We start from the raw sequence: 115343 nt of genomic DNA, 5'->3' as shown, positions 1-115343 counted from the left end.
TGCGCGCGCTTCGTCGGCGTCCGCAAAATGTCCGATCAGCTTCAGGTTCATCGAGTGCTCGGTCCCGTACCCGTGCCAAACCTTCATGCCGCCTCCATCCGGACGAGCTGCTTGAGCGCGGCCATCACTCCATCATCTCCAATACAAACGCCGCTGGAGGCGTAGGACGAGGTCCGAGCCGTTCCGCTTGCGTCAATGTGCGCGTACGACCGGAGGCCGACTTCGCCGGGTAGAGCGTCCGCGATCGGCACGCCGAGCGCAGCATCGGCCGATGTGGCGAGCGGCACGGGGCCAGTGTACGAAAGGACCCAGTTCTCCAGTGTGTGCAGAGTCTTTTGCTCCACCCCGGGCGTTCCGGCGGTTGGCTGTTCTGGCAGCAGCAGAAGCTCGGAGGCCCCATGTGCCTCGGCGAGCGCAGCGATGGCATCCAGGTCCGCGACTGTATCTTGGTTGATCACGCTGTTCATCCCCCACTGGAAGTCGGCCGCAATCGCATCTAAGGATACCCGCAGGTCCGCAAAACTGCGGCCACGGAGTCGCTCGTAGGTGTTTCCGACCCCGTCGACGCTGACACGAACAAAGTTCACGGTACCGCGAAGGCGCGAGATCAGGTCAGCGTTAAAGCGATGGCCGTGGGTTGTCATCGTCACCGCGAGGTCGGTGTTCTCTGCCGCGTGCGCACAGACTTCAGGAAGGTGCCGGTACAGGGTCGGCTCGCCGCCTCCGAAGCCTATGCCGAGGGCCCCTGCTTGGTCTAGTTCGTCCATCCAGCTGAGCAGGTAATTCATATCGAGGACCGCGTGGTGCTTCGGAGCGTAACAGTAGGAGCACGCCAGGTCGCAGGCGTTCGTCACCGCGATTGAGACCTGGCGCGGCGCAGACGACCAGGCATGCTCAGATGGCGCGACCTCGTCGAGAAGAACGTTCAGTCCGGACTGCCGGTCAAAAAGGTGCATGCCGTCGGGTCCAAGGCGGATCCGCATACTAATCTCCCATCGTCTTGCCCCGGTACAGGGCAATGCGGCTGCGGCCGACCTTCACCGAGATTCGACCGCACGACGCCTATGGGTGCGGTGCAGCCTGTCGCGTTACCACCGTGAGGCTGAACTCGCGATCGTGCAGCAGATTCGATCTCCAGCAGGCAGTTCACTTGAGACACCGGCTGACCAATAGCGTCATTCATCCCCGGCACATAAGTGAGCCGGGGAGTGTGGTCGACCGTTCGACCGCACGTACGAATACTATGCGACTCGACCACCAGCCGCGAACAACTTATAACACGACACGTTCATCGATCGAGCCGTTCAACAAACTTCATGCGGATTCTGTGTGGTCTACGAACCGGTATATCCAACCTGGCCTGCACGATCCTGGGGAAACATCTAATCCAAATTCCACCGCTTTCCGTGACAAAGAAAGGTCTCGGAGTCACCTAATGGAGGTCCTGGTCGTCCGTCACGCCGGCGAATCGTCCATCCGGCCTAGTCCCCAAACCTGGGCCCGGGCTCGTCGTGCTTCAACTGGGCGATCGCGCGGGCCTCAGTGGTGGCTGCGATGATCTTGTCCCGGACGGCTTCGAGTGTGCGCTGCATGCTGGTCATGTGGCAATCCTAGGGCGACGCGTCCCCATTCGGCGTGGGTGAGGAGCCTCCACCAAGCGCTCATCGTGGGACCGTGAATCCGGCTTAATGAAGTTCAGGCACCTACTCACCATGGTCGTGAGTAGGTGCCCTATTGTTGCGGGGACAGGATTTGAACCTGTGACCTCTGGGTTATGAGCCCAGCGAGCTACCGAACTGCTCCACCCCGCGGCGCATGGTCGACCTTACGCACTACACGATGAAGACACCAAATCAAGGTCACGCCAGGACCGGGGCGGTTGAGCTGTTTCCCGCGGAGCCGGTTACGCTCAGGGACGGCGAAAGTGTCCGGCGCCCCGAGGTCATTCAAGACACAGCCGCTGCACGCGCGGCATCCTTATGTTTCACAGGGGCGGCATTTCTATCGATTCAGACGGGGGTCTTATACATTGAATCTAACGCCACGACGTTCGAGAGCTGAATGACCTTTGCCTTCACCTCGCCATAGATGGTGATCTATGGCAGCAAGCCCATCGGGGCACCACTGGGGCATGCAGCAGCGGGAAGCCCTTCCGGGACCAAGTTATCCCCCCAATCCTCATTCTTACCGCCCCTAACCCAACGCTCGTCGCGAAGCAAGCATCATGTCGCGCCACGCCCGCCGCTTCATCGCATCATGCAAATGTTGTACGAATTTTCGTGAAGAAGTCCTTGACTCATCCGAAGTCATCTGGCCTAGCGCGGCTACCCCTGCGGCGCTTCTATTCCGGCACCGTGGGCGCTTTTGATCGACGGCGAGGTGACCTACGTGGTGGCACGCTCAAACCGCGCGCTGAAGTCGACCCAGCCGGGGTTGAACACGGCCGCGGTCTCAGTGTCGTCGAGCTTGAGCCTGCAGACGGGGCACCTAAAATACGTGGTCAAGACAACGTTCTGGGAGTATTCGCCGGGACCCTCGTACTCGTACTCGACGTCATCGATGACGCCCCACATACGACCCGTCCGCGCGCATGAAGGGCACGTCTCCTCGTAGTCCACGTCGGGGCCGATCTCATGGCCCACGGACTCCGCGAGTGCATGTTCGAGCTGCTCCGCCCACTGCTCGAAGTCCTTGCTGCCCTTCTGCCGGGAATCCCGCCGTCTCTCGAAGACGATCTTCGCGCTGAGTAGCTTCTCGTGTAGCGCGAGTGCAAATGCGTTAAAGCGGCGCTCCTGCGTGCGCGCGGCATACTCGGACAGCCAGCTCGTTGCGAGGAGACCGGACGCACCTTGGACGAAGTGAATCCAAAGCCCGAGGCGGTCCACGACTTCAGTCAACCCCTGAGTGGCGAGTCCCGCGTGGGCGGCGTAGTTCCGGTTGCTGAGAATCTGGGCGCCGAGGTCCTCGACCTTCTTATCGAGATTGAGGTGACTACAAAGAAGCCGTTGCAAGGGGCTTGCGTCAGCAGTCTTGCCGAGCTCCAAAGGGTGATTCTTGGGCGGCACAGCATCGGAAGGCTTCTCCATGATTAACGCCAAATGCTCTTTCGCGAGCAGGGACTTGCTCAGAAGTTCAACGGCCGCGCCAGCGTGGATGCTAGCACGCACCGCGGCGAAGGAGGCCGCCCTCGGCTCATCCTCATCCAGAATCTCATAGGCGGCGGAAGCATGCTGCCCAGCGCAGATTAGAAGAGTTTCATGGAGCGGGAGCAATTCCCACCAGGTCTGAGACGTCATGAACTGGCCTTCTCTATCCTCGGACGGCACGCTCGCTGGCGGCATCGGCTCGGCAACTGCCATCACATCAGCTAAATCTTGGTTCCGCAGTACTGAACGGCGGAATTCGTCATTGTGGTTTCAACACATCAGCAGTCCCCATCGTACCGGCCGCAACATACTGCTCCGTACAGTTAGCGGAACCCGCAAAGCCATGAAAGTCTGGCCGCCGACAGGTGCATTCGATGAGCGACGCACTCGCTCTTGGTCGCCTGACAGGCGAACCGGGACCATCGGCTCTCCCGAGGTTCAACAGCTAATCGGCACACAGGGCGTGGGTGAATTGGCACTCTTCGTTACATTGGGCTCCTACAGCCGCGAGGCATTGGCAGTGGAACGCCCGCCCCGGTGTTCGACTCCTCACCGATGAAGACGTGGTCTCTCTGGTGCTAGAGCGCTATTCGCAACTCCCGGAGCGCTGGCGCCTCGTCATCCGGTTGGCTATGTTGCTGGTCGTTGCTGACGGCACCACCTGAAATCGTCGGCGTCCATAGTCAGACCAGTTGCCCTCGTTGTTGGCTGGAACGAGCAGGCGCAGGTTTGGTGCATCGCTCATTTGCGGATTTTCGCTTTCAGTCACACCCAGATTGAAAAAGCTCTCAACTCGAAGTATTGCTTGAACGTCTGGCGACGTTTCTTGATCGAGGCGTGCCGCAAGGGCCCCTCTTGCGGGTATTCTTTTCTACAAGATTTCAATTGGAGGCGGCGTGGGATTTTTCGACAAGGCGATTATCGGTGGCTTCGCTGCTCTCATTGGCAACGGCATCGTGCAGACCTATCGATCAAATCAGGTAACCAACCGCCGCAAGAGCACTCCGATTCAGTTTGACGATACAGTAACGCAGCGTGATTTCAACGACGCCGCAGATCGAATCGGGAGGAAGACCCCGCGGGTCGCCCGGGTACTAGCCTCTGGAATGACTGTCCATCTCACCATGCGCTCTAATAGTGGCCTAACCACGTGGAAGGCCGAGATCGATTTCAACGATTATGGGCGACTCACGGGAAACTACTGGATTTCTTCTGAGAACACCCAATCGCCGATCCCCGAGTTCTTCGCGCAGGGGCTGCAGGAAGAAATCCGAAAAGCAGGCAGCTAGAGTCGTACCCCAAGGCCAGGCCCCAAATGCCTAATTGAGGCGGAACTTCATCGCGTTCAGTGGTCTGATACCCATCGTGCAACAACACGACGCGAACATTGGGTCGCAGGCGTGCGCCCGATGGTCCGCCTCTCGGAATGTCCAGGCTGGACGGACTTCACTAATACTCCAAACTCAAAGTGACGGAATTTTGGTCGTCAAGATTTCCATTGGAACATTCGTAGACGACCACCTGTGTCGCTTCCAGCGGCACCCGAGTCCCCCACCCTTGCCGACGATCACCCGGATCCTGAATTTCAACCGGGGAATGCCAGCCCGCGTCGTCGCAGTACGCGGCGCATAATTGGGAACTCGGTATAACCGCAAAGCCCTTAATTTCGAACTGACTGCCTATCCTCTGCACTCCGACGACTTCAATATGTGGTCGTCCGTCATAACTTATACTCGCTGAATGGTGCTGAACCCATGGGGTCAAGTGGTGATAAAACTCCATGACAGACGCCACAAATTCGGGATTGGAGTTGTGTTTCTCTATACGAGCCCTGAGCAGGGCATCGCGCACGTAACCTGCCGAATTTCGGACAGGATAATATCCAGCATGCTGGTCACAGAGAGCTTGCACGGATTGGGCATCACTTAACGGTTTGGACGCGGTCATCTGCGCAACTCCATAGCTGCCCTCCGGAATGACACGTCCTTTGGCTCGCTCCAAGCGCCGCATCCACCGCGGGCGTTGCAACGCTTCGGCGGCCACGATGGCACGCATCAGTACCGGCTCGCAGTTGGCGTTAGAGGCCGCCTCCTCCACATATGCCCAAGTGCCTTCACCCATGTCCTTTCGAGCGGCTGCCAACTTTTGTTCGACACTTAGGTTTGGGGTTCGCAAGAGCTGCTGAAAAGCTGTGGCAAGCACGGCGGCGAAGACGGCGGTCCACAGGGCGAAAATAAGCTCATCGGGCTCCGGAACGAATTCCATGTAAACGCGGTAGGTAGTCAAGGACAGCGCCACAAGCCCCGTGATCAGGACCAGGTTGAAGACGTAGTAGAACCACAGCACAGGGCCGCGACCTGATCCTCGGCGCCGCAAACGCCACATGGCGCGCCCGTCGTTCAGCAGGGCATACGGCACACCCATACAGATCAAGGCGACCAGGACGTTACCATCCAATCGTTCCACTGTGATGGCCAGCAAGATTCCCACCGCATAGGTAGGTATGCAACGGAAAAGGAGGTACCTCGACGCACTTGATCGCGGAGCCTTGTCCAGCGCAGTGCGGACTGACATATACGACTCAGGCCATTCAGAGCGCATAGTCAAATACAGCACATTCAAGAAGCCTGCCCCGAGCAAGCCAAGTATTACTGACGTCATTGGATTACCTTTACTGGTGAACACCATCAGAACCAAATTAGCGAGAGCTAAGCCGCTAAGGCTTGAGCTTATTCAAAGCGTAAAAGTGCCCATTTCACCTGGGAAGACTGCACATGGCTCCACCCACCCAACTGGTGTTCCCGGTCGCAAAGGGTGGGAGCTACCGCGGGTTTGAAGCTCTTCGAGCGAACTCCGCTGGGGTCTATCACGCCAGTCAATAGGTGTCTCGCGCTGGGCGAAGGGTTCAGAGCGAAGCGCTCGTCCTTGACACTGCGTTGCGGACACTTATGGCCCTATTAGGTCCGACCTGGAAATTCATCACTTCGGATGTCACCGAGGGTTCGGCGGGGAACAGAACGCCTGACGTTCCTTTACGACACTGACCGGGTGCAGGCTTCAGGCCTTGTCGGCGAGATTGTTCTACCGCCGGCCGCTGAGGGACCGGCCGACCAGTTTGCACGCACCCCATATGCCGCAGAATTCGCGCGGGGTGGGGTCGACTTCCTTTTGACCACTGTTCACGTCCTCTGGGGAGATAACCCCGCGCGGAGGCTTCCAGAGATCACCGCTTTTGCACAGTGGATGCGAGCCTGGGCGGACCGGCCCAAGGACTGGAACCAGAACCTTCTCGTGCTGGGTAACTTCAACCTCGACCGGATCGACGATCCGCTCTTCGAAGCATTCATCTCCACCGGGCTGTGGCCACCCACGGAACTGAACACAGTGCCAAGAACCATCTTCGGCGCCGACGGCTCGAACCACTTCTACGACCAGATCGCCTGGTTTTCAGAACCCGATGGAACCTCACTGCTGGAATCAATGACCTACACCGGCCGGGCCGGACACTTCGACTTTATCCCCCACCTCTACACCGATCTCACTCGCAACGAAGTGTCCTGGCGGATCTCCGACCACTATCCATTGTGGGCTGAGTTCTCAATGTGACTGCCCAGAAAGAATCATAGGATGGTGCGCAGGTGTTGCAGGCATGACCTCACGCGCTACGCCCTTATTTCAGGGAAGAGTGAAACGAGCGCGATGCCAAGGAGGAAGCTGATGGCTGGACACCGGGAATATGATGCAGTCGACACGAATGAGCTGCTGAGGATGCTGCGCAGCGAGATCTTCGCTGCGCAGTTGAAAGTAGTTCTCGACCAGAAGCTAGGTCGCGAGACGTCTCCCACCGTCAAAAAACTGGCCGCGATGACGATGCCGTCGATCTGATATCGGTTCACCCGTGCCGGTGGCGGCCAGACTGATGCGGGCGGGTCAGATACTCTGGCTCGATGACTGACTCTCATGCCTCTGATTTGTACGATGTGGTCAACACCTGGGGCGTTGACGACGAGTTCTTCCTAAATTCGCCACATCGGTCGCTGCTGCCCGGGTGCTCGACCTTGGCTGCGGCACCGGACGCGTGACTCTGGCGGTCGCGCTGGCAGGATGCAAAGTCACAGGTGTGGACCCAAATGGGTCAAGACTGGAAGCGGCGCAGGCAAAGCCGAACGCCGGTCAGATGGAATGGATCGAGGGTGATTCGACAGCTATTCCACCGGGCTACGAGTTCGACACGGCAATCATGAGCGCGAACGTTATTCAGGAAATTCTCGACGACGCAGAGTTAGCCCGGTCATTCGCCGATATCGCTCACCACCTTGTCGCGGGCGGCCGACTGGCCTTCGACAGCCGTGACCCAATGGGACGAGGGTTGGAAGCCTGGACGAAAGAACGCAGCCACAAAGCTGTCCAACTCCCTGAAGGGGAAAGCCAGCAATGGTACCAGACCACCCAGGTTGATGAGGCGAACGGCTTGGTTGAATTCTTCGCTAATGAAGTCGGCGCTGATGGCACGGAGAATATTGGATGTGGCACCCTGCGCTTCCGTTCAGAAGAGCATCTGCGCTCCATGCTCAGCCAGGCAGGACTGGTCGTCAACGAGGTCTCCGGCGGATTCGAGGGCGAGCCAGCCGGGCAGGGCATCGGCAGTCTGGTCGTTACGGCCCACAAACCGTGACACTGCCCTGGTTGACAACCAACTAGACCTCCGTGCAACTTGTCGGACGGGGTCACAAACGGCACCCGCTAGGACCCAGTCCCGCATCCCCCGACATCTTTCAGTAAGGATCCTCGTGAAGGTCAGCCTACGACCCGAGGGTAATGATCTCTGTCTCATCGGTTCGGTGTCCTGGTTTGGTGAGCTCCAAACTGGCCAGATGTTTTTGTAGTCGTTTGGACATGGGAAGAAACGTTCCCAAGGTGAGTCCCCCAGACAGCACTGCACCAACGACGGGGATGAATTTAGCAACTCCGCTAGCGAAGATCTTCTTGGTCATGTTCGCGCCAATATAGCCAGCAACTCTTTTCACAACTGGGTAAACGACTCCCTTGGTCAAGGCTTGCTGGGGTAGTTTCTTGGCTACGTTGCCGGCGATCATTCCAGCGACTCTGGCGACACCACCCTGGGCAATTTGCACTCCGAACATCACACCCACGAACAAAGTCAGCATGCTCTCGGTTGCTTCATCGATATCTTCGCCATCATCGGCGAACAGATCAGGCCAACTGTAGATGTAGGCAAGCTTCTGGGAGATTCGAAGCATGTGCCCCATGTACTGCGCTATGTCGGCTGGCACGGTGCCGACCATCGCCAGGCCGCCGGGAATGCCGGCAATGGTCGACAAGCCCGTGACCTTACTCGTCTCATACACGATGGAGGTGTTTGCTATCTCATTGATGACCTTGAGAGGAATACCCGCTGCCGCTGGACTTTCGGCGATTGCCCTGGCGATCTGCTCCTCGGTGCAATGGCGCTTGAGCGCTGTTCGCAGGTAGGCGGCCCTGCTGATCCTCGCACCTGGTAGCCTCGCCGCAGCGTCCAGCACCTGGGTGAAATTCGATCCGGAGTTTTGGATTTGTTGGCGTTCGGTCATGGCTAGATCGTACCGGTGAGTTATACCCGGATACCCGTCTGCGAGAATGATCCACCTCGATTCCCTTCAAAACGAACGCCTTCACCACGGTGTAGGCAATGATTGAAACCATGACGAGTATCAAAGGATTCGCTTTTCGCGGCTACAGGAGTTTTCCTTCGGATCAGCTGGCGCTGATGTTTCCCCTCCGTGGAATCAATCTCATCGTCGGTCAGAACAACACGGGAAAATCGAATATCTTGCGTGTCATCGCCGATACATATGGGAGTGATGCCGCACCACCATCCTCTTGGGATCGCCCGCTCGGAGACGCGGAGCGTTCGTTCATGCGATGGGAGTTGTACGATCTTGCGGACGTACTCGAGTGGGAAACCGTTAGATCTCAGTCGCCGCAGACACTAAGCAAATTGACCGCTTTTCTGAAACTTCGGGGAATTACCTTTCCAAATCTGGAATCTGATGTTGTGGGCTTTCCCACCAACGGTGTTGGTACCGATCAAGAGGCCTTGAAACAGATGGCTCGAGAATCGGCGGGCAGCCCGGTGGCTCGTGACCTATCCATGCTTTTGACCCATTCCGGCGGAGGCGGAGCGGGCGAGGACGAATACAGAGTCCTCCGGTGGATATGCTCCTCAAGGCCGGCTGCCCCTTCCGCCTTCACCGTGAGTGGTGTGAGAACAATTTCAGCCGGCAATAACGAAGCGCCCGACCTGAACGGGCTGAGCATCAAGCGCCGTCTACTTGAGTTACAGAATCCGTCAACGGATCGACTGGCAGATAAGGAGCTTTTCGGGAAGGTACAGGATTTCGTCCGTGCTGTGCTCGACGATCCAAGTATTACTATCGACGTCCCGCATGACCTATCAACAATCCATGTTACCCAAGGTGGTCAAACCTTACCGATTGAGAATGTCGGGACCGGGGTCCACGAAGTGGTCATTATCGCGGCCGCAGCGACAGTTACGCAGAACTCGATTATCTGCATGGAAGAACCTGAGGTACATCTTCACCCGGTACTTCAGCGCAAACTTCTCCGTTACCTTTCATCGAGCACAACAAATCAGTACTTTATCGCGACACATTCCGCTCATATGCTGGATTCTGAGATCGGAAGCATCTTTCACGTTGCCCGCAACAGTGGTGCATCAAGCGTGCGATTCGCAGGGTCCGCGAGGGCTCGTGCTGTGGTGTGCGCAGATCTCGGGTACCGCCCGTCGGACCTAGTCCAAACGAACGCGGTCTTATGGGTCGAAGGACCTTCCGATCGCATCTACCTCAAATACTGGATTGAGAAGCTTGCACCAGGAAGGTTTATCGAGGGCACACACTATTCGTTGATGTTTTACGGAGGAGCCTTACTTAGCGCGCTCTCACCTCTTGATGCGGAGGAGGTGGACGAATTCATCTCGCTTCGAAATCTTAACCGCTACATGATGGTTCTCATTGACTCAGATAGGAAGAGCAAACACGCCCGGCTCAACACTAGTAAGCAGCGAGTTATCGCTGGTCTCCAGGAGGACCCAACAACGAGCCTAGCTTGGGTGACCGCGGGCTACACTATAGAAAACTACGTCCCCGAACACGTCCTCACTCGTGCGGTACGTGCCGCCCATCCATCTATTGGGGGTCGCATGCTACCCACTCAGGATCAATGGTCGAATCCCCTCGCTTCAGCGCGGCTAGGTATACAGCAACCGAGCAAGGTCGCCGTTTCGAAAGCTGCAACCATATTGTGGGCGGATGACTGGCCGCTTGACTTGAAGAGGCAAGTAAGGAAAGTCATTGCCCTAATCGAGGCCGCCAACCGTCATTCTTAGTCCGAACCTTCGAAAGGCACAACATAATGTCAGTTATGTTGTGGGCAGGTATCACCGGAAGTGCTGTTTTTAATCGGTGGCATTGGATGTCGGCGTAGGACAGTCCGGATTCCGAGGATAGGAACGGACAGCTAACAGCATGGCCGACCTCATCAGGTACCAGGAACGCATCGAGTGGATGGGCGCAGAGGTACTCACCTTGCCCGAAGTCTGGCCCGCTCGACCGCGGGTGGTGATAGTCGGAATCAATCTCTCGCTGGATAGTGTTGCGGCCGGACACTATTTTCAAGGGAAGGGCGCGCGCGGTCGGATCACGATGCTGGTGAAAGCAGGGCTCATTGAGCTCAACGAAGGTGAGCGTCAGTCCGAACGGGCGGCGCTTCAGGCTGGCGTCGGTTTCGCTGACCTCGTTCGCAGGCCGACACGAAGCTCAGCTGACCTACCCAACAGTGAGATTGAGTATGGCAAAGCGTTGTTTGAAAGCAATGTGGCTGCGCATGAGGTTCCCACCGTCATCGCGATCTATGCCCCACCGGTCGAAGCACTATTGGGCACGAAGGCGAAACCTGGTTACCAAAGCCTGCTGAACTCGTGGGGTGCACGTGTATTCAATCTGCCACGCCCTTACTTGAAGGCTGAGTTGGCGGCAGAGGTCATGGCGACACTGAACTTAGAGTAAGCGGACGACCTGAGACTCCAAGCTGCGCAATCCTGCTCCGCGAGCCATTGCCCTCCCGTGCCCGGCCAAGCTTCCCCAGGACCGGCTGCAGCCGGTGTTTATAGCTGGTTGGCTGCCCCAGGCCATCCGTTGGACTCGCTCCTGAAGTACCCCTTAACGAGTGGATTTCCTTTAGGGCGCTTCCACTCAGGCACCAACTCCATCAAGGGTTCTGGCGCGTCCATCAAGTTATCAGGACGGCGTTTAAGGTGGATCCATTCGCCTGTTGCAGTCGCGGCTTTCGCCAGGCGTTTTGCAAATATCAGGTCGTCAAGCACCTCCAATTCCAGGCCCGCAGCAGCTTGAGTGCGCAGCCAGTGCAGGGAAAGCTCGTAGAGGAAGCGGAGGTACGAAGTCCCAGCAAGGCTCCTCGCGTGTGTCAGCCAGAAGAGCATGATGTGCTGGTCAATGCCGCTCATATCGGCAATAGGATGAGATGTCGTGGCTGCAGCCGGCGGGCGCTTGAGTGCCTCAAGAATGGGCCTAAACTCCTCAAAGCGTGTGTCGAAGCTGTCGAGTGAGGCATGGAGCCGTGCGACTTCTCCGGCTGATACCAGTCGCCCCCTGCTCGGCGCCCCGGACTCCCTGTCCTGGTCAGTCTCGATCAAGGGGCCAAACTCGATAGCGGGGAGATCGCGGTAACAGCGGTAGCGGAACAAGTTGATAGGCAAACCCCACTGATGTAACGCCCGGATGCTGAGCTCAGTTTCGAGTCGACAGTCGCCGCGACGATGATGACCTCATGGGATAGGTGTAGGACTGGCGCTAAAGGGTGGCCGAAGCGTTCGAGAAAGGCTTCGGCTAAGTCCATACCTGGCCGATTACGTTCGAACGCGGCTAGTATCTGGTCTGTGTCCAGCGTCGTGGCCCAGGCCTAATACTCGATAACCTGGCTCATGGTGTCTCGGATGGCCCCACCCAGCTAGAACTCGACTAACACAGTGGTCGCATTCGCATCGAGCGCGAGCATATCGACACCGCCGTTTTCAGTAATAGAACGCCGTCGCTGCCGCCCAATGATGAGCAGCGGTTTGCCCAGACACGATGGGTCTGAGACCACGAGGTCTTCCACTTCGTCTTCACGTCTCATAGTGGAGGATTGCTCTTTGACCAGTTTCTTCCCGTCGACAATGCGCCACATCGGAGGCTCGCCGTTCACCAGGTGAGACCCGATTTGATGATCTTTCCTCCCTCGTCAACCTCGCCCCCCACCGCGGAGGAACAAGTCGGATGTCCTGTGCCCTTCCACTACAGTGTCTTCCTGCGGTGCAACCGCGGGTGCAGGTGCGCCCTGCGACGTACAGTTCTGGCTGTACTCCACAGTTAGTCCATCACCGGAACCCTGCCTAGTCGCGAAAATTATCTGGGTGAGTGAATGGATGATCCAATGCTTGTCTCGTTTGAGCGCAGCGATGGCCGCGGCAGGTTGGTTGGATGGTCTCGCCTTGAGCCTTCCATTTGAACGGTCCTTAGGACAGTGGCTCCGGCCTGGTGCTGGGGTAGAAGGCTTCATGGGTAGCAACGATCGGGGTGATTGTCGCGCTCTGGATGCAGCCGAAAACGGCCGATCACAATTGGCTCTTGAAGCTCCGCACACGGACGGCGTCGATTCGAAGCCGCGACGAAACCTCGATTCCACTCGGCGCCAGCTGGTCCTGAGAGCCGTCACTGCTTTTGGCTAACCGGTCAGTGGCATCGGTCTCGATGAATTCCCCGATGGCACGACAGGGTTTACTTCTTACCCTGTGCGGCAGAGGTTATTCCGCGACGGAACTACACGTTAAACCTAAACTCCACGACGTCGCCGTCGCCCATCACGTACTCTTTGCCTTCGATGCGCACCTTGCCGCGGGACTTGGCTTCGGCCATAGACCCGGCGTCGACGAGGTCCGAAAAGGACACCACCTCTGCCTTGATGAAGCCGCGCTGGAAGTCGGTGTGGATGACCCCTGCCGCTTCGGGCGCCGTCGCACCCTTGTTGATGGTCCAGGCCCGGGTTTCCTTAGGGCCCGCCGTCAGATAGGTCTGCAGCCCGAGGGTGTGGAAACCGACGTGTGCCAGCTGGTCAAGGCCCGATTCGCTCTGGCCATTCATCTCGAGCATCTCGCGGGCTTCCTCTTCATCCAGTTCCACCAGATCGGATTCGAGTTTGGCGTCGAGGAAGATGCAGTCGGCGGGGGCGACGAGTTCGCGCAGTTCCGCTTCCTTCTCCTCATTGCCCAGCACAGAGTCGTCGGCGTTGAACACGTAGATGAAGGGCTTGGCGGTGAGCAGGCTCAGCTCGCGCAGGTGCTCCATCTCCAGCTTGTCCTTCGCCACCGACGCGAAGATGGTGTCGCCGCGTTCCAGCACCGACTGGGCCGCGATCATCGCAGCCAGCTGGGCAGGTTCCCGCTTCTTGATCTTGACTTCCTTTTCCACCCGCGGAATGGCCTTCTCAAGGGTCTGGAGGTCGGCGAGGATCAACTCGGTGTTGATGGTCTCCATGTCGGAGCGCGCGTCGACTTTGCCGTCGACATGAATCACGTCAGGATCGTCGAACACGCGGATGACCTGGGCGATGGCCTCGGCTTCCCGGATGTTGGCCAGGAACTGGTTACCCAGCCCCTCCCCCTCGGATGCACCCTTGACGATTCCCGCAATGTCCACGAAGGAGACGGTGGCGGGCAGGATGCGCTGCGACCCGAAGATCTCAGCCAGCTGGCCAAGACGCGCGTCCGGCAGGCTGACCACCCCCACGTTCGGCTCGATCGTTGCGAACGGATAGTTCGCTGCGAGCACGTTGTTGCGGGTTAGCGCGTTGAAAAGGGTTGATTTGCCGACGTTGGGCAGTCCGACGATGCCAATAGTAAGAGCCACGGGAATAGAGTCTACCGTTTGCCCCGGCTTCCACCGCGCCGCCGCCGGATCCACAAAATGTCGGTGGCGACTGTCACTGTAGTGCCATGGATGGATTCATTGTGGTTCTGATCGTGTTGGCGCTCCTTGTTGGGGCAATAGTCGGCGCCGCTGGCATGGGCTGGGCGGCTCGCCCCCGGATACAGCGACTGACGGAGGAACTGGACGACGTCGGCGGCCGTCTGGGCGGCACCACCGCAGCCCTGGCGACGGCGACTGCTGAGAACCGGATGCTGGTGGCCCAGAACCGGGACCTCACCAATCGATCGGTCGGCGACCAGTCGGTGTTGCGTGCGTTGGCGCCGGTCGCGGACAAGCTGAACCACCTGCAGTCCCAGGTGGGTGTTCTTGAACGCGACCGGGTGGAACAGTTCGGCCAGCTCGCAGAGCAGCTCCGCGAGGCAAGGCACTCGGATGCACAGCTTCTGTCCACGACTCATTCCCTGACTGCTGCGCTCCGCAGCAACAGCGCGCGCGGGCAGTGGGGTGAGGTGCAGTTGCGCCGGGTGGTGGAGGCCTCCGGGATGTTGGCCCGCGTCGATTTCCTGGAGCAGGCCACTATCACCCTCAACGCCGGCGCGAAGGATTCTGCTGCCAGGCCGGACATGATTGTGCAGCTGCCCGGCGGCAAACAGCTGGTGGTGGATGCGAAAGTACCGCTGGCCGCCTTCCTTGACGCCCATGAGCTACCGGAAGGATCCGAGACCGGCGAGGGAAACGCACCGGGCCAGCGGGACCTCCTCCTGCGACAGCACGCGAAGGCTCTCCGCGCTCACATTGATGCCCTGGCCCGGAAAAGGTACTGGCTCGGAGTAGAGAACACCCCCGAGCTGGTGGTGTGTTTCATCCCGGTGGAGTCGGTGCTCTCCACCGCACTCCGGGCTGATCCGGGCCTCCTCGACTACGCGTTTACCCGCAATGTCGCACTGGCATCGCCGGTGTCGCTCCTGACCATCCTCAAGGGTGCGGCGTACAGCTGGCGGCAGGATGTGCTGACCGAGCACGCCAAGGAGCTTTTCGATCTGTCCCGGCAGCTGTACGACCGGCTGGGCACCATGGGCGAGCACGTCACGAAGCTCGGCAACTCGCTGAAATCCTCGGTGGAGAAATACAACTCGTTTGTGGGGACCCTAGAGACACGGGTGCTGCCGACAGCCCGACGGATCAACGACTTCGACTCGGCATCACTGGGCAACTCGGCATCACTGGGCAACTCGACACAGCCGGCAGAGAAGTCCGGACCGCTGCGGGTGTCGCCGGTGGAATCGACGCCACGGCTCCTGAGCGCTGCCGAACTGCTGAACGAGAGCAACTCCAACAGCGACGACGACCGCCGCAGCGCTTAGGGACGGCTGCGGAAATGCCGATGATCGCAGATCAGCGCTTCGGCCGGGGTCCTCTGCCACCGACACCGCTGGTGGAGTCCCCCATTGCCTTCAGGGTGGCGCGGATCTCCTTGGGCAGCGAGAAGATGATGTCCTCCTCAGCCGTCACCACTTCCTCGACGTCGCCGTACCCGTACTCGGCCAGCAGACGCAGCACGTCCTGAACCAGGTTGTCGGGCACTGACGCTCCCGAGGTCACGCCGATCGTCGAGACACCCTCGAACCAGGTTTCGTCAACCTCGTTGGCGAAGTCGACCCGGTAGGATGCCTTGGCGCCGTACTCAAGTGCCACTTCCACCAGCCGCACGGAGTTCGACGAGTTGGCCGACCCCACGACAATCACCAGGTCTGAACTGGGCGATATCTTCTTGATCGCGGCCTGACGGTTCGAAGTGGCGTAACAGATGTCGTCGCTGGGGGGATCCTGCAGGGTGGGGAACCGCTCCTTCAGGAGGTTGACGGTCAGCATGGTCTCGTCGACGCTCAGCGTGGTCTGGGACAACCAGATCACCCGCTCAGGATCGCGCACCGTTACCTTGTCCACGTCTTCGGGCCCATTGACGATCTGGATGTGGTCGGGCGCCTCCCCCGCGGTTCCCTCGACTTCTTCATGTCCCTCATGGCCGATCAGCAGGATATCGAAATCGTCGCGCGCGAAACGGACAGCTTCCTTATGGACCTTGGTGACCAGCGGGCAGGTCGCATCAATGGTTCGCAGCCCCCGGTCTTCGGCCGACTGGATCACTGCAGGTGACACTCCGTGAGCGGAAAAGACCACCAGTGCCCCCTCGGGCACTTCCTCGTTCTCTTCAACGAAGATGGCACCCTTGGCCTCCAGGGTGCTGACCACGTGCAGATTGTGAACAATCTGCTTGCGGACGTACACCGGGGCACCGTAGTGTTCCAGCGCCTTTTCGACGGCGATCACGGCCCGGTCCACTCCGGCACAGTAACCGCGCGGAGCGGCAAGCAGGACTTTGCGTCCCCCCTCGACGGGCTGCGCGGCGTCGATCTCGGCAGGCGAACGCCGCCTCCGAGGTACCGAAGGCATGGGCACTGAGACGGCTGTGCTGGTCATCCTTCAATGCTAACGGCTCGAAGCCGCACTACCCGAAGCCGCCAGCTGTGATCCGCTCAGAGCTAACCCTGCGTGGGCTAATCCGGGTGGGTCAATCAGGGTCAGCCCGGCTGCGCTGATCCGCTCGGTCGGTCCCTCGCAGCTAGGCCGGCTGGGCCCGACGCCGTCCGCCGCCAAGGAGTCTCGCCGCCACACCCACCACACAGCACACCACTCCCACTCCGACGACTGCCAATGCCAGCGGCTGGGCATCTTCTACAGCCCTCGCTACCAGGCCCTCCCTGAACAGTGCAGCAATGGGACTTTCAATGGCGGCATTCTGCACACGCAACTGTTCGACGGCTCCCGGCGCCGCGCCGGAGGCCAGCCAGTAGAGCCCACCGACGACAGCGATCCCGACGCCGAGCAGTGCCAGCGTCGTGCCGCGCCGCCGGGCAACGACCATGGCAAGCAGTGCGCTAATCCCGGCTGCGATCAGCAGGACGGGCCACAGACCAGAGACGGCTGCCAACTGCCCCAGAGACGCCTGTTGCTCTGCCGGACCGATCTCGATCAAGGTCTCAGCGGGTTCCGGAACCTCAATACCGATTCCCGAGCCGACCTCCTGGAGCGCAAGTGACAGCACGGGGGTCAGATCGAGCCTGAGGGGTTGGGGCGACTCCACCCCGGTGCCCAGATTCACCTCGGTCGGAAAGCTCAGCTCATGGGAGCGGCGCAGCGTATCGTCCCAGGCCGCGGGGTACCCCGGCAGGGCAGCGACGGTGGCTGCCGCATCAGCGATCAAGGGCTCGATGATGTCCGCGAGCGCTGGCGGAAGCTCGGCGGCCGTGGTCGCCTCAGTGGCGAGAGCGTCCGTCAGCTGGGCCTGGAACTCGGGATCAGCGCCGAGCGGCCCGGCGAGTTCAACAAAACCGTCAGCCTGCACGAGGTTCCGTTCGATCCAGGCACCCGGCAGGGCGACGCCCGCAAGTACCACCGCGATCAGCACCAAGAGTGCTGCACCGACTGTCCGCATGTGTCGTCCCTGGCTTGTAGTGGCAGAAGTATCGATTATGCACTTCCTACACCACTATTCCTCCACACCTACCCGGCGTGGACACCCAGAGGGGGTGCAAGCTGATAGACATTAGGGGAACAGGTGTGCGTGTGGAAGGTCTACCGCCTGTTCCCGCCACGAGCGTTGGGAGTGTCAACTAATGAAGAACGAAGGAGCGGCGCAGCCGCCAAACTTCGCTGCGGGTGCGCCAACCGGGACGCCTCCGCTGGTTGACGCCAGGCAAGGCGGGCCGACGACGCCGCCCGCCACGGCCGCCGAGACCACCGCCGATCGCCCGTGGCCCCTCCATCTTCTGTCCGAGAAACTCAAGGCCCACCTTGAGCGGGCCCCCGCTGCGTGGGTGGAGGGACAGGTGATCGAGGTCAACCGCCGGTCAAACATGTGTTTCGTGACGCTGCGGGATGTCGACGCAGAGGTGTCGCTGCCCCTGACCATCCGGGGCAATGTGCTGTCCCGGCTGGAGCTTCCCCTCGAGCACGGTTCGCGCGTGGTGGCGCAACTCAAGCCCGATTTCTGGTTGAAGACCGGACGGTTGTCCATGCAGACCTGGCAGATCCGGCAGGTGGGACTGGGCGACCTGCTGGCCAGAATTGAACGCCTTCGCCAGTTGCTGGCAGCGGAGGGCCTGTTCGCCGCGCGGCTGCGCAAGCCCCTGCCGCTGCTGCCCCACCGGATTGGCCTGATCACCGGTCGCGGATCGGATGCCATGAAGGACGTCCTGCGCAATGCCAGTCTTCGCTGGCCCGCCGTGGAGTTCGAAATCCGCGAAGTCGCCGTCCAGGGGGTGGGGTGTGTGGGCCAGGTGACCGCTGCTCTGGCAGAGCTCGATGCCCACCCCAGCGTCGACGTCATCATCATCACCCGCGGCGGCGGGTCATTGGAAGACCTCCTGCCGTTCAGCAGCGAGGAGATGGTCAGGGCCGTCGCTGCCACCCGTACCCCGGTTGTCAGCGCGATCGGTCATGAGGCCGACCGTCCACTGATCGATGAAGTCGCTGATCTGCGGGCTTCCACCCCCACCGATGCCGCGAAGCGTGTGGTTCCCGACGTCGCCGAGGAGTTTCAGCGGATCCGCCAGTCGCGCGCACAGTTGTCACGCGCCATCGACACACTGGTGTCCAGGGAAACGGAGCGTCTCACCCATCTGCGATCCCGCCCGGTCCTGGCCCAGCCCGAGGGCATGGTGTCAGTGCGGGTGGAGGACGTCGAACGGTGGCGTGGACGGGCACGCCAGGCTGTCACCTCGGCAGTGGCCCGCGACATCGACCGGGTGCACCACCTACGGTCACAGGTGAGGGCACTGTCGCCGCAGAACACCCTTGACCGCGGGTATGCGGTGGTCCAACTGGCTGACGGGTCCGTCGCCCGTGATGCTGCAACCGTCACCGCTGGGACTCTGCTTAAAATCCGGTTGGCGCGCGGCGACCTGGCCGCGTCAGCGCTCGCCCCCAGCCACGTATCTCCCTCCACCGAACCGAAGGACATCCCATGAGCCAACCCACAGCGCCATCGACCGGTGAGACCGGACCGGATGCAGATGTCAGTTCCCTGTCCTACGAGCAGGCCCGGGAGCAACTCGTCGCCGTCGTCAGCCAGCTCGAGGCCGGCGGGGTGACGCTGGAGCGCTCGCTCGCCCTGTGGGAGCGCGGTGAGGCCCTGGCTGATCACTGCGAATCCTGGCTCGAAGGCGCCAAGAAGCGTCTCGCCGCGGCGCGGGACAAGGCCGAACAGTCGGGCTAAACCGGCATATCACCGGGCAACGCTGAACCACGACGTGGCGCTGCCTAGCTGACCGCCGGGCGGAACCGGGTCAGGAATTCGCCAGCCGTGCCTTCTCTGCCGCGACGTCGAAATCGGCGCGCGGCCAGCTCAGCTGCATGTCCTGCAGCGCATCGATGATCAACTGCTGCACCGCAATACGGGCATACCACTTGCGGTCCGCCGGAACCACGTACCACGGGGCGTCGGGGGTAGCCGTCCGCTCGATGGCTATCTGGTAGGCCACCTGGTACTCATCCCACAGCTGACGCTCGTCAAGGTCACCGGTGTTGTACTTCCAGTGCTTGTCCTTGCGTTTCAGCCGCTCCGTCAGGCGTTCCTTCTGTTCCTCCGGGCTGATATGAAGCATCACCTTGATAATGCGGGTGCCGCTCTCCGTCAGCCCGGCCTCGAAGTCGCGGATGATGCCGTACCGCTCCTCAATCGTTGCGGGCTCCGCCATCCCGCGGACCCGCTGGATCAGCACGTCCTCATAGTGAGACCGGTCGAAAACGCCGATGATCCCCGGCCCGGGAAGCTGTTTCCTGACACGCCACAGGAAGTCATGGCGCTTCTCGGCGCGGGTGGGAGCCTTGAAGGCATAGTGCTTCACGCCCTGCGGATCTACGGCCCCCACCACATGGCGGACGATCCCGCCTTTGCCCGCCGTGTCCATCGCCTGCAGAACCACCAGCAGGGAGATCTCGCTGCCGAACCTGCTCTCGGCGAACAGTTTTTCCTGCAGGTCCGAAAGCTGGGCGTTCCCCTCAGCGAGTTTGGCTTTGCCCTTCTTCTTGCCACCTGAAAACCCCGGGGTGGAGCGCGGCCGGATCGAAGCCAGGTCCACATCCGGCCCCGCCAGAAGGCCTTGGGTGGGGCTTGTCTTGAACGCGGGCGCTGACGGCATCGTGGTCCTTTCGAAGACGGACTAGGGCTTGTAGGTACTCAGGAACTCGGCCAGCCGGCCAATGGCGTCCTCAAGATCGTCAACATTGGGCAGAGTCACCATGCGGAAGTGGTCAGGGTTGATCCAGTTGAAGGCCCGGCCATGGGAAATCAGGATCTTCTGCTGTTTGAGCAGGTCGAGGGCAAACTGCTCGTCGTCCTTGATCGGGTACACCTCTGGGTCCAGCCTCGGGAACAGGTAGAGGGCTCCCTGGGCGAGTTCACAGCTGACCCCGGGTATCTCGTTCAACAGCTGGTAGGCCTTGTCCCGCTGCTGCCTCAGCCGGCCCCCGGGCAGGATGAGGTCATTGATGCTCTGGTGGCCACCGAGTGCCGTCTGGATCGCATGCTGGGCCGGCACGTTGGCACACAGCCTCATATTCGCGAGGAGGTTGATGCCCTCGATGTAATCGGCAGCCTGGTGCTTGGGCCCGGTGATCGCCATCCACCCACTCCGGAATCCGGCAATCCGGTAGGCCTTCGACAGGCCACTGAAGGTCAGGCACAGGACGTCGTCGCCGGTGACGGTGGCCGCGTTGATGTGGACGGCGTCGTCGTACAGGATCTTCTCGTAGATCTCGTCGGCGAAGATGATAAGACCGTGCTCACGCGCCAGCTTCACCATGCCCTCGATGATCGACCGGGGGTAAACGGCACCGGTTGGGTTGTTGGGATTGATCAACACAATCCCCTTGGTGCGGCTGGTGATCTTGGAGGCCAGGTCTTCCAGATCGGGCCACCAGTGATTCTCCTCGTCACAGAGGTAGTGCACCGCGGTCCCCCCGGCCAAACTCACTGAGGCAGTCCAGAGGGGATAGTCGGGGGTGGGCACCAGGATCTCGTCGCCGTTATTGAGCAGCGCCTGCAGCGAGAGGGTGATCAGTTCGCTGACCCCGTTCCCCAGGTAGACGTCGTCGACGTCCATGTGGGTGAGGCCGTGGCTTTGGTAGTACTGCACCACAGCGGTCCGGGCGGAGAAGATGCCCCGGGAATCGCTGTAGCCCTGCGCTTTCGGGAGGTGGCGGATCATATCGACCAGGATCGCTTCCGGGGCCTCGAACCCGAATGGCGCCGGATTCCCGATGTTGAGCTTCAGGATCCGGTGTCCCTCCGCCTCCATGAACTTGGCATGATCGAGCAGCGGCCCCCTAATGTCGTAGAGAACGTTGTGGAGCTTAGTCGACTGCTTGAATTCTGCCATTTACACAGGATGCCACAGAGGCACCGTAGGACACGTGATTGGCTGCCCTGCCACCTGCGAGGTTACGTTTTACGGAACCGGTTGCGGTGGTCCTTCGCCATCGCGGACTCTCTGGCCTGATGGTGAGATCCGCGATCCCGGATCCGGCTGACGTCGGTTTGGCGCCGGTGAAGATGTTCCAGCTCCTCCGCCATTTTCTGGTAGCTCAGCCAGCGCCGCTCCTCGAGCGCCCCACTGGCGAGGGCCGCCTGGACAGCACACCCGGGTTCCGGTCCATGGCGGCAGTCGGTGAATCGGCAGTGGGCGAAGAGTTCCTCAATGTCACCGAACACTTCATCCAGGCCGCCCGCGGCGTCCCACAGGGCAAACCCACGCACCCCTGGCGTGTCCATTAGCACCGCGCCTCCCGGCAGGGGAATCAGTTCCCTCGACGTCGTGGTGTGTTTCCCTCTCCCATCGCCAGCCCGCACCGCCCCGGTGTCCTGTACCGCCGTGCCGACCAGTGCGTTCACCAAGCTGGATTTCCCCGCTCCGGAGGGACCGAGCAGCACGACTGTGGCGCCGGGACGAAAACGCGCCAGCACCTCGTCCAGGCCGTCGCCGGTATCCGCTGAGGTGGTGAGCACCTCAGCGGCTCCGGCCCGTTCGACGGTCTGCGCAACCACCTCATCGAACCGGTTGCTCAGGTCTGCCTTGGTAAGAATGACTAGAGGGACAGCACCCGAATCCCAGGCAGCCACCAGGGTGCGCTCCAGACGGTTGGACGAGATGGGCCGATCAAGGGGGACCACCACGCCCACCAGGTCGACGTTCGCCGCAAGAACCTGGACCTCAGCGAGTGGATCATGAGCCTTCTTGCGCTGCAGGACCGAGTACCGGGGCATGACCCCCACGATCGCTGAGTGCGTGGAGTCAGCACCCGTCAGCGCCACCCAGTCACCGGTAGCGACGTCGGGGCGTGCGTCATGCTTTTCAATGCCATGCGCCGTCGCGACCAGCATCCGGCTGCGGTCAACCCTGACCACGCGCCCCGGTTTGCACTGCCGATCCGGGAAGGCAGCTCCGAAGAGCGAGCTAATCCGGTCGGTCAGGCCATAGTGCTGCAGTTCGTCCATCGGCAGCCCTCATTCCCTGTTGGCCATCGTCAGGGCGATATCGACCAGTTCCACCCGGTTCAGGGTCGGAAGATCGGCGAGATCCACCCAGGCAGCCCGGTCGGTGGATCCGTCAGCCTCATGACGAAGCACTCCGCCAGTGGTGTGCGCGCGGTAGACAATCCGCAGGGCATGCATCGGCCGACCCGACCCGTTGTGCCGCGAGGAGCCGGGGATGTGCAGGCTATCTACACCGAGAAGGTCGTCCAGCAGCGCCGTGTATCCCGTTTCCTCTTCGATCTCGCGGACGGCCGCGGTGGGCGCGTCCTCTCCCAGCTCGAGTCCCCCGCCCGGCAGGGTCCATCCCGTGGAGCCAGCCTCGTTCCAATGTGCCAGCAGAATCTTTGACTCGTTGATGATCAGGCCATAGGCCCCGACCCGTGTGTCCCATTCAGCGCTCATGGCGGCAAGTCTGCCAGATCTTGAGGAATCGCTCAGCGACATGCTTGACCTGCACCCCGAAACGTCAACAACTTAACAGTATGGATCTTCGACAGTCGACGGTGTTCAAGCTGCACCGCGCAACCTCCCTGGTGAACCGCGTCTCGGATGAGTATCTCCTCACCCGCCACGGCATCCACTACGCCCCGTTCCTGGTGCTGCTGGCCGTACGGATTGCCGGGCCCTCCTCCCAGCAAAAAATAGCCCAGTCGCTGGACGTGAGCAGGGCGTCAGTCACCCAGCGGATCCAGCAGTTGACGGGGCTCGGGCTGGTGGATGTCACGATCAGCGCCTCGGATTCCCGTGCGAACGTGGTCAACCTGACGATTACGGGCAGGCGACTGACTGATGCCGCCTGGCACGGACTCGAAGCGGCGCTGGACGCCGTCGACCACGGGGTCGACGACGCCGTCCTGCGCCACCAGCTCGACCGTTTGATCAGCAACTGCACCACGGCACTGAACGCGGACGACTCGCGAGGGCTAGGCTTGAGACAACCGCAGTAGTTCATCAGGAAGTGGCTTGCCCATGGCTCACGATGCCGCACCCGAACCATCAGGAACCCTCGCACGATCCAGGGAGCCGATGGCGCTTGACCACACCGACCGATTGATCCTGCGCGAGTTGGTCGCTGATGCGCGGGTTACCAACGCCCAGCTGGCCGAGCGCATCGGGGTCGCACCCTCGACCGCCCTCTTGAGGACCAGGCAGCTGGTGGAACGTGGGGTCATCAGCGGCTACCACGCCCAGCTCGACTTTGCATCGGTCGGCCGGGCGGTGCAGGCGATGGTGTCGGTACAGCTCAAGGGCCACAACCGGGAGGAGATCGACCGGTTCACCGCCAGGGTCCCTCTACTGCCCGAGGTGGTGTCCACTTTCCATGTGGCGGGATCGGTGGATTACCTGCTGCATCTGGCGGTCCCCAGCACCGAGGTCCTCAGGGACTGGGTACTCGATCATTTGACGACGGATCCGGTGGTAGGCCATACCGAGACAACGCTGGTGTTCAACCATCTGCCCGGTAACTCTGGAGTGCTCCCTGGCTCCAGCTGACGAGGAACCTCCGCAGCCAAGGGCGGACCTAGGGCAGCAGTCCTGAGTGGTGCCGTGCCGAGAGATCCCGACGGCGCTCATCGTGGGCCACCACCGCTTCGCTGTGACGGGCATGGTTGACGGCCATCCGCTCTCCCGTGGAGATCAAGCGGTGACCGACGCGGATCAAGAGGGCTTCGAAGCCTGTGGGGCGGATTGAGGGCGCAGAGGTAACAAAAGTGGTGGTCATGGCTACATCTTTCTGATTCTTCGTTGCGGATCAGGAGGGGTTATCCCGTTGCACGGGGGTGTCGAACTGCCCCTGCAGGATCGGGAACGCGTTGAAGTGCATTTGCACGGCGCGGGCGTTCGGATCGGTGGTGCCGCTGACGCGGTATTTTTCGAGCAGCGCCCTGGCATGGCCGAGCATCTCCTCGGTGACTTCGGCGAGTTGTTCGGCTGTCAGGCGGGCGTTCATGGTGGCGATGACTGACCCGTTGAACCAGTTCTCCGGAAGAAACTCGTACCCCTGCTCCATGAAGTCCTGCAGGAGGACGGCTCGGTGGTGTTCGATTTCCCGGTTCACGATCTTCGAGGCGTGCAAAGCCGCTGGATCGGCGGCTAGATCCTTGGAGAAGAGGGTGAGTGCCCCCGGGGGCCGTTCCCACCACCGCTCCCGGGCGGACCCCCGTCCCTCGACCTCCCGAACCAGCGAATGCTTGGCGAGCTGGCGTAGGTGATAGCTGGTGGCACCGCTGGATTCCCCGAGACTGGCTGCGAGCGAACTCGCTGTCTGCGGACCGAGTTGCGACAACTGTTCCAGAAGCTGGATTCTCAGCGGATGGGACAGTGCTTTGAGCCCGGCCAGATCAAGGGTGCGGTCATCTGAACGGTCCGTTGGCTCATCGGGAAGATTCATACCTCAATGATAAAGGTGCAAAGGTTTCTTTGCAAGCATTTCTTTGCAAATAAATCTTTGCGTATTTCGAGGGCACGCCGGTGCGATCAGTCCACCAGCCGTGACTTGAGCGATCGGCGGAGGCTACCGGCAGCCAGCAGGACACTGGCGAGCGCTATCACTGCCGCGAATCCCGTGACTGAGCGATCCAGTCCCCACAGATGCACAGCAGCCCCCAATCCCACCACTGGGACGGCGCTGCCCAGATAGGTCAACACATAGAGGGTGCTGATGATCTGGGAATGCTGGGACGGCTCGACCTTCAGTGCGACCTCGTTGAAGACAGTGCGGAACGCGATTCCCTGGCCGGCACCAGCCAGGAGGCAGGCCAGCACCAGTAGGATGACGCTGTCCAGCATCCCTGCAACCGGAATCAGTGCCACGCCAAGACCCAGGGCGGTCAGGCCGATGGTGACGACATGCCTACCCCGCATCCGCATCAACTGGCTGAGCGCCGACGATCCGAGAACCAGGGCTGCGAGGAGGCCGATCAGGGGGCGGTAGTCAGTACCGGCCAGTGAGGCGAAGTAGGTCGGGGCAAGGCTGAGAGTGAAGCCGAAGACCGCAAAGCTCAGAAACCCTACGGCCGATGCAGTCCAGAAGGCACGCCCGGCGGCACGCGAGACAACGGGCCGCCGGGGCCTGAGTGCCTTGAAAGGGGAGGTAGCGTCGGCGGCACGGATTGCCGGCCGGGCCTTCAAGGTCAGCAGGGGCAGGAGCAAACCAACAAGAACCAGTGAGTACAGCGCGAAGGGCGTCCGGGTGGGATCCGGCAAGAGGGACAGCAGCCCGCCGATGACCGGGCCGGCCGCAACCCCTCCTGCCGACGCCAGGAGTGTGAATCGAGAGGCCCAGTCGGGCCGGTGTGGCAGGAGATCGCGCAGTGCCGCGGAACTGGCCCCTGTCGCGAGAGCGACAGATGCTCCCTGGAGGCAGCGACCAAGCACCAGCATGGGCAACGATGATGCCGCGCCAAATACTCCGGCACCGGCAAACCCGATCACAATAGCCAGGACGAGCGCGGCACGCCTGCCGACGTGATCCGACCAGTGCCCCACCATCAGCAGGCCCACTACCAGCGTCACCACATAGGCGGAGAAGGCAACGGTGACCTCGAAGGAAGTAATACCCAGCTCCGCCTGCAACAGCGGATACAGCGGCGTCGCCAGATTGGCACCAATGAGCAGGGTGGAAATAACCACGGCAGCGAGGACCAGTCTGGCCCTTACCGACGCATCCCAGCCCCAGCGCGCCCTCTCCGGCGGCTTCATCCGCAGCTCGCTCAGCACGCTCACGACTTCTCCATACGGTAGAACAAAACAGCAGATAACCCCCTTATTCTCCGGGCTGGAGGAGTATTGGGAACATATCTGTCGTTAGACTTGATCGAAATCATCAGTTTTGAGCTATCCAACTGACTGGAAGTGCACGCCGTGAGCAAATTGGACCTTGTCGATATCCGTCTTCTCCTGGAGCTGGTCCGAGACCCCCGAGCCCAGATCGGTGAGCTGAGCGACCATCTTGGGGTAGCACGCAACACCGCACAATCGCGGATTCGACGGCTGCTCCGGTCCGGCACCCTGCGCGCCAGTGGGCGTGAACTTGACCTGGAGGCCCTCAGCTACGACGTCGCGGCATTCGTGACAATCGAGGTATCGCACCGCGAACTGGACGGGGTGATCTCGGGCCTACGCCGTCTCCACCAGGTACTGGAGGTCCACGAGATCTCCGGTCGGGGGGATGTCTGGTGCCGTGTGACGGCCAAGGACACCCATCACCTCCAGTCGGCCCTCCGGTCGATTCTGAGGATCAAGGGCGTCATTCGCACTGAAACGGTCCTCGCCCTTCACGAACACATTCCCTACCGGACCGAACCACTGTTGCGGACCCTCGCCGACGAACAATGATCTGACGGACTCTCATGTGCATCTCATCTTTTGTCGGGATACTTAACCCATGAAGTCTTCGGAGCTCCATACCTGGGTGGTGGGTGTGGCGTGCGCGGGCGGAGTTGCTGCAGCGGCGATCGGGATTGTCGGGTCGTTGGCCGATCCCGTGCCTGCTGACCTGGGGTCCTCGTTCACGGAAACCGTGACTCAGACGCCCGGATCCACCCCGTCCGCCCCCGGATCCGCACCGTCCACCCCGCTACCCACGCCGCCGCCCGAAACACCCTCCCCGGATCCCACTACCGAGCCGACCGGGCAACCGGTCGAGGTGGTGCCTCCCCCAGCGCCGATCCCGGGAGACACTGATGACAACTCCGGCCCTGGCGGGGGCGGCGACGACGACGGGGACGACGGTGACTTTGAGGACGACGACGACTTTGGAGACGACGACAGCGACTTTGGGGACGATGGGGATGATTAGGCCGCAGGGCAGCCCCACCACCGAAGTACTGCGTTCCACCCACTCCAGCAGGCCGGACGGTGCGCCCCACACCCGGCCAACCCGCTCCCCTCCCAGGCCTGCGGCTATACCGCAGGTGAATCCCGCCGTCTCGAACCCACCCCGGCCAGCTGATGAACCAGCTCCGGGTCCCGCAGGGAAGCGGCGGTCGATCTGGCGGCGGCTGTCCACCGCGTTGCGTGGGAACTGGACCGTCCGGACCCGGGTGCTCGGGGCTGTTCTCGCGCTGTCAGCGTTGGGGCTGCTGGTTGCCGGATCAGCGGCCTATGCGCTGCAGCGCAGCGACATCAACTCGGACATGGACAACTCGCTGGAACGACACTTTTTGGAGTTCGAGTCTCTCCTCGACACGGGTATTGACCCGACAACCCGTGAGGACTTTACCGAAGCCCAGGAACTGATTTTCGTTGCCATGCAACGCACCCTCCCGGCGCCGAACGAGGGAATGCTGGGCATGCGCGATGGCGAGGCTGTCCTGCTAGCCAATCCGGCGGTGCAACTGCGCCTGGAGGAAGATGCGGAGCTGGTCGAATACGTGGCCACGCAAGCCGACCCCAGCCGGGTCAGCATTTCGAGTATCGCCACGGCCGAGACCACCTATCGTGCGCTGGTTGTCCCAGTGCAACTGGCCGCCGACAGCAGCCCTACCCAGTACGTGCTCGCCTACGACGCTCGCGCCGAACATGGACAGCTCAACCAGACCTTTGCCGCGTTCGCCCTGATCAGCTTCGGGACACTGGTCTTCATCGGCGTGGTCGGCTGGCTGCTGGTGGGCAATCTCCTTGCGCCGATCCGTCTGCTGCGGGACACCGCCCAACACATTGGGGACTCCGACCTCTCCGAGCGGATCCCGGTCTCCGGGAATGACGACCTGTCGGACCTCACCCGCACTGTCAACGCGATGCTTGAACGGCTGGAGGGATCCTTCACCTCCCAACGCCAACTACTCGACGACGTCGGGCATGAACTGCGCACACCCATCACCATTGTGCAGGGGCACCTTGAGCTTCAGGATTCGGCGGACCCTGCCGATGTCACCGCCGTGCGTGGCATTGCCCTCGACGAACTGGACCGGATGCGACTCCTCGTTGATGATTTGGTGACCCTCGCCGGAATCACCCGGCCCGGGTTTGTGCGGCCCGAAACGGTCGACGTGGGCCGTCTGACCGATGATGTGCTGGACAAGTCACGTCCCCTCGGTTCCCGGCGCTGGACCATTGACGCTCGGGCAGAGGCCTCGTGCTTGCTGGATCCCCGCCGGATCACCCAGGCCTGGCTGCAACTGGTGGTCAATGCCGTCAAGTTCTCCGACGACGGCTCGACCATCGCGGTGGGCTCCCGCCTGGACCCCGGGGGTTTGCTGCTGTGGGTCCGCGACGAAGGCATTGGGGTGCCCGGCGAGGACCAGGCGCGCATCTTCGACAGGTTTGCCCGCGGCGCCCATGGGCGCCGCACAGAAGGCTCAGGCCTTGGCCTGACCATTGTCAATGCGATCGTCAGCGCCCACGGGGGTAGGGTTCACCTGGCCTCAGCTCTCGGTCGAGGGTCAACATTCACCATGGTGCTGCCGCTCGAGGAGCGCGCAGCTGACACATCAGAGGAAGTACAAGATTGAGCCAGATCCTAATCGTCGAGGACGAGGACCGCATCAGTTCCTTTGTCGCCAAGGGACTGCGGTCTGCAGGGTACGTCCCGACCGTCGCCGACAATGGGAGGGACGGGTATCATCTGGCCCAGACCGGTGACTTTGAGCTGATCGTGCTTGACCTCGGGTTGCCCGACCAGGATGGGTTCACTGTTCTGCGACGCCTACGGGAGTCCAGGAACACGACGCCCGTCATCATCCTGTCCGCCAGAAGTTCCATCGACGATACGGTGGCCGGCCTGGAGGGTGGGGCTGACGACTACATGGCCAAGCCATTCCGGTTCGAGGAGCTTCTGGCCCGCGTCCGGCTCCGGCTCCGACAGGACACCCCCACCGCCGACAGCTCGGTCCTGACCCACCAGAATCTGCAGCTCGACCTGAGAACCCGCCGGGCGGCGGTCAACGGCAAGGAAGTGGATTTGTCGGCCCGCGAATTCGCGCTGGCCGAGGCTTTTCTGAGAAATCCCGGCCAGGTGCTGAGCCGCGAACAACTCCTCTCCCGGGTGTGGGGCTACGATTTCGACCCGGGCTCCAATGTGGTGGATGTCTACGTGCGCTATCTGCGCAACAAGCTCGGAGCCGGCCGGTTCACTACCGTCCGCGGCATGGGGTACAGGCTCTCTTCTGACGAGCCCTGAACGTCTGTCGGGAGCGGCGATGGCACCCGACACGAGGGGTGCCACCGCCGCCAAACCTCCGGCGCCGCTCTCGAAAGGGCCGGAGGGGAGGGAATCCGGAATGCTGGGGGGACACTCCGGAATCCCGGCCTGAGGTGTTGGATCGGTCCCTGGACGGAACCAACACTCGAATCTGTCAGCCGCCGCTGGCGGCGCTCGGTGCGGACACCGCGCTGGGTACCGAATAGCCGGAGTCCACTGGCCCAACCGGTGACGGGACGGGCGCTGGCGCCGGGACCACCACTGGCGCGGGGGCTGGCGCGGATGCAGGAGCCGGAGCTGGTGCAGGAGCTGGTGCAGGGGCCGGAGCTGGTGCAGGCGCTGGAGCGGGTTCGAGGGTGGGTGCCGGTGCGGCGGGTGTCACCGCGGAGGGAGCACTTGCCGCGGTCGGCGCTATGGGCTCCTCGCTTCGGGGCTCAGGGGTTGGCGATGGGCTGCGGGTATCAGCCGAACTGCCGTCGTCACCGACCTGGTCCCCGTTGAGGGTGGAGTCGTTGCCTGAGCCGTCGGGACTGTCCGCTCCGCCCCCGGTGCTGCCTCCGTCGGTGCCGGTGGCACCGTTATCGCTGGACCTGTTGATGCTCGAGCCCAGATCCCGGGGGTCGTGGGTGCTGTCGGCAACGGCGACGCCCAGACCCAGTGCCATCACGCTCAGAGAGCCGGTGGCGATCCAGATGTTTCGCTTGTGCACGGTGGGTTCCTTTCCCGATCAGCGGTGTGGGCTATGAGTTCAACTGTGCACGGCGAATGTGAGACAAAGAGGAACCGAAGATGAGAGACCTCTCATCTTCGGTTAGCTGCGGCGGGCCAGCGCAGCGTCGGCCAACGACTCAGCGATCGCCAGCCGCCTGAGCGCGTCAGCGTGCCAGGCGTCAGGGCTTCCAGGCGATGCCCGGTGCTTTGCCCCTGCCACCAGTGTCAGGGCGACGCCGGCCGCGCGTCCACGGAGCGCAGAGGGGTCGACAACGCGGTCAAATGCCGCCAGGAACCGGTCCAGCGCTGCCGGGACGTGAATGTAGCGGCTGTCCAGGGACGGCAGGACCGCCAGATGGCCGATGAAACAGGCGAGGTCGTCCACCAGGTGGCCGGGACCGAGTGCGTCAACATCGAGGAGTCCTGAGATGCTCTCGCCCGTGACCAGCAGGTTCGCTTCATAGAAATCGCCGTGGGAGGGAACCTTCGGACCGGCGTCGACCGTCGAGACGAGATGATGCACCTTGTTGGTCAACGCTGTGATCCGCGCCTGCTCCTCTGGTAGGACGGCTGCCGCTCCCTTGGCGTAGTCGCGCACGCGCGCAGCCCACGCCGGGCGCTCCGGTAACCTCATCGACTCAGGCGGGAGATTCTGCAGCAGGTTGATCAGAGCGTGTGGTTGGATCGACCGTGCCCCGTCGCGCATCAACCGTTCGGCAAGAGGCGTCCCAGGAGCTCGATGCATGGCCAGCACGTCCGGGGCTGGCACCTCGATCAGTTCGGGGGCTGGAATCCCGGCGCTGGTGAGCAGGCGGTGGCGTTCGGCGAGGCGGCCTGCCTGCCCGTGACGCAACACCTTGAGGTACCGGCGTTCCCCGAGATGATCGGCGGTCAGCACGGCCCGCCGGAGCGGTCGATAGCTGACGGTCGCCAGTTCCGGCAGCACAACCGCGCTCCTTCTGTCCGGCAGAGGTTCAAAGAGGGCTGCGCCCACCTTCGCCGCATCACAGGCCCAGGCCAGACCCGGCAGCAGCGGGTCATGTGGATGACGCCACACGGTCAAAGCCAGGCCGTCGGCACCTGTCAGCTGGACGGTACCCTCCGCGGGCGCCGTCAGGGCCGCCGTGCTGATGCACAGGAATTCGGTGGTGACCTGGTCATCACCAGCTACGACGTCCACCTGATAGATACCGGTGGCGCCCGCACCAGGGCGGTGATGCACCTGGACGAGCGACCAGGTGGACGGACGCCAGCCCAGCGTCTGAAGTGCGAGCCGCAAGGGTTCGGCCGCGCCGTTCCCTTCCAGCAGGCGCAGCTGGGCGGTTTCCCCTCCCGGCTCAGGTGATGAGGGGTTAGGCCCGGCGACGCTGCAGGACGTCATCCAGGTTCAACCTGCCGGTCGGCGGTGCTGCGGTGGCGTTGTCGGCTGTTGTCTGCTCGGGGTTCTCGACGACTGGCGAGACAGCACCCTGTTTCAGGCTGGTCCTGGCCTGGGCTTTGGGCGCATCGGGAAGCTCAAGCGGAGCCGGTGCTTGCCGCTCGGCCTTGGCAGCCGCAACGTACATGGGTTTGGGTACCTCAACCGGCTCCCAGGTGTCGCCGCCCGGGTGGGCTGCGGGGGTGGATCCGCCGGGGACTGCCGGGTCGAGGGGAGCACCCTCCTCGCCCGCTGTACCTGAATCCGCACCTGTGGCTACTGCAAGAGCCGCCTGACGCAGCTCGGTAGCGGTCAGGGGCGCCGCTGCGGCTGGCCGATGCTCCTCGGCCACTGAGTTTTCTCCAGTGAGGCTGCGGGAGGTTTCGGCGTCGAACAGGCTGGTCTCCCGGCGGGGAGCATGGAGAGCAACTGGTGCGGGCTGGGTTGTCGCGGCGGAAGCGTACATTGCCTCGGCGAAGGCCGCATTGACCCGACGGCGGCGGTCCCGGACCGCCAGCACCCGGAGGCCAGCCACTGCAAGCAGGAAGAGGACGAACGCGGCCGGGGGTACCAGTGCGGGAACAACGGCGAGGATGGCCAGGGGAAGACAAATAATCGCCGCGAGCAGTGCCAGCGCGCCGGTCGCGGCAATCGCGGTGCGAGCGGGTCGGATCACGAACCGTTGCTGGCTCGATGCGGATCGCGGGGACGACCCTGCAGGCCGTGGCGTGGCGGCGTCGTTAGTGTGACCTGACATTTCCATGATGCTCCCCTGAGAGACGTTGCTCTCGGCTGTTGCGGGTGGGATAAGGGCTGACGTTTCGGCCGTTTCGACCAGCAGGGCTGGCCTGCGGATACGCAGTACGTAGGGGGCAACCCAGATCAGCCAGAGACCAACGATCGCGACAAGCACCACCGAGCTGTTCATAGAGAAGTCCACGTCTAAAACGGTAGGTCGTACACCCTCGTCACGAGTGTATTGACGGCGGTGTGTCGCCTCCGGGTTGGCGAATGCCCCGACCCGGTTGGCGCTGCGCCTGCCAGCGGGCCAGCAGCCCGCCGGGTACCTCATCCTGGGTGAGGGCGAAGCTGCGATGGTCCGCCCACTCCCCTGCGATGTGAAGGTAGCTCTTGCGGAGTCCCTCGTCCCGGAAACCGAGCTTCTCTACGACCCGCAGGCTGGCTGCGTTCTCGGGACGAATATTAATCTCCATCCGGTGCAAACCGAGGCGGTCGAAGCAGTAGTCGGTCACCAACGCGACGGCGGTCGGCGCAATACCCTGCCCCGCACGGTCACGATCCACCCAGTACCCAAGCGTCGCCGTCATCGCCGAACCCCAGACGATCGTTGACACCGTCAGCTGACCGACAATCGCAGGGTCCCGGAGGTGCCCGGTGCGCTCGGTGATCAGGAAGGGGAGGCCGGTAGCCGCCCGCGCCTGCTTCCGCAGCGATCGGACCATCTCGGGGTAGCTGGGCAGGTATCCACCCGGCGCGGGGTTGGATGCCTCCCAAGGCGCCAGCCATTCGGCGTTTCGCTCCCGAACAGCTGACCACTCCTTCCGATCACGCAGGCGAACCGGCCTCAGGATGAGCGTGTCAGTTTTAAGGGTCACCGGCCAGGCGAACTGCCCGCTCACGGTACCGTGCTAGCCGTTCAGGTTTTGGGTGAAGCTCTTCAACCAGTCCTGCAGGTCCGGTCCGAGGTCCTCACGCTCTGAGGCCAGGGTCACGACTGCCTTGATGTAGCTGAGCTTGTCACCAGTGTCGTAGCGACGTCCGCGGAAGACGACGCCGTACACGCCCGACCCTTCGCCCTCTGCTGACGCGAGCGTCTGGAGGGCGTCCGTAAGCTGGATTTCGCCGCCCCGGCCCGGACCGGTGGTTTCCAGCACATCAAAGACCCGGGGGTGCAGGACGTAGCGTCCGATGACGGCAAGGTTGGAGGGTGCCTCGTCGATCGGCGGCTTCTCCACCAGTTCGCTGACCCTGACATAGTCTTCACCGTCGATCGCGGAGATATCCGCGCAGCCGTAGGCGCTGATCTGATCCGGATCGACTTCGATCAGCGCGATGACCGACCCGCCGGTCTTTTCCTGTACCTCGATCATTGTCTTCAGGAGGACGTCACGCTCGTCGATGAGATCGTCACCGAGGAGAACAGCAAACGGCTCGTTCCCGACGTGGAGCTTGGCGCGGAGGACGGCATGGCCGAGTCCCTTTGGATCCCCCTGGCGCAGATAGTGGATGTCACCCAGCTCGGAAGGGCGGCGAACTGCCGCCAGCTTCTCGAGGTCGCCCTTCGCTTCGAGGGTCTGCTCAATGAAGGGCACCCGGTCAAAGTGGTCCTCGAGCGAACGCTTGTTTCGGCCGGTAATCATCAGGATGTCGGTCATTCCGGCGTTGACAGCCTCTTCGACCACGTACTGGATCGCAGGCTTATCCACTACGGGAAGCATTTCCTTGGGCATCGCCTTTGTGGCGGGGAGAAACCGCGTGCCAAGTCCCGCTGCGGGGATGACAGCCTTATTCACTCGTGAGGTCATGACACCACCCTACATAACGTCAGTGACCTTTCTATGCAAGGCCACTGTTGACCGGAATCGTCGGATCGCCGTGGCGGACCCGTGGGACTCGGTAAAGTGTGCTGGTATGGGTCCTCTTTCATCGGCGACCGGCAAGGATGTTGCCCGGCAGCACTTCCGGGCGGCCCGGCTGGCGATGTCCGCGGAGCAGCGGTTGGCAGCCGCCGTCGGACTCCGGGACCAGGTCCTGGACTGGCTTCCGTTGGGTTCCACCCGCCCTGGCCTGGTCGCCGCCTACCTGTCAGTGGACCCGGAGCCAGGAACCCGTGAACTCCTGACATCGCTGACCGCGCGTGGCTACCAGGTGGTGGTGCCGATCTGCGAGCCCGCTTACCAACTCAGCTGGTGCAGTTGGTCGGCGGAGGTCGAACTGCGGCGCAGCCCCCGCGCCCCCGTGCTGGAGCCGGTGGGGGCACGCCGGCATTTCAGCGACCTGCTCGCTGGGGAGCGCGCAGTGGCCCTCGTGCTGGTTCCGGGACTCGCGGTGGACCACAACGGTGGCAGGCTCGGCCAGGGGGGTGGCTACTACGACCGGTTTCTCGCACAACTGCGGGCAGTCGATCCGAACGTACCGACCCTCGCCTACGTATATGACCACGAGCTGCTGCCGGCCGGCTCGCTGGCCACTACCCCACTGGATATGCCGCTGGCCGGTACCTTCACGCCGTCGGCCTATCACCCTCTCAACACCCGTCGCGACGCCGGATAGGCGACTGCCACTTCGACGCAAACTGCCCATCGGGCAGTGTAGACTTAGCACTCGGACCCCTAGAGTGCCAGCCGAACCGGGTTGGGGATCTAGACCCAGGAATCACGCTCGCCCAGGAGGATTTGCTTTGCCAACCTACGCATACGCTTGCAAAGACTGCGACCATGCCTTCGACATCCATCAGGCCTTTTCTGATAGTTCACTCACTGTGTGCCCCGAATGTGAGGGGTCGCTGAGGAAGAAGTTCAACAGCGTCGGAGTGGTGTTCAAGGGATCGGGTTTCTACCGTAACGACTCCCGTGACAGCAAGAAGTCAGTCGACCCGGGAACCAGCAGCACCAGCCCGTCATCGGGCAGCACCTCCGAGCAGTCCACCACGGGGTCCGGCTCAGCCACGGGCTCCCCGGGCAAGGATGCCTCGACAACAGTGAAAAAGCCTTCGGAGAGCCCCAAGACGACTGCCGCCGCGAGCTAGTCTCCGCCAGCACGCCTTACCCGTCCTCCACACACCCCTCGCTGTAGGACTTGCCCACATTCCGGGTCTACCCTTCCCGCTGGGTGCGGGGCTTCCGTAGCGTTGGTGAATGGTCAACGGCAAAAGCCCCCCGAGACGTACCGGGTTCACCCTGGGAGCCCGACGATTTGCCTTCCGCCATCGCCGGTTTCTCGCCGCAGTACTGTTCTGCCTTGCCGCGGCAGTGACTGTCGAGGCCATCATCCCGCCGGAACAATCACTGTCCCGGGTAGTTGCGGCCGCCGAGGATCTTCCAGTGGGTACCGTCCTCGGCCCTGCCCACCTCACCACTGTCGACCTGCCGCCGGAAGCGATTCCGCTCCAGTCGTTTACAGACAGCGCGGCCGTGATCGGGGAACAACTGGCCACTCCCCTGCATCGTGGCGCCGTCCTGGCCGAGACCTTTCTGGTGGGCACCGGGCTGCTTACCGGTTCCCCGCCGGGGTCCGTCGCGGTCCCCCTGCGCCCCGCCGATGAAACCACTGTGCAACTGCTCTCCCCCGGGCAGCATGTGGATGTGGTCCTGAGCACCGGGAATGGCTTCGAGATCCCGGCCACTACCAGCGTCCTCGTCCGGGGCGCACCCGTGCTTTGGACATCAGGTTCGTCAGCCGCCGGATCCGCGCCGGGATGGCCCGGCACCACGGATACCGAGGGACTGGTGGTGGTAGCGGCAGATCCGTCCGACGCCGCCACCCTTGCCGGAGCATCGAGCTCAGGGAGCGTTCACCTGGTGCTTACGGGCGCCCCACCGCCAGCGAAGTAAGCGGAACTGCCTCAGTCCCAGTGCGGAGGGCGCTGGTCCTTCAGCCAATCCCCGTGCGAATCCTCGGAGTCACCCCAGGACCTGCCCTCGTCTTCGGCGGCATGCTTCGGGAGAAGATCCCCGGGGGACGTCGCGCCCGTGGCGCCAGGCATACCGCTGGCCGGAGCACCGTCGTCGGAGGTAGCCTTTGACTGCCTCTTGACCTGCATCCGGGCGTCCTCAACAATTGCTTCGCTCGTTCGACCGAGCCGGGAAGCGGGACCGGACACCGGACGGCGCCCGCCTTCCGGCACAGCGGGGAGTCCAAGATAGTTGCTCACCAGATCTGCGCATCCATTCGGGTCGGTGAAAACTTCGATGGTCCACAGCGGCATGTACCGCCACCCCATCCGCTCGAGCAGCTGCGGGCGGAGCCTGCTGCGTTCCCTGACGGTCATGGTCCGGTACCGCTCCGTGCCATCCGATTCGATTGCCATCGGTGGAATCTGGGCGCCCTGGGCCTGGTCCGCGGAAGTGGCCACGGCGTGGGAACTCCCCGTCGCCACGATATCGAGAACCCCATCGTAGTGGTCGAGGACGTGGGCGCCACGTTCGCGGAGCCGGCTCACCAGGTCAGCGACCAGCGGATCCGGGTTCGGCGCCTTCTCCGACGACTCCTCGCCGGGTGCTGCCTCGGCGGTCGGTTCGCCCAGTTCGCGTTCGAGCAGCCCATAAAAATCGAGGGCACCGTGCTCGAGCCGATCGGGATCGAGGTCAGTGGGGAGGAAACAGGTCACCACGTGCAGCCGGTGACGTGCCCGGGTCATTGCGGTAACAAAGCGTCCCCGGCCGTCGGGACCGGAAAGCTGGCCGAAGTTGTGGAGGGCCCTACCGTGCGGGGTCCTGCCGAATCCCAGGGAGAAGATCACGCAGTCGCGCGTGATGCCGGCTGCCCGCTCGACCGGGACCACCCGGAAGGATTCCCGTCCGGGGGCAAAGAAGTCGGCAGACCAAGGGAGATCGGCCATCCGCTGTCGGATAGCTTGCCCAATCCGCCCGGCATGGCGGGCGCTAGCAGTGACAACGGCCAGCGAGCTGCTGGGCCGGAGGCGGATGTGCTCAAACACCAGGTCGGCGACGCGGGCCACCTCGGCGTCGACACTCTCCACGCCAGCCTGGTCGGCGCTGGGCATGCCCGTGCCGTCCGGCAGATACTCCACCGTGAGCGCGCGACCGGCCCCAGTTATCTCGGAGCCGTGGGGCAGACGTGAAAGCCTGCCCTCGTAGAAGGTGTCACTGAGAAAGCTGGTCAGCGCCTTGTCGACGCACCGATACACCACGCTGAGGTCGACCGTCGGGAAAATGGTCGCGAGGGCCGAGAAGGCACTCGTCAGCTGGTCGGCTTCAGGCGTCGCACCGGCGGTAGAGCCGACGCTGAAACCCTGGGGCCCGCCCAGGCGGTCGTCACCGAAGGCGATGACCTGGCGGGCGCGTGCAATCGCCGGGATGGCCGACTGCAGGGAGATCGACTCGGCGTCGAGGATGATCACGGCGTCGAAGGTCTTACCTGCTGGCAGGACCATGGGCAGCATCAGGGGGCTCGCGGCCCAGACAGGCATGAGCGCGGTCACCAGCTCATCGTTCTGGGCGCTCAGTCCCGGAAGGTCGAGGGTGCCGGTGCGCAGCAGGTCACGCAGCTTCTCCGATTCGGCGGGCTGGGAGGCGACGGCTGACCGCCACCGTTCCGCGAGGGCAAACCGGAGCCTGCCTGGTCCGGAGGCGATGTGCGCGTTGTCAGCCAGGCGGTAGTCGGCCTCCAACCGCCGGAGGCTGCCGCCGTCGGACATGGCCAGATAGTCGTCGCCGCTGATCATGGCGTCCAGGGCGGACTGCCACCAGGCGAGTTCCAGCTCGGAGCCTACCTGTTCCGGACCCACCTCGCGGTGTGCCAGGTCGTCGAGAAGGTCGCCCAATCCGTGCTCACGCATCTCATCGAGCAAGAGGGTGCGTTCCGGGAGGGTCGCGAGCGTCTCTTCGTCCTTCGCGAGCCCGGCCAGCCGGTAACTGAGGCCGTCCAGCGGCATGTCTGCCAGGTCAATGTGGCCAGGCGTGGTGGCGAGCACGCGGTTGAGCTCGTCCAGCTGCAGACTGATCTTCTGGTGGAAGCTGTTGATCTCGGCGAGTCCGGTAGGCACGGCCGGGTGCCGTTCAGTGGTTGCGTACCGGGTCCAGAGGGTGCGCTGCTGCTGCACCTCTAGCAGCGATGCGTGGAGGTCAGCGATGTGGACACCGGGACGCACGTATTCCTTGGCAACCCTGCGGAGCCGTGAGCGGGTCATCGAGCTCATCTCGATGGCCCGTTCCCGGCGCCACGACGAGGGCGCAGTTGCCGAAATGAGGTCGGTGACAGGCCGGTCGAAGATGTCCGGGGTGAACTTGTCCAGGCTTCCGCGGACAGCCGCGAGAAGCTGCAGCTGCTCGCCCCATTCGGTGAAGGAACCACCCAGCCGGATCTGCGAATAGTCAGCGACGCGCAGCACCTTTTCCCGCAGCAGTGGGATATCCCGTGCCAGTTCAACGGCTAGCTCGTGGGCGCGCTCGGTTTCCTTCCGGTTCAGCAGTTTGGCCCCGTACCACGGGCTGTCGACGGCTGACGCGCTGAAGCTGCCGAGCTCGGCAGCCCGGCGAAGGCGCTCGGTGAGTTCGGCGCGGTCAGGGATGCTATCCATCACGCTGCGGAGCAGCCGGACGGTGGTGGCGGGGGCCGGGTCCAGCGCTGTCAGTTCGGCGAGTGACTGCATCGCCTGGTAGGGCGAGCAGCCCCAGCGGCTGCGGACGTTGTGCAGTGACTTGACGTGATCCTGCAGCTGATGCCGGTTTTCCACCAGGGTCTGATGCAGGCCGTCCAGTTCGGGCTGGGTAGCCTTCTCGTTCCTCACGATGGCGCGAATCAGCTGATCCTTCAGCTGCTGTTCATTGATGTTGGCGTTCAGCTGCAGCACCAGGGACCCCAGGTTGAGGGTGTCGAGCTCCTCCACCAGTTCGTTGAGGGTTCCGCGGCGTTCAGCAACCACCAGTACGCTCTTGCCCTGCTCAGTGAGACCTGCGATCGCGTTCAACGCCGTCTGGGTCTGTCCTGATCCCGGCGGCGAGGAAACCACCAGCGAGTGCCCCTGGCCGATCTGGTCCAGGACATCCTGCTGCGTTGAGTCTGCGTCCCGGATGAGCACTTCTTCAGCGGGGTGGCGTTCGTCAACCGGTGTGACCTGGCCGGTGAGGTCGGCGGGCGCGGACGACGACGGCGCCGTCTGTCCGTCGCGTGCTGCCTCCATCAGGGCGGCCAGGACCGGGTGCTCGGGCCGAATGGCGGCGTCGTCGGCAAGGTCTCCGAGATCCGCGAACGTGGACACAAGGAGATGATGTTCGATCGCCATTCCACGGACGCCCTCGGTGACGGCGCGGAGGCGGTCGAGCACGGGCAGCGGATCGAAGCGGGCCGTGCCGTAGGCAAGCCGTGCGATGGCTTCGGCGTCGAGTGGGATGCCCTGGACACCACGCAGGTGCCTGACCAGCGCCGGGTTGAGCCGGGCGTGCTCGGTCAGTTGCAGTTCGTAGTCGTCCTGGGAGGCGTGAACCGTCAGTGAAACAGCCGTCAACATCACGGGGGCGGTCAACGGTTCAGTCCTGCCGTCGTCGTCGACGCTGCGCCAGGCAGCGGTGCCCGCCGCCAGATATCCGACGTCGATGCCGCGTTCGGTGCCCAGCTCGTAGATCTTCGCGCGCAGCACCTGCGCCGTCTTCATCGCCGCGGCATACTGGGCGGGGTCACGCAGGAGCGTGGACAGACGGGTACGACGACCAGCGAGCAGCTGAGCCAGACCGGAGGGGTGTGCGTGGGTGAGATCAATGCTGTTCGCCGACGCAGGCGAAAAGTGCAGCAGGGTGTCCGTCCCGGCGTGTGCACCGAGGTCTTGGAGCCACGGCAGCAGAAAAGTCCCAGCGGAGTCCCCTGGTTCCTGCACTGACACGGCGGTCTCCTTTTCTACGGTTATCTTCGGCGGTCTGGACCAGAGGGGCATGTCTTCCAAGCTATCCGACTAGGGCGCTGCGGCGGGGCCGCAACACCGGGGGCGGGCAAATACCCGTTCCCGGGTGGGACGGGCTACTCCCATTCGATGGTGCCGGGCGGCTTGCTGGTGATATCCAGCACCACCCGGTTGACGCCCTCGACCTCGTTGGTGATGCGGTTCGAGATGCGGGCCAGCAGGTCGTAGGGCAGCCTGGACCAGTCTGCGGTCATCGCGTCCTCGCTGGATACCGGACGCAGGACAATCGGATGGCCGTAGGTGCGGCCGTCCCCCTGGACGCCGACGCTGCGGACTTCGGCGAGGAGGACCACCGGCATCTGCCACACCTCGTTGTCCAGTCCCGCGGCGGTGAGCTCCGCGCGGGCAATTGCGTCGGCACGGCGGAGCAGGTCCAGCCGTTCCTGGGTGACGTCGCCGACTATCCTGATCCCCAGCCCGGGGCCGGGGAACGGCTGACGACCAACAATTTCGGCGGGCAGGCCCAGCTGGGCTCCGACCGCCCGGACCTCATCCTTGAACAGCGCCCTGAGAGGTTCGACCAGTTCAAACTGCAGGTCCTCGGGGAGGCCTCCCACGTTGTGGTGGCTCTTGATGTTCGCCGCACCCTCACCGCCACCGGATTCGACGACGTCGGGGTAAAGGGTGCCCTGCACGAGGAACCGGATTTTCTCTGCGTGTGCCTGCGCCTGGGCAATGATCGCCCGCTCGGCTTCCTCGAAGGCGCGAATGAATTCACGCCCGATGATCTTGCGCTTCGTTTCCGGGTCGCTGACGCCGGCAAGGGCATCCAGGAAGCGCTTCTGCTCGTTGGCTACGTAGAGGTTGACCCCGGTGGCGGCGACGAAGTCCCGTTCCACCTGCTCGGCTTCCCCTTCGCGGAGCAGCCCGTGGTCGACGAAAACGCAGGTCAACTGGTCTCCGACCGCCCGCTGCACCAGGGCCGCAGCGACCGCTGAATCCACTCCGCCGGAGAGTCCGCAGATCACGCGGGCGTCTCCCACCTGCTCCCGGATGCGTTCCACCTGTTCCTCAACGATGTTGCCGGTGGTCCAGTTCGCCTCCAGGCGGGCACCCTTGAAGAGGAAGTTCTCAAGCACCTGCTGCCCATGATCCGAGTGCTTCACCTCGGGGTGCCACTGCACGCCATAAAGGCGCCGGGACTCGTCGGCAAACGCGGCAACCGGCGCGCCTGCGGTACTTGCGAGCACCTCGAAGCCCTCTGGTGCGGCCTGCACACTGTCGCCGTGGCTCATCCAGGCGTTCTGGTGCTCCGGGACTCCGTCCAACAGCGATCCGGTGCTGGACGTCGCGGCGACGTCGGTTGACCCGTATTCGCGGAGGCCGGTCTTGGCGACGGTTCCGCCGAGCGCCGAAGCCATCGCCTGGAAGCCATAGCAGATCCCCAGAACGGGAACCCCGGCGGTGAACAGTTCGGGGTCAACCCGGGGCGCTCCCTCAGCGTAGACGCTTGAGGGTCCACCGGAGAGGATGATCGCTACCGGATTCTTTGCCAGCAGGTCGGCAGTGTTCAGGGTGTGGGGAACCACCTCGGAGTACACATCCGCGTCGCGGACCCGCCGGGCGATCAGCTGGGCATACTGCGCGCCGTAGTCCACCACCAGCACCGGCCGGTGGCCTGTTTCACTGGTCTCCTCTGCGGAGTCTGGGGTGGAGTCGGCATGGCCTGAAATTCCGGGTCCGGATGCGGGAATAGTCACGCGTCAACAATAGTCGCCACGGGCACCCGATCGCACATCACTACGCCCGGATGCCCGCTAGTACCGGGAGGCTGCTTCGGGGTGTGCTGCCAGCTCCTGCTCCACCTGCCGGTGGATCCGGCGCTCAACGATGAACGACAGCAGCGGCACCACGCCGCCCAGAGCCATCACGATGAACTGCTTGAACGGCCACCGCATCATCTGCCAGAGCCGGAAGTCGGCGATCAGGTAGACCACGTACATCCAGCCGTGGACGATCAGGACCGTGGTGGAGAAGTTGAATCCTCCGGCAGTCTCGGACGAGTTCTTGTCCGTCAGGGAAAAGAGACCCTCAGGTCCGCCGATCATGATGTGTGATCCCATCCCGTAGGCTGCGATCATTTCCACGACGACCAGCATGAGCATGATGCCGGTGGCGTAGGCGAGCACCTTGTAGAAGGTCAGCGCCGAAAGGATCTGTGCATGGGTACCGCCGAACCGCCGCTTGGGTTTCCGGGCGGCACCGGAGGTGCCGCTTCCTGTTGCCGGTCCGTTCACGTTGGGTGTGCTCACTGTCGTGCCTCACTCGTCGTTGGGCCCTGCACTGCGGGGTCAGGGTGTCCCGTGCTGCCGTCGTCGCTGTCGTCGTCGTTCGTGTTGGCCGCCTCTGCGGCGCTGTCCTCGGCCTCCTCGAGGGTCCTTCGGTAGTCGTCGGCGACCAGCCGCCACCAGAGGAAGAAGGCGAACCCGGCGAAGACGAACCATTCCACCGCGTAGAAAATATTCAGCCAGTTGAGCGGTGTCTCTTGCGGCTGCGGCCCGACCGTCACGACCTCCAGCGGAGCCTCAGGGGCCCAATCCAGGCCGCCCACCTCTGTGGCGGTAGACACCACGAAACCGGCGTAGATGGGCCGGTCCCAGCGGTTGGTGAGCTCGGCGGTGGCGAGAGTGGGGATCTGGCCGGCGACCGGCCGTTCGGCGACCGGGCCTTCGGCGGGCAGCAGCCTCCCCACCACCGACGCGGAGCCTACGGGTTCGGGTACCTCGGCGGCGGCCTGCGCGTCCGGGATCCAGCCGTGCACCACGGGGATCACCGGCGGACCGGCCGGGTCATCAACTGCGCCCTCGGGGACGCCATCGACGGCGAAGGCCGAGATCAGCCAGAAGCCCTGCCGGTCTCCCTGCAGGCGGTCCTGCACCAGCACGGTGGTGTCCGGCAGGAATTCCCCGTCCATAGTGACCATCTGGTCGGCGACAGGCGCGGTCATGGGGACGCCGGGACTGAAGACGTCAGTCAGTGCACGCTCCCTCTCCGTGGTGCTTTCCGGCGGCGGAGCGTCACCGGTCGAGCTGGAGAACTGCCACTGGCTCAGGAGTACAAAGACCGCCGCAATCACCATGGCAAGGATCAGCGACAGGATCCAGCGGGGTTTCAGGGCGGTTTTGAGCACATGTTAACGGTACTTCGTCATCGTGTAGAAAACCGAATGCCCGCCCGGCGACCTGTATCACGACACGCACACCACAAGTGATTGGGAAATGTCTATCACTTAGCCGTACTGCGGGCTAGGATGGTTGATCGTGCGCTCTTATCCCTACCCTGATCCCGGAACACCGGATCTCCGCTCCCCTTCCCGCTACCTGCTCTGGCTGGCATCGAAGCAGAAAGCCACCCTCCTCGCGGGGGTGGTGTTCGGCACTGTCTGGATGGTCGCCCAGGCGGTGATGCCCTTCGTCCTGGGCCGGGCCATTGACGAGGGGATCGTTGCGGGCGAGTTCGACCGGCTCTTGCTGTGGGTAGGGGTCCTGATCGGGCTGACCGTGCTCCAGGCCGTCGCTGGCACCCTTGAGCACCGGACCGCGATCAGCGGATGGTTGCAGGCGGCTTTCCACTCCATCCGGTTGATCGGGTACAAGATCACCCGCACCGGAGATGCGTTGCCGCGGAAGCTTTCGACAGGGGAGGTAGTGTCCACTGCCGCCTCGGATGCCACCCGGCTCGGCGAAATCTACGCAGTATCGGCCCGGCTGGCCGGGTCAGTCATGGCCTGGCTGGTGGTGTGCGTGCTGATCTCCCAGACGTCGCTGCTTCTCGGAATCATCGTCCTCGTCGGCGTCCCGGCCTGCTGTGGACTGCTGCTGTTCGTGGTCCGCCCCCTCCAGGCCCGGCAGCGTGAGCAGCGTGAGGCGTCGGGCAAAATGACTGCCGTTGGCGCCGACACCGTCGCGGGACTCCGGGTCCTCAGGGGCATCGGCGGGGAACACATCTTCGTCAACCGCTACCGGGAACGCTCGGTGAAAACCCGGGATTCGGGTATCCGGGTCGCGTATTCGCTCGCCGATCTTGAAGCCTCCCAGGTGTTCATTGCCGGCGCCTTCAGCGTCCTTTTCACCTGGGTCGGGGCAAACCTGGCACTGTCAGGAGACATCGAACCCGGGCAGCTGGTTGCACTCTACGGTTACTCGATCTTCCTGATGACCCCCATCCGCGCCGCAGCTGACAGCGTGGCCCGGTTCATCAGGGCGCATGTCGGCGCGCGGAAGATTATTGCCGTGCTCAGCGTCGATCCCGACGTCGCCGACCAGGCAGCCACGCTGCCGGCCCCGCCACCCGGGTCCCTGCTGCGCGATGCCCGGACCGGAATCGTCATCCAGCCGGGCCGGATCACCGCCGTGGTCTCGGTTGACACCGCGGCCTCAGCCGACCTGGCAACACGATTAGGGCGCTTCGAGGATGAGGTACTCGAGACGGCTGAAGTCCGTTGGGGAACGGCATCCCTGCAGCACATCGCCCTCCGCGATATCCGGCAGCGCATCGTGGTCAGCGAGGCGAACCCCCAGCTCTTCACGGGCTCCCTGCGGTCCCAGCTGGATCCCCGGTCCCGGCACAGCGATTCGGGAATTCTTGCGGCGCTTGACGCCTCCAGCGCCCTGGACATTCTCGACGGCGTCGACGACGGCCTGGATCACGAGGTCACCGAACGTGGGCGCAGCTTTTCCGGCGGCCAGCGGCAGCGCCTCGTGCTTGCCCGCGCCCTCCTGACCGAGGCGGAGACCCTGGTCCTCATTGAACCGACCAGCGCTGTGGACGCGCACACGGAGTCCCGTATCGCCGCGCGCCTGAAGGGAATGCGGGGCGGTGTCGACCAGACCACCGTGGTGGTGACTGCCAGTCCTCTCATGCTCGGTGTGATGGACCACGTCGTGTATCTCGAGGACGGCCAGGTGGCCGCCGAGGGAACCCATCAGGAACTGTTGTCGTCCCAGCCCGCCTACCGAAATGTGGTCATCCGAAGTGAGTGAAACAGCAGCTGGCACCGACACCTCCGGGAAGCTTCCGGTCGCCGAGCCGGCCCAGGTCCGTGCCGAGGCAGCGCGGCTGATTAGGCACCATCGCGGCGGGCTGTCCCGCGTCGTCGCCCTCTACGTGGGGTCTGCGATCGCCGGCCTGGTGGGACCGGTACTGCTCGGACGCGTCGTGGATGCGGTGGTGGAGGGAACCACCTCGAACTACATCGCCACCATCTCCCTGATTATGCTGGCCTTCCTGATTGCGCAGTCGCTTCTGCGTCGCCTGGCGGTACGCGCCGGCATGGTCTTCGGCGAGACCGTGTTCGCCGAACTCCGGGAGGACTTCATGGAGCAGGTCACCTCCCTGCCGCTGTCGACGGTGGAGAAGGCGGGGACGGGCGACCTGGTCTCCCGCACCACCAACGACGTCGACGCCGTGTCCCACACCGTGCGTTTCGGCGTCCCACAGGTGGTGGTCTCGATTGTCACCATTCTCCTCACCATCGGCGCAGCGGTGATCACGTCACCGGTACTTGCGCTGGCACTGCTGGTGGGAGTCCCGGTGCTGTACCCGGTGACCCGGTGGTACCTGAAACGGAGTTCGGCCGGCTACCAGAAGGAACGGGAAACCTACGCCGTCGTCAACGGGTCAATCACCGAGACCATCGAGGGCGCGCGCACTGTTGACGCACTGGGACTGGGAGCGCTGCGCCGCGAGCGGATCGACTCAGCCCTCACGGGCAGTTACCGCGCCGAGCGGTACACCCTCTGGCTGCGCACAGTGCTTTTCCCCGCCGCCGATTTCGCATTCTGGCTGCCGGTGGCCGGCGTGCTGCTCTGGGGCGGCTGGCTGGCCTCCCTGGACGTGGTCACGCCCGGCGTCGTGGCAACGGTTGCCCTGTTCGCCGTGCGGCTGATTGACCCGGTCGACCTGCTCATCATGTGGACGGACGAGATCCAGGTGGGCGCCGCTTCGCTGGCACGTATCGTCGGCATCAAGGAGGTGCAGCCTGACCGGCACGCTACCGACCACGAGCCCCTGAACGAGGACATCCTCGTCTCCAAGGCAAGGTATGCGTACCGCCCGGGGCACGATGTGCTCCACGGCGTGGACCTGGAACTGCGCCGCGGTGAACGGCTCGCAATGGTGGGACCCTCCGGAGCGGGCAAGTCCACACTGGGCCGGCTCATCGCCGGCATCCACCCCCCGACCGCGGGTACGGTCACCGTGGGCGATGTGCCGCTGGTCGACCGCCCGCTGAACGCCCTCCGGCGAGAGGTTGCCCTGGTCACCCAGGAGCACCACGTCTTCGTGGGATCGTTGGCCGACAATATCCGGCTCGGCAAGGACGACGCGACGGAGGCTGAACTGGTCCAGGCGCTGGACGACGTCGGCGCCCTCGGTTGGGCCCTCGGGCTCCCGGAGGGGCTCCAGACGGAGGTCGGCTCGGGCGCTCACGAGCTCACTCCCGCCCAGGCCCAGGAGCTGGCACTCGCGCGGCTGGTACTCGCTGATCCCCACACCCTGGTGCTCGATGAGGCAACGTCCCTCATTGATCCGCAGGCAGCCCGCGACCTGGAACGCTCCCTCAACGCTGTGCTGGAGGGACGCACGGTGATCGCCATTGCCCATCGGTTGCATACAGCTCACGACGCCGACCGGGTGGCAGTGGTGGAGGGCGGGAACATCACCGAACTGGGCTCCCACGACGAGCTCCTGGCACTGGACGGCTCCTACGCTGCCCTATGGAAGTCCTGGCGCTCCGAGTAACTCGCCAAGCCCGCAAGGCTGTCCAAAGTTTGTAAATCTAGTCTTGACGTTTAAAAACTGTAAATCTAGGGTTTACACATGACTTCACGTTGGCGTTCCCGTCTGCTTCCCCTCACCTGCCTTGTCGCAGTTGTCGCAATTGTTGCGGCCTCGGCGCCGCGTCTTCCCGGCGCCGAGCCGCACACCAGCGGGGATCCCACGCTGGCACGGATCGTTGAGCTGCACCGGCCGGCGGGGACCAACCGGATAGCTACGGCAGTGGTGGGTCCGGATGGGAGTACCTTCGCGGGCTTTGGCGCGGATCCGGCTGACGAATTCGAGATTGGTTCCATCAGCAAGGTCCTCAACGGAATGCTGTTGGCCGACGCGGTCGACCGGGAGGAGGTTACCCTCGACACCCCGGTGGGCGACCTTCTGGATGTCAAGGGTTCACCCGTCGCCGAGGTGACGCTCAGGGAACTGGCGACGCATACCTCTGGCCTCCCGCGGCTACCGGCTGACCTCGGGTTCACGCTCAGGGCTATCCTGACCAACTACACGGCCGGCAACCCCTATACGGATTCCCCCGCCGTCCTGCTGGAGCGGGCCAGGAACGCCGGGGTTGATCCTGCCGGCACGTTCGAGTACTCAAACTTCGGCGCCGCCCTCCTGGGGCAGGCGCTCGCGGCGCAGGCGGGACTCAGCTACCCGGAGTTGCTCAGAGAGCGGATCACCGACCCCCTCGGGATGAAGGACACCTATGTGCCAGCGGAACCCAAGGAGCTACGGCCTCAGGCAGTCCAGGGCTATGCGACGACAGGGAAGGCCGCCCAGCCGTGGACAATGGGCGGCATGTCTCCTGCCGGGGGCGTCCGCTCGACCAGTGCCGACCTCGCTTTGCTGGCCGGCGCGCTCCTCGACGGGACGGCTCCGGGCTCCCGGTCCCTGGACCCGGTCGACTCCGCCGAGGACACACCGATGGGGCTGACCTGGTTCATCGGCACTCCCTCGGATCCGGAGGCTGACGCGTACCGCTGGCACAACGGGCAGACCGGTGGCTTCGCGGGCATGCTGATTCTCGACCTGGACTCCGACCGGGCGTCAATCGTGCTCAGCAACGTGTCCGGCCCGGTGGATGAACTGGGTGCGGCACTGATGACGGGAGTGGCGCAGTGATAGATCTCCTCCTCCTGTGGTTCCCCCCGGCAATCGTCCTCTGGATCACCGGTTCCTACGTATACTCGGTCGTGGTCAGGGGCCGCAGCGAATCGGCGGTCGCCCTGGCAACCCATTCCCTGGCCGCAACCGGCTGGCTGGTCTTCGGCGCCCTTCTGACCCGTTTCACTGTCGTCCCGCCCGCGCTCTGGTATCTCGCCGCAGCCTTCGTCCTGGCGGGCACGATCATGCTTGCGGTGCGATGGGAGTCCCTGCGGGACCGGACGGCCGCCGTGGGCCGCCGGGACTGGACCACCCTCGCCCTCGCCCTGGTCGGCACCGCCGCGGTGCTGGCCGTTCGCCTAACATAGCTACTGTGCCCGCCCCCGATTCCACACCTGACGATCACGTTCACCGTGGTCAACCCTCCCCTGGGGCGCCAGAGCCGGGAACCGCCGAGGCCCTGCAGATGGTCGAGGCCCGGACGGGAACCGTACGCGACCTCCTGGGGTACGAACCGTTTGGGCTGACCGCCCCCGATGCGCTGCGGGCCATCGTTGAACTGAACGACGGCGTCGATCACCTGCTCCGCGAAACGGTCCACCAGGCACGCCGCCACGGCACCACCTGGCAGGACATCGGCGCGGTGCTTGGCATCAGCAGGCAGGCGGCATTCCAGCGGTTCGGCCGGCCCGTCGGCCTCGTTCCCGCCGCCGAGAAGACCCAGCGCCGCAGCATGGCCGCCCTGATCGGCGTCGCGGAACAAATTTTCGCCCAGTGCGCCGACGAGGACTGGGCCGCAGTGAGGGACCATTTTGCCCCGGTCATGCTGGAGGCGGTGAGTGTTGAGGGTCTCTCCTCGGTGTGGTCCTCGGTAGTCGAGGCTGTTGGACCGTATGAGCTCCCCGGCAAGGTGACCACCAGGAAGAACGGGGCGCTGCAGATCGTGGATCTGGAACTAATCTTCGAGGCTGGCGAGATGGCCGGCCGGATAGCGTTCGACGCCGGTGGTCGGGTTGCGGGCATGCTGATCCTCGACCCCAGCATGCTCCCCGGCTGAGGCGGGCCGGGAGAACGTCAGTGGTCGAAAAACACCAGTGTCGAGTTGATGAGCTCAGCGATCACTTCGGTGTCGTGAGCCCGCCGGAGCGATTCCCTGAAATTCTCCTTGAACAGTGACCTGGCCAGGGTTGCCAGCACCTCAAGGTGCTCGGAGAAGGACTGCGACGGCGTGGCAATCAGGAGGATCAGGGTCGCCGGTCCGTCCACCGCGCCGAAGTCGAGGCTGTGCCCGTACTTGGTGATGCCCACCGCGATGCTGGTCTGGGTGACGTAGTCGCTGCGCGCATGGGGCAGTCCCACCCCACCAGGAAGCCCGGTGGCCATCTGGTGTTCGCGGGAGTTGACCTGTTCCAGGAAACCATCGAGGTCGGAGATCCTCCCCGCCTCAAACAGTTTGGTGGCCAGCTGCGCCGCCGCGTCTTCCTTGTCGGCGGCGACCATTTCCAGGATCACCAGGTCAGGGGTGGTCAGGATGGCGTCATGATATTCCAGGGATCGCTCGGTCACGGTAGACCTCTCGCGGGTTGCGTTGGACAGGCGGCGCGGCGTCCAGACCGCGGTCCTAGCTTAGCGGCACAATATCCTCGACTCCCATCCGGGCGTTGTCCGCCAGGATATCGTCGGGCTGCTCCTGGCTGAGCCGTTCCGCTTCCACCCTCGCCAGGTAGTGCTTGACCTCGCGGTCCACCTGCGCGTCGCTCCACTCAAGGAAGGGCGCCATCAGCGCGGCGACGGCGGGGGCCGCTGAGACCCCGCGGTCCCACGACTCGATGGAAATCCTGGTACGCCGGGTGAGCACATCGTCGATGTGGCGTGCGTTTTCATGGGTGACCGCGTACACCACCTCGGCGCCGAGGTAGTCGTCGGCGCCGGGCAGCGGCTCGCCCAGAGACCGGTCCTCGCGGATCAGTGCCAGGATGTCCTCGGCGTGGGTGCCGTAGCGCTGCAAAAGGTGCTCGACCCGTGCCACATGCACGCCCGAGCTTTCGGCCATTCTCGCCCGCTTGTTCCAGGCGGCCTTGTACCCCTCGGCGCCGAGCAGCGGGACGGTTTCGGTGCAGCTGGCGGGAACCCGCTCGTCCAGCGCGCGGGTGGCTTCATCGACGGCGTCCTTGGCCATCACGCGGTAGGTGGTCCACTTGCCACCTGCGACGACCACCAGCCCGGGAACCGGGTGCGCCACGACATGTTCCCGGGAGAGTTTCGCAGTGGAGTCGCTCTCACCAGCCAGCAGTGGGCGCAGCCCGGCGTACACTCCCTCTACGTCCTCGCGGGTCAGGGGGCGCCGCAGCACCTTGTTGACGTGCTCCAGAATGTAATCGATGTCCTTGGACGACGCCGCAGGGTGGGCCTTGTCCAGGTCCCAGTCGGTGTCGGTGGTCCCGATGATCCAGTGCCGGCCCCAGGGAATCACGAACAGGACCGACTTCTCGGTCCTGAGGATCAGCCCGACCGTTGACTGGAAGCGGTCGCGCGGCACCACCAGGTGGATGCCCTTGGACGCCCTGACCTTCATCTGGCCACGGTCGGTGACCATCGCCTGGGTTTCGTCGGTCCACACGCCGGTCGCGTTGATGACCTGCTTCGCGCGGATGTCGAACTGCTCCCCGGTTTCCTGGTCCTTGACGCGGGCGCCCACCACGCGTTCGCCTTCGCGGAGGAAGTCGACGACGGTGACCCGGTTGGCGACCTTGGCACCGTAGTGCCCGGCGGTGCGCACCATGTTGACGACATACCGTGCATCGTCCACCTGGGCGTCGTAATAGCGGATGGAGCCCACCATCGCGTCGTTCTTCAGGCTGGGCGCGGCGCGCAGGGTGCCACGCCGGGACAGGTGCTTGTGCATGGGGACCCCGCGGGAGTTGCCGGAGGTCATCCCCATCGTGTCGTACAGCAGGATCCCGGCCCCGACGTAGGGGCGTTCGAAGAACCGTTTGGTCAGCGGGTAGAGGAACGGTACGGGGCGGACCAGGTGCGGAGCAATCCGCTGGATCAGCAGTCCCCGTTCCTTCAGTGCTTCCTGCACCAGAGCGAAGTCAAGCATTTCGAGGTAGCGCAGCCCGCCGTGGATCAGCTTCGAGGACCGTGAGGAGGTGCCGGACGCCCAGTCGCGGGCCTCAACCATCCCCACATCCAGGCCGCGGGTGACGGCGTCCAGCGCCGAGCCGGCGCCGACAACGCCTCCCCCGACGATCAGGATGTCCAGTTCCCTGCCGGCTTCCGACGTGACTTTCAGCGCTGCTAGCGCGTCTTCACGGTTCTTCGGGCTGAGTGCTCCTGATGACATGGCGGCGATCCTTCGTCGGGTTCGATACTACGTCCCCCAACCTTAGCAATCAGCCGTTGGAAAGGTAGGGGGAAAGGACCACTTCCACCCGCTGGAACTCCTTCAGATCCGAGTATCCGGTGGTGGCCATGGCCCGCCGCAGGGCGCCGATCACGTTGGAGGTTCCGTTGGTGTGGTGGGATGGCCCCCACAGCACCTCCTTGAGTGGACCGACGGTGCCAATGTTGACCCTGTCGCCGCGGGGCAGCTCATCGTGGTGAGCTTCCTGGCCCCAGTGCCAGCCCTGGCCGGGTGCTTCCTCGGCCCGGGCGAGGGCCGAACCCAGCATCACGGCGTCCGCGCCCATAGCAATGGCCTTCACGATGTCGCCGCTGGTGCCCATCCCGCCGTCGGCGATGACGTGGACGTAGCGTCCGCCCGACTCGTCCATGTAGTCACGGCGGGCCGCTGCCACGTCGGAGATCGCCGAGGCAAGGGGCGAGTGGATACCCAGGGCGCGGCGGGTGGTGGTGGTCGCTCCCCCGCCAAACCCGACCAGGACCCCAGCTGCCCCGGTACGCATCAGGTGGAGAGCGGGAGTGTAGCCGGCGGCTCCCCCGACGATGACCGGCACATCCAGTTCGTAGATGAACTGCTTCAGGTTCAACGGCTCATCGTTCTTCGAGACGTGCTCTGCCGAGACGGTGGTGCCGCGAATCACGAAGATGTCGACCCCGGCAGCCACGACGGTCTTGTAGAACTGCTGGGTACGCTGCGGGGTCAGCGAACCCGCAACAGTGACACCAGCCTCGCGGATTTCGGCCAGGCGGCTGGTGATCAGGCCCTCTTGGATGGGCGCGTTGTAGATTTCCTGCATCCTGCGCGTGGCAGCCGGGCTAAAGGCTTCGCTGCCCAGCTGGGCGATCTCGTCCAGGACAGGCTGTGGATCCTCGTACCGGGTCCACAGGCCTTCCAGATTGAGCACCCCCAACCCACCGAGCCGGCCCATCGCGATAGCGGTTGCCGGGGACATCGCCGAGTCCATCGGAGCGGCGATGACCGGCATCTCGAACTGGTAGGCGTCGATCTGCCATTGCACTGACACGTCGTGCGGGTCACGGGTCCGGCGGGAAGGAACCACCGCCACGTCATCGAGCGAATATGCCCTGCGTCCGCGCTTGCCTCGGCCAATTTCAATCTCGTTAGTCACCCACCAAGGTTATCCCAGCGCAGCCCGCAAGGACTCCGCGGCATGTTCTAGGCCGGATTTGGCTATATAACCCAGATGGCATACACAGTGGGGGCCATTATGGGAGGCAGTGATGTCACCGAAATCCAGCGACAGTTGCTAAGCGTGCTTTCCTTTCCGGCGTCGAGGAGGCTAGGGTGGATGGCATCCCGGAAGCGGAGCCCGAACGGTCTGAGTCCACCGATCCCACCACTGAAGGAAGTGTCGACATGCAGGAGCTGGAGCAATGGCCCACCGGGAGGCTATTGACCACCGCGGCACGCCTCGTCGACCATGCATGGAATGCGGCGCTGGTCGATCTGGGGCTCACCCACGCCGGCTATACCGCCCTGCGGGTACTGCAGGATCAAGGCCCCATCAACCAGACCAAGCTGGCCCAATTGATTCGGGTACAAAACCAGACCATGGGCAAAACCATCGAGAAGCTCCAGGCGAACGGATACGTCAACCGTGTCCGGGGTGCTGTTGACCAGCGGATCCAGATGGTGTCGGTGTCTGACTCCGGCCAGCGGGCCCTCGCCAGTGCCGAGAAGATTGAGCAGTCCCTCATAGCAGGGGGCGGACTGCTGTCCGAAACTCTCCGTGCCGAGCTCCGGAACCTGATCGAGGAGTTGGGAGCGGGACGGAATTCCGGTTCCCGCGCCGCTGGCTAACACGGGCCCCCATTGGACGTAGACTGCCTGTGCGAAAAGTTTTCGAACACCATTGGCGAAAGGTCAAGCTATGGGCGACAAGAGCAGGCTTTCACCGGAACAACCGTTCCCGGCCGATCTGGCACCGCTGGAAGACAGCCAGGTTGAGATCCTCAACAGCAAAATCCACCGCCAGCTGGATCGTGAATACACGGTCGATCAGGAACCGGACCCCGAGACTGAATCACGGCACGAGGAACTGCAGGCCGAACTGGACTTCCGTGCCGCCGAGGACCATCAGCCGCCCGTGGATGTCAGCGCAGTGCAGCCGGTAGTGCCATCCAAACCCAGGGAGTCACTTCCCGAACCCCGGGCCACCGCGCCGGACCCCAAGGACAAGGCTCCCGCCTGAGCAGGGTGGTCACCACCCGGCGGGACCCGGGGCTGTCGGGTCGGTGTCAAGGGAATCCGGGTCACGAGGATCCGGATCGAGCCCCAGCTGGCTCTCAAACATCCTGAAGTACCGTCCCCGCAGATTGACCAACTCCTCATGGGTGCCTGATTCGGCTACTTCCCCCTCCTCCATCATGTAGATGATGTCGGCCTTCTCGATGGTCGCGAGGCGGTGGCTGATGGCAATGATCGTGTGGTCCTTATCGGCGAAAAGCCGGCTGAAGATGCGGTGCTCGGCGAGAGCATCAATCGCCGACGTCGGCTCATCCATCACGATGAAGGGCGCCCCGCGGTAGAAGTTGCGGGCCATCGCGAGCCGTTGCCACTGGCCGCCGGACAGCCCGCTCCCCTTGCGGCCCCGCGGGTCCTCCATCCAGTTGCTGACATGACTCTCGAAGCCGTTTGGCAGGCGATCGATGAAGTCGGTGGCCTCAGCATCCGCTGCGGCGCGCTCCACCCGCTGGTCCTCTCTGGGCTGGGAGACGTCGCCGAAGTAGATGTTGTTGGCTGCCGTCGCGAACTCGTACTTCAGGAAGTCCTGTGACATCACTGCCAGATGCCGGTGCCAGGAAGCAATGTCGAAGGTCCGGAGATCCTGCCCATCCAGGAGGACCCGGCCGGACTCGGGCTGGTACAGGCCGGCCAGAATGCGGATCAGCGTCGACTTTCCGGCGCCGTTCTCCCCCACGATCGCAATGTGTTGCCCCGCCCTGATGGTCAGGGAGACCCCTTTGAGGACCTGGGTGCTCCCCGCTGTGTACGTGTAGGTGATGTCCTCGAGCCGAACCTCGGCGGGCGGCCCTGCCAGGGGTTTCCCGCCGCCGACCGCCGTCGGGAACTTCATGAACTCCTCGTAATCCTTCAGGTTGGCAAGATCCTCGTCGATGGAACTGAGTGAAGTCACCAGCTGGTTCGCCGTCGACAGGGCGCGGCTGACAATCTGCTGGATATAGAGGAACTGGCCGACCGGCTGGGCGCGCGCGATGATCTGCCCCACCACCCAGATCAGAGCCACCACCTCGGCACCGTACTGGAGCGCATCGGCGAGCAGCTGCTTGGGGATATACCGTTTCTGGAACTCGAGGCGACGCAGTTCGTCGGCGTCGCGCAGCCGGGAGCGCAGGTCCATCAGGTATTTCACCACCCCATACAGCCTCATCTCGGCGATGTGTTGCGGACGGATCAGGTTCGTTTCGATCAGCCGCCGCTGCCGGCGGGAGTCCACCTGGGTATTCCAGTGGGCCATCTGTTCGCGGGAAAGCTTGAACTGCAGATACACGCTCGGGATGATCGCGATCAGGACAATCAGGGCCACCCACCAGCTGACCAGCAGCAGCGCACCGATGGCGAGGATTACCGACACCAGCTGCGTGAAGATCGCGGCAATCCGGTCGAGAACGCGGGCGTAGGAGTCCGAGAACCTTTTGGCCCGGTCGTAGAGGTCGACGGTGTCCTTGTCGTCGTACCGCCAGAACTCAAGCGCCAGGAAGCGCTCATACATCAGGTCCCCCACCACGGCACCGACCCTGAAGCTCATCACCTGCTGGATATAGCGGTCCACACTGGTGAACGCGCCCCAGAGCAATCCCAGCCCAGCGGTGATCAGCACATAGACCACCGCCCGCTGTCCGGCGTCGGGATTGCCCGCGTAAGCCTCGGCCAGGGCGGTGGTGGTCAGCGCAGCAAAGTAGGTAGTTACCAGCGGGAGTACCGCCGCAATCAGCGATCCGAGCACTTTCATGATCACAGCGCCCGGGGAAGCCTTGAAGCTCACCCGCAGGACCTGTCCCACAGCCCGGGCATACGGACCCAGGGAAAGACGCGGCCGGGGATCCCGGGGCGGGCGAAGCTCACTGTCGGTCATGGCTCACCGTTCTTCATTCTCGCGGCAGGTCACCTGCGCACAGTCCATCGTGGCCATTGGCCATCACGGCCCGCCTCAGTCACGGAGGCCCGCTACTTCCTTCCAGCGGGACGTGCTGGCTACTTGGTGCCGTAGTTCGGCGCCTCGACGGTCATTTGAATATCGTGCGGGTGTGACTCTTTCAGGCCAGCCGAAGTGATGCGGACAAACTTGCCCTTCGCCTTCAGCTCGTCGATGGTGCGAGCGCCCGTGTAGAACATCGTCTGGCGGAGACCCCCGACCAGCTGGTAGGCGACGGAGGCCAGCGGGCCGCGGTAGGCAACCCGCCCCTCCACTCCCTCAGGGATCAGCTTGTCATCACCCGTGACATCCGCCTGGAAGTAGCGGTCCTTTGAATAGGAGGTGTTTTTCCCGCGGGTCTGCATGGCGCCCAGGGACCCCATCCCCCGGTAGGTCTTGTACTGCTTGCCGTTCACGAAGATCAGCTCGCCCGGCGCTTCGGCGGAGCCCGCCAGCAGCGACCCGAGCATGACGGTGTCGGCACCAGCAACAAGGGCCTTGCCGATGTCGCCCGAGTACTGCAGGCCGCCGTCGGCAATGACTGGCACCCCCGCGGGAATGGCTGCCTTCGCGGATTCGTAGATGGCGGTCACCTGCGGAACTCCAACCCCGGCAACAACACGTGTTGTGCAGATCGACCCGGGGCCCACCCCCACCTTGATGCCGTCGGCTCCGGCATCGATGAGGGCCTGTGCGCCCTCACGGGTGGCGGCCTGACCGCCAATGATGTCGACGTGGGCCAGTGACTTCTCGGCCTTGAGCCTGGCGATCATGTCGAGTACACCGGCGCTGTGGCCGTTGGCGGTGTCAACGAACAGTGCGTCAACGCCGGCGTCCACCAGGGCCATGGCTCGCTCCCAGCCGTCCCCGAAGAATCCGATAGCGGCACCGACCCGCAGGCGGCCCTCCTCGTCCTTGGTGGAGAGCGGATACTGCTCGGCCTTTGTAAAGTCCTTAACGGTTATGAGGCCCCGGAGGACTCCGTCGCCGTCGACCAGCGGAAGTTTCTCGATCTTGTTCTTGGCCAGCAGGCCAATCGCTTCCTCACCGCTGATCCCGACCTGACCTGTCACGAGGGGCATGGGGGTCATGACGGCGCGGACCAGCCGGTGAGGCCACTCGTGCTCGGAGACAAAGCGGGTGTCGCGGTTCGTGACGATGCCCAGCAGGTGGCCGGCGTCGTCGACCACGGGGAGTCCTGAGACACGGTAGTGCCCGCACAGCTCATCGAGTTCGGAGAGGGTGGCATCAGGTCCGATGGTCACCGGGTGGGTGATCATTCCGGATTCGCTACGCTTCACCCGGTCCACCTGTTCGGCCTGGTCCTGAATGGAGAGGTTGCGGTGGATAACCCCGAGACCGCCCTGGCGTGCCATCGCGACGGCCATCCGCGCCTCGGTGACCGTATCCATGGCCGAGGACAGCAGGGGGGTCTGGACGGTGATGCGCTTGGATACCCGCGAACTCGTATCGGCTTCGGAAGGGATCACGTCGGTGAGGCCAGGCAGGAGCAGGACGTCGTCGTACGTCAGGCCAACGAATCCGAACGGGTCGTGGGTTTCGTTACGCGGGGACGGGTGGCTCACTGCGTCGCCTCTTTCTCAGATGGTCTGTTGGTAGAAGCTGGCCCTCGGATGATCGGACTGCCAGACTCTCATCCTAAAACCATTGCCGGGCGCACCCTATTCCGCGGGCGCTTTGGCGGGGCGTGAAGTCGCTCACGGGCGGTCGTCTGATCCGGGAGGACGACTTTGCGCATCCTGTTCGGCCCTCACCCACGCGGGGCGCATGAACCGCGGCAGCCAGGCGGTGCTCAGCAACCACAGCAGGATGCCGGTCATGGTCATCCCGACTGCTACAACCGTGAGCGGTCGCGGGGCGTCCACATCCGCCAGGAGGGCTGCCAGCGGCGCCAGGGCAAAGCCGATCCCGCCAAAGAGCAATCCCAGGCCAACATAGCTGTCCACGCGCGGGATGAGACCCGGTTGCAGCCAGGTCCGCCAGCGACCACGGTAGACGTTCACGCCGCACAGGGTCATGATCACGCCTGCGACGAAGCTGATGAGTCCCACAGAGAAATCCATCGGTGAATAATCCCCTCTGCCACTGGAACCTGACGCTTGGTGCTACCCGGCGTACGACGACACCCCCGGTCGAAGAACCGGGGGTGTCGTCGTTACTGAGTGGCCCTGCGTCCGGGGGACGCGAGGTCGGTGCCGCTAGTGGCTGTGGCCGTGGCCGTCTTCGTCGTCGTTCTCAGGCTTCTCGACCACCAGTGTTTCGGTGGTGAGAATCAGGGCCGCGATAGACGCCGCGTTCCGGAGTGCCGAACGGGTGACCTTGACGGGGTCGATGATGCCGGCGTCGACAAGGTTCTCGTAGTCGCCGGTGACGGCGTTGAAACCGTGACCTGGCTCGAGTTCCTCGACACGGTGCACCACGACGTAGCCTTCGTGGCCAGCGTTCTCGGCAATCCAGCGCAGCGGCTGTGCCAGGGCACGGCGCACCAGGTTGATCGCGGTCGCCGCATCGCCCTCAAGGGCGAGGACGGCTGAATCGGTGTCGAGCGCCTTTGACGCGTGGATCAGGGCAGCGCCGCCACCGGCGACGATGCCCTCGTCGAGAGCCGCCCGTGTGGCTGACACGGCGTCCTCGATGCGGTGCTTCTTTTCCTTGAGCTCAACCTCGGTGGCTGCGCCAACCTTGATGACTCCGATGCCGCCGGCCAGCTTGGCCAAGCGTTCCTGCAGCTTCTCACGGTCCCAGTCAGAATCGGTGCGCTCAACCTCAGCGCGGATCTGGGCAACTCGGTCAGCGACGTCGGACTCGGTGCCGATGCCGTCGACGATGGTGGTGGTGTCCTTGGTGACGGTGATCCGGCGAGCCGAACCGAGCACCTCGAGGCCCACCTGATCCAGCTTGAGGCCGAGGTCAGGCGAAACGACCTGCGCACCGGTCAGCGTGGCGATGTCCTGCAGCATGGCCTTGCGGCGGTCGCCGAAGCCTGGCGCCTTGACGGCGACAACATTCAGGGTGCCGCGGATCTTGTTCACCACGAGGGTGGACAGCGCTTCGCCGTCAATGTCCTCGGCGATGATGAACAGGGGCTTACCGGCCTGCAGCGCCTTCTCCAGCAGCGGCAGGAATTCCTGCAGCGAGGAGATCTTGCCGGAGTTGATCAGGATGAGTGCGTCTTCGAGCACTGCTTCCTGACGCTCTGCGTCGGTGATGAAGTACGGGCTAAGGAAACCCTTGTCGAACTGCATGCCCTCGGTGAGGACCAGTTCGGTCTGGGTGCTTGAGGATTCCTCGATGGTGATGACGCCATCCTTGCCGACCTTCTCGAAGGCTTCAGCGATGAGCTCGCCGACCTCGGTGGACTGGGCAGAGATGGAGGCAACGCTGGCGGTCTGCTGACCGACAACTTCGCGGGCGTTCTCGAGCAGGCGGGCTGCGACGGCCTCGATGGAGACCTCAATGCCACGCTTGAGCTGCGAGGGGGCCGCGCCGGCTGCGACGTTGCGCAGGCCTTCGCTGACCAGTGCCTGCGCCAGAACTGTCGCAGTAGTGGTGCCGTCACCGGCAATGTCGTTGGTCTTGGTGGCCACTTCCTTGGCGAACTGAGCGCCAAGGTTCTCGAACGGGTCGTCCAGTTCGATTTCGCGGGCAATGGTCACGCCGTCGTTGGTGATGGTGGGGGCTCCCCACTTCTTGTCCAGTACGACGTTGCGGCCGCGGGGGCCGAGCGTCACCTTGACGGTGTCAGCCAACTTGTTGACTCCCGCTTCCAGCGCGCGGCGTGCAGCGTCGTCAAACAGCAACTGCTTTGCCATGATGTGTTTCCTCTTCCATTGTGCACATCTGCGTGGGCAGATTGTGCGTGTGCAAATCCTGGTGCTGCTGTGTGCGTCATGACGCACTGACGAGAGAACCCCGGCCTTTACGGCCGGGGTCCACTCGAGGGAAAACTACTTAACGACGATCGCCAGTACGTCGCGAGCCGAGAGTACGAGGTACTCTGCGCCGGCGTGCTTGACTTCGGTTCCGCCGTACTTGGAGTAGATGACAATGTCGCCTTCGGCTACATCGACGGGGACGCGGTTTCCGTTATCGTCAACGCGACCTGGGCCTACTGCAACAACTTCGCCCTCCTGGGGCTTTTCCTTGGCAGTATCCGGGATGACCAGACCCGAGGCAGTGGTCTGCTCGGCTTCCAGTGGGCGGACAACAATACGATCCTCAAGAGGCTTAATAGAGACCGGCACGCGGACCTCTCCTTCGCTTGGGTGACAAATGGAATTAAGGCCTTCGGATGGCGCTGACCGTCGTCGCGGTGCCGGCTCACGCTTCCCTGAAGGAGTTAGCACCCTCATGGTGAGAGTGCCAAGTCTGACTTTATGCATTGGTTAGCACTCGGTCAAGGCGAGTGCCAGATTGCGCTGCGAGCGCAGCCCCATTCCGGTCCGGATGGTGCACGGATTCACCTTGCTGATGATCGATGCCCTGCCCACTCCCGCGGAGATCCCGACGGCGGCGGCGAGGATCACGGGGAACACCGCCTCGACCTCCGGCAGGATCGGCGCTGGTGCGTCTCGCGGTCCTCCACGGCTGGAGCCTAGCGTCTGCCTTCGACGCCGTTAGACTCCGCCCAGTAGACTGGGCAACTGGCCCTTTACTGGCCATCCCACTCTCTTTCGAAAGCAGTTTCGTGACCCAGCAGGTACAGGCCACCGCCCGGAGCAACAGCGGCATTGTCCAGGAGGCTTCCCGCCGTCGGACCTTCGCGGTAATCTCGCACCCCGACGCCGGCAAGTCGACCCTGACCGAGGCCCTGGCGCTGCATGCCCGGGTGATCGGGACGGCCGGTGCCACCAATGGCAAGGAGAACCGTCGGGAGACCGTCTCCGACTGGATGCAGATGGAAAAGGACCGCGGCATCTCGATCAGCTCCACTGCCCTGCAGTTCTCCTACCGGGACACCGTCATCAACCTGCTGGACACCCCCGGCCACTCCGACTTCTCCGAAGACACCTACCGGGTGCTCGCGGCAGTGGACTGCGCGGTCATGCTGATCGACGCCGCCAAGGGCCTCGAAACCCAGACCATGAAGCTGTTCGAAGTCTGTCGTCAACGGAACATCCCCATCATCACAGTGATCAACAAGTGGGACCGGCCCGGGCTCGACACCCTGGCCCTGATGGACGAGATCACCGAGCGCACCGGACTGATCCCCATGCCCCTCACCTGGGCCGTCGGCATTGCCGGCGACTTCCGCGGTGTCTGGGACCTGAAACGCGACGAGTTCGTCCGCTTCACCAGGAAAAACGCTGGCGCCTCCCTCGCCACGGAGGAGCACCTCACCCCTGACGAGGCGCTTGCCCAGGAGGGCGACGCCTGGACCGACGCCCTCGACGAGGCGTCGCTGGTGATCGAGTCGAATCAGCCCTTCGATAAGGAGAGCTTCCACGCCGGAACCGGGACGCCGGTGCTGTTCTCGTCAGCGGTCCTGAACTTCGGCGTACAACACATCCTCGACACCCTGGTTGACCTGGCGCCCGCCGCCTCACCCCGCAAGGACATTGACGGCAATCCCCGCCCTGTGGACGCACCCTTCTCGGGCTTCGTCTTCAAGGTGCAGGCTGGCATGAACCGCGCCCACCGCGATCATGTGGCCTTCATCAGGGTCTGCTCCGGCGTCTTCGAACGCGGCATGGTGGTCACCCACGCCAACTCGGGGAAAACTTTCGCCACCAAGTACGCGCAGCAGCTGTTCGGCCGCGAACGCGAGGTGATCGACGAGGCCTGGCCGGGCGACGTCGTCGGGCTGGTCAACGCCTCCGCCCTGCGGATGGGCGATAGCCTCTACGTCGAGGAGCCGGTCGAGTACCCACCGATCCCCCTGTTCAGCCCCGAGCACTTCCGGGTGGCCCGGTCCAAGGACCCCAGCCGTTTCAAACAGTTCCGGCGCGGGATCGAACAGCTCGGCCACGAGGGAATCATCCAGGTACTCCGCTCTGATCTCCGGGGAGACCAGGCGCCAGTGCTGGCCGCGGTCGGACCGATGCAGTTCGAAGTGGTCGCGGACCGGATGGAACACGACTTCAGCGCGCCCATGCGGATGGAACCGCTGCAGTATTCGCTGGCCAGGCTCACCACCCACGACGCCCAGGCCGCGCTCAGCGCCATCCGCGGCACCGAAGTGCTGATCCGGTCCGACGGCGAATACCTGGCCCTCTTCAACGACGTCTGGGCACTCCGCCGGGTAGAGAAGAACTCGCCGGAGATTTCCCTGTCAGTGATCGGCACTGACGCCGGGGACGCCCGGGGCTACTGAGATGGCCGCTGACGCCGACGCCGCGGCCGCTTCCCCGGATCCAATCGCGCCGCTCCTGACCCCTGAGGGGTGGGAGTTGCTGAACTCACTGGCCCCCTACGATGACGCCGACACCCTGCGCCTCAGCACCTCCCTGCGCCGGGACGGGCACGATCCGGAGGTCATCTCGGCCGCCCTCACCCAGTCGAGGCTCCGTGCCAAGGGGGAGGCGAAATTCGGTCCTTTTGCTGCCCGCATGCTCTTCACCGCTGCGGGACTGGAACAGGCAACCCGCCTCGGGGTGGCCGCCCGTCACGCCGAACGCTACGTCACTGCCGGACTGGAACGCGTGGCCGATCTGGGGTGCGGGATCGGCGCCGACGCGATGGCCCTCGCCAGCCTGGACCGGCAGGTGACAGCAGTCGAGATCGATGAGACCACCGCCGCCGCTGCCACCATGAACCTGATGCCCTGGCCGAATGCCACGGTGGTGGGTGGCGACGCCGAGTCATTCGACCTCTCCGGGTACGACGGCGTGTGGCTGGACCCTGCCCGCCGGACCACCAGTACCTCGGGCACCAAACGATTGTTCGACCCGGAGGCCTTCTCCCCTCCCCTCTCGTTCGTGGAACGGCTGGCCGACAGCGGCACCGCCGTCGGGGTCAAGCTGGGCCCGGGCATCCCGCACACCGCGGTGCCTGCGGGCTGTGAGGCGCAGTGGGTGTCGGTGGACGGGGACGTCACCGAGGTGGCGCTCTGGTTCAACTCCCTGAAGCGGCCGCACGTCCGCCGGTCGGCGCTCGTGATCAGCGCGCATGGAGCCGCCGAGCTCACCAGCGGATCCGATTTCGACGACGACGGCCGGCCACCCCTCGGCGCTCCCGAGGGCTACCTCTACGAACCGGACGGCGCCGTGATCCGCGCGGGCCTGGTGGCCGACGTCGCCAGGCAGCTGGGCGGCCACCTGTTGGATCAGCGGATCGCCTACATCTGCGCCCCGACCCTGCAAGACACGCCGTTCGCCCGTGCCTACAGGGTGATCGACGTGATGCCGTACAACGTCCGCGCCCTCAAGACCTGGGTGCGGGAGCAGGGCATCAGTATTCTCGACATCAAGAAACGTGGAACCTCGGTGACCCCTGAGGAGTTGCGCAAGCAGCTCCTGGCAGGATCCGGCAAGTCAGCAAAAGCTGGTGGCAAGAAGAAGGCCACCCTGGTGCTGACCCGGATCGGCGAGGACAGGGTGGCCATGGTGGTCGAACCCGTCGCCGGGTAGGCCACCCGAAGCCCTGCGCCGCCGCCTTCGTCATATTGGTGGGCAACCTGGACATCCGTGTCCAACATCTTCCTCACCAATGCCCATGTTGACCCTTCTTGTCCAGCTTGCTCACCGAGTCGGCAGGATCGCAAACCGGACACCTGCAGTCCGCCCATCGTTGTGGCCTTTAACTGTCGGTACCGGATGGGACAGTTGGGCATGGAAACGGACATTCCTCATGTTGATGTCATCCTGCGATCTTTCCTTCAGGATGTCGGTGCTGGCCGGAGCCCCTCCGTCGGCGCCCGATATTACCGGGTGATGGTGCACCTGTCCTGCTATCTGGAGTCAGTCGACGCTGACGCGGTGCTGGGTACCGCAGCTGGGACCCTGCTCGCGGCGGAGCGTGAGTTCCACCCGTACGGCGCGTTCCGCCGGCTGTTCACTGCCCACGATCTGGTGTTCTGCCTGCCGGACTTCCTCAACGACAGGTGGCTGATGCGGGATCCGGCGGACGCGCGCACACAGATCAGTTTGACCGACCGTCTGCTGCGCTGGGTACGGCACCGGTACCCGGACGACATGTTCTACTGTGCCTGCGAAATCCGTGAGTGCACGGTGGCGATCAGTCAGGCCCGGCGGCGATTGCGGAGGTAATGCCCGGCCATGCCCGGTTAGCTAGGCCGAGCCCCGCCACATCACTGACGTTTCGAGCACTTCTGCCGGGCTGGGCAGGCCACGGATCTGGGCCAGTACCAGCTCCGCCGCGCGCTCCCCCAGGAGGTCGGCGGGCTGCCTGACCGTGGAGAGCTGAGGCCGACACCGCAAGGCCCAACTGCTGTCGTCAAAACCGACGATTCCCACGTCCCCCGGCACCTGGCGACCGGTTTCCTGCAGGGCAGTCATCGCCCCCGCTGCCACGGCGTCCGAAGCAGCAAACACGCCGTCCAGGTCAGGGCGGCGACGCAACAGTTCCTGCATCCCCTCCAGCCCGAACCCGTAGGTGTAGAGCGGGTATTCCACCACCAGCTCCGGGTCAAACAGCTCCCCCATTGCCGCCTTGAACCCCGCCAGGCGGTCCTGGCCGGAGTCCCGGTCCAGCGCGCACGCGATCATCCCCACCCGGGTTCGGCCGGTCCCGAGAAGGTGGGACGTGATGGCCTCCGCTGCGGCCGCGTTGTCGATCGCCACATAGGGGATATCCGGGATGCCCGGCGGGTGGCCCACAAACGCCGCTGGCACTCCCAGGTTCTTGACAGCCAAGGCAATCGGATCGGATTCCCTGGCCGACACGATCACCGCGCCGTCCACCAAACCGCCCTGGAGGTAGTCCGCAACCCGTCGGCTATCACGCGCGGAATCGATAATCAGGGTGACCAACTGGTAGTCGGCGGCCGAGAGCACCGCGTTCGCGCCCAGCAGGATTGACCCGATATTTGGGTCCTCGAACAGGAGCGAATGGGGTTCATGGATAATCAACCCGATGGCGCCCGACTGCTGCCGGACCAGGTTCCGGGCCACCGAGTTCCTGACGTAGCCCACCTTCAGGATTGCTTCCTCCACGGCAAGCTTCGCATCCTCGGACACATAGCGTTCCCCGTTGACCACCCGGGACACCGTTCCACGGGACAGCCCCGCCGCCGAGGCAACATCATTGATGGTTGCCCTCCTGATGCGCGTGCGAGTTGACTCCATACCTGTACTTTAGCCGAGCGATCCGCTGGCCTGAGGCTCGTCGAGCCGGGGCCCGGCTGCAGCGGCGCTTCAGCTTTCGTTGACAACCAAATGTGACGTGCCTTACTCTGGGAACGTTCACAGATAATCTCGAAGGCGAGCTTTCAGCACGGGTCTGGGAGCGTTCACAGAACGCATCACCAGCACCCCGGTCGCCCTCGGCATGAACATCCATGCACGACTACGAGGAGCCGGGTTGAAACCGAGCACGATGACCGTCACTGACCTCTCCGGCACCGGAGACCTGGTCTTCGGCTGTGACTACAATCCGGAGCAGTGGGACCCGTCCGTGTGGGTCGAGGACGTTCGGCTGATGAAAGAAGCGGGCGTCAACTTCGTCGCCATCAACATCTTCGGCTGGGCGGAGCTAGAACCCTCCGAGGGGAGCTTCGAGGTGGACCGCCTCGACGAGGTCATCAACCTCCTGTACGCCAACGGCATCTCGGTGAACCTGGGCACCGGCACATCCTCCCCACCGCCCTGGTTGACCACGCTGCACCCGGAGATCCTCCCGCAGATGGCTGACGGCACCCGCCGATGGCCAGGCGGGCGTCAGGCCTGGTGCCCCAGCTCGCCGGTGTTCCGCGAGCGCGCCCTGCGACTCGTGGAACAGGTGGCACGGCGGTATGGGGACCACCCGGCGGTCAGACTCTGGCACGTGTCGAATGAACTCGGCTGCCACAATGCCCTGTGCTACTGCGACGCCTCCGCGGCTGCCTTCCGCCTCTGGCTGCAGGACCGCTACACCACCGTGGCGGCGCTCAACCAGGCCTGGGGGACTTCCTTCTGGAGCCAGCGGTACTCCGACTGGTCCCAGATCCTCCCCCCACGGGCCACCATCTCGGCCCACAACCCCACCCAGGTGCTCGATTTCCACCGGTTCAGCTCCGATAGCCTGCTCGAGTACTACCGGGCCGAGGCCGCCATGATCCGGAGCCACAGCTCAATCCCTGTCACCACCAACTTCATGGTCACCGCTCACATCCGCACTCAGGATTATTGGGCCTGGGCCCCCGAGATGGACGTCATTGCCAACGACCACTACCTCGACCACCGGCTCGATGCGCCGCTGGCCGAACTGGCTTTCGCCGCCGACACCACGCGGGGGCTCGCCCAGGGGAAACCATGGCTACTGATGGAGCATTCCACGGGCGCGGTGAACTGGCAGCCGCGGAACATTGCCAAAGTACCCGGGGAGATGCTGCGTAATTCCCTCGCCCACCTCGCCCGCGGCGCCGACGGACTCTGCTTTTTCCAATGGCGCGCGTCGCTCCAGGGCAGCGAGAAGTTCCACTCGGCGATGCTGCCGCACGCCGGCACCGACTCACAGACCTGGCGCAACGTCGTCGAGCTCGGCGCTTCCCTCCGGAAGCTGCGCGAAGTCGCGGGCACCACGGTGCGCGCCGGGGTCGCGATCATCTTCAGCTGGGAGGCATGGTGGGCCCACGACCAGGAGTCGCACCCGTCCGGTGACATCAATTACCTGGATCAGGTCCACTCTGTCTACCAGGCGCTGTGGGAGGCCGGACTCACTGTCGACGTGGTGGCCCCCGGCGCTGATCTCGCCGGCTACCAGCTGGTAGTGGTGCCCAACCTGTACCTGGTGCGCGACGAGCACGCGGCGGTCATCAGCGACTACGTCGACGGCGGCGGATCCGCCGTCGTCACCTTCTTCAGCGGGATCGTCGACGAGAACGAGCGGGTCCGCCCTGGCGGCTACCCGGGCGCCTTCAGGGACCTGCTAGGGATCCGCACTGAAGAGTTCTTTCCCCTCGACCCGGCGCACCCGCTCACGCTGGACAACGGCTCCCCCGCCGCACTGTGGTCGGAGGCGCTACGCCTCACCACTGCGGAAGCACATCTGAGCTACGCGACCGGAGCCCATGCGGGAACGCCCGCGGTGACCCGCAACCAGTTCGGCGCAGGCGTTGCCTGGTACGCCGCGACAGTGCTGGACCCGGGTGTCCTGAAGGACCTGCTGCTCCGCGCCGCGGTGGGAGCCGGCATCCTTCTCCCCGACGCGCAGGCGGGCCTCGAAGCGGTCACCCGCCGCGGGGACGGCCACGAGTACCTCTTCTTGATCAATCACTCCGCCGAGGACCGCAAGCACCGGGTCAGCGGCGTCGAACTTCTCACCGCTGAGCCGGTGAACGGCGTCGTCGTCGTTCCCGCCGGTGCGGTCCGCGTCATTCGCACCACCCCAGAAATCCCCGACACCGACGGCTCCACCCCGGGCCGAAAGGATGCAGGCAATGACAGTCCCTAGCACGGCCGACGCTCCGAAGGCGCCCCCGGTCGCGAGGAAGAACCGTTCGGCCGGAGCGCAGCGCCGCGCCGTGGCCCTGTTCATCGCGCCGTTCGCGGTCCTCTTCCTCGCCTTTTACGCCATCCCGATCGTCTACGCGATCGTGCAGTCACTGCTCACCGTCGAGCGTGAGGGGACGTTCGGCGCCCCCCGCCAGGTCTTCGGCGGCCTGGTGCAGTACGAGCAGGTTTTCCAGGACAGCGCATTCTGGACCTCAGTGGGCCGGGTCCTGCTTTTCGGCGCGGTCCAGGTGCCGATCATGCTCGGTCTCGCCCTCCTGTTTGCGCTGCTCCTGGATTCGCCACTGCTGAAGGGGAAGAAGTTCTTCCGGCTGGCGTTCTTCGCACCCTACGCCGTGCCCGGGGTCATCGCCGCGATCATGTGGGGGTTCCTGTACTCACCGTCGCTGTCCCCCTTCGGCGCTGTGACGTCGAACGTGGACTTCCTCTCGGCCGAACTCGTTCTGTGGGCGATCGCCAATATCGTCACCTGGGTCTATGTCGGGTACAACATGCTCATCATCTACGCCTCACTTCTTGCCATCCCGACAGAAATCTATGAGGCAGCCCGGCTCGACGGCGCAAACAACGTCCAGATCGCCTGGCGCATCAAGATTCCCCTCGTGGTCCCGGCCATCATCCTCACCGCCGTCTTCTCAATCATCGGCACCCTGCAGTTGCTCGCCGAACCGCAGACCCTCCGCAGCTTCAGCTCGGCGATCAACAGCACCTTCACCCCCAACCTCGCCGTCTACACCACCGCTTCGGTCCCGAACTATAACCTCGCGGCGGCGTTCTCGGTGGTCCTGGCACTCGCCACGTTCATCCTCTCCTTCGTCTTCCTGAAGTCGACCCAGCGGAAGGTTACCCAGTGATGTCTTCCTCCACCACCGCCCCCCGGCGCCCACGCGGAGCAGGCCCCACCGAACCGGACGGGGCCGTGGACCACGGGCGCGGGCCACGCCAGAGCATCATGTCCCGCAGCGCCGCAATGCTGGTCATGGGTGTCTTCACCCTGTACTTCCTGACACCCATCTGGTGGCTGCTCACGACGTCGACGAAAACGGGCAGCGAGATCACCTCGACCGTTCCCCTGTGGTTCACCGCCAACTCCTTCGGGACGTTCTTCGACAACCTGGCGCGGCTGTTCACCTACGGGGACGGGCTCTTCGGGCGATGGCTCATCAACTCGGCGATCTACGCCGGTGTCGGTGCACTGATCGGCACGATCGTTGCCGCCATGTGCGGGTATGCCCTCGCCAAGTACGAGTTCAAGGGGCGCGAAGCGATCTTCAACATCGTGCTCAGCGGTGTCCTCGTCCCCGCCACCGCCCTGGCCCTGCCACTGTTCCTGATCTTCAGCCAGGCTAACCTGACCAACACCATGTGGGCGGTGTTTCTGCCCAGCCTGGTGAGCCCGTTCGGGGTCTACCTGGCGCGGATCTACGCGGCGGCCAGCGTCCCCGGCGAACTGCTCGAAGCCGCGAGGCTCGACGGTTCGGGAGAGATCCGTACCTTCTTCACCGTGTCGACCCGCCTGATGGCACCGGCACTGGTGACGATCTTCCTGTTCCAGTTCGTCGCGATCTGGAACAACTTCTTCCTGCCACTCATCATGCTTCGCGATCAGGCACTCTTCCCCGTGACCCTGGGCCTGTACGCCTGGAACAGCCAGATCAGCCAGATCCCCGAACTCCGCATCCTGGTGATCGTTGGAGCGCTCGTCTCAATCGTGCCGCTGATTATCGCGTTCCTCGCGCTCCAGCGTTTCTGGAGCAGCGGACTCGGCGCGGGCGGCGTGAAGTAACACCCACAGATTCATATGACCAGCACTACTGGTGCGGGAGCGTCCGCTTCCGCACTGCACTACCACCGATAGGAAAGACAATGCGCGCGCATTACGGAAAAGTCACCGCGGCCTTTGCCATCTCTGCGCTGGCTCTCACCGGCTGTTCAGCCGGCGGGGACAGTACCGACGCCGGAGCCGAGGCAGCAGCCTGCGAGGCCTCCGACGGCCCGGTCGAGCTCACCTTCACCACCTGGGTTCCGGGAATGGACCAGGTCGTCGAGCTGTGGAACGAGGAGAACCCGGATATACAGGTCACTGTCCAGACCGGCCCCAACGGCAACTCCGGCACGTACCAGAACTTCTTCAACCAGATCCAGGCGGGCAACGCCCCCGACCTGGGCCAGATCGAATACGACGCACTGCCCAACTTCCGTGTCCAGGACGGCCTGGAGAACATCGCTGAGTGCGGGGACGTCGCAGGGTCAGCGGACCAGTTTGTTGACTGGACGTGGGGCCAGGTGACCTTCGGCGAAGAAGGCTCCGTCTATGCCATCCCGCAGGACAGCGGCCCCATGGCGATGTACTACCGCGCCGACCTCTTCGAGGAAGCAGGCATCGAGGTCCCCACCACCTGGGAGGAGTACGCTGCCGCCGCCGAGCAGATCAAGGCCGAGGGCGCCTACATCACCAACTTCCCCAAGACCGACGTCAACTGGTTCGCGGGAATGGTCTGGCAGAACGGTGGCCAGTGGTTCGCCAACGACGGCGAGAGCTGGGACGTCAACCTGACCGGCCCCGAGTCCGAAGAGGTCGCCACCTACTGGCAGGACCTGCTGTCCGAGGACCTGGTCTCCACCCTGCCGTCCTTCTCCGATGAGTGGAACGCGTCCTTCAATGAGGGCCAGCAGTGGACCTGGGTCTCTGCAGTGTGGGGGGCCACAACACTCTCCGACGGCGCACCCGACACCGCCGGCCAGTGGGCTGTCGCTCCAATGCCCCAGTGGGAAGCTGACTCCCAGGAGGCCGGTAACTGGGGTGGATCCTCCACCGCAGTGCTGAAGGGCTCTGAGCACCCCGCCGAGGCCGCACAGTTCGCCCTGTGGCTCAACACTGACCCTGAGGCCCTCGCGCTGGCCAACGAACTCGGCGGGCTGTACCCGGCAGCGAAGTCGGCAGCCGATCTCGACGCCTTTGCCGGTGGAGTGGAGTTCTACGGTGGGCAGGAAATCTACGATGTCTTCGCTGAAGCGTCGGCCAATGTGGATCCCGACTTCACCTGGGGACCAACCATGACGCAGACCTACACCGACGTCTCTGACGGTTTTGGTGCAGCAATCGGCGGGTCCGGCACGCTGATGGATGCGCTCGCTGAAGGACAGCAGCAAACCATCGACGCCTTGAAGGCCCAGTCAATCCCTGTCAACGAGTGACACGGGTCAGCTAACCGCTAAGGACGAGACCTGGAGAGGCATGATCGATGCCCGCTCCAGGTCTCGTCGCCGTTAACCCGCAGGGTGTTGGCCCGTGGCTTGCAGGAAATCGGTCGTGACCTGAGCGAGAGCCAGGCGTGCCGCCTCGTCGGAAATGGTCGGGTCCCCATCACCGAAGATGGACCGGTAGGCACCGAACTGGCTGTGTTCCATGCCCTCGATTTCGACGACGTCGGCGCTGATCCCGGCGTCGGCGAGTCGCTCCTTGACCACCTGGGTGGGAACGATGCCGTCCCTACTGCCCGTGACCGCCAGTACCTCACGGCCGGCGGCGCCGGTGAGGACCACCTCGTCGTCGGGAAACGCGGCCCAGAGCAGCAGCCCTTCAAATTCCGGGTGGGTGTCGAAGTAGTGTGCCGCAGTAATCCCGCCCAGGGAGTGACCGCCAATCCACCATGAGGTCACGTCCGGTTCGGCGGCAACGATCCCCGCTGCGGCGTCGTCGCGCAGCGAGGCGAACCCGAACGGCATCTCGGCCAGGTAGACAGCGACTCCCGTCGCCTCGACGATCGGGGCCCACGACGCCAGGTACCCCTCGGGAGTGGCCCGTGCGCCCGGGTAGAAAATGATCCCGGTCTCCGGTGTTGTTCCGGCCGGCAGCACGGCAAGGTACCCGTCCCGATCGAGCACCTGGACCGCCGGGTCCGCCCGGACCGCTTCCTCAGTGGTCTCCTCGGCCGGCGACGGCGTGAGCACCACCGCCGCTGCGGCAACTACCACGGCCAGGAACACCAGGACGAGCACGGTCAGTACCCGCCGGAGTCGCCGCCGCTTCGTTCTCCGCGCGGGTGGCGGCGCATCGGTTGGCATGATCCAAGGGTACGCTCGCCGGTTTCCGGCGAGCGGCTCAGCAGCCCGTTCCGGCGTCGTACCCCATCGTTGCTACAGGCAGTCGCCCGGGAGCGGATGCCGCGCCAGTGAGCACATCCAGTACCGCGGCGAAGGCGCCTGGCGAGTTTCCATACGCGGCGATCTCCACTGGAGCGTCCACCGTATCCAGGGCCCACGGCGCATCCAGTCCCACGGCAATGTCCGCCGTGGCGCCCGCACCATCCGCCCCCACGAGGGCGACTGAGGTACCGCCGGCTCCTACGGTGACCCCGCGCTCGGCAGCTGCCGCGGTGAAGCGTTCGACGTCGGCAGCGGTGCCCCCAACGATTGACGCCGTCCCGTTCAGCAGATCCCCCTCACACGCTCCGCTGAGGACGGTGATGCCAGCAGCGGATGCGTTTTCGCTGGCCGGTCCATGGTCCCCGGGCGCGGCTGTCTCGGCATCGGCGGCCAGTTCGGCCTGCCACATCATCAGGGTGACCACCCGGGTGGCGGCTTCGGTCAGCCGTTCGCCGGGGAGGGTTCCATCCTGGATCGCTGCAACAATCCCCGCGTGGGCCGCATAGGCGTCCGTGGGCATCAGGAGCAGGTCGGCGCCGGCCGCCAGGGCCTGTGCTGCGGCCTCGCCACCCGGGTAGAGCTGCTCCACCGCTGCCATGTTAAGGGCGTCGGTGACCACCACCCCGTCGAAGCCCAGATCGCGCAGCGCATCATAGTTCGGGGCCGACACGGAGGACGGCACCCCGGGGTCGAGGGCTTCCACCGCGATGTGGCCCATCATCATCACCGGCACCCCGGCGTCGGCTGCAGCCCTGAACGGTGCCCAGTCGCGGTCCTCGAGCTGCGCCAGCGAAGCGGTCTGCACCGGCAGCTCCAGGTGCGAGTCGGCGGGGACCGAGCCGTGCCCGGGGAAATGCTTGACGCTGGGCAGGACTCCCGCTGCGAGCATCCCGGTCACGGCCGCGGGACCCAGCTCGCCCACCAGCTCCGGGTCATCCGAGTAGGCCCGCGCCCCGATGGTGGGGTCGTCGGGGCCGGTGGTGACATCCACTGACGGGGCGTGGTTCATGGTGAAGCCGAGACCGGCCAGCTCCGAGTTCATTGCGGCCATTGAGGTTTCCAGCAGGGCTGGGTCATTTGCCGCGCCGTAGGTCATCGGGGTGGGCCAGGACGTGAGCGGGGAACCCAGCCGTGCAACCTGACCGCCTTCCTGGTCAACCGACACCACAGCTGGCCAGGTCCTGCCATCCGCGGCCACCGCCTCGGTGAAACCGCGGGTCACTGCGGTCATGGCCACCGGGTCGACCGCGCCGTCGGCGGTGAGCGGCACGTTGTCGCCCATCACAATGCTGCCCGCGAGGTGAAGGTCGCGGATCGCCTGCTCCTGTCCTGCGGGGTCGGTGCCAGCATAGAAGCCGACCATCACCTGGCCGGCCAGCTCCTCGGTGGTCATGCCAGCGACTGCCGCGGCGGCGTCGTCGTAATTCTTGGTACTGGGACCCCAGGGCAGCCGGGTACCGGCGGTCGCGGTGGACCCGGGGGTAACGGTTGCGGAAGCTGACGGGCCCGACGACGTCGGCGCTGTCGCGGAGGGGGCAATGGGGCTGCCCCCACCGGGGGTGCACGCCGACAGGAACAGGACGGTCAGGACCGCCAATCCCGCCTGGCGTGAGCCCCGACGGTGTGACCGATCCCCAGTGTTCGCCCGGTGGGCTGCGCTTTTCACCCTATCGATGCTACTCCTGCACTAATATTGGGACAGTTCTCTTCCGCGGATGCCGCGCTACCGAGGCACATTTCCCCTTACAGTCCGGTACCGGTCAGGAGCCACCTAGATGAAGATCGAATTCGCGCAGTCAGCACAGTCCACCCTCGGAGTGGAATGGGAGCTGGCCCTGGTGGACCGCTACAAAGGTGATCTGGTGTCGGTGGCCAACCAGGTGTTGAGGGGTGTGGCGGCCAACCATCCGGAACTCCAGGAGGATGAGGAGCACCCGCACATCAAGCAGGAGTTGCTCCTGAACACGGTGGAGCTGGTCACCGGGATCTGCCACACGGTCGCCGATGCCAAGGCGGACCTGTCCCGCTCACTGGCCGCGGTCCGAGAGGTGACCGACCCGATGGGCGTGGAACTGTTCTCGGCCGGGTCGCACCCGTTCAGCGTGCCCAGGTCGCAGCCGGTCACCGACAAGGAACGCTACTTCAAACTCATCGACCGCACCCAGTGGTGGGGCCAGCAGATGGTCATCTACGGCGTGCATGTCCACGTGGGACTGGACCGCCGGGACAAGGCCATGCCGGTGCTCGACGGGCTCGTCAACTATGTGCCGCATTTTCAGGCGCTGTCGGCGTCGTCGCCGTTCTGGGGTGGCGACGACACGGGCTACGCCTCGCAGCGCTCCCTGATGTTCCAGCAGTTGCCCACCGCCGGGCTTCCCTTCCAGTTCCCCTCCTGGGCGGAGTACGAGTCCTACGTGCAGGACATGTTCACCACCGGTGTGATCGATGCCGTGAACGAGATCCGCTGGGATATCCGCCCCGTCGCCAACCTGGGGACCATCGAGATGCGGGTGTGCGACGGCCTGTCGACCCTCCAGGATGTGGGGGCGATCGCGGCGCTGACCCAGTGCCTCGTCGACGAATTCTCCACCACCCTCGACAACGGCGGGACCATTCCCACCATGCCGCCGTGGCACGTGCAGGAAAACAAGTGGCGTGCCGCCCGCTATGGGATGGAAGCCATCATCATCCTCGATGCGCAAGGCAACGAGCAGCTCGTCACGGATCACCTGGTCGAGGTGCTGGACCGGCTGCAGCCGGTGGCGAAGAAGCTGGGCTGCGTCGAGGAGCTCGGTGACGTGGAGAAAATCCTCACCCGCGGCGCCGGCTATCAGCGGCAGCGCCGGATTGCCGCCGAGCACGACGGCGACCTGAGCGCCGTCGTCCTCGATATGGTGGCGCAGCTCCGCGAGTAGCTCTCCCCACCCCGCCCGGTCAGAAATCCGGTCAGGCGTAGACGCTGGTCACCGGGAGGGAAGAGTCGGTGGCGAACCCGATCCCGGTAGGCTCCCCACCGTCCATCACTATCTGCGCACCCAGGGCGGCCACCATGGCGCCGTTGTCGGTGCAGAGGGACAGCGGCGGAACGGTGAGCGTGATCCCGGCTGCGGCGCACCGCTGACCGGTCAGGGTCCTCAGCCGTGAGTTGGCGGCCACCCCACCCCCGAGCAGCAGGCTGGTGATCCCGTGCTCGCGGCATGCCAGCACCGCCTTGGAGGTGATCACGTCCACCACCGCCTCCTGGAAGGAGGCCGCGATATCGGCAACGGGGGGCTTAACACCGTCAGCCTCGTACTGCTCGACGCAGCGGGCGACGGCGGTCTTCAGTCCGCTGAACGAGAAGTCATACCGGTGTGGGCCGGGCTGCTCCGCCGTGCCCAGGTACTTGGGTTGGGTGAGGCCGCGGGGGAAGCGGATCGCCTTGGGATCTCCCTCGGCCGCGAGGCGGTCGATCGCCGGACCGCCCGGGTAACCGAGACCGAGGATGCGCGCCACCTTGTCGTACGCCTCCCCTGCGGCGTCATCGATGGTACAGCCCAGCAGCTCGACGTCGGAGGTAAGGCTGTTGACCCGCAGAATTTCCGTGTGGCCACCCGACACCAGCAGCGCGCCGAGGTTCGGTGGCAGTCCCTCCGGGAAGGCCGCGTCCAGCACCCCCACCCCCACGTGCGCAACCAGGTGGTTGACCGCATAGAGGGGCTTCCCGGTGGCCAGGGCCAGCGCCTTGGCAGCGGAGACGCCCACCATCAGCGCACCGGACAGCCCCGGACCGGAGGTCACGGCAATCGCGTCGACGTCCGCGAGGGTGACTGAAGCCTCGGCGAGCGCCTGCCGCAGGGTGGGCACGAAGGCGTCGAGGTGCGCCCGGGAGGCGATCTCAGGGATCACTCCCCCGAACCTGACGTGCTCGTCCATCGAGGAGGACACAGTGTTGGCGAGCAGCTGCGTGCCGCGGACGATTCCGACACCAGTCTCGTCGCAGGAGGACTCGATCCCCAGGACCAGCGGATTGTCACGGTTCACAGGATCAGCCTCATTACCCAGGCGTCGACGCCGTCTCGATAGTACTTCCGGCGGGTGTGGATATGCTCAAACCCGTTGCGCAGGTACAGGTCCTGGGCGCGCGGGTTGTCGGCCCGCACCTCCAGCAGGACCTCGGCGGCGCCCCGCCGGCGCGCCTCGGCGAGCAGTTCGGTCAGCATGGCGCTGCCGATGCCCCGGCCCTCGCACTCGGGGAGCACACCAATTGTCTGGATGTCTGCAGTTGTCGCCACGACCATCACTCCGGCGTAGCCGACCATGCGGCCGTCAACCTCGGCCACGAGGTAGCGGCGGGTGTGGGTCTGGGAAACCTCGTCGAGGAACATTTCCAGCGGCCAAGCGTCCACGGGGAACAGCTCCAGTTCCAGCTGGGCGACGGCCGGCACATCCTCCAGTAGCAGGTCGCGCAGTGAAAAGGTCATGCGGTGGCTCTCTTCCGTGGGCCGGGGACCCGCGCGTCGGACTCCCTGAGGTACAGCGGCGAGGTGTCGAGGAGGTCAAGCCCGGCAGTGAGCCGGCGGTAGGCCGAGCGGCCCAGGGCGGCCGCAGACGGGTGGACGTCGGTGAACCCGTCCACCCCGGCGAGCTCCTCGGGGTAAAGCCCGGCGCCCTTCCCGTAGGCGGGGAGGGACGGCAGCGACGACGGCGCTCCCACTTCGGGGCCGGCCAGCAGGTCCGGGAGGCCGCCGTCGGCGCGGTAGCGAGCCCAGTAGACCTCCTTCCGGCGGGCGTCGGTGGCGACGAGGAACTCACCGGACCCGAGGTGTGCTGCGGCGTCCTCGGCGATCGAGTCGAGGCTCATCACACCGTGGAGGGGCACCTCCCAGACGTAGGCGAGGGTCCGGGCGGTGGCCAGCCCTGCCCGCAGTCCGGTGAAGGGGCCGGGGCCGACCCCCACGACAATCGCGTCCAGGGCTGTTCCGGCGATCCCTTCCCGGGCCAACAGGCCGGCGACGGCGGGGGCCAGGACTTCCGCGTGGCTGCGGGTGTCCTCGGTGGCAAAATTCCCGGTCACGACGCCGTCCCGCACCAGGGCGGCGCTCGCCGCGGCGGAGGTATCGAGGGACAAGATCAGCATCCTGCCAGCCTAATCGAGCAGGCCGACGGCGGGCCGCGTATTCGCCCAGCGCTGACCGAAGGCGGTGATGAGCACCTCGCGGGGTTCGTCGTCGTCGTCGGTCTCCGGCGACGACGAGGGGACTGGCTGCGAGCCCACCGGCCGCTCCAGGCGGATCTCCAGGCGGTTGGCGGCCAGGTGCTCCACCCTCCCGGCGCCCCATTCCACGACGGTGACGCTGGAGTCCATCGTCGATTCCAGGTCGAGGTCGTCAATGTCGGCGGCTGATTCCAGCCGGTAGGCGTCGACGTGCACCAGGGCCGGTCCGCCGGAGAGCGGAGGGTGTACCCGGACCAGCACGAAGGTCGGCGAGATGATGCCGGGGCGGACCCCCAGCCCCCGCCCGAGCCCCTGGGTGAAGGTGGTCTTGCCTGCGCCCAGCCCGCCGGTCAGGATCAGCAGGTCACCTGCGGCGAGGTCACCGCCGAGACCGGCCGCGAAGCGCTGCAGTTCGGCCACCGAGTGGACGGTGAGGGTGCGGGTCCACTGCTGCCCGTCGACGCCGTTACTGGGCTGCACTGGTGTCCGTCCCGTTGAGGTAGGTCCGTTGGACGCGGCCGCTGATCCGGGTCACAACCTCGTAGTTGATGGATCGGCTGGCGTCGGCCCAGTCATCGGCCGACGGTTCGTCGGCGTTGCCGCCGAACAGGACGGCGGGGAGCCCCAGGACGCTCCGCTCAGTTCCGGCGATCCCGGTGGCCTGCAGATCGATCACCAGCTGGTCCATGGCGATCTTTCCCACCACCGGGTAGGTGCGACCGCCCACCAGGACGGGAGCACCGGTCGCCACCCGGGGGACGCCGTCGGCATAGCCCACCGGGATCAGGGCGAGGGTGGTGGGCCGGGTCGTGCGGTAGGTGAGCCCGTAGGAGACCCCCTGTCCGGCCGGGACCTCCTTACAGCTGGCCACCGACGTCACGAAGCGCATGGCCGGGCGCAGGCCGAGCGCTGCGGAGCTCTGACCGTGGAACGGTGACAGTCCGTAGATGCCGAGACCCACCCGCACCAGGTCGAAGTGGGTGTCGGGGCGGGACAGGGCTCCGGGGGTGTTGGCGAGGTGCCGGAGTTCAACGTCGACGCCGGCGTTCTCCGCGGCGGCGACAGCCTCCCGGAACCGGCGGACCTGCTCGTCGGTCTCGTGGCGGTCGGGTTCGTCGGCGACGGCGAGGTGGGAGAAGATTCCGACCACGCGCAGTAGGCCCTCCTCCTGGTACTGCAGGGCAAGGCTGAGCAGCGCCTCCCACTGCTCGGGTGGGCAGCCGTTGCGGCCCAGACCGGTGTCGATCTTCAGGTGGACCCTGGCCGGGCGTTCCTCGCGCCGGGCGGCTGCCGCCAGGTGCCCCAGCTCCCAGCCGGAGACGCCGACGTCGATGCTGTCCCGGATGGCTGCACCGAAGTCGGACTCGACGGTGTGCAGCCAGGCCAGGATGGGGGCGTCGATGCCTGCTTCCCGCAGCCGGAGCGCCTCGGTGATGTGGGCGACCCCCAGCCAGGTGGCACCCGACTGAAGTGCCGCGCGGGCCACAGGGAGCGCCCCGTGCCCGTAACCGTCGGCTTTGACAACCGCCATCACCCGGGCGGGACTGACGACGTCGGCGATGTGCCTGACATTGTGGCGCACCGCTGACAGATCGATCTCCACCCGGCGTTCAACGGGCGGGGGAACAGTAGAGAAACTCACTGGTCCATTCTGTCATTTCTGCTGCGTGCGGAACGCAGCCGGTCCAGCGCGCTGGCCCTGAAGCCCCGGCGGGAAACGCAGGGTCAGGCGTCGGACTGGTGGGCGATGGTCGCCGAGGCGCGCCGGACGGCTCCCGGCGGGACCCCGGCGATCATGTCCTCGAGGAATTCGTAGCGCCGCAGCCATTGTTTCCGCACGTTCTCCCGGGAGGCGCTCATCCGGTGCCACCAGTCGGCGATATCGCCCCAGCCGGGCGCGGCCAGCGATCCTCCGACCTCCTGGACGGAGAGGGCGGCGCACAGGTTCGCGAACCGGAGCCGGTCCGCCAGGGAAAACCCGGCGAGCTCCCCCATCACGAAGGCAGCGCCGAAGCAGTCGCCCGCACCGGTCGGGTCGTATGCCTTCACCGGGAGGGCGGGAACCCACTCCTCCTCACCAGTGATCGAGTCGATGGCGATCGCTCCCTGCTGGCCCACGGTGACCACTGCCACCGGCACCCGGTCGGCGAGCGCGTACAGCGCCGCCCACGGGTCGTCGGTGCGGGTGTACGCCATCGCTTCGATGTCGTTGGGCATGAACGCGTGGAAGTACTGCAGGGTGTCCAGGGCACTGCCCGCCCACTGGCCGGTCGGGTCCCACCCCACATCGCCGAAAAGCCGGGTACCGCTGGCCTGCGCAGCCAGGGCCCAGGGGGCAAGCTCCGGTTCGACGCTGACGACGGCGGCACGGCAGCGTGGGGGCGGGTCGCCGATGAGGTCGGTGGCGGACATCGGTGAAGGATGGCCGTGGGTCACCATCGAGCGATCCCGCTGGACGGACAGTGACACGGTGACCGGCGAGTGCCAGTTCTCGAACGTCCTCGACCGGGACAGGTCAACGTATTCCTGATCGCGGAGGATGCCCTTGTTGTAGTCGCCGTAGCCGTCGTCCCCGAATGCCGCCGACAGGGTGGTGCGCAACCCGAGGCGGCTCGCAGCGATCGCCTGGTTAGCGACACCGCCGGGGCAGGACCCCATCCCGTCCGCCCACACCTCGGTGCCGGGTGACGGCAGGTGTTCGAGGCCCGTGAAAACAATGTCAAGGAACACCGACCCGCTCAGAAGCAGGTCAAACTCCGGGTCGGCCGCGGTGCGGCTATCGGCCAGTGGATCGAAACGATGCGCGGTGCCCATGTACGGCACAATACTCTTAGGCTCACCGCACCCAGCAACCGGAGCGGACCTGGCCTGCCCTGAGGGGAACACCGACAGCGTGGAGGGTCAATGAAACTGGTCATCGTGGGAGGCGGCGGGTTCAGGGTGCCCCTGGTGTACCGGGCCCTGTCAACGGGCCAGTTCGCCGGGCTCATCGACCAGGTGGTGCTGCACGATGCCGAGCCCACCCGGTTGGACGCCATCGCCCGGGTCCTGCACACCATGCCGCTGCCCGCCGGGTCCAGCCGCCCCCACCTCGAGACCGTGACCAGGCTCGACGCGGCGCTGGTGGGGGCGGACGTCGTGTTCTCCGCCATCCGCAGCGGAGGGGCCGCGGGACGCGTGATTGACGAGCGGGTGGCGCTGGCCGAGGGGCTGCTGGGCCAGGAGACGGTCGGTGCGGGCGGTATCTCCTACGCCCTCCGGTCGGTGCCCCAGATGCTCGCGGTGGCCGAGTCCATGCGGCGGGTCTGCCCAGACGCGTGGCTGATCAACTTCACCAACCCGGCGGGGATGGTGACCCGGGCCGTGCAGGGGGTGCTCGGCGACACGGTGATCGGGATCTGCGATTCAGCCTCCGGGCTGGTGTCACGGGCCGCCCACGCGGCGGGGGTGCCACTGAGGGAGGGGTCGCTCGCCGGGGTGGACTACGTGGGGTTGAACCACCTGGGCTGGCTGCGGGGACTGACCTTTGACGGCGCCGACCGGCTGCCGGAGCTCCTGGCCGACCCGCAGCGACTGGCGTCCTTCGAGGAGGGTCGGGTCTTCGGCCCTGACCTGCCGCAGCTCCTGCGGGCCATCCCGAACGAGTACCTGTTCTACTACTACTTCCACCGTGAGGCAGTGCGCTCACTGGCTGGCTCAGCGGAAACGCGGGGCGCGTTCCTGCATCGTCAGCAGGAGGGACTCTACACGGAACTGTTGACCGCCCCTGAGCCCTTTGCGGTGTGGGAGGGGGCACGCCTCGCCCGGGAGGAGGGTTACCTGTCGGAAGCCCGTCCGGACGCCGCAGTGCGGGACGAAGCCGACCTGGCCGGTGGCGGCTACGAGCGGATTGCCCTCGCGGCGATGCGGGCCCTGCTCACTGGACAAACCACCGAGCTGATCGTCAATGTCCGGAACAACGGTGCGCTGCCCTCGCTACCGGCGGACGCCGTCGTCGAGGTCCCGGCCCGCCTGGACCGGACGGGGGCGACGCCGCTGCCCGCCAACCCCCTCGCCCCGCACCAGCTGGGTCTGATGGCGCAGGTGCTGGCCGTCGAGGAAGCGGTGGTGCAGGCGGCGGTGCACGCTGACCGGGACGCCGCCCTGCGGGCGTTCCTGCTGCATCCACTGATCGATTCCGCGCACGCTGCCACCCGGCTGTTGAGGGGCTACGAACGGGAATTCCCCGACCTGGCGGCCTTCTGGGAGTAGCCGCTCTCCCGGCGGGAATCGCGGAAGGTCAGAGGTCGCGGAACATGATGTGCAGCCCGACGAACCCCTCGACCGGGTGCCTGAAGGCTCCGGGGACGGTGGCGAGGATCGTGAAACCGAGTGACTCCCACAGGCGAACCGCCCGGGTGTTGGCCGCCACGACCGCGTTGAACTGCATGGCACGGTACCCCTGCTCACGGGCCTCCGCCAGGACATGCGCGGCCAGTGCCCGGCCGACGCCCCGGCCCCCGGAGTCACCGGCCACCATGAAACTGGCGTTGGCCACATGGGCCCCGCCTCCACCCCGGTTAGCGTGCAGCTGCGCGGTCCCGACGACGGCGCGATGCCCGCCGGCACCGTTGGACGCCTCAGCTCCGGCGAACGCCTCGGCGACGTAAACGCGCATTGTCGGGTCGGCCGGAGCCAGCCACTCGGTCCGTGCCTGGGCCTCCGACAGGCCGGTGTCCCAGCAGTAGGTTTCCCCCGCCCGCGCCACCGGTTCCATGATGGCCCACAGCGCGGGCCAGTCCGCTTCGGTGGCGGGGCGGAGGTGCAGTGCACCCTCGGTGGTCATCAGCGGCGAGCCCTAGGCGTCGAGGGCCTTGGCCCACAGGTTGATGTCCGACTCGACAGCGAACTCGTCGATGCTGGTGAGCTCGTCCTGGCTGAACTCGAGGTTCTTCACGGCGGCAAGGCTGTTCTCGAGCTGCTTCACACTGGACGCCCCGATCAGCGCCGAGGTGATGGCGCTGCCCTTGGACTGCTCCCGCAGGATCCAGGCGATCGCCATCTGGGCGAGCGACTGGCCGCGGCCCTTCGCAATTTCGTTCAGGCCGCGCACCCGGCGCAGGTTGTCTTCCGACAGGTGGTCTTCCGACAGCGACTTGTTGGACGCTGCACGGGAGCCCTCGGGGACGCCGTCGAGGTAGCGGTCGGTCAGGAGCCCCTGGGCCAGGGGCGAGAAAGCGATCGAGCCGACGCCTTCCTGTTCCAGCACCTCGGGGAGGTTGGGGGTACCGTTCTCCACCCACCGGTTCAGCATCGAGTAGGAGGGCTGGTGGATCAGCAGCGGCGTGCCGAGGTCCCGCAGGATCGCCGCAGCCTCGGCCGTCTTCTCCGGCGAGTAGGAGGAGATGCCCGCGTACAGGGCCCGCCCGGACCGGACGGCGGTGTCGAGGGCGCCCATGGTCTCCTCGAGCGGCGTGTTGGGGTCGGGGCGGTGGCTATAGAAGATGTCCACGTAGTCCAGGCCCATCCGGTTCAGGGACTGGTCCAGGCTCGCGAGCAGGTACTTGCGTGAACCCCATTCGCCGTACGGGCCGGGCCACATGTCGTAGCCGGCCTTGGACGAGATGACCAGTTCGTCGCGGAACGGTGCGAAGTCGTCCTTGAGGTGGCGGCCGAAGTTGGTTTCGGCGCTGCCCGCTGGCGGCCCGTAGTTGTTGGCCAGGTCGAAGTGGGTGACCCCCAGATCGAAGGCGCGGCGCAGGATGGCGCGCTGGTCAGCGAACGGCTTGTCATCCCCAAAGTTGTGCCATAGGCCCAGCGACACCGCGGGCAGCTGCAGGCCGCTGCGGCCCACCCTGCGGTAGGGCATGGAATCGTACCGGTCATCGGCGGGGTGATACGTCATGAGAGTCTCCTGGTTCTGGGGAAAACGGGGCGGTGGGCACTAGCTGAGAGGACTCAGCCGAGGATCGCTGACCCGCGGGCGGGCAGGGTAAGTCGACCGTCGGCCAGCGCTTCGCCCGAAACGGTGGACAGCAGCACCTGCGCCGCATCGACGGGGACAGTGCGTTCCTCATCGGCAAGATTGACGACGACGACTGTCCCCCCACGGCGCAGCGCCAACCACTTCTCGGGTTCGCTGAACTCGACCGACACGGCGGTGAAGTCCGGGTTCATCAGGTCGGGGGTGTCCCGGCGCAGCCGGATCAGGCGGCGGTACAGGTCCAGCAGACGGGCGTGGTCTCCGGTCTGCGCCTCCGCCCAGTCAAGCTTCGCGGAGGCGAAGGTGGCGGGGTCCTGGGGGTTGGGCACCGTGTCGGCGTCCCAGCCCATCCGTTCGAACTCGCGGAGGCGTCCTTCGGCGGTGGCCTTGCCCAGTTCCGGTTCGGGGTGGGAGGTGAAGAACGGCCAGGGGGTGGACGCCCCGTACTCCTCGCCCATGAACAGCATGGGGGTGTAGGGGCCGGCGAGGTTCAGGACCGCCGCCTGCGCCAGCTGGGCATAGCCCACCGTGGCGCCCATCCGGTCGCCGGCCGCCCGGTTGCCGATCTGGTCGTGGTTCTGGGTGCAGACCACCAGTTGGTGGGTGGACACCTGGGCCGGATCGATGGGCCGTCCGTGACCGCGTTCCCTGAACGAGGAGTAGGTTCCGTTGTGGAAGAACCCGTGTTCGAGCACCTTCGCCAGGGCGGCAACGGAGTCGAAGTCCTCGTAGTAGCCGTCGGTTTCACCGGTGACGTTGACGTGGACGGCGTGATGGAAGTCGTCGCTCCACTGGCCGGCGAGCCCGTAACCACCGCTGGTCCGTGAGGTGATCAGCCGCGGATTGTTCAGGTCGGATTCGGCGATCAGAAACAGGGGCTTGCCCAGTTCCTGGGCGCAGGCGTCAGTTTCGGCAGCGAATTCCTCAAGAATGTGGACGGCACGCTCGTCGTGCAGTGCGTGCACTGCGTCCAGGCGCAGGCCGTCGACGTGGAAGTCCCTGAAGAACATCGCGATGTTGTCGAGCACGTAGCGGCGGACCTCGTCGGACTGTGGTCCGTCGAGGTTGAGGGAATCGCCCCAGGTGTTGGCCTTGCCCTCGGTGAGGTAGGGCGCGAACTGGCCCAGATAGTTGCCGCTGGGTCCCAGGTGGTTGTGCACCACATCCTGGATGACGCCGAGGCCGCGCTGGTGGGCTGCGTCGACGAACCGCTGGTATGCGGCGGGTCCCCCGTAGGTTTCCTGGATGGCGTACCAGAGGACGCCGTCGTAACCCCAGTTGTGGGTGCCGTTGAACGCGTTGACCGGGAGCAGCTCAACGTGCTGCACACCCAGGTCCACCAGGTAGTCCAGCTTCGCGATGGCCGCGTCGAAGGTGCCCTCGGGGGTGAAGGTCCCGATGTGCAGTTCGTAGATTGCCCCGCCGGCCAGGCCGGGTGAGACCCAGGAGCTGTCCTGCCAGGTGTGGGCGCCGGCATCAAAGGTCCGGGAGAGCCCGTGCACGCCGTCAGGCTGGCGGCGTGAGCGGGGATCCGGGATCGGCGACTCGGCGCCATCCACCAGGTACCCGTAGTCAATGTCCCCGGTGACTGCGGGTGCCGTGTCGGCGGTCCACCAACCGTCGTCGCCTCTGGTCATGGTGGTGGTGGAGCCTCCCGCCAGCAGCGAAAGGGTTGTGGCCTTGGGGGCCCAGACGTCGAAGGGTTTCCTCATGATGCGTCCTCCCGGATCAGCAGTGCTACAGGGTAGGTCTCAAAGATGGTTTCGGCAGGCACGGCGCCCCCGGAGAAGGTTGACCCGGTGATGGCGCAGCTGTACTGGCCCTCCGGGAGGACGATGGTGGTGTCCTGCCAGCCGCCACGCCGCTGGAGCCCCAGCGGGAGCCGGGTGAGAAGGGTGATGGCTCCCCCACGGTCGAAGCCGAAGACATGATCGGCTGCCGCACCCGCTGCCGGAACGGCCGTGTAGCCGTCGAAGAGTTCCGGCCGGTCACGGCGGAGCTTCAGTGCGCGGGACACGACCAGCAGCTTGGCGACCGCGCCGTCGTCAACGGCGGGCAGCGCACCGAAGGCGAGGTCCACGAGGGACTGCTTCCGCGCGTCGTAGTCCACCGGGCGGCGGTTGTCCGGGTCCACCAGGGAGTCTTCCCAGAATTCGGAGCCCTGGTATACGTCGGGGACACCTGGCATGGTCAGCTGCAGAAGCTTGGCGCCGAGAGAGTTGGACCAGCCGTAACCCTTGATCCTGTCCACCAGGTCGGTGACCAGCGCGTTGACCGCGGGGGTGTCGTAGGCAGCGTCCACTGCGGCGTGCATGCGGTCTTCGAAGGCCTCGTTCGGCGCGGTCCAGTGGGTGCTGGAATCCGCCTCGCGGGATGCCTTCTCCACGTAGGCGTGCGCCCGCTCGCGGCTCAGCGGCCAGGCGCCAACCATGGCCTGCCACAGCAGTGAGGAGAACGCCGGGTCGCCGACAGGTGCCGCGTCGTCGAGCTGACCGAGCACGGCCGCCCACTCGTCGGCCATTTCGGACAGGACGCTGATCCTGGCCCGGGTGTCCTCGCTGCGTTTGGTGTCGTGGGTGCTGAGCGCCGTCATCGAGAGCGGGTTGTCGCGCTGGCGCCGGAGGAGACGGTTGTGCATCTCGACCCGGTCGATGGAGAAGATTGACGGGTCAGCGCCCACCTCGTTGAGCGAGGTCAGCCGGTTGTACCGGTAGAACGCCGTGTCTTCGACGCCCTTGGCCATCACCATGCCCGAGGTCTGCTGGAACCGGATGGCCAGCTCGGTCATGGGGTTGTCAGACCCTGCGGCGTCGGGCTCAGCGAGGTAGGGGTTGAGCAGGGGGTGCAGCGCCTTCAGGGTGTCGGCGAGATCCGGCCGGCGCACCTGGGCGGCGATGACCGCGTCGTCGAGGTAATCCGCCCCGCCCGGAAGGTAGCTCCGGTAGACCGGGAAGCACGCGAGCAGTTCGGCGATGGCGTCGGCAGCCTGTTCCGGGTCCAGGCCGGCGTCGGCGGGTACCAGCCGGGTGAGCCGCAGTACCTCGGACCGGAGGATGCCATCGGCGATCCCGCGCTTGGTGCCGTGGATCATCGAGTGGAAGTCCTCGGCTGGTGCTACCCGCTCCAGGGCGCCCTGTCCTGCAGGGTCAACGAACAGGCGGTCAATGTCGGCAAGTGCGTCGTAGCCGGTGGTGCCTTCGCTGGCCCAGTCGGCCGGGAGGGTTTCCCCCGGCTCGAGGATCTTTTCCACGAGCACGTAGGCGCCACCGGTGAGCTCACGCAGCCGGTCGAGGTAGCCGGCCGGGTCGGCGAGTCCGTCCGGGTGGTCGATCCGGAGGCCGTCCACGAGGGACTCCTCGAACCAGGTCCGGATTTCGCTGTGCGACTCGTCAAACACCTTCGGTACTTCAACACGCAGGCCGGCCAGGGTGTTCACGCCGAAGAAGCGGCGGTAGTTCAGTTCGCTGTCCGCCCGGCGCCAGTTCACCAGCTCGTAGTGCTGGCGGGCGTGCACCGCCTGAGCGGTGTCGCCGGTTTCGTAGCTGCCGTCGGCGATCGGGAACCGGTGGTCGTAGTAGCGCAGCTCCCCGCCGTCGAGCTCCAGGGCGGCGAGCTCGTCCTCGCCGTCGCCGAGCACCGGCAGGCGGATCTTCCCGCCCGCGGCGTCCCAGTCGACGTCGAACGCCTCGGCGTTGGGCGAATCCTGTCCGCCCTTGAGCAGTGACGACCACCAGGGGTTCTGGGCGGGGGTCTGCACTCCCAGGTGGTTGGGCACAATATCCACCAATACGCCCAGTCCCGCGGCGTGCGCGGCGTCCGAGAGCGCCACGAACGCGTCGCGCCCGCCGCGCTCCGGATCGACGGCGGTGGGGTTGGTGACGTCGTAGCCGTGTCCTGATCCCTGTTCAGCGGTCAGTACTGGAGAGAGATATACCCAGTCCACGCCAAGATCCCGCAGGTAGGGCACCACCGCGGCGGCATCCCTGAGATCGAACTCGGATCGGATCTGCAACCGGTAGGTCGACTTCGGGGTCCTCATGCATGTACTCCTGAACTGGGATGCTGCGGTTGTGCGGGGTGAGCCGGCTGACCCCGGCCGGGGCCAGGGTCAGCCGGATGGATACGTCGGCCGGCAGTGGTTAGGCGCCGCCGGGCTGGTGCGCGTTGGCCAGGGCGGCCAGTGACGCGGCCACCGAGTGATCCAGATCCTCGGTTTCGGCGTGGGCCCGGAGGACCACCATCGACTTGGCCTCCAGGGTGAGTGTCGCCGCCGCGGGGATGGCTTCCGAGTCCGCGAACTTGCCGGCGGTGTCAATCACTTCGTCCCAGGCCGGAGCGTACTCCTGCGGTGGGACAGTGAAGTCGACCGGCTCGTCGCTGGCGTTGAAGAACAGGAGGAAGTTCTGGTCGGTGATCCGCTGGCCGCGGGCGTCCCGTCCGGAAATGCCCTGCCCGTTCAGGAACACACCGATGGAACGGCCGAAGCCGGTGTCCCAATCCTCCGGCGCCATGACAGTGCCGTCAGTCCCCAGCCAAACGATGTCCGGCAGGGCCTCACCCTCGCCCCGTCGCACGGGCCGGCCGTCGAAGAACCGGCGACGGCGGAACGTGGGGTGCTCCGACCGGAGCCGGTTCACTGCGGCGGTGAATTCGAGCAGCGGCTGATCCATCTGGTCCCAGTGGATCCAGCTGATCTCGGAATCCTGGGCGTACGTGTTGTTGTTGCCCTGCTGGGTGCGGCCCAGCTCGTCGCCGTGCAGCAGCATCGGCACACCCTGCGACAGCAGAAGGGTGGCAATGAAGTTGCGCTGCTGACGGACCCGGAGGGTGTTGACCTCGGGGTTGTCGGTGGGGCCCTCCTCGCCACTGTTCCAGGACCGGTTGTGGGTTTCGCCGTCGTTGTTGTCTTCACCGTTGGCGTCATTGTGCTTCTCGTTGTAGGACACGAGGTCGCGGATGGTGAAGCCGTCGTGGGCGGTGACAAAGTTGATCGACGCGACTGGCCGACGTGCTGACTGCTCGTAGAGGTCGGCTGAACCGGTCAGGCGTGAGGCGAACTCGCCCAGCGTGGACGGCTCTCCGCGCCAGAAGTCGCGCACCGTGTCGCGGTACTTGCCGTTCCATTCGGTCCACTGCGGCGGGAAGTTGCCCACCTGGTAACCGCCGGGTCCCACGTCCCACGGCTCGGCGATGAGCTTGACCTGCGAGACCACTGGGTCCTGCTGGACCAGTTCGAAGAACGCTGACAGGCGGTCGACGTCGTAGAACTCGCGGGCCAGGGTGGAGGCCAGGTCGAAGCGGAACCCGTCCACGTGCATTTCGGTGACCCAGTAGCGCAGGGAGTCCATCAGCAGCTGCAGGGAGTGCGGGTTGCCCACGTTCAACGAGTTGCCGGTGCCGGTGTAGTCCATGTAGTACTTCTTGTCGTCTTCGACAAGCCGGTAGTACGCCGAGTTGTCAATGCCGCGCATCGACAGGGTGGGGCCCATGTGGTTGCCCTCGGCGGTGTGGTTGTAGACGACGTCGAGGATCACTTCGATGCCTGCGAGGTGGAGTTCACGCACCATCGCCTTGAATTCCTGGACCTGCTCGCCGGTGTCGCCGGCGGAGCCGTAGGTGTTGTGCGGTGCGAAGAACCCGATGGTGTTGTAGCCCCAGTAGTTGGTGAGGCCTTTCTCCTGCAGGGTGCTGTCGTTGACGAACTGGTGCACGGGCATCAGTTCGATGGCGGTGATCCCGAGCTTCTGCAGGTGGGAGATGACCGCGGGGTGGGCAACGCCGGCGTAGGTGCCGCGCTGCTCCTCCGGGACCTCGGGGTGCAGCTGGGTGAGGCCCTTCACATGGGCTTCGTAGATGACTGACTGGTGGTACGGGATCCGTGGCTTGCGGTCGCCGTCCCAGTCGAAGAACGGGTTCACGACGACGCCGAGCATCATGTGGGGTGCCGAGTCATCGTTGTTGATTGAGTTTTCATCACCGAAGTTGTAGCCGAAGAGCGCCGGATCCCAGTCGATCTGCCCGTGCACTGCCTTGGCGTAGGGGTCCAGGAGCAGTTTGTTCGGGTTGCAGCGGTGGCCTTCCTCCGGTGCATTGGGGCCGTGGACACGGTAGCCATACTTCTGCCCTGGAACAATGTGCGGCAGGTACCCGTGCCAGACGTAGCCGTCCACCTCGTGGAGTTCGACGCGGGTTTCGGTGCCGTCGTCGTCGAGCAGGCAGAGCTCCACCTTGTCAGCGATCTCGCTGTACAGCGCAAAGTTGGTGCCGGTGCCATCATAGGTGGCGCCCAAAGGGTACGCTTCGCCGGGCCAGAGTTCCATGTGTTCTCCTGAAAAGTGGGTCTATCGTGGGTCGAAAAGTAAACGGTCCAGCTACCTTCATAGCGCAACCAGGTGACTATTTGGTGAATTGTGTCCTGTAGGGCGGTCCGGTCAGAAGGTCCGCGAGGACCTCGCTGACGTACTTCGGCAGCTCCGATACGACCACGGGCCCGAAGGTCGCCGCCCTCGTACCGGCCAGGCCATGCAGCAGGGCTGCGGCCGCCGCAACGGCCGCCCAGGTGTCCGGCTCGGGGACGCCGAGGCGCCCGGTTGCCGAGCCGTCGTCGTCCTCGGCAAGAGTCGCCACAAGAGCCCCAAGGATTCCGGCGAGGGTGTCGCCTGACCCCGCGGTGGCGAGCCACGGCGTCGCTGCCGCCTGGCTGAAGAGCGCACCCGACGGCGAGGCGATCACCGTGACGGAGCCCTTGAGCAGCACTGTGGCACCGGTGAGTTCCGCGGCCCTGCGGGCGTAGTCGGCCGGAGCCGACTCAATATCCCCGCGGGTCACCCGGACCTTGCGGGCTGCCAGGACCGCCTGCAGTTCGCCAGCGTGGGGGGTCAGGATGACCTGGGGTCCCACCCTGCGCGGCAGCAGGGGAAGCGCCCCGGCGTCGACCACCGTGGGCAGGCCAGAGGACATGGCGTCGCGGGCCCGCCGTCGCTGGTCCGCGTCGTCTTCGGCTCCGGGGCCGACCAGCCAGGCCTGGACCCGGGACGACCTGACCGGGCCCTGGGAGCAGACGGCTTCCGGGTGGGTCCGGTTGATCAGGCCGGCGACGGACTCCGGTCCGAGGTACCTCACCATGCCCAGGCCGGTCGCCAGGGCAGCACCGGTGGCCAGCACCGCGGCCCCCGGGTACTTCACGGAGCCTGCGGCGATGCCGAGGACCCCGCGAGTGTATTTGTGGTCGGCGGCGCGGGGGCGCCGGTAGAGTGCCGCAAGGTCGGCCGGCTCCAGCCGGCGGACTGCCGGTTCGGGGAGTGTCGCGTCGAGGCCGATGTCGATGACCGTGACCCGTCCTGCCACCTTGGCTCCGGGACCGGTGAGGAGTCCGGCCTTCAGCGCGCCGAAGGTCACGGTCAGGTCGGCGCCGAGCACCGGTTCGTTGACGGTTCCGGTGGTGGCGTCGAGCCCGCTAGGCAGATCGCAGGCAATCACTGTCCCGGTTGCGGTGGTGGCGAGCTCGCGGACGAGGCTCGCGGCGGGTTCGCGTAATCCGCCTGATCCACCGATACCCAGGATCCCGTCGATGACCAGGTCCGCTTCAGCGCACACCCGCACGAGGCGTGAGAGGGTGTCCTCGCTGAGTCGCTCGATGCGGCCTCCCGCGCGTTCAAACGCGGCCAGCGCGGCGGGGTGGGTGGTCCCCGTGGTGAGCACCGCCGTCGTGCGTACTCCGCGGCCGGCCAGGCGGGCTGCTGCGAAGAGTGCGTCCCCGGCGTTGTTGCCGCTGCCAGCAAGGACCACTGCATTGCGTCCGTAGCAGCCGCCAGTGGAGGAGACCAGCTCGGCGGTGGCTGCAGTGAAGAGGCCGTAGGCTGCTCGCAGCATCAGGGCGTCACTGTGCCCGGCCGTGAGGAGGGGGGCTTCAGCCGAACGGATCGCACTGCCCGAATAGGCACTAAGCATACTTAGGAGTCTATCCCGCCAGACGGAGGTGCCGGTGCAGCTTCGCCAACGGCCCCCTCCCCCACCACCACTGCCGTGGCTACCCCGCCGTCGTGGCTGAGGGAGAGATGCCAGCGGCGGACGCCCTTCAGCGCGGCCGCGGCCGCTACTGTCCCCTTGACCTCGATGGAGGGGCTGCCCGCGGTATCGACGCCGATCCAGCAGTCCTGCCAGTTCATTCCCGCCGGCGCTCCCAGCGCCTTGGCCACCGCTTCCTTGGCAGCGAACCGCGCGGCCAGGGACCGCAGGTTCAGCACCCGCTCAGCGGGCACGAACAACCTGTCCCGGAGGCCCGGAGTGCGCTCCAGCTGGCGGCCGAACCGCTCGATGTCGACGACGTCGACGCCGATACCCACGATCACCGGCGACTACTCAACTGTTACTGACTTGGCCAGGTTGCGGGGCTGATCGACGTCGTACCCCTTTGCGGAGGCCAGCTCGCAGGCAAAAATCTGCAGCGGGACGGTAGTCAGCAGCGGCGCGAGCAGGGTAGGGGTCTGCGGCACGTAGAAGACGTGCTCGGCGTACGCCTCGACCGAGGTGTCCCCCTCCTCGGCGATGACGATGGTTATGGCGCCGCGGGCTCGGATCTCCTGGATGTTGGAGACCACCTTGGCGTGCAGCGAATCCCGGCCATGTGGTGAGGGGACGACGACGACGACGGGCTGGCCGTCCTCGATCAGCGCGATCGGGCCGTGCTTGAGCTCGCCGGCTGCGAACCCTTCGGCGTGGATGTAGGCCAGTTCCTTCAGCTTCAGCGCACCCTCCATCGCGACCGGGAAACCGACGTGGCGGCCCAGGAAGAGCACTGACTTGGCCTCGGACATGTCGCGGGCGAGCTTCTTGACCTTGTCGGCGTTGTCCAGGATGGTCTGGATTTTCGCGGGCATCTCGGCCAGGTCGGCGAGGACCGCCGCGATCTCGTCGCCGAACTTGTTGCCGCGCAGCTGGGCGAGGTACAGGCCCAGCAGGTAGGCGGCGGTGATCTGCGCCAGGAACGCCTTCGTCGAGGCGACAGCGATCTCGGGGCCGGCATGGGTGTAGAGGACGGCGTCGGATTCGCGCGGGATGGTGGAGCCGTTGGTGTTACAGATTGCCACCACCTTGGCACCCTGTTCGCGGGCGTAGCGCACAGCCATCAGGGTGTCCATGGTTTCCCCGGACTGGGAGATGGCGACCACCAGGGTCTTCTCGTTGACGATCGGATCGCGGTACCGGAATTCGTGGGACAGTTCCACCTCGGTGGGGATCCTGCACCAGTGCTCGATGGCGTACTTGGCCACCTGCCCAGCGTAGGCCGACGTGCCGCAGGCGAGGACCACGATCTTGTCGACCGAGCGGAGGATCGACTCGTCGATGCGCAGCTCGTCGAGGATCAGGCGGCCCTGGGCATCGGAGCGCCCGAGCAGGGTCTGGCCGACGGCGTCGGGCTGGTCGTTGATTTCCTTCTCCATGAAGGACGGGTAGCCGCCCTTCTCGGCTGCCGCGGCATCCCAGTCGACGTGGAACTCCTTGCCGACGGCGGGGGCACCGAAGAAGTCGGTGATGATGACCTCGTCAGGGGTGATAGTGACCACCTGGTCCTGGCCGAGCTCGACGGCGCGCCGGGTGAAGTCGATGAAGCCTGACACGTCGGAGCCGAGGAAGTTCTCTCCGTCGCCGAGTCCGACGACGAGCGGCGAGTTGCGCCGGGCGGCGACGACGACGCCGGGGGAATCCTCGTGCACGGCGAGCAGGGTGAAAGCACCCTCCAGGCGCTGGCTGGCCTGACGCATGGCATTGCTCAGCGGGTCAGTATCGCCAGCGAGCGCGAGCTCCCGGTAGATGCTGCCCAGCAGGGCGGCTGCCACTTCGGTGTCGGTCTCCGAGAGGAACGTTTCGCCCTGCTCGAGCAGCGCTGCCTTGAGTTCAGCAAAGTTTTCGATGATGCCGTTGTGGATGACGGCCAGCCGCCCGTTGTCGGCGAGGTGCGGGTGGGCGTTGAGATCGTTCGGCGCCCCGTGGGTGGCCCAACGGGTGTGGCCGATCCCGGTCATCGACGCGGGCAGCGGGCTGGCTTCCAGCTCGGCGATCAGGTTGCTGAGCTTGCCTGCCTTTTTCCGGGAGGCGATGCCGGTAGGGGTCAGCACAGCTACCCCAGCTGAGTCATACCCCCGGTATTCGAGACGCCGTAGCCCCTCCATGACAACGTCCAGCGCGCCATGCGTCGCTGCTGTTCCGTCGGATGACACTGATGACCGGCCTACATAGCCTACGATTCCACACATGGGTTTAAGAGTACCGTCAGCGGCGGGGTAACTCTGCAGCCAGACGCGGGCGGGGCACCCGGGCAAGGAGTAAGTTCGCTTATGGCAGCACCAACAGGCACAATTCCTATGGTGAACGAATCAAACCCCGGGGTGGCCGCGACCAATGGTGCGGAGAGCAATTTCACTCCGTTTGTCGAACTTGACCGGCAGACGTGGGCCCGGCTTTCCAACGAAATCACCTCGCCTTTGGGCCTGGAAGACATCCTGCGTCTGAAGGGGCTGGGCGATGAGCTCAACCTCGACGAGGTGCGGGAGGTCTATCTCCCCCTCTCCCGGCTCCTCTATCTATATGTCGCTGCCGCAGGGGAACTGCACGCCGCGACCACCACCTTCCTGGGCGAGAAACGCACCCGCACCCCGTTTGTGATCGGCGTCGCCGGCTCGGTCGCCGTGGGCAAGTCGACTACCGCCCGCGTGCTCCGGGAGTTGCTGAGCCGCTGGCCGGACACCCCCAATGTGGAGCTGGTGACCACCGACGGGTTCCTGTACCCCAACGCCGAGCTGCAACGCCGGGGGCTGATGCAGCGGAAGGGCTTCCCGGAGTCCTACGACCGTCGGCGCCTGCTGAGGTTCGTCAGCGAGGTCAAGAGCGGCGCCGAGGAAGTGCGGGCCCCGTGGTACTCCCACCTTTCGTATGACATCGTGCCGGACCGGGAGGTGGTGGTCCGGCGGCCGGATGTGCTGATCGTCGAGGGCTTGAACGTGCTGGCCCCCGCCCGCACCCGGGCGGATGGACGGTCCGGCCTCGCGCTCAGCGACTTCTTCGACTTCTCCATCTATGTGGACGCGAAGACCTCCTACATCGAGCAGTGGTACGTGCAGCGGTTCCAGTCGCTGAGGACTGGCGCCTTCGCCAATCCTCAGTCGTACTTCCACCGGTACGCTTCGCTCACCGACGATGAGGCGAAGGAAACCGCCCTCGGGATCTGGAAGCGGATCAACGAACCCAACCTGATGGACAACGTGCTTCCCACCCGTGGGCGGGCACAACTGGTCCTCACCAAGGAAGCCGACCACTCAGTGCGGCGAATGCTGCTGCGGAAGACGTGAGCCGGTCCCGGCGGCAGCCCGTGCGAGGGCTGCTGGCCATCCCCATGATCCTCGCGGCTGTCCTGTCCGGTTGCGGCGCACCGGACCCCGAGTCTTCGACAGCGGCAGCAGTAACTCCCAGCCTGGCCGTCGGGGAGATCCCCGCGCCCGCCCAACGGGCGCCGTCCCCAGCCACCCCCACCGCTACCGATCCGGCGGCCGACCCGTACGCAGATCCCGCCGCCGTGACCGTCGTCGTCAACAAGCGCCGCCCGCTCGACCCGATCGACTACGCGCCCGACGAACTGGTCCTGCCCGATGTCGCTCTCGCCACCGACCGGGCAAATGCCACGCTGCGCCCCGATGCCGCTCAGGCAGTGGAGGAGATGTTCGCTGCGGCAGCCGACGACGACGTCGGACTGACCCTGGTGAGCGGCTACCGCTCCTACACCGTGCAGGTGGATACCTATGACTACTGGGTGAGCCGCAACGGCAGTGCCGAGAACGCGGACAACTACTCGGCCCGCCCCGGCTTCTCGGAACACCAGACCGGACTGGCCTTCGACATTGGGCAGGACGACGGCGCCTGCACCCTCCGATCATGTTTTGCGGAAACAGCCGCAGCGGCCTGGGCAGCGGATAACGCCCACCGGTTTGGCTTCATCCTGCGCTATCCGGAGAACCGCCAGGACACCACCGGGTTCCTCGCCGAGTCGTGGCACTACCGGTTTGTCGGGGTGGAGACCTCGGCCACCATGCGCGACGACGGAGTGCAGACCCTCGAGGAGCACCTCGGGTTGCCCGATGCGCCCGACTACGGCTAGCGAAGCTATCCTTAGCGGATGCTCAACGGATTCAAGACATTCATCATGAAGGGAAACGTCGTCGATTTGGCCGTCGCCGTCGTTCTCGGCTCTGCCTTCGGCGCTGTGGTCACCGCGCTCGTCGATTCAGTTCTCATGCCGCTGATTTCTGCCCTGGTGGGATCCCCAAACTTTGACGACTTCGCGAAAGTCACGATCAACGGCAACGACATTCTGTTCGGGGTCCTCTTGACGGCACTCGTCAACTTCCTTCTCGTAGCGGCTGCCGTCTACTTCGTGATCGTGCTGCCGATGAACAAGATGATCGAACGCCGCAACCGAAGCCTGGGCATTGTGGAGGAAGAGCCTGCAGCGGATCCGCAGATCGCCCTGTTGACGGAGATCCGGGACAGCCTGGCGTCCCGCCCCTAAGGGGCGGGACATGCGCCCACACCGCGGCTTCGCGGTCATGGTGCTGGATGGTCAGGCGGAGGCGAGAGCCAGCCGGAGCGACACTGTCTCAGCGAGGCGGTCGGCGGTCAACTGGGCGGTCGCCATGTCGGCGGCCTCCACCATGACCCGCACCACCGGCTCGGTGCCGGAGGGCCGCAGGAGCACCCTGCCGGTCTCCCCCAGCGCGTCCTGCGCTTCGAGGACTGCCTGCTGGACATGCTCGTTGGTGGTCACGGCGGCCTTGTCGACGCCCTTGACGTTGATCAGCACCTGAGGGAGCTTGTTCATGATCTGGGACAGCTCCTTGAGCGTCCGTCCAGTGCGCGCCACCTGGGCCGCCAGTTGCAGGCCGGTCAGGACGCCGTCCCCGGTGGTGGCGTACTCGGCGAAAATGACGTGACCCGACTGCTCGCCGCCGAGGCTGTAGCCGCCGTCGCGCATTCCCTCAAGCACGTATCGGTCGCCCACACCCGTCTCACGCAGGCTGATGCCCGCCTCGCGGAGAGCAAGCTTCAACCCCAGGTTGCTCATCACCGTGGCGACCAGGGTGCTGTCCTTCAGGGTGCCGGCAGCGTTCATCGCCACGGCCATGATCGCCATGATCTGGTCGCCGTCGACGATGTTTCCCTCGTGGTCGACGGCGAGGCACCGGTCGGCGTCGCCGTCGTGGGCGATCCCCAGGTCAGCGCCGTGCTCGATCACAGCGGCCTGGAGGGGTCCGAGGTGGGTGGACCCGTACCCGTCGTTAATGTTGATCCCGTCGGGGTCAGCTCCGATGACGACGATCTCGGCGCCCGCGTCGGCGAAAACCTGGGGCGAGCAGCCGCTGGCGGCGCCGTGGGCGCAGTCCAGCACAACCTTGACTCCCTCCAGCCGATTGGGGAGGGTCTGGAGAAGGTGGACCACGTAGCGGTCCTCGGCGTCAGCGAAGCGTTGGATCCGGCCGACATCTCCGCCGGTGGGCCGGAGGGCTGGACGGGTCAGTTCCAGCTCGATGGCGTCCTCGATGGTGTCATCGAGCTTCTTGCCCCCGCGTGCCAGGAACTTGATGCCGTTGTCGGGCGCAGCATTATGGGACGCGGAGATCATGACCCCGAAGTCAGCGTCCAGGTCAGCCACCAGGAAGGCGGCGGCGGGCGTGGGCAGGATTCCGGCGTCGAACACGTCAACGCCTGCCCCGGCAAGCCCGGCCTCGACGGCTGCGGCGATGAAGTCACCGCTGATACGCGGGTCTCGGGCGATCACGGCGGTGGGGCGTCTGCCGTTGGTAAAGCGATGACCGAGTACCACTGCCGCCGCCTGGGCCAGCTGCATTGCCAGCTCCGGCGTGATCAGTTCGTTTGCCAGTCCGCGGACCCCATCGGTCCCAAATAATCTACTCATCGATGTACATCCTAATTCAGGGGGGAATCGATCCCGATCTTAAACACCCAACGCCCGTCCGGGACCCGGACGGGCGTTGGGAAGCACACAGAACCGGACACCCTTGAAGAAGCGGGCCGGTCCACGCGGTGCTCTAGCGCTTGGAGTACTGAGGTGCCTTGCGAGCCTTCTTCAGACCAGCCTTCTTACGCTCGATCACTCGTGCGTCGCGGGTCAGGAAGCCGGCCTTCTTGAGGATGGCGCGGTTGTTCTCGCGGTCGATCTCGTTCAGGGCACGGGCGACGCCGAGGCGAAGCGCGCCGGCCTGACCGGAGGGGCCACCACCGTGGATGCGGGCGATGACATCGTAGGAGCCGAGGAGTTCAAGGATCTTGAACGGATCGTTGACTTCCTGCTGGTGCAGCTTGTTGGGGAAGTAATCGGCCAGTTCGCGGCCGTTCACGATCCACTTGCCGGTGCCGGGAACGAGCCGGACCCGTGCAACTGCTTCCTTCCGACGGCCAACGGCTCCGCCGCCGACAGTCAGGGCGGGACGTTCCTTGGCGGTTGCCTCGGTGGTCTCGCCGGTTTCTGAGGTGTAGCTCGTGAGCTCCTCAGTTGGTTCATTCAGCTCTTCAGTGTTCTGAGCCACGGTTCTCCTTGAATTAATTTCTTAGTGTGTGGTGGCCAGGACTACTGGGCGACCTGGGTAATTTCGAAGGTCTTAGGCTGCTGGGCAGCGTGAGGGTGCTCGGCACCGCGGTAGACCTTCAGTTTCCCGATCTGCTGGGCAGCCAGGGAAGTCTTGGGAAGCATGCCTCGGATGGCCTTCTCCACAGCGCGGACTGGATTCTGTTCCAGCAGCTCTGCGTAGTTGACCGACGAGAGGCCACCCGGGAAACCGGAGTGGCGGTATGCACGCTTCTGCTCGAGCTTGGCGCCGGTGAGGGCTACCTTCTCGGCGTTGATGATGATGACGAAATCGCCCATATCCATATGGGGTGCAAAGGTCGGCTTGTGCTTTCCGCGCAGCAGTGTTGCGGTCTGGCTGGCAAGTCGGCCTAGGACAACGTCGGTGGCGTCAATGACGTGCCACTGGCGGTTGATGTCGCCTGGCTTCGGGGTGTACGTACGCACGGTTTTTGCCTTCGTTTCTTGTTCGGTGACGCCTCCACGCCGGGAATATTATTTCCCACGCGAAAGCTCAGCTTATGCATGCGCTACCGGAACTTCAGGTGAGGGCTGAAAGCCAGTGATCCCGGTTATCTCGGCCATCCCCGCAGGCCAGGTGACTCTGCAACCGAGTCGCCACGCGGGCATGGACGTATCGAGGAGGGATACGCACAACGACTACCAAGATTAGCGCGAAGCTATGCCCCAGTCAAAAGCCGGGCGGCGACGACCGCTCGCGGTGGACAGCCGACGTACTGGCATGGCTCCATCGGAGCCATGCCACATGAAGACAGGGGTAACGCGCGGACCCTGAGCCCGATCCGCGCCCGGACCGCCTGGATGGGTTGAAATAGCACGGGATATCCGAAGGATTAACGCACCTTGGGCACTTAGCCGCAGTGTTTGGTCAGGTTAGGAATCACACCAGTTTTAACCGGATTCCTGATGCTACTTTCTACTCAGCGGCGGAACGGATCCGTCGCTCCCGTTCAGTCAATTCCCCCAGGAGCATCCCATGGTTTCTCTTTTTGCCACCCTCCACGTCCTCGGCATCAAAGCCACCGAGCGACTTCGTCGTGAAGAAAGCGGCGCGACCGCCGTTGAGTACGGCCTACTCGTCGGACTGCTGGCAGTTGTCATCACCGGTCTGATGCTGGTCTTCGGACCCCAGCTCCAGGCCGTCTTCACCAACATCCTTCCCGCTGTACCAGCTGCACCCGCTAGCTAAATACCTGTCGGAAGACAATTGGTTCTCCCGGCCCGCCGGGGAGGCCGCGGATAGATCGAAGCAGCGGCGCACGGCACCGCTGCTTCGATCTGATTAACGACAAAACTATGTTCAAGGAAAGAACTCCCCATGAGACGATTTCGATCGGAATCTGGAGCCGCCGCGGTCGAATTCGCTCTTGTAGTGCCAATTCTGCTCCTCGTCCTGTTTGGAATTGTCGAATTCGGTCGTATCTATAATGCACAGCTTCAGGTCACGTCCGCTGCCCGCGAAGCGGTACGGGTGATGGCCATCCAGAAAGACGTCGGTGTGGCAAAGGCAGCGGCTGTTCTCTCCGCACCTGGCCTCCAGCCCGCTTTGTCATCAACCCAGGTCACTGTCACACCCTGTGTAAGTGCTACCGAAACCACAGTCACGGTGACCTATTCGGTCGATCTACTATCAGGATTGTTTGCCGATGCCGTAACCGTTACCGGAAAAGGCGTGATGAGATGCGGCGGCTGATGAAGAACGAGGACGGCGCCGTGGCTGTGATGGCGTCATTGCTGATGGTGCTGGTGCTGGGGATGACCGCCCTGGTGATCGATGTTGGAATAGTTTTCGCCGAACGTGCCCAACTGCAGAACGGAGCCGACGCTGCTGCCCTGGCGATTGCCCAGGAGTGCGCCTATCAGGATTCGTGCGACCCGGGGGCGGCATCCTTGGCCGCGGCGGATCTTGCCAGCGCCAACGCCAACGACGGTCGAGCGAGTGCAGTCGTCGACTTGTCTGTCAGCAACACGGTCACCGTCACCACCAACACCCTTACTACGGATGGTGATTCAGCCGTCCAGTTTTGGTTTGCACCGGTGCTGGGCATCGAGTCGTCGGCGGTGCAGGCCCGAGCTCGAGCGTCCTGGGGTAGTCCCTCCAAAGCGACAGTGTTCCCTTTCACCGCGCCGAAGTGTCTCTTCGACCAGACTCCGACAGACGAGGAGATCTGGATCACCGTGACCTCCAACTGCACAGGTACCGACGGAAAATCCCTTCCCGGCGCTTTCGGCTGGCTCGATACGCTCGACAAGAAAAGCTGCACCGCCACCGTCGACGTGGACGAGATCATTGCCGGGGACCCGGGCAAGAGCGGACCCCAGAACTGCGACATCGATGGGAAAACAATCATGTTGCCTGTCTACGTCGCCAAGTCAGGCAACGGTAACAACGTCAACTACGTTATTGATGGCTTCGCTGCCTTCTACACCACCAAGCACAGCTGGCCCGGCGAATCCATCAAGGAAGCCGGCTGCAACAACTGTGCAGGAATCAAGGGAAAGTTCATCACCCTGGTCTCTCTCGAAGACCTTGAGTCCTTCGGTGTGGAAGAGCTCGGCGGCGACGAGCTAAACGCCTTCTTTGTCACGCTGAGTCAGTAAGGGATATCCCAGTGAAAAGCCGAATCATCGGTGCGATTGCCGCCGTCCTCCTGGCAGTCCTCGGCACCGTGCTCCTGGTCCAGTACGTCAGCGCCTCCGAGCAGCGGGCTCTTGCCGGCACCGAAACCCGCACTGTTCTGGTAGTCCGGAACGGAGTCTCAATTCCCGAGGGGACCGCTGCTGAGGGACTCACCGATCTGGTGAGCGAGGAGGCAGTGCCCGCCAAGGTAGTGCCGGCCGACGCCATCGCGAGCCTTGACCAGGTTGCTGGCCTGGTTACCAGTGTGGAGCTGGTGTCCGGCGAACAGGTGCTGAGCTCCCGGTTCGTCGATCCGGTAGAGCTCATTGAGGACTCAGTGGTCGAGGTGCCCGAGGGGATGCAGGAAGTCACGATCCTCCTTGAACCGCAACGGGCCGTTGGCGGCCAAATACTGCCGGGTGACACTGTTGGTGTGTTTATCTCCCTAGCTGTTGGGGAAGATGTTCTAGAAGCAACGACACATCTCACCATGCATAAAGTTCTCGTCACGAGTGTCCAAGGCTTAGCGATTACTGCGGAAGAAGGGTCAAATTCGCCATCCTCGACTCCCATTCCGGCGGGTAGCGTTCTGGTGACAGTCGCACGCCCGGCTCCGGATGCGGAAAAGATCGTCTTCGCTCAAGAATTCGGGACAATCTGGCTTTCGAAAGAACCAGCCACAGCAACCGAAGACGGCACGCGGCAGATCACCGCAGATGAGATCTACGAATGAGCCGCTACGCGATAGTCACCACAGCCCCTGACTTTCTTCAGCGCCTCACAGAGGCTGCGTCCGGGGTACTTGAAGGAGAAATCCACTCCTGGCTGGGCTCAGCTTTTCCGACGGGCGCGCAGGAGCTGGTTGCCCAGCTTCCGGATCCGCGCCTTCTTGACGTGCTCATCCTCGGTCCAGGGGTTCCCCTCGACGATGCACTGCAACTCGCTGACGAGTTTGAGGTGCAGTTTCCTGAGGTCAGCGTCCTCCTCACCACTACCCCCACCCCCAGCGTGGTGCTCAGCGCCATGCGCGCCGGGATCCGGGACGTTGTTGAGCCGGACGCCGATGTCGCCGGGCTGAGTGTGCTCCTGCATCGGGCGACCCGCAGTGCAGCGATCCGCCGGCGCTCGGCCAGCCTGTCCTCCGGCGATACTGCCGGGTCCGCCAACGGCCGGGTGATCGCCGTGGTCTCGCCCAAGGGCGGAGCGGGAAAGACCACTGTGGCGAGCAACCTGGCCGTAGGCCTTGCCGCCGCGGCCCCCCACGCCACGGTGCTGGTCGATCTCGACCTGCAGTTCGGGGACGTAGCAAGCGCGTTGACGATTGCACCGGATCACTCGGTGACCGATGCGGTCCATGGTCCAGCCCGCCGCGACACTATGGTGTTGAAGTCCTTCCTCAGCGCCCATCCGACGGGGCTCTTCGCCCTGTGCGCACCCGACCTTCCCGATGCTGTGGATCAGGTCACCGGTGAGGACGTTTCACATCTCCTTGACCAGCTGGCCAGCCAGTACCGCTACGTGGTGGTGGACACCTCCCCCGGGTTGTCCGAGCACACCCTCGCCGCACTGGACAAGGCAACCGACTACGTCTTCGTCAGCGGTATGGATGTCCCCAGCGTGAGGGGGCTTCGCAAGGAACTCGATGTGCTCAGGGAACTGGCGCTCATTCCGATCACCCGTCACATAGTGCTCAACAATGCTGATCAGCGGGACGGGCTGACGATCGCCGACGTCGAGAAGGCACTCAACGTGAAGGTCGACATCGTGATCCCTTCATCGCGGGCCGTGCGGCTCTCCACCAACCAGGGCGCTCCGTTGCTGGAAAACAAGCGCCGGGATCCGGCGAGCAAGGCCCTACGGAAGCTGTTGCTGCGCTTCGCACCACCGGTTGCCGTCACGAAGTCCAAGGGGCACGGACGTCACCGGGGAGGAAAGAAGTGAATCTCGCCGAGCGGCTGGAAGCCGCACGCCGATCCTCGGGGACAATTTCCGCTCAACCAGCAGCACCGGAAGGGTCAGACCCGACCCCAGCCCCTCGGCAGCAGCCACAGTCCTTTCAGCCACGCATCAAGGAGGCGCAATCGGCCCGCCCGGCCAAGCCCGCGGCCGCAGCCCCACCGCCAGCGCGGGATGCCCTCGCCAAACTGAAGGACAGGGCCGGTACCATCTTGTTCGAGCGGCTGGGGAACCGACTACTCGACTCAGCTCTGACCGAGGATCAGCTCCATGCCCTGGTTCAGGAAGAACTCACCCAGGTAGTCGAGGAAGAGGAGGTGCCGCTCTCCAAGGAGGAACGCCAACGGCTGATCCGTGGTGTGAGCGATGATGTGCTGGGCTACGGGCCCTTGCAGCACCTGCTCGACGACGAAAGCGTCACCGAGATCATGGTGAACGGCCCCAACATGATCTACGTCGAGCAGCACGGCAAACTGACCCGCAGCGGGGTCAGGTTTGCGTCGGAGGAACACCTGCGCAAGGTGATCGAACGCATCGTGTCCAGAGTGGGCCGACGGATCGACGAGTCATCCCCTCTGGTGGATGCCCGGCTGGCCGACGGCTCCCGCGTGAACGCCGTGATCCCTCCCCTGGCGGTCAACGGTTCGTCCCTGACCATCAGGAAGTTCGCGACTGACCCGTTTCAGGTCCACGACCTGATTGGCTTTGGCACCCTTTCCCCGGATATGGCTGAGCTGCTGGATGCCTGCGTCAAGGCACGGCTGAACATCATCGTGTCCGGCGGTACCGGCACCGGGAAGACCACCCTCCTCAACGTCCTCTCCTCTTTCATCCCGGAGGGCGAGAGGATCGTCACCATCGAGGACGCAGTGGAACTGCAACTCCAGCAGGACCACGTGGTCCGGCTGGAAAGCAGGCCCAGCAACATCGAGGGTAAGGGAGAGATCACCATCCGGGACCTGGTCCGCAACTCCCTCCGTATGCGTCCCGACCGCATCGTGGTGGGCGAGGTCCGCGGTGGCGAGACACTTGACATGCTGCAGGCCATGAACACCGGCCACGACGGATCCCTCTCCACCGTCCACTCCAATTCGCCCCGCGACGCAATTGCCCGCCTGGAAACTCTCGTCCTGATGGCCGGGATGGACCTGCCACTCCGCGCGGTCCGCGAGCAGCTGGCCGCTGCAGTGGACGTCATTGTGCAGCTCACGCGGCTTCGTGACGGTACCCGTCGGGTCACCCATGTGACCGAGGTCCAGGGTATGGAGGGGGAAATCGTGACCCTTCAGGATGCCTTCGTCTTCGACTACAGCGCGGGTGTCGACTCCAACGGCCGTTTCCTCGGGGTTCCGGTGCCAACCGGAGTCCGCCCGAAGTTCACTGACCGGTTCCGCGACCTCGGTATAGAGCTCTCTCCCAGCGTTTTCGGTTCCCCCATCAACGGCAGGACTGAGCGATGATTCCTGAACCGTCGGGAATGCAGCTCCTACTGGGAATTGTCGCCTGTTTCGCAGCCCTGGGCGCGGCAATCTTCCTCGTGCTCATTCCCCGTCCTCAACGCAACTCGCTAAACCGCACCAGAACGGCTGACACGTCATCACCAATCCAGCTGACCCAATTGGCGAGCCTGACCACCGGCATGGTCGACGGTCTGCTCAAGCGGCGCAACCTGATGGGAGGGATAGCAGCCAAAATCGAGGGAGCAGGACTAAAGATCCGGCCAGCAGATTTCGTTGTGCTGACCGGCAGCGGCACGGTACTCGCAGCCTGCGTAGGTTTGATCCTTGCCGGGCCGTTCTTCGCCATCCTCCTTGCTATTGCTGCACCCGTCCTCGTCAAGGTTGGCCTTGGGGTGCTGACGTCCCGCCGTCAGAAGCAGTTCGCTGAGCAACTGGATGACACCCTGCAATTACTGGCAGGCGGCCTGCGGGCCGGACACAGCCTCTTGCGCGCGATTGATGCAGTATCCGCCGATTCAGAGGCTCCAACCACTGAGGAGTTCACCCGGATCATCAACGAGACCCGACTCGGACGAGATCTCGGCGATGCCCTCGATGACGCTGCAGACCGGATGCAGTCCGAAGACTTCTCCTGGGTGGCACAGGCTATCGCCATCCACCGCGAAGTGGGAGGGAACCTCGCGACGGTCCTCGATCAGGTGGGTCAGACCATTCGGGAGCGTAACCAGATTCGTCGTCAGGTGGATACGCTCAGCGCAGAGGGCAAGTTGAGCGCCTACATCCTGATGGCGCTGCCGTTCGCCATGGGTGCAATCCTGATAGTCGTTAGTCCCGGGTACATGGATCCGATGTTCCAGCATCCCATCGGCTACGTCATCATGGGGGTCTCCGTAATCCTGCTCCTGGTGGGTGGAGTGTGGATGAAGAAGGTGGTCTCGTTCAAGTTTTAACGCACTGTCACTCGGGCTGGCGCCTGGAAGGAGGATCAAATGCCACCACTGGTAATACTTAGCATCCTGGCCATCGTGGCTGCGGTGCCGCTCCTTGGATGGTCGGTCGTCGGGAATCGAGCGCCGGGACGAACCCAGATCCAGCACAATCTGATCCGCGGTCTCACCAATGAGACCAAGGTGAAGCAGCGCAACGGTGCCTGGCTCGAAACCATCGCCGGTCGCTTCACCCCGGACCGCCTGGTCGCAAAACTCGACCGCCGGCTTGCTCTCGCAGGTCGGCCAGCGGGATGGCCGCTGCGGCGAGTGGTCACCGGAAAGATCCTGTTGGCCATGGCTGCGGCAGTTCTCGGGATTCTCTATGTCAGTGGCGCACCGGGAGCCCGCAGTGTCCTGCTCGCTGTGGCCTTAACCGCAATCGCCTACTTCGTCCCTGACCTTCTCGTCTACAGCAAAGGCACCGAACGCCAGGCAGCCATTGCGCTCGAGTTGCCCGACACCCTCGACCAGATGACCATCGCTGTCGAAGCGGGACTCGGCTTCGACTCCGCGATGGCGCGTGCCGGACAGAATGGGAAGGGCCCCCTCTCAGCGGAGCTGGTCCGCACCCTTCAGGACATGCAGCTGGGGATGGCACGCCGTGAAGCGTACGCGGCCCTGCTCTCCCGGACGAATGCGCCAGATCTGCGGAAGTTCGTCAACGCAATCGTCCAGGCGGACCGATACGGTATCTCGATCTCCAGTGTGCTTCGGGTGCAGGCGAGCGAGATGAGAATGAAGCGACGCCAGCGTGCCGAGGAAAAAGCCATGCAGATTCCGGTAAAGGTACTGTTCCCCCTAATGGTCTGCATCCTGCCGGTGCTCTTCATCGTGGTCCTGGGGCCAGCGGCAATCAAACTCATGGAGACACTAGGGTAAGGACCGCCCTGCGGCGCCCATCTGGTGGGCCGCGAACCATCCGGGTACCTTGTCGGCGGGCATCGCTGGCGACCATAGGTAGCCCTGGGCGAACTGGACTTCCATGCGGGACAGCTCACGGAGCTGCTCCACGGTTTCCACCCCCTCTGCCACTACCCGTAGGCCGAGCGCACGCCCCATGGCGGCAATTGCCTCCACAATGGGTCCAGCATGCGCATCGCTTCCCCCGAGCCCCTCGGTGAAGGAGCGGTCAATCTTCAATGATGTGACGGGGAAGCGGCGGAGGTAGCTCAGCGACGAATACCCAGTCCCGAAGTCGTCGATGGCGATCCCGATGCCGAGGCTCCGCAGTTTTGTCAGCGTCCTCAACGATTGGTCGGCGTCGCCCATCAGCACCGACTCGGTGATCTCCAGTACCAGGGCGGCCGCGTCGATCCCGGTTGCCCGGATCGCCTCATCCACGGCGGCCGGCAGGCCCGGATCCTGGAGTTGCCGAGCGGACAGGTTCACCGAGATCCGCCAGTTCGCGGCGCCGGGCACCTCTGATTTCCAAAGCTGGGCCTGCTTCAACGTCTGATGCAGCACCCACAGACCAATCGGCACTATCTGGCCGGTCTCTTCGGCAACAGGAATGAACGAGTCAGGGCCAATCAGGCCATGTTCTGGATGCTGCCAACGCAGCAGAGCCTCAAACCCGATCGGTTCACCTCCGGCAACATCCACCACCGGTTGATAGTGAATTTTCAGTTGATCCCGTTCGATAGCGCGAGGCAGTTCCGACTCCACTGCGAGGCGCAGTTCGGCACGACGGTGCATCGCCTCGTCAAAGAGAACTGCCTTCTTCCTGCCACTCCCCTTCGCCCGGTACATCGCGGCGTCCGAGTTGCGGAGCAGAGATCCGGGGGTGTCGTCGACGTCAGAGATCGCAATGCCGATGCTGACGTCGACAAAAACTTCCCGCTCGAGGAGCTCGAACGGCCGTTGCACAGCGGTCCGGATACGCCGGGCCAACTGGGTCGCATTTTCCTCGGTCATATCCAAGCACACGATCACAAATTCGTCACCGGCAAAGCGTGCCAGGGTGTCTTCGGGGCGCACCGCGTCCTGCAACCGTCCAGCCAGCTGCACCAGCAGGCTGTCCCCAGCCGCATGCCCCAGACCATCATTGATCACTTTGAACCGGTCGACGTCGAGAAAGAGCAACCCCACCCGGGTTCCCCGCAGGGCACAGTGGGCGAGCGCACTCTCAATGCTCTCGGTGAGCAGCGCCCGGTTGGCCAACCCGGTGAGCGGGTCCCGGAACGCCAACCGTTCAAGCGCCTGTTCGCCGAGTTTGCGCTCGGTGATGTCCATAGCGGTCCCCAGCATTTTGACCGGTGTGCCGTCGCTGTTCCTCTCAAGGGTGCCCCGGGCGGACACCCACCGGGTGTCCCCTTCCGGCGTCATGACCCGATAGGTGAACTCGACCGGTCCACCCCGGGCAATGAGATCATCCCAGATCTGGACGACCCGTCCGCGGTCGGCGGGGTGGACGGAGCGCACCAGAGGCTCCCGCGCGCCCGTTGACCTCACCGGCATCCCGTGGATCCGGCAGTACTCGTCGGACCACCAGACGCGGCCTGTAATTGCATCCCATTCAATCGACCCCACATGTGCCATTTCTTGGGCGGCGGCGAGCCGGTCCCGTTCCAGATCGGACGCCGCGCGTAGCGTGTTGAGTTCGGTGACGTCGCGTGCGATGGCCGACGACCCGATCAGCTGGCCCGAGGCGTCATACATGGGTGACAACGTCAACGAGATGTCCATCAGGGTGCCGTCCTTGCGCATCCCCAGGACATACTCACCCATCACCGATTCGCCCCTCCGGAGCCGATCCCGTAACCCCTCGTCCGCCCTCGAGCGCTCCACCGGGGACAGCATGGCGACGCTCTTCCCGATCGCTTCCTTGGCCGAGTAGCCGTACATCTTCTCGGCCCCGGCGTTCCAGCTGGTGATGATCCCGTCGAGGGTGGCCCCGTTGATTGCATCATTCGACGACTCAACAAGGCTGGAGAGACGTCCCACCTCAGCCTCGGCCTGCTGTGACTCGGTGGTGTCAGTGGACACGTCGATCACGGCGGTCACCTTGCCCTCGGCGTCGTACAGCGGCGTGACAGTTGAGTAGACCGACAGCCGGCGCCCGTTGCGGTGCTTCGTCCAGTGCTCGCCGGCCCACGTACCCCCAGCAGTGACCTGGGCGATGATTGCCGCCGCCTTTGAGCCATTCTCGAACAGGGCGAGATCAGCGAAGTGACGGCCCACGGCTTCGCCTGCTTTCCAGCCCAGCATGCCCACCGACGCGTCGTTCCAGTACGTGATCCTGCCCTGAAGGTCAATGGCGATCACAGACTGGCCGACGGCGTTCAGCAGTGAAGCCTGAAAAAGGATTTCCTGCTGTCCCAACATCTGGCGTGTGATGTCGAGGTGGGTGATCACCAGACCCCCGCTGTCGCTTCGGCAGATCCGGGTCCGAATCCAGCGCTCCCCGCCGCGCGTCGAGTACTCAAGAGCCAGGTTCTGTTCCTCTCCACCCAGCACGGTGCGCAGACCACGGGAGACCACCATCGCCGCGTCGTCCCCGTGCGCCGCCGCATCATCGCACACCGACGTGTAGCATTCCCCTGCTCCGTGGGTTCCGCGTGTGCCAAAGGGCTGGGGGAACTTCTCCCACTCCCGGTTGACCTCCGAAATGACGCCGTCTGCTGTGATGAGAGCTACTGCCACTGGCAGGGCGTCGAGGGATTCGCGCAACCCTGGCTGTGCCTGCGGCAGCGGATTTCCCTCGGGCGAGACCGAGGGATGGTGCGTGGTCATAATCACAGCCTATGCCCTGCCACGGTAGATAATGGGCGAATGGACCGCCAACAGGACGACCAAGCGGGACGGACAGTCCTGCCACGATCGGTGCTGGCCCTCCCCCCGGCGGTACGGCTATGGACTGGCGTGGTGACGGCCGTCTTGTGCGCGCTCGTGCTCTGGCGATTTGGGTGGTCCCCCGCCACCCCCGCTTTCCTTGCACTGCCGGTTTTCGCTGTGGTGCTGGGAGTCGTGGATCTCCGGACCCGCCTCCTGCCCAACGCCCTTCTGCTGCCGTTCGGCGTCTGCGCGCTGGCACTCTTCTCGGTGGCGAGCCTCGTCTCCGGGGAATGGGACCGGTTGGTAGGGGCGATCGTTGGCGGCCTCGCCATGTTTGCCCTCTACCTGGTCCTGGCGCTCGTCTCACCGGGGGGCCTAGGCATGGGGGACGTGAAACTCGCCGGGGTGTTGGGACTCTACGGAGGGTACGCCGGGGTGAATGCCTGGGCGGTGACCGTGCTGGGCGGTTTCATTCTCGGGGCACTGATCGGTGTTTTCCTGCTGCTCGCACAAAAGGCGTCACGCCGCTCGGTATTCCCGTTTGGGCCGCCGATGATCGTGGCTTGCCTTGCCGGGGTGATGATATTCGCCTAGGGGCTGCGGGGCTTCCCCGGCAGTTCTGTAGGATGGCTGGACGAGCCTGTGGTCTACGTCACCTACGGCTCCGGTCTGGGGGATTGGGGAGACGCATATGACGCACTGGCTGCTTGCTGTGCGACGCGCGGGCCCCCGACGTGGACTCCTTACCCTGATCCTCATCACCATCGCCTTCATCGCTGCCTCCCTCTCCACTGTGGTGGGCCACACCCAACTGGCTGCCACTGGGGCTCTGCGGGAGATCGCCGGTGGCACCTTCACCGAGGACAACTACTTCCGGCTGCACACCACCACCGCCGCCGACGACGCTTCCCTCCAGCTGGAGGCCGCCGCCGCGAAGTTTAGTGATCTTTCCCTGGACGATGGGCTGGCTATCGCCTCGGTTCCCTACGCCGATCCCCGCGCCGTCGACGACGACTCGCTTCCGGCCGATCTCGGCGTCATCCCGTTCGGGTGGATCCCCTCGGAGCGCACGGCCCTCATCGAGGGCACACTCGACGCGTTCGGACCGTCCTCCAGCGAAGCTACCGACGACGATGCCCCGACCGGTCCCGTGCCTGCAGCCATCTCCGAGACTTCAGCCGCCACTCTGGACTTGAGGGTGGGTGACACTCTCGTCGTCGACGGCGCGTCGGGCCCCATCACTGTCGAGGCGGTTGCGCTGGTTGCGCCAGACGGAGCCGACGGCGCCTTCTTCCTCCCGGTCCCGTCGCCGGACACGAACACGGGGGCCGGGCAACCTGTTGTCATGGCCGTCCCGGGGCACCACCTTGAGGAATTCTCCGCGGTGAGCAAGGTGCAGTGGGTCTTCACCCTTGACGCGACGACTGTGTCGGCGGCCGGGCTGGCGGGTCTTTCGGCCGGCCTCGCCGACCTGCCACGGATGATGCAAAGCGACCGGACGGTCAGCAACGGGGGCCTCATCCAGTCGGGGGGTCTCGGTCAGCTCCTGGCGACGGCTACTGAGGCGACCCAGAGCGTGAAAGCGGTCATCCCCGTCGCATTGGTGCTCCTCACTGTCCTCAGTGCGGTCACTGTGGTCCAGGTGGCCCGTCTGCTCTCGAACGCCCGAGCGGTGGAGGACTCCCTGGTGGCTGCCCGGGGGGCGTCCGCTACCCAGCGCACCGCCCTCAACGCGTTAGAAATCGTCCCGCTGGCCAGTGCAGGATCCCTGGGGGGTTGGTTAGCCGCGGTTGTAGCAGTGCCGCTGCTGAGTACCGGCGTGGTCACATCCACCGGGTGGGTCCCCGCGGCCACCGAGTTCGCGCTGGCGACCTGGCCAATTCCCCTGACCTGCGTTGCCGTGGCGACCGCAGCGTTCGTCCTGCCCGGTTGGATTGCCGCGCTGCGCTCCCGGCGAATGGTTGGGCAGCCCGAAGGCGGGCGCGGTACCCGGGTTGCCTCGTTCGGCCTGCTGGCGGGAGTTGTCGCTCTGGCCGGCCTGTCAGTGTGGCAGTTCCTTCTCTATGGCTCCCCGCTGTCCCAGGTGGTGGACGGGCGAGTGGACGTCAACCCGCTGGCTGCCCCCGCACCTGCGCTGCTTCTGCTCGCACTCACGGCTACCATCCTGGTGCTTGTGTCTGTGGCCGCGCGCGGAGCCGAACGGCACCTGATCGCCGGTCCAGGGTTCGCTCTTCCGTTCGCCGCGATGCAGGTGTCGCGAAGGATCACCTCACAGCTGATTCCGATTGCCTTGATCTCCTTGACCGTCGGCGGTGCTACCTTCACCGCTGTGTACGCGGAGACGGCGGCGTCCTCCCAACGGGCTGCAGCACATCTGGCCAATGGGTCGGCCGTCCGTGTCAGTGTTCCCGGCCCGTTGAGCATTATTGGGGCAGGAGATATCACCGATGTGGGGACTTTTGCCGCCCTGGACGGTGTGTCGACAGCGTCGAGGGTATACCGGGGTCCAGCGAAAATCGGGTCGGAGGATGTTCCTCTCATCGCCCTGGACTCCGGGGAGCTGAGTGGTCTCCTCGGCGAAAGCTCCAGCCCGTTCGACGTTGGGCGCGTGGCGGCGGCATTGACACCGCGGCCGACGCCCACCACTCCGGACTTTGAGCTGCTGGCGGGGACAAGCACCCTGGAACTGGACCTCCGCACCTCGCCCCTCGCTACCGGAGGGGACGGATCACCCGGGGCCAGCCGGAATGCTGCGCTCACTGTCTGGCTTCTGGACACCACCGGGCAGCTTGTTCCCGTCGAAGCTGGCTCGATCAGATTGCCCGTCGCCGAGGCTCAGGAGCATGTCCTGACCGTCGGCCTGCCGGCAGGGCTGGAGCTGATGCGGGTGGCTGCAATCGATTTCATCATCCCTCCCGGAAGTGAACCTCGGGGGTATTCCATTGAGCTGAGGGGCCTCACCGGTAACCTGGGTGGAGGCACCGGCCCCTCGGGATTCGAGGGGAACTCCAGCATCGGGCTGGCCCCCAGTGCTATCCCCTCCGGTCTGCTGGCTCTCTCCAATCTGCCCGCCGGGGTGGGCGTTGTCTTTCCGGGAGACCAGTTCCAGGCTGGACGGGTTGGTGCCCGCCTGATGCCTGATCCGCTGTCGCAACCGCCGGTGCCGGTAGCGGCCACAACCGCCCTCCTGCGGATCCTCGACCTCGGGGTGGGAGACGAGACAACGCTTCGTCTCGGCGGGGTTGAGCTGGAGGCGTTGATCAGTGCGGAAGTGCCGGTGGTCCCCGGCACCACCGCATCGGCCGCGGTGATGGTCGATCTGCAGGCCTACGGCCAGGCGATGCTGGGCGAATCCTCGGTGCAGCCCCGCCCCGCTGAACTCTGGCTGGGCGCAGCCAACCCGGCTGCCGCGGAATCGGCCGCAGCCGCTGCTGCCACCGCTTCCAGGGGCACCGGCGCACTAATTGACACCGCGAACACCGATACCAGCGCGCAGTTCCTGGCTCCCGGTACTACTGCCCTGTGGCTCGGCACCGGTGGATCCCTGGCTATCAGCTTCGTCGCCCTGATGGCATGTGTGATTGCTTTGGTTCGTGCGCGCGCCGAGGAAGTCGCAGTGCTCCGGGCGGTAGGGCTCGCTGCCCGCAGCCAGGCGCGTGGCAGGCGGGGAGAGTTGCAGGCGGTAAGCGCGGCCGCCATCGTGCTGGGGGTGATGGCCGGAGCCGCCGTATCGGCCCTTCTGGTGGGACCCCTCGCTGAGGCGGTGCTAGTGGGGGCCGCTGATACGCTGCGCGCGCCGTTGCGGCTCGCCGTCGTCCCGCTGGTCGCCATTCTCCTGGCGCAAGGTCTCGCGGTGGCTGGAGCAGCCTGGTATTACGGATCGCGGGTGTGGCATCAGGCCATGAGTGCGCCGGTGCCGGGACGGGTCACCGGATGAGCCTCTTCCTGTTGCTACGCCGCCAGTTCCGCCACTACCGGGGCCCGTCGATTCTCTTGGCAGTGATTGTCCTCGTGGTCTCGGGCATCCTCACCATGTGGCCGCGCGCCATTGACGCAATGTATGCACAGGACCTGCGACAGACTCTCGGTTCGGCAACAGGCAGCCAACGGGACTTCATCGGGTACCTGTCCGCGCCCCCGCCCCTCACCGACCTGGACGCGGGTTTTGACGGAACGAATCCCGGCGCCACGACCCAGCTCGCCACCACGCTGGACCGGATTCGCGACGACCTGCCCCAGCCATTGCGCGGCATGGCCGGGGATGCCCGCTGGAAGGTGACCGGATTCGAGTCAGTGATCCGCGGGCCCTTCCCCACCGGCATCTTCAGTGTCGACCTGAACTATGCCGCCGATCCGCTGATCCTGGATCATATCGAGTTGAGCTCCGGGTCTTTGCCCGGCCCGCTCAGTCTTGACGATCCGGGGACGGAACCCCTCGAGATCCTCCTGTCCGCCGATTCCGCTGCTGCCGCGGGGTGGGAGGTCGGCGAGGAACGCCCCGGTGCTGTCCTGCGCTCATTCAACGACGTCGACCTTCCGCCCGACCGGCCGGTGTTGCTCACCGGCACTTACGACCCCAGGGACGCAGCCGATCCCTACTGGACCATCAATACCGACCTCCTGACCGCTGTGGAGGAGATAAACCCGAACACTGGAACCCTCGTCACGGCGACTGCTGTCGTCAGCCCCGATGCGTTTGCCCCCACCTTCGGGATGACTGAGCGCACCCAGACCACCATGTGGTTGCCGCTGGACGGGTCCCGGCTGGAGGCAGCCGCTGCCCCGCTGATCGAGGCCCAGCTGCGCCAGGCCGTCGGAGCGCCGCACGCTATCCCGAGCACCAGCCCGAACCAGACGGCCCAGTTCAACTCGGGTGCGCCCGCCCTAATGGCCGAGTCGACGCAGCGTGCCGCATCGACTAACCAGATCCTTGCACTGCTGGCCTCCGGCCCGCTGGGGGTCTGCCTGGCCACAGCGGCCGTAGCCGTCCGCCTCGTCGTCGACCGGCGACGCACGGCCGTGGAACTGGCGGGCGCCCGGGGTGCCTCCGCTACCCAGCTCAGAACTATTCTCGGGGGTGAGGGATTGGTCCTTGGTATTCCCGCTGCTGTTCTCGGAGCGCTGCTCGCGGCGGTGGCTATCCCGGTCCCCTTCAACCCCCTGCACTTTGCCTGGGCGGTGGTTGCCGCTCTGGTTCCGGCAGTGCTGCTGGCTCTGCCCCATCCGCCGGCCGCAGTCCGTGGGACGGGCGGCGGGAGCACTGCGAAAACGCGGCGTCGCTGGCGGCTCGCTCTGGAGGCGCTCGTCGTCGGTCTGGCGACCACCGCAACGATTCTGATGTTTCAGCGGGGCATCGACCAGCGGGTCCTGGACCTGGGGGCGGTTGACCCGCTGCTCTCGGCCACTCCCCTGTTGATCACGTTGGCCGCCTGTGTCCTCGTCCTCCGGCTCTACCCGCTGCCACTCGCCCGGTACGCGAAGCACCAGCAGGGCGCTCCCGGTCTGATCGGATATCTGGGCGCCGTACGCGCCCTCCGCTCGCCGGGCGGTGGGCTACTGCCGGTCCTGGCGCTGATCGTGGGGTTGGCGGTCGTCGTATTCGCCGGCGTGCTGCTCTCCACCTTCCGCGCGGGTGTCACCGACGCTGCACAGCACGGCGTCGGCGCCGACCTGAGGATCCAGGGTTCGCCACTGTCAGCCCAGTCGGTGGAGAAAATCCGGGAACTGGAGGGTGTAGAGAACATCGCGGGTGTCTCGGACCTGGGACAGCTGCGGGTCCGCGACAGCGCGGCCGGTGAGAATTCGCTGGTCCGCGTCCTCGCCATTGATCCCGCCGAGGTGAGGATCGCCCAGCAGGGGTCGGCTGGTGCGTTCCCCACCGACCTGCTGGGGCTCCTTGAGCGTCCGGCTGCCGGGGGGACCCTGCCCGTCCTGATGTCGTCAGCCGTGGGACTCACGCCGGGAAGCAACGGAACCCTCAACTACCGCAACGCAGCGCGCCCCATCAACATTGTGGGTACCGGCCCCGAACAGATCACGTTGGCCACCGGTTCAAACTGGCTGCTGGTGAGCACCGCTGCGGTCAACGCCCTCGACGAGCGGACCTTCGAACCATCAGTGGTGTTCCTTGACCTGGCCCCGGCTGCCGACGACGCGGCGATCCGGGAGGCAATCGCGGGTGTCACCCCCACCCCGCTACTGATCCAGACGCCCGCCGAGTTCGAGGAACTGACGCTCGGTTCGCCATCGGGCGCTGGCCTGCAGGCGGGTTTGTGGACAGTAATCGTGTTCATGGGGGTGCTCTGCGCCCTCACCATCGTGATGACGTCGGTGGTCAACGCGCCAGCGCGGAATCGTCTCCTCGCTTTGTTGCGGACCCTCGGTTTCCCGCGCCAACGCGACGGCGCACTTCTCCTCTGGGAGCTGGGACCGATAGCGGCGGCGGCCTTGGTCGCTGGCACGCTGCTCGGTTTCATACTTCCCCTGCTCATCCTTGACAGCATTGACCTCGCCGCTTTTACCGGTGGTGGGCCGCAACCCGGTATTACCGTGGATATCACGCTGACTCTGTGGTTGCTGGCGGGATTCCTCGCCGTGACCGCGTTCTCGATCGCTGCCGCCGTCGCCGTTGGCCGGAGACAGCGGGTAGCGACTGTACTTCGCATGACCGACAGCCATTGATCTCTGGAAGGACAACCGTATGGACACCCCCGACATCCTCTGTGAGGACGTGGTCCGGATCTTCCGTGGCGACGGTATCGAGGTGCAGGCCCTCCAGGGATTGAACCTGACGGTGCAGCCAGGTGAAAT

At 64.7% G+C, this 115343-nt stretch carries 107 protein-coding genes and 1 tRNA gene (2 of these 108 only partly in view); 50 read left to right on the top strand and 58 right to left on the bottom strand.

What is annotated here, in order from left to right:
* The 5 genes from HMI57_RS00855 to HMI57_RS00835 all read right to left on the bottom strand — a co-directional run.
* Window positions 1-87: the 5' portion of a DUF6375 family protein gene (locus HMI57_RS00855; RefSeq protein WP_171584012.1), read on the bottom strand. Its footprint begins 318 nt before the window's first position; the window shows 87 of its 405 coding nt (coding positions 1-87); it begins with the start codon at window positions 85-87; its stop codon lies off the left edge, out of view.
* Window positions 84-983, bottom strand: a complete 900-nt coding sequence (locus tag HMI57_RS00850) for a radical SAM protein (RefSeq protein ID WP_171584011.1) — start codon at window positions 981-983, stop codon at window positions 84-86. Before HMI57_RS00850 ends, HMI57_RS00855 begins: the two co-directional genes overlap by 4 nt.
* A 754-nt stretch (window positions 984-1737) precedes the next feature.
* Window positions 1738-1811: transfer RNA gene (locus tag HMI57_RS00845), tRNA-Met, on the bottom strand.
* Window positions 1812-2384: 573 nt separating this feature from the next.
* A complete protein-coding gene (locus HMI57_RS00840) occupies window positions 2385-3359 on the bottom strand; it encodes a hypothetical protein (RefSeq protein ID WP_171584010.1) in 975 nt (324 codons plus the stop codon).
* A 373-nt stretch (window positions 3360-3732) separates the two neighbouring features.
* Complete coding sequence (locus tag HMI57_RS00835) at window positions 3733-3891, bottom strand: hypothetical protein (protein WP_171584009.1); 159 nt, start codon at window positions 3889-3891, stop codon at window positions 3733-3735.
* Window positions 3892-4042: 151 nt separating this feature from the next.
* Between HMI57_RS00835 and HMI57_RS00830 the strand changes: the two genes are divergently transcribed.
* Complete coding sequence (locus HMI57_RS00830) at window positions 4043-4435, top strand: hypothetical protein (RefSeq protein ID WP_171584008.1); 393 nt, start codon at window positions 4043-4045, stop codon at window positions 4433-4435.
* A gap of 160 nt (window positions 4436-4595) precedes the next feature.
* On the opposite strand, the gene HMI57_RS00825 is transcribed toward HMI57_RS00830, so the two are convergent.
* Complete coding sequence (locus HMI57_RS00825; RefSeq protein WP_171584007.1) at window positions 4596-5627, bottom strand: hypothetical protein; 1032 nt, start codon at window positions 5625-5627, stop codon at window positions 4596-4598.
* A 567-nt stretch (window positions 5628-6194) separates the two neighbouring features.
* Between HMI57_RS00825 and HMI57_RS00820 the strand changes: the two genes are divergently transcribed.
* From HMI57_RS00820 to HMI57_RS00810, 4 genes are all read left to right on the top strand, one after another.
* Window positions 6195-6752, top strand: a complete 558-nt coding sequence (locus tag HMI57_RS00820; protein WP_216607029.1) for a hypothetical protein — start codon at window positions 6195-6197, stop codon at window positions 6750-6752.
* 111 nt (window positions 6753-6863) lie between these two features.
* Window positions 6864-7031, top strand: a complete 168-nt coding sequence (locus HMI57_RS00815; RefSeq protein WP_171584006.1) for a hypothetical protein — start codon at window positions 6864-6866, stop codon at window positions 7029-7031.
* A gap of 62 nt (window positions 7032-7093) precedes the next feature.
* The gene (locus HMI57_RS19335) at window positions 7094-7228 is read left to right on the top strand and encodes a hypothetical protein (RefSeq protein ID WP_267313527.1); all 135 of its coding nucleotides are present in this window, start codon (window positions 7094-7096) and stop codon (window positions 7226-7228) included.
* A complete protein-coding gene (locus HMI57_RS00810) occupies window positions 7225-7821 on the top strand; it encodes a class I SAM-dependent methyltransferase (protein WP_346655105.1) in 597 nt (198 codons plus the stop codon). Before HMI57_RS19335 ends, HMI57_RS00810 begins: the two co-directional genes overlap by 4 nt.
* Window positions 7822-7948: 127 nt before the next feature.
* Here HMI57_RS00810 and HMI57_RS00805 read toward each other — a convergent pair whose 3' ends face one another.
* Window positions 7949-8737 carry a hypothetical protein gene (locus tag HMI57_RS00805; protein WP_171584004.1) on the bottom strand — a complete coding sequence of 263 codons (789 nt, stop codon included), beginning with the start codon at window positions 8735-8737 and terminating at the stop codon, window positions 7949-7951.
* A 98-nt stretch (window positions 8738-8835) separates the two neighbouring features.
* Between HMI57_RS00805 and HMI57_RS00800 the strand changes: the two genes are divergently transcribed.
* The gene (locus HMI57_RS00800) at window positions 8836-10554 is read left to right on the top strand and encodes an AAA family ATPase (RefSeq protein ID WP_171584003.1); all 1719 of its coding nucleotides are present in this window, start codon (window positions 8836-8838) and stop codon (window positions 10552-10554) included.
* 139 nt (window positions 10555-10693) lie between these two features.
* Window positions 10694-11233, top strand: a complete 540-nt coding sequence (locus HMI57_RS00795) for a uracil-DNA glycosylase family protein (protein ID WP_171584002.1) — start codon at window positions 10694-10696, stop codon at window positions 11231-11233.
* Window positions 11234-11331: 98 nt separating this feature from the next.
* Here the strand turns inward: HMI57_RS00795 and HMI57_RS00790 are convergent, their stop codons facing one another.
* The 3 genes from HMI57_RS00790 to ychF form a co-directional block, all read right to left on the bottom strand.
* Window positions 11332-11880, bottom strand: coding sequence for a hypothetical protein (locus tag HMI57_RS00790; RefSeq protein WP_171584001.1), 549 nt, complete (start codon window positions 11878-11880; stop codon window positions 11332-11334).
* Between the two features lie 314 nt (window positions 11881-12194).
* The gene (locus tag HMI57_RS00785) at window positions 12195-12431 is read right to left on the bottom strand and encodes a hypothetical protein (RefSeq protein ID WP_171584000.1); all 237 of its coding nucleotides are present in this window, start codon (window positions 12429-12431) and stop codon (window positions 12195-12197) included.
* 614 nt (window positions 12432-13045) lie between these two features.
* Window positions 13046-14131, bottom strand: a complete 1086-nt coding sequence (gene ychF, locus HMI57_RS00780; protein ID WP_171583999.1) for a redox-regulated ATPase YchF — start codon at window positions 14129-14131, stop codon at window positions 13046-13048.
* Window positions 14132-14217: 86 nt separating this feature from the next.
* Between ychF and HMI57_RS00775 the strand changes: the two genes are divergently transcribed.
* Complete coding sequence (locus HMI57_RS00775; RefSeq protein ID WP_171583998.1) at window positions 14218-15516, top strand: DNA recombination protein RmuC; 1299 nt, start codon at window positions 14218-14220, stop codon at window positions 15514-15516.
* Between the two features lie 31 nt (window positions 15517-15547).
* On the opposite strand, the gene HMI57_RS00770 is transcribed toward HMI57_RS00775, so the two are convergent.
* Both HMI57_RS00770 and HMI57_RS00765 read right to left on the bottom strand, forming a co-directional pair.
* Complete coding sequence (locus tag HMI57_RS00770; RefSeq protein WP_171583997.1) at window positions 15548-16633, bottom strand: 4-hydroxy-3-methylbut-2-enyl diphosphate reductase; 1086 nt, start codon at window positions 16631-16633, stop codon at window positions 15548-15550.
* Between the two features lie 142 nt (window positions 16634-16775).
* Window positions 16776-17648: a hypothetical protein gene (locus HMI57_RS00765; RefSeq protein ID WP_171583996.1), complete on the bottom strand. Its 873-nt coding sequence runs from the start codon at window positions 17646-17648 to the stop codon at window positions 16776-16778.
* A 181-nt stretch (window positions 17649-17829) separates the two neighbouring features.
* On the opposite strand from HMI57_RS00765, the gene xseA reads away from it, so the two are divergent.
* Window positions 17830-19182, top strand: a complete 1353-nt coding sequence (gene xseA / locus HMI57_RS00760; RefSeq protein WP_171583995.1) for an exodeoxyribonuclease VII large subunit — start codon at window positions 17830-17832, stop codon at window positions 19180-19182.
* Window positions 19179-19430 (top strand): exodeoxyribonuclease VII small subunit, encoded by a 252-nt coding sequence (locus HMI57_RS00755; protein WP_171583994.1) that lies wholly within the window; start codon window positions 19179-19181, stop codon window positions 19428-19430. The genes xseA and HMI57_RS00755 overlap by 4 nt, the downstream gene beginning before the upstream one ends.
* A gap of 70 nt (window positions 19431-19500) precedes the next feature.
* On the opposite strand, the gene HMI57_RS00750 is transcribed toward HMI57_RS00755, so the two are convergent.
* From HMI57_RS00750 to HMI57_RS00735, 4 genes are all read right to left on the bottom strand, one after another.
* Complete coding sequence (locus tag HMI57_RS00750; protein ID WP_171583993.1) at window positions 19501-20355, bottom strand: PPK2 family polyphosphate kinase; 855 nt, start codon at window positions 20353-20355, stop codon at window positions 19501-19503.
* A gap of 21 nt (window positions 20356-20376) precedes the next feature.
* On the bottom strand, window positions 20377-21594 hold the full coding sequence (locus tag HMI57_RS00745) for a pyridoxal phosphate-dependent aminotransferase (protein ID WP_171583992.1): 1218 nt from the start codon (window positions 21592-21594) through the stop codon (window positions 20377-20379).
* Window positions 21595-21656: 62 nt separating this feature from the next.
* Window positions 21657-22709, bottom strand: a complete 1053-nt coding sequence (gene rsgA, locus HMI57_RS00740; protein WP_171583991.1) for a ribosome small subunit-dependent GTPase A — start codon at window positions 22707-22709, stop codon at window positions 21657-21659.
* A 9-nt stretch (window positions 22710-22718) separates the two neighbouring features.
* On the bottom strand, window positions 22719-23150 hold the full coding sequence (locus tag HMI57_RS00735; RefSeq protein ID WP_171583990.1) for an NUDIX hydrolase: 432 nt from the start codon (window positions 23148-23150) through the stop codon (window positions 22719-22721).
* An 80-nt stretch (window positions 23151-23230) separates the two neighbouring features.
* On the opposite strand from HMI57_RS00735, the gene HMI57_RS00730 reads away from it, so the two are divergent.
* Window positions 23231-23695: a MarR family winged helix-turn-helix transcriptional regulator gene (locus tag HMI57_RS00730; RefSeq protein ID WP_216607028.1), complete on the top strand. Its 465-nt coding sequence runs from the start codon at window positions 23231-23233 to the stop codon at window positions 23693-23695.
* 79 nt (window positions 23696-23774) lie between these two features.
* A complete protein-coding gene (locus HMI57_RS00725; protein ID WP_228720879.1) occupies window positions 23775-24242 on the top strand; it encodes an Lrp/AsnC family transcriptional regulator in 468 nt (155 codons plus the stop codon).
* A gap of 28 nt (window positions 24243-24270) precedes the next feature.
* On the opposite strand, the gene HMI57_RS00720 is transcribed toward HMI57_RS00725, so the two are convergent.
* From HMI57_RS00720 to HMI57_RS00710, 3 genes are all read right to left on the bottom strand, one after another.
* On the bottom strand, window positions 24271-24471 hold the full coding sequence (locus HMI57_RS00720) for a hypothetical protein (protein ID WP_171583988.1): 201 nt from the start codon (window positions 24469-24471) through the stop codon (window positions 24271-24273).
* A gap of 30 nt (window positions 24472-24501) precedes the next feature.
* Window positions 24502-25140: a helix-turn-helix domain-containing protein gene (locus tag HMI57_RS00715; RefSeq protein WP_171583987.1), complete on the bottom strand. Its 639-nt coding sequence runs from the start codon at window positions 25138-25140 to the stop codon at window positions 24502-24504.
* Between the two features lie 86 nt (window positions 25141-25226).
* The gene (locus tag HMI57_RS00710) at window positions 25227-26474 is read right to left on the bottom strand and encodes an MFS transporter (RefSeq protein ID WP_171583986.1); all 1248 of its coding nucleotides are present in this window, start codon (window positions 26472-26474) and stop codon (window positions 25227-25229) included.
* Window positions 26475-26612: 138 nt separating this feature from the next.
* Between HMI57_RS00710 and HMI57_RS00705 the strand changes: the two genes are divergently transcribed.
* From HMI57_RS00705 to HMI57_RS00690, 4 genes are read left to right on the top strand one after another with little or no spacing between them, the layout of a single operon-like run.
* Complete coding sequence (locus HMI57_RS00705) at window positions 26613-27086, top strand: Lrp/AsnC family transcriptional regulator (RefSeq protein ID WP_171583985.1); 474 nt, start codon at window positions 26613-26615, stop codon at window positions 27084-27086.
* Between the two features lie 49 nt (window positions 27087-27135).
* The gene (locus HMI57_RS00700; protein ID WP_171583984.1) at window positions 27136-27549 is read left to right on the top strand and encodes a hypothetical protein; all 414 of its coding nucleotides are present in this window, start codon (window positions 27136-27138) and stop codon (window positions 27547-27549) included.
* Entirely contained in the window at window positions 27542-29203 is a 1662-nt protein-coding gene (locus HMI57_RS00695) for a HAMP domain-containing sensor histidine kinase (RefSeq protein WP_171583983.1), read from the top strand. Before HMI57_RS00700 ends, HMI57_RS00695 begins: the two co-directional genes overlap by 8 nt.
* Entirely contained in the window at window positions 29200-29871 is a 672-nt protein-coding gene (locus tag HMI57_RS00690; RefSeq protein ID WP_171583982.1) for a response regulator transcription factor, read from the top strand. Before HMI57_RS00695 ends, HMI57_RS00690 begins: the two co-directional genes overlap by 4 nt.
* Window positions 29872-30046: 175 nt before the next feature.
* On the opposite strand, the gene HMI57_RS00685 is transcribed toward HMI57_RS00690, so the two are convergent.
* The 5 genes from HMI57_RS00685 to galU all read right to left on the bottom strand — a co-directional run bounded on the left by HMI57_RS00685 (window position 30047) and on the right by galU (window position 34566).
* Window positions 30047-30601, bottom strand: coding sequence for a hypothetical protein (locus tag HMI57_RS00685; RefSeq protein WP_171583873.1), 555 nt, complete (start codon window positions 30599-30601; stop codon window positions 30047-30049).
* 102 nt (window positions 30602-30703) lie between these two features.
* Window positions 30704-31984 (bottom strand): phosphotransferase, encoded by a 1281-nt coding sequence (locus HMI57_RS00680; protein WP_216607027.1) that lies wholly within the window; start codon window positions 31982-31984, stop codon window positions 30704-30706.
* The gene (locus tag HMI57_RS00675) at window positions 31956-32960 is read right to left on the bottom strand and encodes a hypothetical protein (RefSeq protein WP_171583981.1); all 1005 of its coding nucleotides are present in this window, start codon (window positions 32958-32960) and stop codon (window positions 31956-31958) included. The genes HMI57_RS00680 and HMI57_RS00675 overlap by 29 nt, the downstream gene beginning before the upstream one ends.
* A gap of 28 nt (window positions 32961-32988) precedes the next feature.
* On the bottom strand, window positions 32989-33660 hold the full coding sequence (locus HMI57_RS00670; protein WP_171583980.1) for a GNAT family protein: 672 nt from the start codon (window positions 33658-33660) through the stop codon (window positions 32989-32991).
* 9 nt (window positions 33661-33669) lie between these two features.
* On the bottom strand, window positions 33670-34566 hold the full coding sequence (gene galU / locus HMI57_RS00665; RefSeq protein ID WP_171583979.1) for a UTP--glucose-1-phosphate uridylyltransferase GalU: 897 nt from the start codon (window positions 34564-34566) through the stop codon (window positions 33670-33672).
* Between the two features lie 106 nt (window positions 34567-34672).
* Here galU and HMI57_RS00660 point away from each other — a divergent pair, with 106 nt between their 5' ends.
* The 3 genes from HMI57_RS00660 to cpaB all read left to right on the top strand — a co-directional run bounded on the left by HMI57_RS00660 (window position 34673) and on the right by cpaB (window position 36594).
* The gene (locus HMI57_RS00660) at window positions 34673-35314 is read left to right on the top strand and encodes a 5-formyltetrahydrofolate cyclo-ligase (protein ID WP_171583978.1); all 642 of its coding nucleotides are present in this window, start codon (window positions 34673-34675) and stop codon (window positions 35312-35314) included.
* Window positions 35315-35441: 127 nt separating this feature from the next.
* Window positions 35442-35789: an FmdB family zinc ribbon protein gene (locus tag HMI57_RS00655; RefSeq protein ID WP_171583977.1), complete on the top strand. Its 348-nt coding sequence runs from the start codon at window positions 35442-35444 to the stop codon at window positions 35787-35789.
* A 109-nt stretch (window positions 35790-35898) separates the two neighbouring features.
* Entirely contained in the window at window positions 35899-36594 is a 696-nt protein-coding gene (gene cpaB, locus HMI57_RS00650) for a Flp pilus assembly protein CpaB (protein WP_171583976.1), read from the top strand.
* An 11-nt stretch (window positions 36595-36605) separates the two neighbouring features.
* Here cpaB and HMI57_RS00645 read toward each other — a convergent pair whose 3' ends face one another.
* The 4 genes from HMI57_RS00645 to HMI57_RS00630 form a co-directional block, all read right to left on the bottom strand.
* The gene (locus HMI57_RS00645) at window positions 36606-40652 is read right to left on the bottom strand and encodes a DUF4011 domain-containing protein (protein ID WP_171583975.1); all 4047 of its coding nucleotides are present in this window, start codon (window positions 40650-40652) and stop codon (window positions 36606-36608) included.
* An 83-nt stretch (window positions 40653-40735) separates the two neighbouring features.
* On the bottom strand, window positions 40736-42286 hold the full coding sequence (guaA, locus tag HMI57_RS00640; protein ID WP_171584306.1) for a glutamine-hydrolyzing GMP synthase: 1551 nt from the start codon (window positions 42284-42286) through the stop codon (window positions 40736-40738).
* A 150-nt stretch (window positions 42287-42436) separates the two neighbouring features.
* Window positions 42437-42931, bottom strand: a complete 495-nt coding sequence (locus HMI57_RS00635; protein WP_171583974.1) for a DUF3817 domain-containing protein — start codon at window positions 42929-42931, stop codon at window positions 42437-42439.
* Window positions 42928-43809, bottom strand: a complete 882-nt coding sequence (locus HMI57_RS00630; protein ID WP_171583973.1) for an SURF1 family cytochrome oxidase biogenesis protein — start codon at window positions 43807-43809, stop codon at window positions 42928-42930. The genes HMI57_RS00635 and HMI57_RS00630 overlap by 4 nt, the downstream gene beginning before the upstream one ends.
* Window positions 43810-43939: 130 nt before the next feature.
* On the opposite strand from HMI57_RS00630, the gene HMI57_RS00625 reads away from it, so the two are divergent.
* The 5 genes from HMI57_RS00625 to HMI57_RS00605 all read left to right on the top strand — a co-directional run bounded on the left by HMI57_RS00625 (window position 43940) and on the right by HMI57_RS00605 (window position 49614).
* Complete coding sequence (locus HMI57_RS00625) at window positions 43940-45661, top strand: ABC transporter ATP-binding protein (RefSeq protein WP_171583972.1); 1722 nt, start codon at window positions 43940-43942, stop codon at window positions 45659-45661.
* Window positions 45639-47420 carry an ABC transporter ATP-binding protein gene (locus tag HMI57_RS00620; RefSeq protein ID WP_171583971.1) on the top strand — a complete coding sequence of 594 codons (1782 nt, stop codon included), beginning with the start codon at window positions 45639-45641 and terminating at the stop codon, window positions 47418-47420. Before HMI57_RS00625 ends, HMI57_RS00620 begins: the two co-directional genes overlap by 23 nt.
* Window positions 47421-47498: 78 nt before the next feature.
* Window positions 47499-48575, top strand: coding sequence for a serine hydrolase domain-containing protein (locus tag HMI57_RS00615; RefSeq protein ID WP_171583970.1), 1077 nt, complete (start codon window positions 47499-47501; stop codon window positions 48573-48575).
* Window positions 48572-48925, top strand: a complete 354-nt coding sequence (locus tag HMI57_RS00610) for a hypothetical protein (RefSeq protein WP_171583969.1) — start codon at window positions 48572-48574, stop codon at window positions 48923-48925. The genes HMI57_RS00615 and HMI57_RS00610 overlap by 4 nt, the downstream gene beginning before the upstream one ends.
* 5 nt (window positions 48926-48930) lie before the next feature.
* Complete coding sequence (locus HMI57_RS00605; protein WP_171583968.1) at window positions 48931-49614, top strand: DUF3887 domain-containing protein; 684 nt, start codon at window positions 48931-48933, stop codon at window positions 49612-49614.
* A gap of 17 nt (window positions 49615-49631) precedes the next feature.
* Here the strand turns inward: HMI57_RS00605 and HMI57_RS00600 are convergent, their stop codons facing one another.
* The 3 genes from HMI57_RS00600 to HMI57_RS00590 are packed head-to-tail and all read right to left on the bottom strand — an operon-like array spanning window position 49632 to window position 53092.
* A complete protein-coding gene (locus HMI57_RS00600; RefSeq protein WP_171583967.1) occupies window positions 49632-50123 on the bottom strand; it encodes a PTS sugar transporter subunit IIA in 492 nt (163 codons plus the stop codon).
* A gap of 55 nt (window positions 50124-50178) precedes the next feature.
* Entirely contained in the window at window positions 50179-51903 is a 1725-nt protein-coding gene (locus tag HMI57_RS00595; RefSeq protein ID WP_171583966.1) for a glycerol-3-phosphate dehydrogenase/oxidase, read from the bottom strand.
* Between the two features lie 49 nt (window positions 51904-51952).
* A complete protein-coding gene (locus HMI57_RS00590) occupies window positions 51953-53092 on the bottom strand; it encodes a GuaB3 family IMP dehydrogenase-related protein (RefSeq protein WP_171583965.1) in 1140 nt (379 codons plus the stop codon).
* 176 nt (window positions 53093-53268) lie between these two features.
* Here HMI57_RS00590 and HMI57_RS00585 point away from each other — a divergent pair, with 176 nt between their 5' ends.
* Window positions 53269-53784, top strand: coding sequence for a MarR family winged helix-turn-helix transcriptional regulator (locus HMI57_RS00585; protein ID WP_318779123.1), 516 nt, complete (start codon window positions 53269-53271; stop codon window positions 53782-53784).
* A gap of 70 nt (window positions 53785-53854) precedes the next feature.
* Complete coding sequence (locus HMI57_RS00580; RefSeq protein ID WP_228720871.1) at window positions 53855-54175, top strand: hypothetical protein; 321 nt, start codon at window positions 53855-53857, stop codon at window positions 54173-54175.
* 9 nt (window positions 54176-54184) lie between these two features.
* Here HMI57_RS00580 and HMI57_RS00575 read toward each other — a convergent pair whose 3' ends face one another.
* The 6 genes from HMI57_RS00575 to HMI57_RS00550 all read right to left on the bottom strand — a co-directional run bounded on the left by HMI57_RS00575 (window position 54185) and on the right by HMI57_RS00550 (window position 60696).
* On the bottom strand, window positions 54185-56080 hold the full coding sequence (locus HMI57_RS00575; protein WP_171583964.1) for an ABC transporter ATP-binding protein: 1896 nt from the start codon (window positions 56078-56080) through the stop codon (window positions 54185-54187).
* 119 nt (window positions 56081-56199) lie between these two features.
* Window positions 56200-57726 (bottom strand): IMP dehydrogenase, encoded by a 1527-nt coding sequence (gene guaB / locus HMI57_RS00570; RefSeq protein ID WP_171583963.1) that lies wholly within the window; start codon window positions 57724-57726, stop codon window positions 56200-56202.
* A gap of 132 nt (window positions 57727-57858) precedes the next feature.
* Window positions 57859-58224: a hypothetical protein gene (locus HMI57_RS00565; protein ID WP_171583962.1), complete on the bottom strand. Its 366-nt coding sequence runs from the start codon at window positions 58222-58224 to the stop codon at window positions 57859-57861.
* A gap of 135 nt (window positions 58225-58359) precedes the next feature.
* Window positions 58360-59973, bottom strand: a complete 1614-nt coding sequence (gene groL, locus HMI57_RS00560; RefSeq protein WP_171583961.1) for a chaperonin GroEL — start codon at window positions 59971-59973, stop codon at window positions 58360-58362.
* A gap of 135 nt (window positions 59974-60108) precedes the next feature.
* Complete coding sequence (gene groES, locus HMI57_RS00555; protein WP_019481570.1) at window positions 60109-60405, bottom strand: co-chaperone GroES; 297 nt, start codon at window positions 60403-60405, stop codon at window positions 60109-60111.
* A 141-nt stretch (window positions 60406-60546) separates the two neighbouring features.
* Window positions 60547-60696 (bottom strand): hypothetical protein, encoded by a 150-nt coding sequence (locus HMI57_RS00550; protein WP_171583960.1) that lies wholly within the window; start codon window positions 60694-60696, stop codon window positions 60547-60549.
* 152 nt (window positions 60697-60848) lie between these two features.
* On the opposite strand from HMI57_RS00550, the gene HMI57_RS00545 reads away from it, so the two are divergent.
* From HMI57_RS00545 to HMI57_RS00535, 3 genes are all read left to right on the top strand, one after another.
* Window positions 60849-62474, top strand: a complete 1626-nt coding sequence (locus HMI57_RS00545; RefSeq protein ID WP_171583959.1) for a peptide chain release factor 3 — start codon at window positions 60849-60851, stop codon at window positions 62472-62474.
* 1 nt (window position 62475) lies between these two features.
* Window positions 62476-63729: a methyltransferase domain-containing protein gene (locus HMI57_RS00540; RefSeq protein ID WP_171583958.1), complete on the top strand. Its 1254-nt coding sequence runs from the start codon at window positions 62476-62478 to the stop codon at window positions 63727-63729.
* Between the two features lie 201 nt (window positions 63730-63930).
* Entirely contained in the window at window positions 63931-64368 is a 438-nt protein-coding gene (locus HMI57_RS00535) for a hypothetical protein (RefSeq protein ID WP_171583957.1), read from the top strand.
* A gap of 21 nt (window positions 64369-64389) precedes the next feature.
* Here the strand turns inward: HMI57_RS00535 and HMI57_RS00530 are convergent, their stop codons facing one another.
* The gene (locus HMI57_RS00530) at window positions 64390-65406 is read right to left on the bottom strand and encodes a LacI family DNA-binding transcriptional regulator (protein WP_171583956.1); all 1017 of its coding nucleotides are present in this window, start codon (window positions 65404-65406) and stop codon (window positions 64390-64392) included.
* A gap of 250 nt (window positions 65407-65656) precedes the next feature.
* Here HMI57_RS00530 and HMI57_RS00525 point away from each other — a divergent pair, with 250 nt between their 5' ends.
* The 4 genes from HMI57_RS00525 (at window position 65657) to HMI57_RS00510 (ending at window position 70968) form a co-directional block, all read left to right on the top strand.
* Window positions 65657-67711 (top strand): beta-galactosidase, encoded by a 2055-nt coding sequence (locus tag HMI57_RS00525; RefSeq protein ID WP_171584304.1) that lies wholly within the window; start codon window positions 65657-65659, stop codon window positions 67709-67711.
* Window positions 67689-68624, top strand: a complete 936-nt coding sequence (locus HMI57_RS00520) for a sugar ABC transporter permease (RefSeq protein WP_171583955.1) — start codon at window positions 67689-67691, stop codon at window positions 68622-68624. The genes HMI57_RS00525 and HMI57_RS00520 overlap by 23 nt, the downstream gene beginning before the upstream one ends.
* Window positions 68621-69556, top strand: coding sequence for a carbohydrate ABC transporter permease (locus HMI57_RS00515; RefSeq protein ID WP_318779122.1), 936 nt, complete (start codon window positions 68621-68623; stop codon window positions 69554-69556). Before HMI57_RS00520 ends, HMI57_RS00515 begins: the two co-directional genes overlap by 4 nt.
* 80 nt (window positions 69557-69636) lie before the next feature.
* Entirely contained in the window at window positions 69637-70968 is a 1332-nt protein-coding gene (locus HMI57_RS00510) for an extracellular solute-binding protein (RefSeq protein ID WP_171583954.1), read from the top strand.
* Between the two features lie 72 nt (window positions 70969-71040).
* Here HMI57_RS00510 and HMI57_RS00505 read toward each other — a convergent pair whose 3' ends face one another.
* Both HMI57_RS00505 and HMI57_RS00500 read right to left on the bottom strand, forming a co-directional pair.
* A complete protein-coding gene (locus tag HMI57_RS00505; protein ID WP_171583953.1) occupies window positions 71041-71838 on the bottom strand; it encodes an alpha/beta hydrolase in 798 nt (265 codons plus the stop codon).
* 37 nt (window positions 71839-71875) lie between these two features.
* The gene (locus HMI57_RS00500) at window positions 71876-73585 is read right to left on the bottom strand and encodes a glycoside hydrolase family 3 N-terminal domain-containing protein (protein ID WP_346655104.1); all 1710 of its coding nucleotides are present in this window, start codon (window positions 73583-73585) and stop codon (window positions 71876-71878) included.
* 109 nt (window positions 73586-73694) lie between these two features.
* Here HMI57_RS00500 and HMI57_RS00495 point away from each other — a divergent pair, with 109 nt between their 5' ends.
* On the top strand, window positions 73695-74834 hold the full coding sequence (locus HMI57_RS00495; RefSeq protein WP_171583952.1) for a glutamate--cysteine ligase: 1140 nt from the start codon (window positions 73695-73697) through the stop codon (window positions 74832-74834).
* A gap of 31 nt (window positions 74835-74865) precedes the next feature.
* On the opposite strand, the gene tsaD is transcribed toward HMI57_RS00495, so the two are convergent.
* The 6 genes from tsaD to HMI57_RS00465 all read right to left on the bottom strand — a co-directional run bounded on the left by tsaD (window position 74866) and on the right by HMI57_RS00465 (window position 79930).
* A complete protein-coding gene (gene tsaD, locus HMI57_RS00490) occupies window positions 74866-75942 on the bottom strand; it encodes a tRNA (adenosine(37)-N6)-threonylcarbamoyltransferase complex transferase subunit TsaD (RefSeq protein ID WP_171583951.1) in 1077 nt (358 codons plus the stop codon).
* Complete coding sequence (gene rimI / locus HMI57_RS00485; protein WP_171583950.1) at window positions 75939-76382, bottom strand: ribosomal protein S18-alanine N-acetyltransferase; 444 nt, start codon at window positions 76380-76382, stop codon at window positions 75939-75941. Before rimI ends, tsaD begins: the two co-directional genes overlap by 4 nt.
* The gene (gene tsaB / locus HMI57_RS00480) at window positions 76379-77038 is read right to left on the bottom strand and encodes a tRNA (adenosine(37)-N6)-threonylcarbamoyltransferase complex dimerization subunit type 1 TsaB (protein WP_171583949.1); all 660 of its coding nucleotides are present in this window, start codon (window positions 77036-77038) and stop codon (window positions 76379-76381) included. The genes rimI and tsaB overlap by 4 nt, the downstream gene beginning before the upstream one ends.
* A 9-nt stretch (window positions 77039-77047) precedes the next feature.
* Window positions 77048-77536 (bottom strand): tRNA (adenosine(37)-N6)-threonylcarbamoyltransferase complex ATPase subunit type 1 TsaE, encoded by a 489-nt coding sequence (gene tsaE, locus HMI57_RS00475; RefSeq protein ID WP_318779125.1) that lies wholly within the window; start codon window positions 77534-77536, stop codon window positions 77048-77050.
* A 46-nt stretch (window positions 77537-77582) separates the two neighbouring features.
* Complete coding sequence (gene alr / locus HMI57_RS00470; RefSeq protein ID WP_171583947.1) at window positions 77583-78758, bottom strand: alanine racemase; 1176 nt, start codon at window positions 78756-78758, stop codon at window positions 77583-77585.
* 83 nt (window positions 78759-78841) lie between these two features.
* Window positions 78842-79930: a carbohydrate kinase family protein gene (locus tag HMI57_RS00465; protein WP_171583946.1), complete on the bottom strand. Its 1089-nt coding sequence runs from the start codon at window positions 79928-79930 to the stop codon at window positions 78842-78844.
* Window positions 79931-80020: 90 nt separating this feature from the next.
* On the opposite strand from HMI57_RS00465, the gene HMI57_RS00460 reads away from it, so the two are divergent.
* Window positions 80021-81367 carry a 6-phospho-beta-glucosidase gene (locus tag HMI57_RS00460; RefSeq protein ID WP_171583945.1) on the top strand — a complete coding sequence of 449 codons (1347 nt, stop codon included), beginning with the start codon at window positions 80021-80023 and terminating at the stop codon, window positions 81365-81367.
* Between the two features lie 28 nt (window positions 81368-81395).
* On the opposite strand, the gene HMI57_RS00455 is transcribed toward HMI57_RS00460, so the two are convergent.
* The 8 genes from HMI57_RS00455 to glmS form a co-directional block, all read right to left on the bottom strand.
* Window positions 81396-81941, bottom strand: coding sequence for a GNAT family N-acetyltransferase (locus tag HMI57_RS00455; protein ID WP_171583944.1), 546 nt, complete (start codon window positions 81939-81941; stop codon window positions 81396-81398).
* Window positions 81942-81953: 12 nt separating this feature from the next.
* A complete protein-coding gene (mgrA, locus tag HMI57_RS00450) occupies window positions 81954-83000 on the bottom strand; it encodes an L-glyceraldehyde 3-phosphate reductase (RefSeq protein ID WP_171583943.1) in 1047 nt (348 codons plus the stop codon).
* 53 nt (window positions 83001-83053) lie between these two features.
* Window positions 83054-84790 carry a malto-oligosyltrehalose trehalohydrolase gene (gene treZ / locus HMI57_RS00445; protein WP_171583942.1) on the bottom strand — a complete coding sequence of 579 codons (1737 nt, stop codon included), beginning with the start codon at window positions 84788-84790 and terminating at the stop codon, window positions 83054-83056.
* Window positions 84787-87117: a malto-oligosyltrehalose synthase gene (gene treY, locus HMI57_RS00440; RefSeq protein ID WP_171583941.1), complete on the bottom strand. Its 2331-nt coding sequence runs from the start codon at window positions 87115-87117 to the stop codon at window positions 84787-84789. The genes treZ and treY overlap by 4 nt, the downstream gene beginning before the upstream one ends.
* 100 nt (window positions 87118-87217) lie before the next feature.
* Window positions 87218-89398 (bottom strand): glycogen debranching protein GlgX, encoded by a 2181-nt coding sequence (glgX, locus tag HMI57_RS00435; protein ID WP_171583940.1) that lies wholly within the window; start codon window positions 89396-89398, stop codon window positions 87218-87220.
* Between the two features lie 76 nt (window positions 89399-89474).
* Entirely contained in the window at window positions 89475-91028 is a 1554-nt protein-coding gene (locus tag HMI57_RS00430) for an NAD(P)H-hydrate epimerase (RefSeq protein ID WP_171583939.1), read from the bottom strand.
* A 2-nt stretch (window positions 91029-91030) separates the two neighbouring features.
* Window positions 91031-91429, bottom strand: coding sequence for a holo-ACP synthase (locus HMI57_RS00425; RefSeq protein WP_171583938.1), 399 nt, complete (start codon window positions 91427-91429; stop codon window positions 91031-91033).
* 6 nt (window positions 91430-91435) lie between these two features.
* Window positions 91436-93334: a glutamine--fructose-6-phosphate transaminase (isomerizing) gene (gene glmS, locus HMI57_RS00420; RefSeq protein WP_171583937.1), complete on the bottom strand. Its 1899-nt coding sequence runs from the start codon at window positions 93332-93334 to the stop codon at window positions 91436-91438.
* Window positions 93335-93442: 108 nt separating this feature from the next.
* On the opposite strand from glmS, the gene coaA reads away from it, so the two are divergent.
* Genes coaA through mscL form a run of 3 tightly spaced genes read left to right on the top strand, consistent with a single transcriptional unit; the run spans window position 93443 to window position 95640 of the window.
* On the top strand, window positions 93443-94426 hold the full coding sequence (gene coaA, locus HMI57_RS00415; protein WP_171583936.1) for a type I pantothenate kinase: 984 nt from the start codon (window positions 93443-93445) through the stop codon (window positions 94424-94426).
* Entirely contained in the window at window positions 94423-95229 is an 807-nt protein-coding gene (locus HMI57_RS00410) for a M15 family metallopeptidase (protein ID WP_346655103.1), read from the top strand. Before coaA ends, HMI57_RS00410 begins: the two co-directional genes overlap by 4 nt.
* An 18-nt stretch (window positions 95230-95247) precedes the next feature.
* On the top strand, window positions 95248-95640 hold the full coding sequence (gene mscL, locus HMI57_RS00405) for a large conductance mechanosensitive channel protein MscL (protein WP_171583935.1): 393 nt from the start codon (window positions 95248-95250) through the stop codon (window positions 95638-95640).
* Between the two features lie 51 nt (window positions 95641-95691).
* Here mscL and glmM read toward each other — a convergent pair whose 3' ends face one another.
* The 3 genes from glmM to rplM form a co-directional block, all read right to left on the bottom strand.
* Window positions 95692-97044, bottom strand: coding sequence for a phosphoglucosamine mutase (gene glmM / locus HMI57_RS00400; protein ID WP_171583934.1), 1353 nt, complete (start codon window positions 97042-97044; stop codon window positions 95692-95694).
* Between the two features lie 133 nt (window positions 97045-97177).
* The gene (rpsI, locus tag HMI57_RS00395; RefSeq protein ID WP_171583933.1) at window positions 97178-97675 is read right to left on the bottom strand and encodes a 30S ribosomal protein S9; all 498 of its coding nucleotides are present in this window, start codon (window positions 97673-97675) and stop codon (window positions 97178-97180) included.
* Between the two features lie 41 nt (window positions 97676-97716).
* Window positions 97717-98160, bottom strand: coding sequence for a 50S ribosomal protein L13 (rplM, locus tag HMI57_RS00390; protein ID WP_019481538.1), 444 nt, complete (start codon window positions 98158-98160; stop codon window positions 97717-97719).
* Window positions 98161-98710: 550 nt separating this feature from the next.
* Here rplM and HMI57_RS00385 point away from each other — a divergent pair.
* From HMI57_RS00385 to HMI57_RS00350, 8 genes are all read left to right on the top strand, one after another.
* Window positions 98711-98923: a Flp family type IVb pilin gene (locus tag HMI57_RS00385; protein WP_171583932.1), complete on the top strand. Its 213-nt coding sequence runs from the start codon at window positions 98711-98713 to the stop codon at window positions 98921-98923.
* 129 nt (window positions 98924-99052) lie between these two features.
* Complete coding sequence (locus HMI57_RS00380; RefSeq protein ID WP_171583931.1) at window positions 99053-99427, top strand: TadE/TadG family type IV pilus assembly protein; 375 nt, start codon at window positions 99053-99055, stop codon at window positions 99425-99427.
* The gene (locus tag HMI57_RS00375; RefSeq protein ID WP_171583930.1) at window positions 99415-100335 is read left to right on the top strand and encodes a pilus assembly protein TadG-related protein; all 921 of its coding nucleotides are present in this window, start codon (window positions 99415-99417) and stop codon (window positions 100333-100335) included. The genes HMI57_RS00380 and HMI57_RS00375 overlap by 13 nt, the downstream gene beginning before the upstream one ends.
* An 11-nt stretch (window positions 100336-100346) precedes the next feature.
* The gene (locus HMI57_RS00370; RefSeq protein WP_171583929.1) at window positions 100347-101087 is read left to right on the top strand and encodes an RcpC/CpaB family pilus assembly protein; all 741 of its coding nucleotides are present in this window, start codon (window positions 100347-100349) and stop codon (window positions 101085-101087) included.
* On the top strand, window positions 101084-102295 hold the full coding sequence (locus tag HMI57_RS00365) for an AAA family ATPase (RefSeq protein ID WP_171583928.1): 1212 nt from the start codon (window positions 101084-101086) through the stop codon (window positions 102293-102295). Before HMI57_RS00370 ends, HMI57_RS00365 begins: the two co-directional genes overlap by 4 nt.
* Window positions 102292-103770 (top strand): ATPase, T2SS/T4P/T4SS family, encoded by a 1479-nt coding sequence (locus HMI57_RS00360; protein ID WP_171583927.1) that lies wholly within the window; start codon window positions 102292-102294, stop codon window positions 103768-103770. The genes HMI57_RS00365 and HMI57_RS00360 overlap by 4 nt, the downstream gene beginning before the upstream one ends.
* Window positions 103767-104720, top strand: coding sequence for a type II secretion system F family protein (locus tag HMI57_RS00355; protein WP_228720870.1), 954 nt, complete (start codon window positions 103767-103769; stop codon window positions 104718-104720). Before HMI57_RS00360 ends, HMI57_RS00355 begins: the two co-directional genes overlap by 4 nt.
* A gap of 39 nt (window positions 104721-104759) precedes the next feature.
* Window positions 104760-105638, top strand: a complete 879-nt coding sequence (locus HMI57_RS00350; RefSeq protein ID WP_171583926.1) for a type II secretion system F family protein — start codon at window positions 104760-104762, stop codon at window positions 105636-105638.
* Here the strand turns inward: HMI57_RS00350 and HMI57_RS00345 are convergent.
* On the bottom strand, window positions 105630-108491 hold the full coding sequence (locus HMI57_RS00345) for an EAL domain-containing protein (RefSeq protein ID WP_171583925.1): 2862 nt from the start codon (window positions 108489-108491) through the stop codon (window positions 105630-105632). The two genes, HMI57_RS00350 and HMI57_RS00345, sit on opposite strands and share 9 nt — an antisense overlap.
* Window positions 108492-108530: 39 nt before the next feature.
* On the opposite strand from HMI57_RS00345, the gene HMI57_RS00340 reads away from it, so the two are divergent.
* From HMI57_RS00340 to HMI57_RS00325, 4 genes are all read left to right on the top strand, one after another.
* Window positions 108531-109127 (top strand): A24 family peptidase, encoded by a 597-nt coding sequence (locus HMI57_RS00340; RefSeq protein ID WP_171583924.1) that lies wholly within the window; start codon window positions 108531-108533, stop codon window positions 109125-109127.
* A 97-nt stretch (window positions 109128-109224) separates the two neighbouring features.
* Window positions 109225-112470 carry a hypothetical protein gene (locus HMI57_RS00335; RefSeq protein ID WP_171583923.1) on the top strand — a complete coding sequence of 1082 codons (3246 nt, stop codon included), beginning with the start codon at window positions 109225-109227 and terminating at the stop codon, window positions 112468-112470.
* On the top strand, window positions 112422-115214 hold the full coding sequence (locus HMI57_RS00330; protein WP_171583922.1) for an ABC transporter permease: 2793 nt from the start codon (window positions 112422-112424) through the stop codon (window positions 115212-115214). The genes HMI57_RS00335 and HMI57_RS00330 overlap by 49 nt, the downstream gene beginning before the upstream one ends.
* 19 nt (window positions 115215-115233) lie before the next feature.
* A protein-coding gene (locus tag HMI57_RS00325; protein ID WP_171583921.1) for an ABC transporter ATP-binding protein crosses the window boundary here: on the top strand, window positions 115234-115343 show its beginning. The gene runs 796 nt beyond the window's last position; the window shows 110 of its 906 coding nt (coding positions 1-110); its start codon is at window positions 115234-115236; its stop codon lies beyond the right edge, outside the window.

This window comes from Arthrobacter sp. 260 (genome assembly GCF_013116745.1).
Taxonomy (GTDB): Bacteria; Actinomycetota; Actinomycetes; order Actinomycetales; family Micrococcaceae; genus Arthrobacter_D.
This window is presented reverse-complemented; position numbering and strand designations above follow the sequence as displayed.

Coding starts and splice junctions, on each gene's coding strand:
- HMI57_RS00850 (WP_171584011.1), bottom strand. CDS start 983: ATGCGGATCCGCCTTGGACCCGACGGCATGCACCTTTTTGACCGGCAG.
- HMI57_RS00840 (WP_171584010.1), bottom strand. CDS start 3,359: ATGGCAGTTGCCGAGCCGATGCCGCCAGCGAGCGTGCCGTCCGAGGAT.
- HMI57_RS00835 (WP_171584009.1), bottom strand. CDS start 3,891: ATGAGCGATGCACCAAACCTGCGCCTGCTCGTTCCAGCCAACAACGAG.
- HMI57_RS00815 (WP_171584006.1), top strand. CDS start 6,864: ATGGCTGGACACCGGGAATATGATGCAGTCGACACGAATGAGCTGCTG.
- HMI57_RS19335 (WP_267313527.1), top strand. CDS start 7,094: ATGACTGACTCTCATGCCTCTGATTTGTACGATGTGGTCAACACCTGG.
- HMI57_RS00805 (WP_171584004.1), bottom strand. CDS start 8,737: ATGACCGAACGCCAACAAATCCAAAACTCCGGATCGAATTTCACCCAG.
- HMI57_RS00800 (WP_171584003.1), top strand. CDS start 8,836: ATGATTGAAACCATGACGAGTATCAAAGGATTCGCTTTTCGCGGCTAC.
- HMI57_RS00795 (WP_171584002.1), top strand. CDS start 10,694: ATGGCCGACCTCATCAGGTACCAGGAACGCATCGAGTGGATGGGCGCA.
- HMI57_RS00775 (WP_171583998.1), top strand. CDS start 14,218: ATGGATGGATTCATTGTGGTTCTGATCGTGTTGGCGCTCCTTGTTGGG.
- HMI57_RS00770 (WP_171583997.1), bottom strand. CDS start 16,633: ATGACCAGCACAGCCGTCTCAGTGCCCATGCCTTCGGTACCTCGGAGG.
- HMI57_RS00765 (WP_171583996.1), bottom strand. CDS start 17,648: ATGCGGACAGTCGGTGCAGCACTCTTGGTGCTGATCGCGGTGGTACTT.
- xseA (WP_171583995.1), top strand. CDS start 17,830: ATGAAGAACGAAGGAGCGGCGCAGCCGCCAAACTTCGCTGCGGGTGCG.
- HMI57_RS00755 (WP_171583994.1), top strand. CDS start 19,179: ATGAGCCAACCCACAGCGCCATCGACCGGTGAGACCGGACCGGATGCA.
- HMI57_RS00750 (WP_171583993.1), bottom strand. CDS start 20,355: ATGCCGTCAGCGCCCGCGTTCAAGACAAGCCCCACCCAAGGCCTTCTG.
- HMI57_RS00745 (WP_171583992.1), bottom strand. CDS start 21,594: ATGGCAGAATTCAAGCAGTCGACTAAGCTCCACAACGTTCTCTACGAC.
- rsgA (WP_171583991.1), bottom strand. CDS start 22,709: ATGGACGAACTGCAGCACTATGGCCTGACCGACCGGATTAGCTCGCTC.
- HMI57_RS00735 (WP_171583990.1), bottom strand. CDS start 23,150: ATGAGCGCTGAATGGGACACACGGGTCGGGGCCTATGGCCTGATCATC.
- HMI57_RS00730 (WP_216607028.1), top strand. CDS start 23,231: ATGGATCTTCGACAGTCGACGGTGTTCAAGCTGCACCGCGCAACCTCC.
- HMI57_RS00725 (WP_228720879.1), top strand. CDS start 23,775: ATGGCGCTTGACCACACCGACCGATTGATCCTGCGCGAGTTGGTCGCT.
- HMI57_RS00720 (WP_171583988.1), bottom strand. CDS start 24,471: ATGACCACCACTTTTGTTACCTCTGCGCCCTCAATCCGCCCCACAGGC.
- HMI57_RS00715 (WP_171583987.1), bottom strand. CDS start 25,140: ATGAATCTTCCCGATGAGCCAACGGACCGTTCAGATGACCGCACCCTT.
- HMI57_RS00700 (WP_171583984.1), top strand. CDS start 27,136: ATGAAGTCTTCGGAGCTCCATACCTGGGTGGTGGGTGTGGCGTGCGCG.
- HMI57_RS00695 (WP_171583983.1), top strand. CDS start 27,542: ATGATTAGGCCGCAGGGCAGCCCCACCACCGAAGTACTGCGTTCCACC.
- HMI57_RS00680 (WP_216607027.1), bottom strand. CDS start 31,984: ATGACGTCCTGCAGCGTCGCCGGGCCTAACCCCTCATCACCTGAGCCG.
- galU (WP_171583979.1), bottom strand. CDS start 34,566: ATGACCTCACGAGTGAATAAGGCTGTCATCCCCGCAGCGGGACTTGGC.
- HMI57_RS00660 (WP_171583978.1), top strand. CDS start 34,673: ATGGGTCCTCTTTCATCGGCGACCGGCAAGGATGTTGCCCGGCAGCAC.
- cpaB (WP_171583976.1), top strand. CDS start 35,899: ATGGTCAACGGCAAAAGCCCCCCGAGACGTACCGGGTTCACCCTGGGA.
- HMI57_RS00645 (WP_171583975.1), bottom strand. CDS start 40,652: ATGCCCCTCTGGTCCAGACCGCCGAAGATAACCGTAGAAAAGGAGACC.
- HMI57_RS00620 (WP_171583971.1), top strand. CDS start 45,639: ATGTGGTCATCCGAAGTGAGTGAAACAGCAGCTGGCACCGACACCTCC.
- HMI57_RS00615 (WP_171583970.1), top strand. CDS start 47,499: ATGACTTCACGTTGGCGTTCCCGTCTGCTTCCCCTCACCTGCCTTGTC.
- HMI57_RS00595 (WP_171583966.1), bottom strand. CDS start 51,903: ATGTCATCAGGAGCACTCAGCCCGAAGAACCGTGAAGACGCGCTAGCA.
- HMI57_RS00580 (WP_228720871.1), top strand. CDS start 53,855: ATGGGCGACAAGAGCAGGCTTTCACCGGAACAACCGTTCCCGGCCGAT.
- HMI57_RS00575 (WP_171583964.1), bottom strand. CDS start 56,080: ATGACCGACAGTGAGCTTCGCCCGCCCCGGGATCCCCGGCCGCGTCTT.
- HMI57_RS00565 (WP_171583962.1), bottom strand. CDS start 58,224: ATGGATTTCTCTGTGGGACTCATCAGCTTCGTCGCAGGCGTGATCATG.
- groL (WP_171583961.1), bottom strand. CDS start 59,973: ATGGCAAAGCAGTTGCTGTTTGACGACGCTGCACGCCGCGCGCTGGAA.
- HMI57_RS00540 (WP_171583958.1), top strand. CDS start 62,476: ATGGCCGCTGACGCCGACGCCGCGGCCGCTTCCCCGGATCCAATCGCG.
- HMI57_RS00535 (WP_171583957.1), top strand. CDS start 63,931: ATGGAAACGGACATTCCTCATGTTGATGTCATCCTGCGATCTTTCCTT.
- HMI57_RS00530 (WP_171583956.1), bottom strand. CDS start 65,406: ATGGAGTCAACTCGCACGCGCATCAGGAGGGCAACCATCAATGATGTT.
- HMI57_RS00525 (WP_171584304.1), top strand. CDS start 65,657: ATGACCGTCACTGACCTCTCCGGCACCGGAGACCTGGTCTTCGGCTGT.
- HMI57_RS00520 (WP_171583955.1), top strand. CDS start 67,689: ATGCAGGCAATGACAGTCCCTAGCACGGCCGACGCTCCGAAGGCGCCC.
- HMI57_RS00510 (WP_171583954.1), top strand. CDS start 69,637: ATGCGCGCGCATTACGGAAAAGTCACCGCGGCCTTTGCCATCTCTGCG.
- HMI57_RS00505 (WP_171583953.1), bottom strand. CDS start 71,838: ATGCCAACCGATGCGCCGCCACCCGCGCGGAGAACGAAGCGGCGGCGA.
- HMI57_RS00495 (WP_171583952.1), top strand. CDS start 73,695: ATGAAGATCGAATTCGCGCAGTCAGCACAGTCCACCCTCGGAGTGGAA.
- rimI (WP_171583950.1), bottom strand. CDS start 76,382: ATGACCTTTTCACTGCGCGACCTGCTACTGGAGGATGTGCCGGCCGTC.
- tsaB (WP_171583949.1), bottom strand. CDS start 77,038: ATGCTGATCTTGTCCCTCGATACCTCCGCCGCGGCGAGCGCCGCCCTG.
- HMI57_RS00465 (WP_171583946.1), bottom strand. CDS start 79,930: ATGGGCACCGCGCATCGTTTCGATCCACTGGCCGATAGCCGCACCGCG.
- HMI57_RS00460 (WP_171583945.1), top strand. CDS start 80,021: ATGAAACTGGTCATCGTGGGAGGCGGCGGGTTCAGGGTGCCCCTGGTG.
- HMI57_RS00455 (WP_171583944.1), bottom strand. CDS start 81,941: ATGACCACCGAGGGTGCACTGCACCTCCGCCCCGCCACCGAAGCGGAC.
- mgrA (WP_171583943.1), bottom strand. CDS start 83,000: ATGACGTATCACCCCGCCGATGACCGGTACGATTCCATGCCCTACCGC.
- treZ (WP_171583942.1), bottom strand. CDS start 84,790: ATGAGGAAACCCTTCGACGTCTGGGCCCCCAAGGCCACAACCCTTTCG.
- treY (WP_171583941.1), bottom strand. CDS start 87,117: ATGAGGACCCCGAAGTCGACCTACCGGTTGCAGATCCGATCCGAGTTC.
- glgX (WP_171583940.1), bottom strand. CDS start 89,398: ATGGAACTCTGGCCCGGCGAAGCGTACCCTTTGGGCGCCACCTATGAT.
- HMI57_RS00430 (WP_171583939.1), bottom strand. CDS start 91,028: ATGCTTAGTGCCTATTCGGGCAGTGCGATCCGTTCGGCTGAAGCCCCC.
- glmS (WP_171583937.1), bottom strand. CDS start 93,334: ATGTGTGGAATCGTAGGCTATGTAGGCCGGTCATCAGTGTCATCCGAC.
- coaA (WP_171583936.1), top strand. CDS start 93,443: ATGGTGAACGAATCAAACCCCGGGGTGGCCGCGACCAATGGTGCGGAG.
- mscL (WP_171583935.1), top strand. CDS start 95,248: ATGCTCAACGGATTCAAGACATTCATCATGAAGGGAAACGTCGTCGAT.
- glmM (WP_171583934.1), bottom strand. CDS start 97,044: ATGAGTAGATTATTTGGGACCGATGGGGTCCGCGGACTGGCAAACGAA.
- HMI57_RS00385 (WP_171583932.1), top strand. CDS start 98,711: ATGGTTTCTCTTTTTGCCACCCTCCACGTCCTCGGCATCAAAGCCACC.
- HMI57_RS00380 (WP_171583931.1), top strand. CDS start 99,053: ATGAGACGATTTCGATCGGAATCTGGAGCCGCCGCGGTCGAATTCGCT.
- HMI57_RS00375 (WP_171583930.1), top strand. CDS start 99,415: ATGCGGCGGCTGATGAAGAACGAGGACGGCGCCGTGGCTGTGATGGCG.
- HMI57_RS00365 (WP_171583928.1), top strand. CDS start 101,084: ATGAGCCGCTACGCGATAGTCACCACAGCCCCTGACTTTCTTCAGCGC.
- HMI57_RS00355 (WP_228720870.1), top strand. CDS start 103,767: ATGATTCCTGAACCGTCGGGAATGCAGCTCCTACTGGGAATTGTCGCC.
- HMI57_RS00350 (WP_171583926.1), top strand. CDS start 104,760: ATGCCACCACTGGTAATACTTAGCATCCTGGCCATCGTGGCTGCGGTG.
- HMI57_RS00345 (WP_171583925.1), bottom strand. CDS start 108,491: ATGACCACGCACCATCCCTCGGTCTCGCCCGAGGGAAATCCGCTGCCG.
- HMI57_RS00340 (WP_171583924.1), top strand. CDS start 108,531: ATGGACCGCCAACAGGACGACCAAGCGGGACGGACAGTCCTGCCACGA.
- HMI57_RS00335 (WP_171583923.1), top strand. CDS start 109,225: ATGACGCACTGGCTGCTTGCTGTGCGACGCGCGGGCCCCCGACGTGGA.